Source organism: Streptomyces sp. NPDC057445 (genome assembly GCF_042802855.1).
Lineage (GTDB): Bacteria > Actinomycetota > Actinomycetes > Streptomycetales > Streptomycetaceae > Streptomyces.
Genome location: NZ_JBHVDH010000008.1, coordinates 115,343 through 228,807 on the forward strand (window position 1 = coordinate 115,343; position 113,465 = coordinate 228,807).

101 protein-coding genes, 7 tRNA genes and 2 pseudogenes (1 of these 110 cut by a window edge) are annotated in these 113,465 nt (G+C 70.7%); 27 read left to right on the forward strand and 83 right to left on the reverse strand.

Features of this window, described 5'->3' with window-relative positions; translation table 11 throughout:
• The 14 genes from ACFU5O_RS19315 to pyrR all read right to left on the reverse strand — a co-directional run.
• Window positions 1-1,838: the 5' portion of a primosomal protein N' gene (locus ACFU5O_RS19315; RefSeq protein WP_384241920.1), read on the reverse strand. It extends 307 nt beyond the left edge of the window; the window shows 1,838 of its 2,145 coding nt (coding positions 1-1,838); its start codon is at window positions 1,836-1,838; the stop codon falls past the left edge of the window.
• Window positions 1,839-1,989: 151 nt separating this feature from the next.
• Window positions 1,990-3,213 (reverse strand): methionine adenosyltransferase, encoded by a 1,224-nt coding sequence (gene metK, locus ACFU5O_RS19320; RefSeq protein ID WP_384241923.1) that lies wholly within the window; start codon window positions 3,211-3,213, stop codon window positions 1,990-1,992.
• 430 nt (window positions 3,214-3,643) lie between these two features.
• Complete coding sequence (coaBC, locus tag ACFU5O_RS19325) at window positions 3,644-4,846, reverse strand: bifunctional phosphopantothenoylcysteine decarboxylase/phosphopantothenate--cysteine ligase CoaBC (protein ID WP_384241924.1); 1,203 nt, start codon at window positions 4,844-4,846, stop codon at window positions 3,644-3,646.
• 101 nt (window positions 4,847-4,947) lie between these two features.
• Window positions 4,948-5,220: a DNA-directed RNA polymerase subunit omega gene (gene rpoZ / locus ACFU5O_RS19330; protein WP_005319902.1), complete on the reverse strand. Its 273-nt coding sequence runs from the start codon at window positions 5,218-5,220 to the stop codon at window positions 4,948-4,950.
• 43 nt (window positions 5,221-5,263) lie between these two features.
• The gene (gmk, locus tag ACFU5O_RS19335; protein ID WP_384241926.1) at window positions 5,264-5,827 is read right to left on the reverse strand and encodes a guanylate kinase; all 564 of its coding nucleotides are present in this window, start codon (window positions 5,825-5,827) and stop codon (window positions 5,264-5,266) included.
• A gap of 38 nt (window positions 5,828-5,865) precedes the next feature.
• Window positions 5,866-6,189 carry an integration host factor gene (locus tag ACFU5O_RS19340; protein ID WP_005319887.1) on the reverse strand — a complete coding sequence of 108 codons (324 nt, stop codon included), beginning with the start codon at window positions 6,187-6,189 and terminating at the stop codon, window positions 5,866-5,868.
• A 907-nt stretch (window positions 6,190-7,096) separates the two neighbouring features.
• Window positions 7,097-7,939, reverse strand: coding sequence for an orotidine-5'-phosphate decarboxylase (gene pyrF / locus ACFU5O_RS19345; RefSeq protein ID WP_384241929.1), 843 nt, complete (start codon window positions 7,937-7,939; stop codon window positions 7,097-7,099).
• Complete coding sequence (locus ACFU5O_RS19350; RefSeq protein WP_384241930.1) at window positions 7,936-9,048, reverse strand: quinone-dependent dihydroorotate dehydrogenase; 1,113 nt, start codon at window positions 9,046-9,048, stop codon at window positions 7,936-7,938. Before ACFU5O_RS19350 ends, pyrF begins: the two co-directional genes overlap by 4 nt.
• A gap of 65 nt (window positions 9,049-9,113) precedes the next feature.
• Window positions 9,114-12,425 carry a carbamoyl-phosphate synthase large subunit gene (gene carB, locus ACFU5O_RS19355; protein ID WP_384241932.1) on the reverse strand — a complete coding sequence of 1,104 codons (3,312 nt, stop codon included), beginning with the start codon at window positions 12,423-12,425 and terminating at the stop codon, window positions 9,114-9,116.
• Window positions 12,418-13,569 carry a glutamine-hydrolyzing carbamoyl-phosphate synthase small subunit gene (carA, locus tag ACFU5O_RS19360; protein ID WP_384241935.1) on the reverse strand — a complete coding sequence of 384 codons (1,152 nt, stop codon included), beginning with the start codon at window positions 13,567-13,569 and terminating at the stop codon, window positions 12,418-12,420. The genes carB and carA overlap by 8 nt, the downstream gene beginning before the upstream one ends.
• Window positions 13,566-14,156 carry a hypothetical protein gene (locus ACFU5O_RS19365; protein WP_384241936.1) on the reverse strand — a complete coding sequence of 197 codons (591 nt, stop codon included), beginning with the start codon at window positions 14,154-14,156 and terminating at the stop codon, window positions 13,566-13,568. The genes carA and ACFU5O_RS19365 overlap by 4 nt, the downstream gene beginning before the upstream one ends.
• Complete coding sequence (locus ACFU5O_RS19370; RefSeq protein ID WP_384241938.1) at window positions 14,153-15,439, reverse strand: dihydroorotase; 1,287 nt, start codon at window positions 15,437-15,439, stop codon at window positions 14,153-14,155. Before ACFU5O_RS19370 ends, ACFU5O_RS19365 begins: the two co-directional genes overlap by 4 nt.
• 2 nt (window positions 15,440-15,441) lie before the next feature.
• Entirely contained in the window at window positions 15,442-16,473 is a 1,032-nt protein-coding gene (locus tag ACFU5O_RS19375; RefSeq protein ID WP_384241940.1) for an aspartate carbamoyltransferase catalytic subunit, read from the reverse strand.
• A 90-nt stretch (window positions 16,474-16,563) separates the two neighbouring features.
• Window positions 16,564-17,139, reverse strand: a complete 576-nt coding sequence (gene pyrR / locus ACFU5O_RS19380; protein WP_384241943.1) for a bifunctional pyr operon transcriptional regulator/uracil phosphoribosyltransferase PyrR — start codon at window positions 17,137-17,139, stop codon at window positions 16,564-16,566.
• A gap of 220 nt (window positions 17,140-17,359) precedes the next feature.
• Here pyrR and bldD point away from each other — a divergent pair, with 220 nt between their 5' ends.
• On the forward strand, window positions 17,360-17,860 hold the full coding sequence (gene bldD, locus ACFU5O_RS19385) for a transcriptional regulator BldD (protein WP_030607052.1): 501 nt from the start codon (window positions 17,360-17,362) through the stop codon (window positions 17,858-17,860).
• A gap of 174 nt (window positions 17,861-18,034) precedes the next feature.
• Here the strand turns inward: bldD and nusB are convergent, their stop codons facing one another.
• The 17 genes from nusB to ACFU5O_RS19470 form a co-directional block, all read right to left on the reverse strand.
• On the reverse strand, window positions 18,035-18,466 hold the full coding sequence (gene nusB / locus ACFU5O_RS19390) for a transcription antitermination factor NusB (RefSeq protein ID WP_384241946.1): 432 nt from the start codon (window positions 18,464-18,466) through the stop codon (window positions 18,035-18,037).
• Between the two features lie 2 nt (window positions 18,467-18,468).
• On the reverse strand, window positions 18,469-19,035 hold the full coding sequence (gene efp / locus ACFU5O_RS19395) for an elongation factor P (protein WP_384241948.1): 567 nt from the start codon (window positions 19,033-19,035) through the stop codon (window positions 18,469-18,471).
• 70 nt (window positions 19,036-19,105) lie between these two features.
• Window positions 19,106-20,221, reverse strand: a complete 1,116-nt coding sequence (locus ACFU5O_RS19400) for a M24 family metallopeptidase (protein WP_384241951.1) — start codon at window positions 20,219-20,221, stop codon at window positions 19,106-19,108.
• Between the two features lie 775 nt (window positions 20,222-20,996).
• On the reverse strand, window positions 20,997-21,809 hold the full coding sequence (locus tag ACFU5O_RS19405) for a Pro-rich N-terminal domain-containing protein (RefSeq protein ID WP_384241952.1): 813 nt from the start codon (window positions 21,807-21,809) through the stop codon (window positions 20,997-20,999).
• A gap of 133 nt (window positions 21,810-21,942) precedes the next feature.
• Window positions 21,943-22,383, reverse strand: a complete 441-nt coding sequence (aroQ, locus tag ACFU5O_RS19410) for a type II 3-dehydroquinate dehydratase (protein WP_384241954.1) — start codon at window positions 22,381-22,383, stop codon at window positions 21,943-21,945.
• Window positions 22,380-23,474 (reverse strand): 3-dehydroquinate synthase, encoded by a 1,095-nt coding sequence (aroB, locus tag ACFU5O_RS19415; protein ID WP_384241957.1) that lies wholly within the window; start codon window positions 23,472-23,474, stop codon window positions 22,380-22,382. The genes aroQ and aroB overlap by 4 nt, the downstream gene beginning before the upstream one ends.
• Complete coding sequence (locus ACFU5O_RS19420) at window positions 23,471-23,953, reverse strand: shikimate kinase (protein WP_384242260.1); 483 nt, start codon at window positions 23,951-23,953, stop codon at window positions 23,471-23,473. The genes aroB and ACFU5O_RS19420 overlap by 4 nt, the downstream gene beginning before the upstream one ends.
• A 29-nt stretch (window positions 23,954-23,982) precedes the next feature.
• Window positions 23,983-25,167: a chorismate synthase gene (aroC, locus tag ACFU5O_RS19425; protein ID WP_384241958.1), complete on the reverse strand. Its 1,185-nt coding sequence runs from the start codon at window positions 25,165-25,167 to the stop codon at window positions 23,983-23,985.
• A 228-nt stretch (window positions 25,168-25,395) separates the two neighbouring features.
• Window positions 25,396-26,238 carry a shikimate dehydrogenase gene (locus ACFU5O_RS19430; RefSeq protein WP_384241961.1) on the reverse strand — a complete coding sequence of 281 codons (843 nt, stop codon included), beginning with the start codon at window positions 26,236-26,238 and terminating at the stop codon, window positions 25,396-25,398.
• A complete protein-coding gene (mltG, locus tag ACFU5O_RS19435; RefSeq protein WP_384241963.1) occupies window positions 26,216-28,045 on the reverse strand; it encodes an endolytic transglycosylase MltG in 1,830 nt (609 codons plus the stop codon). The genes ACFU5O_RS19430 and mltG overlap by 23 nt, the downstream gene beginning before the upstream one ends.
• Window positions 28,046-28,146: 101 nt before the next feature.
• Window positions 28,147-28,611 carry a Holliday junction resolvase RuvX gene (gene ruvX, locus ACFU5O_RS19440; RefSeq protein ID WP_384241965.1) on the reverse strand — a complete coding sequence of 155 codons (465 nt, stop codon included), beginning with the start codon at window positions 28,609-28,611 and terminating at the stop codon, window positions 28,147-28,149.
• Window positions 28,612-28,619: 8 nt separating this feature from the next.
• On the reverse strand, window positions 28,620-31,289 hold the full coding sequence (gene alaS, locus ACFU5O_RS19445; protein WP_384241968.1) for an alanine--tRNA ligase: 2,670 nt from the start codon (window positions 31,287-31,289) through the stop codon (window positions 28,620-28,622).
• Window positions 31,289-31,657 carry a hypothetical protein gene (locus ACFU5O_RS19450; protein WP_384241969.1) on the reverse strand — a complete coding sequence of 123 codons (369 nt, stop codon included), beginning with the start codon at window positions 31,655-31,657 and terminating at the stop codon, window positions 31,289-31,291. The genes alaS and ACFU5O_RS19450 overlap by 1 nt, the downstream gene beginning before the upstream one ends.
• 7 nt (window positions 31,658-31,664) lie before the next feature.
• The gene (locus ACFU5O_RS19455) at window positions 31,665-32,102 is read right to left on the reverse strand and encodes a DUF948 domain-containing protein (protein ID WP_384241972.1); all 438 of its coding nucleotides are present in this window, start codon (window positions 32,100-32,102) and stop codon (window positions 31,665-31,667) included.
• Between the two features lie 254 nt (window positions 32,103-32,356).
• Complete coding sequence (gene rpsD / locus ACFU5O_RS19460; protein WP_384241974.1) at window positions 32,357-32,971, reverse strand: 30S ribosomal protein S4; 615 nt, start codon at window positions 32,969-32,971, stop codon at window positions 32,357-32,359.
• A gap of 413 nt (window positions 32,972-33,384) precedes the next feature.
• Window positions 33,385-34,752, reverse strand: a complete 1,368-nt coding sequence (locus ACFU5O_RS19465) for a replication-associated recombination protein A (protein WP_384241976.1) — start codon at window positions 34,750-34,752, stop codon at window positions 33,385-33,387.
• Between the two features lie 60 nt (window positions 34,753-34,812).
• Window positions 34,813-35,460: a vitamin K epoxide reductase family protein gene (locus ACFU5O_RS19470; RefSeq protein WP_384241978.1), complete on the reverse strand. Its 648-nt coding sequence runs from the start codon at window positions 35,458-35,460 to the stop codon at window positions 34,813-34,815.
• A gap of 393 nt (window positions 35,461-35,853) precedes the next feature.
• Here ACFU5O_RS19470 and ACFU5O_RS19475 point away from each other — a divergent pair.
• Window positions 35,854-36,252: pseudogene (locus ACFU5O_RS19475) on the forward strand (histidine kinase); the annotation flags it as partial.
• Window positions 36,242-36,605: pseudogene (locus tag ACFU5O_RS19480) on the forward strand (LuxR C-terminal-related transcriptional regulator); the annotation flags it as partial. The pseudogenes ACFU5O_RS19475 and ACFU5O_RS19480, both read left to right, overlap by 11 nt.
• Window positions 36,606-36,707: 102 nt before the next feature.
• On the opposite strand, the gene hisS reads toward ACFU5O_RS19480, so the two are convergent.
• Both hisS and ACFU5O_RS19490 read right to left on the reverse strand, forming a co-directional pair.
• A complete protein-coding gene (gene hisS, locus ACFU5O_RS19485; RefSeq protein ID WP_384241980.1) occupies window positions 36,708-37,970 on the reverse strand; it encodes a histidine--tRNA ligase in 1,263 nt (420 codons plus the stop codon).
• An 11-nt stretch (window positions 37,971-37,981) separates the two neighbouring features.
• Window positions 37,982-38,698, reverse strand: a complete 717-nt coding sequence (locus tag ACFU5O_RS19490) for an MBL fold metallo-hydrolase (RefSeq protein WP_384241982.1) — start codon at window positions 38,696-38,698, stop codon at window positions 37,982-37,984.
• 150 nt (window positions 38,699-38,848) lie between these two features.
• Between ACFU5O_RS19490 and ACFU5O_RS19495 the strand changes: the two genes are divergently transcribed.
• Both ACFU5O_RS19495 and ACFU5O_RS19500 read left to right on the forward strand, forming a co-directional pair.
• A complete protein-coding gene (locus ACFU5O_RS19495) occupies window positions 38,849-39,637 on the forward strand; it encodes a peptidylprolyl isomerase (protein ID WP_384241985.1) in 789 nt (262 codons plus the stop codon).
• 172 nt (window positions 39,638-39,809) lie between these two features.
• A complete protein-coding gene (locus ACFU5O_RS19500) occupies window positions 39,810-41,039 on the forward strand; it encodes a DUF349 domain-containing protein (protein WP_384241987.1) in 1,230 nt (409 codons plus the stop codon).
• 255 nt (window positions 41,040-41,294) lie between these two features.
• On the opposite strand, the gene ACFU5O_RS19505 is transcribed toward ACFU5O_RS19500, so the two are convergent.
• From ACFU5O_RS19505 to pgsA, 16 genes are all read right to left on the reverse strand, one after another.
• Window positions 41,295-41,684 (reverse strand): ATP-binding protein, encoded by a 390-nt coding sequence (locus tag ACFU5O_RS19505; RefSeq protein ID WP_384241989.1) that lies wholly within the window; start codon window positions 41,682-41,684, stop codon window positions 41,295-41,297.
• Between the two features lie 120 nt (window positions 41,685-41,804).
• Entirely contained in the window at window positions 41,805-44,357 is a 2,553-nt protein-coding gene (locus ACFU5O_RS19510; RefSeq protein WP_384241991.1) for a RelA/SpoT family protein, read from the reverse strand.
• 167 nt (window positions 44,358-44,524) lie between these two features.
• Window positions 44,525-45,067, reverse strand: a complete 543-nt coding sequence (locus tag ACFU5O_RS19515; protein ID WP_384241994.1) for an adenine phosphoribosyltransferase — start codon at window positions 45,065-45,067, stop codon at window positions 44,525-44,527.
• The gene (gene secF / locus ACFU5O_RS19520) at window positions 45,064-46,179 is read right to left on the reverse strand and encodes a protein translocase subunit SecF (RefSeq protein ID WP_384241996.1); all 1,116 of its coding nucleotides are present in this window, start codon (window positions 46,177-46,179) and stop codon (window positions 45,064-45,066) included. Before secF ends, ACFU5O_RS19515 begins: the two co-directional genes overlap by 4 nt.
• Before the next feature lies 1 nt (window position 46,180).
• The gene (secD, locus tag ACFU5O_RS19525) at window positions 46,181-47,932 is read right to left on the reverse strand and encodes a protein translocase subunit SecD (protein ID WP_384241998.1); all 1,752 of its coding nucleotides are present in this window, start codon (window positions 47,930-47,932) and stop codon (window positions 46,181-46,183) included.
• 147 nt (window positions 47,933-48,079) lie between these two features.
• Complete coding sequence (gene yajC, locus ACFU5O_RS19530) at window positions 48,080-48,568, reverse strand: preprotein translocase subunit YajC (RefSeq protein WP_384242000.1); 489 nt, start codon at window positions 48,566-48,568, stop codon at window positions 48,080-48,082.
• Window positions 48,569-48,732: 164 nt separating this feature from the next.
• Entirely contained in the window at window positions 48,733-49,812 is a 1,080-nt protein-coding gene (ruvB, locus tag ACFU5O_RS19535) for a Holliday junction branch migration DNA helicase RuvB (RefSeq protein ID WP_384242002.1), read from the reverse strand.
• 19 nt (window positions 49,813-49,831) lie between these two features.
• Window positions 49,832-50,443: a Holliday junction branch migration protein RuvA gene (gene ruvA / locus ACFU5O_RS19540; RefSeq protein WP_384242004.1), complete on the reverse strand. Its 612-nt coding sequence runs from the start codon at window positions 50,441-50,443 to the stop codon at window positions 49,832-49,834.
• Window positions 50,440-50,973: a crossover junction endodeoxyribonuclease RuvC gene (gene ruvC, locus ACFU5O_RS19545; RefSeq protein ID WP_384242006.1), complete on the reverse strand. Its 534-nt coding sequence runs from the start codon at window positions 50,971-50,973 to the stop codon at window positions 50,440-50,442. Before ruvC ends, ruvA begins: the two co-directional genes overlap by 4 nt.
• Window positions 50,974-51,176: 203 nt before the next feature.
• Window positions 51,177-51,929: a YebC/PmpR family DNA-binding transcriptional regulator gene (locus ACFU5O_RS19550; RefSeq protein ID WP_384242007.1), complete on the reverse strand. Its 753-nt coding sequence runs from the start codon at window positions 51,927-51,929 to the stop codon at window positions 51,177-51,179.
• Between the two features lie 63 nt (window positions 51,930-51,992).
• Window positions 51,993-52,583 (reverse strand): pyridoxal 5'-phosphate synthase glutaminase subunit PdxT, encoded by a 591-nt coding sequence (pdxT, locus tag ACFU5O_RS19555; RefSeq protein WP_384242009.1) that lies wholly within the window; start codon window positions 52,581-52,583, stop codon window positions 51,993-51,995.
• Between the two features lie 6 nt (window positions 52,584-52,589).
• A complete protein-coding gene (pdxS, locus tag ACFU5O_RS19560; RefSeq protein ID WP_384242011.1) occupies window positions 52,590-53,516 on the reverse strand; it encodes a pyridoxal 5'-phosphate synthase lyase subunit PdxS in 927 nt (308 codons plus the stop codon).
• A 152-nt stretch (window positions 53,517-53,668) separates the two neighbouring features.
• Entirely contained in the window at window positions 53,669-54,211 is a 543-nt protein-coding gene (locus ACFU5O_RS19565) for a hypothetical protein (RefSeq protein WP_384242013.1), read from the reverse strand.
• Between the two features lie 872 nt (window positions 54,212-55,083).
• Window positions 55,084-56,244, reverse strand: a complete 1,161-nt coding sequence (locus ACFU5O_RS19570; protein WP_384242015.1) for a glycosyltransferase family 4 protein — start codon at window positions 56,242-56,244, stop codon at window positions 55,084-55,086.
• On the reverse strand, window positions 56,241-57,137 hold the full coding sequence (locus ACFU5O_RS19575) for a phosphatidylinositol mannoside acyltransferase (protein WP_384242017.1): 897 nt from the start codon (window positions 57,135-57,137) through the stop codon (window positions 56,241-56,243). Before ACFU5O_RS19575 ends, ACFU5O_RS19570 begins: the two co-directional genes overlap by 4 nt.
• Window positions 57,134-57,796, reverse strand: coding sequence for a phosphatidylinositol phosphate synthase (gene pgsA, locus ACFU5O_RS19580; protein ID WP_384242020.1), 663 nt, complete (start codon window positions 57,794-57,796; stop codon window positions 57,134-57,136). The genes ACFU5O_RS19575 and pgsA overlap by 4 nt, the downstream gene beginning before the upstream one ends.
• Before the next feature lie 256 nt (window positions 57,797-58,052).
• On the opposite strand from pgsA, the gene ACFU5O_RS19585 reads away from it, so the two are divergent.
• Together ACFU5O_RS19585 and ACFU5O_RS19590 are read left to right on the forward strand one after the other, a co-directional pair.
• Complete coding sequence (locus ACFU5O_RS19585) at window positions 58,053-60,260, forward strand: elongation factor G-like protein EF-G2 (protein ID WP_384242022.1); 2,208 nt, start codon at window positions 58,053-58,055, stop codon at window positions 60,258-60,260.
• 167 nt (window positions 60,261-60,427) lie between these two features.
• Window positions 60,428-62,086, forward strand: a complete 1,659-nt coding sequence (locus ACFU5O_RS19590; protein ID WP_384242024.1) for a hypothetical protein — start codon at window positions 60,428-60,430, stop codon at window positions 62,084-62,086.
• A 15-nt stretch (window positions 62,087-62,101) separates the two neighbouring features.
• Here the strand turns inward: ACFU5O_RS19590 and ACFU5O_RS19595 are convergent, their stop codons facing one another.
• Entirely contained in the window at window positions 62,102-62,662 is a 561-nt protein-coding gene (locus ACFU5O_RS19595; RefSeq protein ID WP_384242027.1) for an HIT family protein, read from the reverse strand.
• Window positions 62,663-62,729: 67 nt separating this feature from the next.
• Between ACFU5O_RS19595 and ACFU5O_RS19600 the strand changes: the two genes are divergently transcribed.
• Window positions 62,730-63,422, forward strand: a complete 693-nt coding sequence (locus ACFU5O_RS19600; protein WP_384242029.1) for a potassium channel family protein — start codon at window positions 62,730-62,732, stop codon at window positions 63,420-63,422.
• An 18-nt stretch (window positions 63,423-63,440) separates the two neighbouring features.
• Here ACFU5O_RS19600 and thrS read toward each other — a convergent pair whose 3' ends face one another.
• From thrS to ACFU5O_RS19615, 3 genes are all read right to left on the reverse strand, one after another.
• Entirely contained in the window at window positions 63,441-65,417 is a 1,977-nt protein-coding gene (gene thrS / locus ACFU5O_RS19605) for a threonine--tRNA ligase (RefSeq protein ID WP_384242031.1), read from the reverse strand.
• An 833-nt stretch (window positions 65,418-66,250) separates the two neighbouring features.
• Window positions 66,251-67,546 carry a hypothetical protein gene (locus tag ACFU5O_RS19610; protein ID WP_384242262.1) on the reverse strand — a complete coding sequence of 432 codons (1,296 nt, stop codon included), beginning with the start codon at window positions 67,544-67,546 and terminating at the stop codon, window positions 66,251-66,253.
• Window positions 67,543-68,106, reverse strand: a complete 564-nt coding sequence (locus tag ACFU5O_RS19615; protein WP_384242034.1) for a DUF4365 domain-containing protein — start codon at window positions 68,104-68,106, stop codon at window positions 67,543-67,545. Before ACFU5O_RS19615 ends, ACFU5O_RS19610 begins: the two co-directional genes overlap by 4 nt.
• A 172-nt stretch (window positions 68,107-68,278) precedes the next feature.
• On the opposite strand from ACFU5O_RS19615, the gene ACFU5O_RS19620 reads away from it, so the two are divergent.
• On the forward strand, window positions 68,279-69,007 hold the full coding sequence (locus ACFU5O_RS19620) for a 3'-5' exonuclease (RefSeq protein ID WP_384242036.1): 729 nt from the start codon (window positions 68,279-68,281) through the stop codon (window positions 69,005-69,007).
• A 67-nt stretch (window positions 69,008-69,074) separates the two neighbouring features.
• Here the strand turns inward: ACFU5O_RS19620 and ACFU5O_RS19625 are convergent.
• Both ACFU5O_RS19625 and ACFU5O_RS19630 read right to left on the reverse strand, forming a co-directional pair.
• A tRNA-Val gene (locus ACFU5O_RS19625) sits at window positions 69,075-69,146 on the reverse strand.
• A gap of 39 nt (window positions 69,147-69,185) precedes the next feature.
• The gene (locus ACFU5O_RS19630) at window positions 69,186-69,647 is read right to left on the reverse strand and encodes an SRPBCC family protein (RefSeq protein WP_384242038.1); all 462 of its coding nucleotides are present in this window, start codon (window positions 69,645-69,647) and stop codon (window positions 69,186-69,188) included.
• Window positions 69,648-69,740: 93 nt separating this feature from the next.
• Between ACFU5O_RS19630 and ACFU5O_RS19635 the strand changes: the two genes are divergently transcribed.
• Window positions 69,741-72,257 (forward strand): SCO7613 C-terminal domain-containing membrane protein, encoded by a 2,517-nt coding sequence (locus tag ACFU5O_RS19635; protein ID WP_384242041.1) that lies wholly within the window; start codon window positions 69,741-69,743, stop codon window positions 72,255-72,257.
• 90 nt (window positions 72,258-72,347) lie between these two features.
• Here ACFU5O_RS19635 and ACFU5O_RS19640 read toward each other — a convergent pair.
• Together ACFU5O_RS19640 and ACFU5O_RS19645 are read right to left on the reverse strand one after the other, a co-directional pair.
• Window positions 72,348-72,422 (reverse strand) — tRNA-Val (locus ACFU5O_RS19640).
• 65 nt (window positions 72,423-72,487) lie between these two features.
• Complete coding sequence (locus ACFU5O_RS19645; RefSeq protein ID WP_384242042.1) at window positions 72,488-72,967, reverse strand: TIGR02611 family protein; 480 nt, start codon at window positions 72,965-72,967, stop codon at window positions 72,488-72,490.
• A 189-nt stretch (window positions 72,968-73,156) separates the two neighbouring features.
• Between ACFU5O_RS19645 and ACFU5O_RS19650 the strand changes: the two genes are divergently transcribed.
• Together ACFU5O_RS19650 and ACFU5O_RS19655 are read left to right on the forward strand one after the other, a co-directional pair.
• Window positions 73,157-73,570 carry an SsgA family sporulation/cell division regulator gene (locus ACFU5O_RS19650; protein WP_003959770.1) on the forward strand — a complete coding sequence of 138 codons (414 nt, stop codon included), beginning with the start codon at window positions 73,157-73,159 and terminating at the stop codon, window positions 73,568-73,570.
• 198 nt (window positions 73,571-73,768) lie between these two features.
• Window positions 73,769-74,326 carry a CGNR zinc finger domain-containing protein gene (locus tag ACFU5O_RS19655; protein WP_384242043.1) on the forward strand — a complete coding sequence of 186 codons (558 nt, stop codon included), beginning with the start codon at window positions 73,769-73,771 and terminating at the stop codon, window positions 74,324-74,326.
• A gap of 30 nt (window positions 74,327-74,356) precedes the next feature.
• On the opposite strand, the gene ACFU5O_RS19660 is transcribed toward ACFU5O_RS19655, so the two are convergent.
• Window positions 74,357-74,509: a hypothetical protein gene (locus tag ACFU5O_RS19660; RefSeq protein ID WP_242333034.1), complete on the reverse strand. Its 153-nt coding sequence runs from the start codon at window positions 74,507-74,509 to the stop codon at window positions 74,357-74,359.
• A 234-nt stretch (window positions 74,510-74,743) separates the two neighbouring features.
• Complete coding sequence (locus tag ACFU5O_RS19665) at window positions 74,744-75,181, reverse strand: hypothetical protein (RefSeq protein WP_384242045.1); 438 nt, start codon at window positions 75,179-75,181, stop codon at window positions 74,744-74,746.
• Window positions 75,182-75,420: 239 nt separating this feature from the next.
• On the opposite strand from ACFU5O_RS19665, the gene ACFU5O_RS19670 reads away from it, so the two are divergent.
• Complete coding sequence (locus ACFU5O_RS19670; RefSeq protein WP_384242048.1) at window positions 75,421-75,942, forward strand: DsbA family protein; 522 nt, start codon at window positions 75,421-75,423, stop codon at window positions 75,940-75,942.
• A gap of 196 nt (window positions 75,943-76,138) precedes the next feature.
• Here ACFU5O_RS19670 and ACFU5O_RS19675 read toward each other — a convergent pair whose 3' ends face one another.
• Genes ACFU5O_RS19675 through ACFU5O_RS19685 form a run of 3 tightly spaced genes read right to left on the reverse strand, consistent with a single transcriptional unit; the run spans window position 76,139 to window position 78,918 of the window.
• Window positions 76,139-76,984 carry a GNAT family N-acetyltransferase gene (locus ACFU5O_RS19675; protein WP_384242050.1) on the reverse strand — a complete coding sequence of 282 codons (846 nt, stop codon included), beginning with the start codon at window positions 76,982-76,984 and terminating at the stop codon, window positions 76,139-76,141.
• 57 nt (window positions 76,985-77,041) lie between these two features.
• Window positions 77,042-77,872, reverse strand: a complete 831-nt coding sequence (locus ACFU5O_RS19680; protein ID WP_384242052.1) for an aminotransferase class IV — start codon at window positions 77,870-77,872, stop codon at window positions 77,042-77,044.
• On the reverse strand, window positions 77,872-78,918 hold the full coding sequence (locus tag ACFU5O_RS19685) for a chorismate-binding protein (protein WP_384242053.1): 1,047 nt from the start codon (window positions 78,916-78,918) through the stop codon (window positions 77,872-77,874). Before ACFU5O_RS19685 ends, ACFU5O_RS19680 begins: the two co-directional genes overlap by 1 nt.
• Window positions 78,919-79,098: 180 nt before the next feature.
• Here ACFU5O_RS19685 and ACFU5O_RS19690 point away from each other — a divergent pair.
• The 5 genes from ACFU5O_RS19690 (at window position 79,099) to ACFU5O_RS19710 (ending at window position 79,555) form a co-directional block, all read left to right on the forward strand.
• A tRNA-Gly gene (locus ACFU5O_RS19690) sits at window positions 79,099-79,171 on the forward strand.
• A gap of 38 nt (window positions 79,172-79,209) precedes the next feature.
• Window positions 79,210-79,283: transfer RNA gene (locus tag ACFU5O_RS19695), tRNA-Cys, on the forward strand.
• 1 nt (window position 79,284) lies between these two features.
• Window positions 79,285-79,356: transfer RNA gene (locus ACFU5O_RS19700), tRNA-Val, on the forward strand.
• A gap of 21 nt (window positions 79,357-79,377) precedes the next feature.
• Window positions 79,378-79,449, forward strand: a tRNA-Val gene (locus tag ACFU5O_RS19705).
• A gap of 34 nt (window positions 79,450-79,483) precedes the next feature.
• A tRNA-Val gene (locus ACFU5O_RS19710) sits at window positions 79,484-79,555 on the forward strand.
• Between the two features lie 58 nt (window positions 79,556-79,613).
• Here the strand turns inward: ACFU5O_RS19710 and ACFU5O_RS19715 are convergent.
• The 4 genes from ACFU5O_RS19715 to ACFU5O_RS19730 form a co-directional block, all read right to left on the reverse strand.
• Window positions 79,614-79,895 carry a zf-TFIIB domain-containing protein gene (locus ACFU5O_RS19715; RefSeq protein WP_384242056.1) on the reverse strand — a complete coding sequence of 94 codons (282 nt, stop codon included), beginning with the start codon at window positions 79,893-79,895 and terminating at the stop codon, window positions 79,614-79,616.
• A gap of 52 nt (window positions 79,896-79,947) precedes the next feature.
• The gene (locus ACFU5O_RS19720) at window positions 79,948-80,913 is read right to left on the reverse strand and encodes a phosphotransferase family protein (RefSeq protein ID WP_384242058.1); all 966 of its coding nucleotides are present in this window, start codon (window positions 80,911-80,913) and stop codon (window positions 79,948-79,950) included.
• Window positions 80,914-81,779: 866 nt separating this feature from the next.
• Entirely contained in the window at window positions 81,780-81,986 is a 207-nt protein-coding gene (locus ACFU5O_RS19725) for a hypothetical protein (protein ID WP_384242059.1), read from the reverse strand.
• A gap of 188 nt (window positions 81,987-82,174) precedes the next feature.
• Window positions 82,175-82,444, reverse strand: coding sequence for a hypothetical protein (locus ACFU5O_RS19730; RefSeq protein ID WP_384242060.1), 270 nt, complete (start codon window positions 82,442-82,444; stop codon window positions 82,175-82,177).
• 212 nt (window positions 82,445-82,656) lie between these two features.
• On the opposite strand from ACFU5O_RS19730, the gene ACFU5O_RS19735 reads away from it, so the two are divergent.
• Window positions 82,657-83,838, forward strand: a complete 1,182-nt coding sequence (locus ACFU5O_RS19735) for a serine/threonine-protein kinase (protein WP_384242063.1) — start codon at window positions 82,657-82,659, stop codon at window positions 83,836-83,838.
• A 65-nt stretch (window positions 83,839-83,903) separates the two neighbouring features.
• On the opposite strand, the gene ACFU5O_RS19740 is transcribed toward ACFU5O_RS19735, so the two are convergent.
• The 8 genes from ACFU5O_RS19740 to ACFU5O_RS19775 all read right to left on the reverse strand — a co-directional run bounded on the left by ACFU5O_RS19740 (window position 83,904) and on the right by ACFU5O_RS19775 (window position 95,424).
• Window positions 83,904-84,737 (reverse strand): TrmH family RNA methyltransferase, encoded by an 834-nt coding sequence (locus ACFU5O_RS19740; RefSeq protein WP_384242065.1) that lies wholly within the window; start codon window positions 84,735-84,737, stop codon window positions 83,904-83,906.
• 64 nt (window positions 84,738-84,801) lie between these two features.
• Entirely contained in the window at window positions 84,802-86,034 is a 1,233-nt protein-coding gene (cobA, locus tag ACFU5O_RS19745) for a uroporphyrinogen-III C-methyltransferase (RefSeq protein ID WP_384242068.1), read from the reverse strand.
• Window positions 86,035-86,510: 476 nt separating this feature from the next.
• On the reverse strand, window positions 86,511-90,203 hold the full coding sequence (gene cobT, locus ACFU5O_RS19750) for a nicotinate-nucleotide--dimethylbenzimidazole phosphoribosyltransferase (RefSeq protein WP_384242071.1): 3,693 nt from the start codon (window positions 90,201-90,203) through the stop codon (window positions 86,511-86,513).
• A gap of 424 nt (window positions 90,204-90,627) precedes the next feature.
• On the reverse strand, window positions 90,628-91,863 hold the full coding sequence (gene cbiE / locus ACFU5O_RS19755; RefSeq protein ID WP_384242074.1) for a precorrin-6y C5,15-methyltransferase (decarboxylating) subunit CbiE: 1,236 nt from the start codon (window positions 91,861-91,863) through the stop codon (window positions 90,628-90,630).
• A gap of 75 nt (window positions 91,864-91,938) precedes the next feature.
• The gene (locus ACFU5O_RS19760; RefSeq protein ID WP_384242077.1) at window positions 91,939-92,583 is read right to left on the reverse strand and encodes a GNAT family N-acetyltransferase; all 645 of its coding nucleotides are present in this window, start codon (window positions 92,581-92,583) and stop codon (window positions 91,939-91,941) included.
• Window positions 92,584-92,751: 168 nt separating this feature from the next.
• Window positions 92,752-93,627 (reverse strand): MetQ/NlpA family ABC transporter substrate-binding protein, encoded by an 876-nt coding sequence (locus tag ACFU5O_RS19765; protein WP_384242079.1) that lies wholly within the window; start codon window positions 93,625-93,627, stop codon window positions 92,752-92,754.
• A gap of 73 nt (window positions 93,628-93,700) precedes the next feature.
• Complete coding sequence (locus ACFU5O_RS19770; RefSeq protein ID WP_384242081.1) at window positions 93,701-94,369, reverse strand: methionine ABC transporter permease; 669 nt, start codon at window positions 94,367-94,369, stop codon at window positions 93,701-93,703.
• On the reverse strand, window positions 94,366-95,424 hold the full coding sequence (locus tag ACFU5O_RS19775) for a methionine ABC transporter ATP-binding protein (protein WP_384242083.1): 1,059 nt from the start codon (window positions 95,422-95,424) through the stop codon (window positions 94,366-94,368). The genes ACFU5O_RS19770 and ACFU5O_RS19775 overlap by 4 nt, the downstream gene beginning before the upstream one ends.
• Before the next feature lie 728 nt (window positions 95,425-96,152).
• Here ACFU5O_RS19775 and ACFU5O_RS19780 point away from each other — a divergent pair.
• Entirely contained in the window at window positions 96,153-96,512 is a 360-nt protein-coding gene (locus ACFU5O_RS19780) for a hypothetical protein (protein ID WP_384242085.1), read from the forward strand.
• Between the two features lie 2 nt (window positions 96,513-96,514).
• Complete coding sequence (locus ACFU5O_RS19785; protein WP_384242087.1) at window positions 96,515-96,958, forward strand: hypothetical protein; 444 nt, start codon at window positions 96,515-96,517, stop codon at window positions 96,956-96,958.
• A gap of 28 nt (window positions 96,959-96,986) precedes the next feature.
• On the opposite strand, the gene ACFU5O_RS19790 is transcribed toward ACFU5O_RS19785, so the two are convergent.
• The 3 genes from ACFU5O_RS19790 to ACFU5O_RS19800 all read right to left on the reverse strand — a co-directional run bounded on the left by ACFU5O_RS19790 (window position 96,987) and on the right by ACFU5O_RS19800 (window position 99,436).
• Entirely contained in the window at window positions 96,987-97,526 is a 540-nt protein-coding gene (locus ACFU5O_RS19790) for a GNAT family N-acetyltransferase (RefSeq protein ID WP_384242090.1), read from the reverse strand.
• Between the two features lie 36 nt (window positions 97,527-97,562).
• Entirely contained in the window at window positions 97,563-98,162 is a 600-nt protein-coding gene (locus ACFU5O_RS19795; protein ID WP_384242092.1) for a sigma-70 family RNA polymerase sigma factor, read from the reverse strand.
• Window positions 98,163-98,266: 104 nt separating this feature from the next.
• Window positions 98,267-99,436: a glycerophosphodiester phosphodiesterase gene (locus ACFU5O_RS19800; RefSeq protein WP_384242094.1), complete on the reverse strand. Its 1,170-nt coding sequence runs from the start codon at window positions 99,434-99,436 to the stop codon at window positions 98,267-98,269.
• 232 nt (window positions 99,437-99,668) lie between these two features.
• Here ACFU5O_RS19800 and ACFU5O_RS19805 point away from each other — a divergent pair, with 232 nt between their 5' ends.
• On the forward strand, window positions 99,669-100,358 hold the full coding sequence (locus ACFU5O_RS19805) for a lysophospholipid acyltransferase family protein (RefSeq protein WP_384242265.1): 690 nt from the start codon (window positions 99,669-99,671) through the stop codon (window positions 100,356-100,358).
• Window positions 100,359-100,541: 183 nt separating this feature from the next.
• Here the strand turns inward: ACFU5O_RS19805 and ACFU5O_RS19810 are convergent, their stop codons facing one another.
• Window positions 100,542-102,089, reverse strand: a complete 1,548-nt coding sequence (locus ACFU5O_RS19810) for an MFS transporter (protein ID WP_384242097.1) — start codon at window positions 102,087-102,089, stop codon at window positions 100,542-100,544.
• Window positions 102,086-102,637, reverse strand: a complete 552-nt coding sequence (locus ACFU5O_RS19815) for a TetR/AcrR family transcriptional regulator (protein WP_384242099.1) — start codon at window positions 102,635-102,637, stop codon at window positions 102,086-102,088. Before ACFU5O_RS19815 ends, ACFU5O_RS19810 begins: the two co-directional genes overlap by 4 nt.
• Window positions 102,638-102,722: 85 nt before the next feature.
• On the opposite strand from ACFU5O_RS19815, the gene ACFU5O_RS19820 reads away from it, so the two are divergent.
• Window positions 102,723-103,229 (forward strand): HAD domain-containing protein, encoded by a 507-nt coding sequence (locus ACFU5O_RS19820; protein WP_384242100.1) that lies wholly within the window; start codon window positions 102,723-102,725, stop codon window positions 103,227-103,229.
• A gap of 157 nt (window positions 103,230-103,386) precedes the next feature.
• Here ACFU5O_RS19820 and ACFU5O_RS19825 read toward each other — a convergent pair whose 3' ends face one another.
• The 3 genes from ACFU5O_RS19825 to ACFU5O_RS19835 form a co-directional block, all read right to left on the reverse strand.
• Window positions 103,387-105,606 carry an NADP-dependent isocitrate dehydrogenase gene (locus tag ACFU5O_RS19825; RefSeq protein ID WP_384242102.1) on the reverse strand — a complete coding sequence of 740 codons (2,220 nt, stop codon included), beginning with the start codon at window positions 105,604-105,606 and terminating at the stop codon, window positions 103,387-103,389.
• A 219-nt stretch (window positions 105,607-105,825) separates the two neighbouring features.
• On the reverse strand, window positions 105,826-107,253 hold the full coding sequence (gene argH, locus ACFU5O_RS19830) for an argininosuccinate lyase (protein ID WP_384242104.1): 1,428 nt from the start codon (window positions 107,251-107,253) through the stop codon (window positions 105,826-105,828).
• A gap of 92 nt (window positions 107,254-107,345) precedes the next feature.
• Entirely contained in the window at window positions 107,346-108,539 is a 1,194-nt protein-coding gene (locus ACFU5O_RS19835) for an argininosuccinate synthase (protein ID WP_384242106.1), read from the reverse strand.
• A gap of 179 nt (window positions 108,540-108,718) precedes the next feature.
• On the opposite strand from ACFU5O_RS19835, the gene ACFU5O_RS19840 reads away from it, so the two are divergent.
• From ACFU5O_RS19840 to ACFU5O_RS19855, 4 genes are all read left to right on the forward strand, one after another.
• Entirely contained in the window at window positions 108,719-109,309 is a 591-nt protein-coding gene (locus tag ACFU5O_RS19840) for a pyridoxamine 5'-phosphate oxidase family protein (protein ID WP_384242109.1), read from the forward strand.
• A gap of 321 nt (window positions 109,310-109,630) precedes the next feature.
• Window positions 109,631-110,998 carry a ferric reductase-like transmembrane domain-containing protein gene (locus ACFU5O_RS19845; protein ID WP_384242267.1) on the forward strand — a complete coding sequence of 456 codons (1,368 nt, stop codon included), beginning with the start codon at window positions 109,631-109,633 and terminating at the stop codon, window positions 110,996-110,998.
• A gap of 38 nt (window positions 110,999-111,036) precedes the next feature.
• Complete coding sequence (locus tag ACFU5O_RS19850; protein ID WP_384242269.1) at window positions 111,037-111,897, forward strand: FMN-binding protein; 861 nt, start codon at window positions 111,037-111,039, stop codon at window positions 111,895-111,897.
• Window positions 111,897-112,703 carry an FAD:protein FMN transferase gene (locus ACFU5O_RS19855; RefSeq protein ID WP_384242110.1) on the forward strand — a complete coding sequence of 269 codons (807 nt, stop codon included), beginning with the start codon at window positions 111,897-111,899 and terminating at the stop codon, window positions 112,701-112,703. Before ACFU5O_RS19850 ends, ACFU5O_RS19855 begins: the two co-directional genes overlap by 1 nt.
• A 217-nt stretch (window positions 112,704-112,920) precedes the next feature.
• Here ACFU5O_RS19855 and ACFU5O_RS19860 read toward each other — a convergent pair whose 3' ends face one another.
• The gene (locus tag ACFU5O_RS19860) at window positions 112,921-113,460 is read right to left on the reverse strand and encodes an arginine repressor (RefSeq protein ID WP_384242112.1); all 540 of its coding nucleotides are present in this window, start codon (window positions 113,458-113,460) and stop codon (window positions 112,921-112,923) included.
• Between the last annotated feature and the right edge of the window lie 5 nt (window positions 113,461-113,465).

Sequence of the window (113,465 nt, forward strand, 5' to 3'; positions counted from 1 at the left end):
GGAAAGCCCAGCTCGGCGCGCTCGGCCAGCTCGCGCTGGGCATGGCCCACGGGATCCCAGCGCACCAGTGCCTGCACCGGCCGGAGTGTGGGCTCGGCGACGACCACGACCGTGCCGCCCTCCTCCTGGCCGCGTACCAGTGAGGCCGCGTCGATCCATCGTCGCAGCGCCTCCTCCCCCGATCTCAGGTCGGGCCGGCCGAGCATCGCCCAGCCGTCGAGCAGCAGCGCGGCCGCGTATCCGCCCTCGGCGACCGGCTCCGCGCCCGGGGTGCTGACGACGAGCGCGGGCCGCCCGGACACGGTGTCCAGGACGTGGTCCCGCCCTGACGTGCGCACCGGCACCGCCGGGAACGCCCGCCCCAGCTCCTCCGCGGTGCGCCGGGCGCCCACCACCTGGGCACGCAGCCGGGCACTGCCGCACTCCGCGCAGTGCCACCCGACGGCGTCCCGCCCGCACCACCCGCACCTCAGGTCCCGCTCCTGTGGCGCCTCCAGCGGCCCGGAGCAGTGCCCGCAACGTGCGGGCGTACGGCACCGCTCACAGGCCAGGCGCGGTACATAGCCCCTCCGGGGCACCTGGACCAGGACCGGGCCGGTACGCAGTCCGTCCCGGACGGTCTGCCAGGCCAGCGAAGGCAGCCGCGCGGCCCGTGCAGCCTCGTCCCGGGCGAGTTCCCCGTCGCCGACCGTGCGTACCAGCGGCGCGACCCTCCGCACCTCGGCCCGGTCCGCGGTGAGCGGGAGCGCCCACCCGGTCTCCACGAGCTGGGCAGCCTCGACCGTGCAGCTCGTCGCGCCCAGGAGGAAGGCGCACCTGTCATGCGCGGCACGCAGCAGAAGCACCTCCCTGGCATGCGGCAGCGGCGCGTGCGGCTCGCTGTGGCTGGCGTCGCCGTCGTCCCATATCGCGACGAGCCCGAGGTTCTGCACGGGAGCGAACATCGCGGCGCGCGTACCGACCACGGCCCGTACCGAGCCCCTGCGCACCGCGAGCCACTGCCGGTACCGCTTCTCGGGTCCCGCCTCGGCCGTCAGCACCGCATGGCGCCCCTCGCCGAGAAGCGCCGTCAGCGCCGCGTCGACCCGCGACACGGCCCGTCCGTCCGGTACGACGACAAGCGCGCCCCGTCCGGACGCCAGGGTCGCCGCGACGGCCCTCGCAAGCTCGTCCGCCCAGTGCGGCCCGGGCAACGCGGTCCACACAGCCCTCGGCGCGCCCCCGGCCGCCAGTGCCTCCAGGAATCCGGGCCCCAGCCCGTACCGGCCCCACGTCCCCGCATCGGGCACCTCCGGCGGCGGCAGCGGCTCCGGCGACGGCTTCGCCTCGGCCCGAGCGCTCCGCGGCGGCACCGCCAACTGCAGCACGTCGGCCAGGCTGCCCGCGTACCGGTCGGCCACGGCCCTGGCCAGGGCGAGCAGCCCTGGGCTGAGCACCGGCTCGGGCGAGACGACACCGGCAAGCGCCGCCAGAGGGCCCGAGTAGTCCGACTCGGCCCGGCGCTCGACGATGAAACCGTCGATCAGCCGCCCGCCCTCGCGCCGGCCGTCCCTCACCTGGTGCGCCCCGGCCCCGAAGCGGACCCGCACCCGCACCCCCGGCTGAGCGGTCTCGTCCAGCTCCTCGGGCACGGCGTAGTCGAAGAACTGGTCGAGGTGGAGCACGCCCTTGTTCACGACGACCCGCGCGACCGGCAGCTCTCCGGCCAGCGCGGCCCCGCGCCACGTCCGGGGCTTGGCCCGTGGCACCTGCGCCTTCCGGACGGTCTCCCGAATCAGAGCAAGCTGCTCCGGAGGGCCCTCACCAGGCCGCCCGGAACTCTCGTCGTCGCTGCTCACACCCCATTTCCTACCAGACGGCGCCGACATCGGAGGCCGCCCGCCCCCTGTCCGCCCCTGGACGCACGGCTGTCCGCCCCCGGACGCACGACGGCCCCGGACCCGACATGGGTCCGGGGCCGAACAGTGCGTACCGGCCTGGAGGCTCCGACTACAGCCCCGCCGCCGCGCGCAGCGCGTCCACGCGGTCGGTGCGCTCCCAGGTGAAGTCGGGGAGCTCACGGCCGAAGTGGCCGTACGCCGCGGTCTGCGCGTAGATCGGGCGGAGCAGGTCGAGGTCGCGGATGATCGCCGCCGGGCGGAGGTCGAACACCTCGCCGATGGCGTGCTCGATCTTCTCGGTCTCGACTGCGGCGGTGCCGAAGGTCTCCACGAACAGGCCCACCGGCTCTGCCTTGCCGATCGCGTACGCGACCTGGACCTCGCAGCGCGACGCGAGGCCCGCGGCCACGACGTTCTTGGCGACCCAGCGCATCGCGTACGCCGCCGAACGGTCGACCTTGGACGGGTCCTTGCCGGAGAACGCGCCACCGCCGTGGCGGGCCATGCCGCCGTACGTGTCGATGATGATCTTGCGGCCGGTCAGGCCGGCGTCGCCCATCGGACCACCGATCTCGAAGCGGCCGGTCGGGTTGACCAGCAGCCGGTAACCGTCGGTGTCCAGCTTGATGCCGTCCTCGACGAGCTGCTTGAGCACATGCTCGACCACGAACTCGCGGATGTCGGGCGCGAGCAGCGAGTCCAGATCGATGTCGGACGCGTGCTGCGAGGACACCACGACCGTGTCCAGGCGGACCGCCTTGTCGCCGTCGTACTCGATGGTGACCTGGGTCTTCCCGTCCGGGCGCAGGTACGGGATGGTGCCGTTCTTGCGAACCTCGGACAGACGGCGCGAGAGCCGGTGCGCCAGGTAGATCGGCAGCGGCATCAGCTCGGGCGTCTCGTCGCAGGCGTACCCGAACATCAGGCCCTGGTCGCCCGCGCCCTGCCTGTCCAGCTCGTCCGTGTCCCTGCCCGCGGCGGCACCCTCGACCCGCGACTCGTACGCCGTGTCCACACCCTGGGCGATGTCCGGCGACTGGGCGCCGATCGACACCGACACACCACAGGAGGCGCCGTCGAAGCCCTTCTTCGAGGAGTCGTAACCGATCTCGAGGATCTTGTTGCGCACCAGCGTGGGGATGTCGGCGTAGGCCTTGGTCGTCACCTCACCGGCCACGTGCACCAGGCCGGTGGTGATGAGCGTCTCGACGGCGACCCGGGAGGTGGGGTCCTCCTGGAGCAGTGCGTCGAGGATGGTGTCGCTGATCTGGTCAGCGATCTTGTCGGGGTGGCCCTCGGTCACGGACTCCGAGGTGAACAAGCGACGGGACACAACGCTCCCTGGGGTTGCAGCGGCTGCTGGCTGATCATTGGTGGACCGGCCGGGGGGCTGCGCCCCGCGTCGTTCCACAGGACAGTTTATCGGGCGGCCTCGGCGAGTGGACCACGTGTCTCGCTGAGTGGGAGTACTACGGCCGCAGAATCCGGGCGGAACAGAGGTGCCGACGGGCATCCACGTACCGCCGGAACGCCGCTTTTCGCCGCTTCCGGCGGTGCCGCTGAGGTGAATGAGAGATTCGTCCCGGATTCACCCGGACGACTCCACTCGCCGTCGGGTGCGGCGTGTGTCACACACCGGCGCGTCACGGCCCCGGCGTGTCACCACGTCCCTCCACGCGTCACGACGGGCACGGTCGGGCCCTCGGCAGCGCCTCAAGGCCCCCCGTGTGACCGCGGCACTGCCCCGACCGACCCGCGCCCGGTTATGCCAGTCGCGGGACGACGAGGTCCCACAGGGTGTCCGCCAGCGCTTCCTTCGGCCCGTACGGTACGGGCGTCTCGCCGCCGTCCGCCCCCAGGACCACGGCTTCGTTCTCCTCCGAGCCGAAGGTCTTGCGCTCCCCGACCTCGTTGACGACGAGCAGGTCGCAGCCCTTGCGCCGGAGCTTGTCCCGGCCATTGGCCAGGACGTCGTCGGTCTCGGCGGCGAAGCCGACGACCACCTGGCCCGGACGGGCGCGGTCGGTGGAGATCTCGGCGAGGATGTCCGGGTTGCGCACGAGGGTGACCGGCGCCGGCTCCTGACCGTCCCTCTTCTTGATCTTGCCTTCGGCGTAGACCGCCGGACGGAAGTCCGCGACGGCGGCTGCCATCACCACGGCATCGGCATCGGCGGCCGCCTTGAGCACGGCCTCCCGCAGCTGTACGGCCGTGCCGACATGGACGACGTCCACACCTGCCGGGTCGGCGAAGCCCGTGTTGGCCTCGATCAACGTCACCCGGGCGCCACGGGCCGCCGCGGTCCGCGCGAGGGCGTAGCCCTGTTTGCCGGAGGAGCGGTTGCCCAGGTAACGGACAGGGTCGAGCGGCTCACGGGTGCCGCCCGCGCTGACGACCACATGGCGGCCGGCGAGGTCGGGTACGGCAACGCCGCGTGCCAGCACCCTGCGGCAGACCTCGAAGATCTCTCCGGGGTCCGGCAACCGCCCTTTGCCGGTGTCGACACCGGTGAGCCGGCCGACGGCGGGCTCGATGACGACGGCGCCGCGACGGCGGAGGGTCGCCACATTCTCCTGGGTGGCCGGGTGCTCCCACATCTCCGTGTGCATCGCGGGAGCGAAGACCACGGGACATCGGGCGGTGAGCAGGGTGTTGGTCAGCAGGTCGTCGGCGAGGCCGTGCGCGGCCTTGGCGAGCATGTCCGCGGTGGCCGGGGCGACGACGACGAGGTCGGCATCCTGCCCGATCCGTACGTGCGGAACCTCGTGGACGTCCGACCAGACCTCGGTGGAGACGGGGTGCCCGGAGAGCGCCGACCAGGTCGCGGCGCCGACGAAGTGCAGGGCCGAGGCGGTCGGGACCACCCGGACGTCATGCCCGGACTCGGTCAGCCGGCGCAGCAGCTCGCACGCCTTGTAGGCGGCGATACCGCCGCTGACTCCCAGAACGACCTTCGGCTTGTCCACTGCGTTCCCGCTCCCCAGTGATGGCGATACGTGTCGCCTCCCATGACACACCACAGGCCCGGCGGGTGCTCCGCCGGGCCTGAAGTGAAGAGAAAATGCGCCTACTGAGCGGGGCCCTCGATGGCCTCGGAGGTCAGCAGGCCCGCGTTGATCTCACGCAGGGCGATCGAGAGCGGCTTCTCGTGGACGTGGGTGTCCACCAGCGGACCGACGTACTCGAGCAGGCCCTCACCGAGCTGCGAGTAGTACGCGTTGATCTGACGCGCACGCTTGGCCGCGTAGATCACGAGGCTGTACTTCGAGTCAGTGGCCTCGAGGAGCTCGTCGATCGGCGGGTTGATGATGCCCTCGGGCGCGGTGATGGAAGAGGACACGCTCTAGCCTTCCGAAGAAACTTCTGGGAAATCAAACAAAAGATCACTCAACTGCCATCAAGGCTAGCAGCTCACGCGCCACGTCCTCGACGGAGGTGTTGACCAGGGTGGTGTCGAACTCCGCCTCCGCGGCGAGTTCGATCTTCGCGGCTTCGAGGCGGCGCTCGATGACGTCGGGGGCCTCGGTCCCGCGGCCGGTGAGCCGGCGGACCAGCTCGTCCCAGCTGGGCGGGGCCAGGAAGACCAGCTGGGAGTCCGGCAACGACTCCTTGACCTGCCGGGCACCCTGGAGATCGATCTCCAGCAGCACCGGCTCGCCGGCCTCGAGGCGCTCCAGCACCGCGGCACGCGGGGTGCCGTAGCGGTTGCCCGCGAATTCTGCCCATTCCAGGAGCTCACCGTTGGCGACCAGCTTGTCGAATTCATCGTCGGTGACGAAGAAATACTGGACACCGTCACGCTCGCCGGGGCGCGGCTTTCTGGTGGTGGCCGACACCGAGAGCCAGACCTCGGGGTGGACCTTGCGCATATGGGCGACGACCGTGCTCTTGCCCACCCCGGAGGGGCCGGAGAGCACGGTCAGCCGCGGACGTACCTCTGCTGCCATGCAGCGATTATCCAGGTTCTCGGGAGTGCCCGGGAACGTCAGGCGGCGCCGCCGCCGAACTCGCGCTCGAGAGAGGCGATCTGGTTGGAGCCGAGACCCCGCACACGACGGCTCTCGGAGATGCCGAGCCGCTCCATGATCTGCTTGGCGCGGACCTTGCCCACGCCGGGGAGGGACTCGAGCAGGGCGGAGACCTTCATCTTGCCGATGACGTCGTTCTCCTGGCCCTGCTTGATGACCTCGTGGAGGGAGGCGCCGGAGTGCTTGAGTCGATTCTTGACCTCGGCCCGCTCCCGGCGAGCCGCGGCGGCCTTTTCGAGCGCGGCTGCGCGCTGTTCAGGGGTAAGGGGCGGAAGAGCCACGCCTACGTCACCTCGGATGTCGAACTGTCGGATACGGACCGGTGAGGAACCTAATGGCCCCACACCAGGCGAGCAACGAGCAACGCACTGCTCGTTGGCTCTCGACGGAGACTAGCGGCCGAGACCGCTCCAGTCAGCGAGAACAGCGGAAAAGTCCTGGTCAGCATCGGCCGACCAGGATATTCCAGACATACCGACCGGGTTTCTGTCAAGAAATCGCCCATGAGAACCGCAGGTCGCGTCCCTGAGAGGGGGCCGATCGGCCCGAGGGCGCGTCCGCAAGCAGCGTCACCCGCCCGAAGGTCGGGGCTTTTCGGCGGCGGTTCTGGGAACACGCCCCGGCCCTCGACGGGGGACCCGCAGCCGTACCCGGATGGTGGGCCTTCCCGGCCGAAGGACGGCTGAGGACGCCCGTACCGAGCCTGCATGGACGAGCCCGACAAGGCACTGTCGGAGCAGCACCCCCCGGCTACGCCCGGGGACCACACCCGTGCCCGAAGGGTCACGGGTGCGGGTCGCAAGACGGTGGGGGGCCGTCCGGGCCGGAGGCCCGGGTGGTTCGCCGCCGTACCGCACGCTCTCCGACGACCCAGGCAGCGCAGCGTGGGAGTACGCCCCCGGCTTCGACCGGGCCCCACCCGCCCGGCGGTCCACGAGTGCGGGTCGTAAGGCAGCGGGGGCACCGCCCGGCAGGAGGCCGGGGAGGTTCGCCCCCGTACCGGACGCACGGCGAGGAGCCGACGACTCAGCGTGGAAGCACTCCCCCGGCTACGCCCGGGGGCCCCGCCCGGCCGCCGGAGGTCAGCTGCGGGCGCACCTGTGCGTGCCCGGCGGTACCCGGGCGAGCCGCTGGAGCAGTCCGCCGAGCCACGCGGGCCCGGCGGACACACCCTGGGTCGGACAACGCCTACGCGCCCGCGACGGCGGCACGTACCTCATCGGCGAAGCGGGTCGCGGACTCCCGCAGTGCCGAGACGTCCGGGCCGTGGCGCAGGACACCGCGGCTGACGCTCGGGACGACATTCACGGCGGCCGCGCCGAAGACGCCCGGCAGGTCCGCCGGCGTGGCGCCCTGGGCACCGATACCGGGGGCGAGCAGCGGTCCGTTGATGTCGAGGTCGACGCCCGCGTCGCCGAGCGTGGCTCCGACCACCGCGCCGACCGAGCCCAGCGGCGTCGCGCCGGCGTTCTCGTCGGCCATGTGGTTCAGCATGAGCTGGGCGAGGGAGACCCCTCCGGCCGCGGTCGCCCGCTGGACCTCGGCGCCCTCGGGGTTGGAGGTCAGGGCCAGGACGAACACCCCCGCCCCGCTCTCACGGGCCAGGTCCAGGGCGGGCCGCAGCGAGCCGAAGCCGAGGTACGGCGAGACCGTCACCGCGTCCGAGAAGAGCGGGGAGTCCTTGCGCAGGTACGTCTCGGCGTAGGCGGCCATGGTCGAGCCGATGTCGCCGCGCTTGGCGTCCATCAGCACCAGGGCGCCGGCGGCCCTCGCCTCCTCGACCGCCTTCTCCAGGACGGCGATCCCGCGCGAGCCGAAGCGCTCGAAGAACGCCGACTGGGGCTTGAGGACGGCGACGCGGTCGGCGAGCGCCTCGACGACCGTGCGTGTGAACCGCTCCAGGCCCGTGACGTCGTCGTTCAGGCCCCATGCGGTGAGCAGGGAGGCGTGCGGATCGATGCCGACGCAGAGCGGCCCGCGGGTGTCCATGGCGTGGCGCAGACGGGCGCCGAAGGGCTCCAGAGGGCTCATGCGGTGGCTGCCTTTCGGGTTTCGGCGCCGACGGCCTCGGCGAGGGTGGCGTACGGGCTGACGGCGAGACGCGCGGCCAGACCCTTGTGGATCGCGCGGGCGTAGAACGGGCCCTCGTAGATGAACGCGCTGTAGCCCTGGACGAGCGTGGCACCGGCCAGGATCCGCTGCCAGGCGTCCTCGGCGTTCTCGATGCCGCCGACGCCGACGAGCGTGATGCGGTCGCCGACACGGGCGTACAGGCGGCGCAGCACCTCCAGCGAGCGCTCCTTGACGGGGGCGCCGGACAGTCCGCCGGTCTCCTGGACCAGGTTGGAATCGGATTCCAGGCCGAGGCCGTCCCGGGCGATCGTGGTGTTGGTGGCGATGATGCCGTCCAGGCCCAGCTCGACGGCGAGGTCGGCGACGGCGTCGACGTCCTCGTCGGCCAGATCGGGGGCGATCTTGACCAGGAGCGGGACGCGGCGGCCGGGGACGCTGCGGTCGGCGGCCTCGCGCACGGCGGTGAGGAGCGGGCGCAGGGACTCGGTCGCCTGGAGGTTGCGCAGCCCGGGGGTGTTGGGCGAGCTGACGTTGACGACGAGATAGTCGGCGTGGGCGGCCAGGCGCTCGGTGGAGGTGACGTAGTCGGCGACGGCCTCCGCCTCGGGGACCAGCTTGGTCTTGCCGATGTTGACGCCGACGGTGGTCCTGAAGACCGCCTTGCGCGCGGCCAGGCGCTCGGCGACGGCCGCGGAGCCCTCGTTGTTGAACCCCATGCGGTTGATCAGCGCACGGTCCGGCACGAGCCTGAAGAGCCGCTTCTTCGGGTTGCCCGGCTGCGGCTGTGCGGTGACCGTTCCGATCTCCACGTGGTCGAAGCCGAGCATGCTCATGCCGTCGATGGCGACGGCGTTCTTGTCGAAGCCGGCCGCGAGGCCGAAGGGGCCGTGCATGCGCAGGCCGAGCGCCTCTGTGCGCAGCTCCTCATGGCGGGGGGCCAGGGCGGCGGCGACGAACGTACGCAGCACGGGGATCCGGGCCGCGAGACGGATCCAGCGGAAGGCCAGGTGGTGGGCCGCTTCGGGATCCATCCGCTTGAAGACCAGGTTGAAGAAGAATTTGTACATCGTGTGTGTCCTCGTATGCCTCATGAAGAGGGGGACACCGGATCCGGTGTCCCCCTCCTGGGCTGCTAGTCCTCGCGGGCCGCGATCAGGTGTTCGGCGTGTTCCTGGAGCGAACGGACGCCCACGTCACCGTGGTTGAGTGCGTCGATGCCCTGGACGGCGGCGGCGAGCGCCTGAACCGTGGTCAGGCACGGTACGGAGCGGGCCACCGCCGCCGTGCGGATGTCGTAGCCGTCGAGTCGGCCGCCGGTGCCGTACGGGGTGTTGACGATGAGGTCGACCTGGCCGTCGTGGATGAGCTGGACGATGGTCCGCTCGCCGTCGGGGCCCTCGCCCTCGGACTGCTTGCGCACGATGGTGGCGTTGATGCCGTTGCGCTTGAGCACCTCGGCCGTGCCGGACGTGGCGAGCAGTTCGAATCCGTGCGCGACCAGTTCACGCGCCGGGAAGATCATCGAGCGCTTGTCGCGGTTGGCGACGGAGATGAACGCCCGGCCCTTGGTGGGCAGCGGACCGTAGGCGCCCGCCTGGGACTTGGCGTACGCCGTGCCGAAGACCGAGTCGATGCCCATGACCTCGCCGGTGGAGCGCATCTCCGGGCCGAGGACGGTGTCGACGCCGCGCCCGTGGATGTCGCGGAAGCGGCTCCACGGCATGACGGCCTCCTTGACGGAGATCGGCGCGTCCATGGGGAGCGTGCCGCCGTCGCCGCTCTTCGGCAGCAGGCCCTCTTCGCGCAGCTCGGCGATGGTCGCGCCGAGCGAGATCCGGGCCGCGGCCTTCGCCAGCGGCACCGCGGTCGCCTTGGAGGTGAAGGGGACGGTACGGGAGGCGCGCGGGTTGGCCTCCAGGACGTACAGGATGTCGCCGGCCATCGCGAACTGGATGTTGATCAGACCGCGAACGCCGACGCCCTTGGCGATGGCCTCCGTCGAGGCCCGCAGGCGCTTGATGTCGAAGCCGCCGAGGGTGATCGGGGGCAGGGCGCAGGCGGAGTCGCCGGAGTGGATACCGGCCTCCTCGATGTGCTCCATGACGCCGCCGAGGTAGAGCTCGGTGCCGTCGTAGAGCGCGTCGACGTCGATCTCGATCGCGTCGTCGAGGAAGCGGTCGACCAGGACGGGGCGGTCCGGGCCGATCTCGGTCGACTCGGCGATGTACGACTCGAGGCGCGTCTCGTCGTACACGATCTCCATGCCCCGGCCGCCCAGTACGTAGGACGGCCGTACGAGGACGGGGTAGCCGATCTCGTCGGCGATGGCCTTGGCCTCGGCGAAGGTGGTCGCGGTGCCGTGCTTGGGGGCGGGCAGTCCGGCCTCTGCGAGGACGCGGCCGAAGGCGCCGCGGTCCTCGGCGGCGTGGATGGCCTCGGGCGGCGTGCCCACGACCTGGACGCCGTTGTCCTTGAGCGCCTGGGACAGGCCGAGCGGCGTCTGGCCGCCGAGCTGGACGACGACACCGGCGATCGGGCCGGCCAGCGACTCGGCGTGGACGATCTCCAGCACGTCCTCGAGCGTGAGCGGCTCGAAGTAGAGCCGGTCGGAGGTGTCGTAGTCGGTGGAGACGGTCTCCGGGTTGCAGTTGACCATCACGGTCTCGTAGCCCGCGTCGCTGAGCGCGAAGGAGGCGTGGACGCAGGAGTAGTCGAACTCGATGCCCTGGCCGATGCGGTTCGGGCCCGAGCCAAGGATGATCACGGCGGGCTTCTCGCGCGGGGCGACCTCGGTCTCCTCGTCGTAGGAGGAGTAGAAGTACGGCGTCTTCGCGGCGAATTCTGCGGCGCAGGTGTCGACCGTCTTGTAGACGGGCCGGACACCGAGTGCGTGCCTCACCTCACGGACGACGTCCTCGCGCAGGCCTCGGACATCGGCGATCTGGGCGTCGGAGAAGCCGTGGCGCTTGGCCTCGGCGAGCAGCCCGGGGTCGAGCTTGTCGGCGGCGGCCAGCTCGTCCGCGATCTCCTTGATGAGGAAGAGCTGGTCCACGAACCAGGGGTCGATCTTCGTGGCCTCGAAGACCTCTTCCTGGGTCGCTCCGGCGCGGATGGCCTGCATGACGGTGTTGATGCGTCCGTCGGTCGGGCGGACCGCGAGCTCGAGCAGTTCGGCCTTGTCGCCGACGGGGGCCGTGAAGTCGAACTGCGATCCCTTCTTCTCCAGGGAGCGCAGTGCCTTCTGCAGCGCCTCGGTGAAGTTTCGGCCGATGGCCATCGCCTCACCGACCGACTTCATGGTGGTGGTGAGCGTGGCGTCGGCGGAAGGGAACTTCTCGAAGGCGAAGCGGGGCGCCTTCACGACCACATAGTCGAGCGTCGGCTCGAAGGACGCCGGCGTCTTCTCGGTGATGTCGTTGGGGATCTCGTCCAGTGTGTAACCGACAGCAAGCCGGGCTGCGATCTTCGCGATCGGGAATCCGGTCGCCTTCGACGCGAGCGCGGAGGAGCGGGAGACACGCGGGTTCATCTCGATGACGATGACCCGGCCGTCCTCGGGGTCGACCGCGAACTGGATGTTGCAGCCGCCGGTGTCGACGCCGACCTCGCGGATGACGGCGATGCCGATGTCGCGAAGGATCTGGTACTCGCGGTCGGTCAGCGTCATCGCGGGGGCCACGGTGATCGAGTCACCGGTGTGCACGCCCATCGGGTCGAAGTTCTCGATGGAGCAGACGACCACGACGTTGTCGTTCTTGTCGCGCATCAGCTCCAGCTCGTACTCCTTCCAGCCGAGGATGGACTCCTCAAGGAGCACCTCGGTGGTGGGAGACAGGGTCAGGCCCTGGCCGGCGATGCGACGCAGCTCCTCCTCGTCGTGGGCGAAGCCGGAGCCGGCGCCGCCCATGGTGAAGGAGGGGCGGACGACGACGGGGTAGCCGCCGAGCGTCTCGACACCGTTGAGGACGTCGTCCATGGAGTGACAGATGACCGAGCGCGCGGACTCGCCGTGACCGATCTTGCGGTTGACGGCCTCGACGACCGCCTTGAAGAGCTCGCGGTCCTCGCCCTTGTTGATGGCCTCGACGTTGGCGCCGATGAGCTCGACGCCGTACTTCTCCAGCGTCCCCGCCTCGTGGAGGGAGATCGCGGTGTTGAGCGCGGTCTGGCCGCCGAGGGTCGGCAGGAGCGCGTCGGGGCGTTCCTTGGCGATGATCTTCTCGACGAACTCGGGGGTGATCGGCTCGACGTACGTGGCGTCGGCGATCTCCGGGTCGGTCATGATCGTCGCGGGGTTCGAGTTGACCAGGATGACGCGCAGGCCCTCGGACTTGAGGACCCGGCAGGCCTGGGTGCCGGAGTAGTCGAACTCGGCGGCCTGGCCGATGACGATCGGGCCGGAGCCGATGACCAGGACGGACTGGATATCGGTGCGCTTAGGCACGCTGGCCCTCCATCAGGGAAACGAAGCGGTCGAACAGGTACGCGGCGTCGTGCGGGCCCGCGGCCGCTTCGGGGTGGTACTGGACGCTGAAGGCCGGCCGGTCGAGCAGCTGGAGGCCCTCCACCACGTTGTCGTTGAGACAGACGTGGGAGACCTCGGCGCGGCCGTAAGGGGTCTCTGAGACCTTGTCGAGCGGGGCGTCGACGGCGAAGCCGTGGTTGTGCGCGGTCACCTCGACCTTGCCGGTCGTACGGTCCTGCACCGGCTGGTTGATGCCGCGGTGGCCGTACTTGAGCTTGTACGTGCCGAAACCGAGCGCCCGGCCCAGGATCTGGTTGCCGAAGCAGATGCCGAACAGCGGGGTCCCCCGCTCCAGGACGGCCTGCATGAGCGCGACGGGGCCGTCGGCGGTGGCCGGGTCTCCCGGGCCGTTGGAGAAGAACACACCGTCAGGGCTGACGGCGAAGATGTCGTCGGCGGTCGCGGTGGCGGGGAGCACGTGCACCTCGATGCCGCGCTCGGCCATGCGGTGCGGAGTCATGCCCTTGATGCCGAGGTCGACGGCGGTGACGGTGAACCGCTTCTCACCGATCGCGGGGACGACGTAGGCCTCCTTCGTGGCGACCTGCGCCGAGAGGTCGGCGCCCTTCATCTCGGGCGACTGGCGGACCTCGGCGAGCATCGTGCCCTCGTCGGGCAGTGCGTTGCCGGAGAAGATGCCGACGCGCATGGCGCCGCGCTCGCGGAGGTGGCGGGTCAGGGCGCGGGTGTCGATGCCGCTGATACCGACGACACCCTGGTGGGCGAGCTCCTCGTCCAGGGAGCGCTTGGCACGCCAGTTGGAGGGGACGCGTGCGGGGTCGCGGACGACATATCCGGAGACCCAGATGCGGGAGGACTCCGGGTCCTCGTCGTTGACGCCGGTGTTGCCGACGTGCGGAGCGGTCATGACGACGACCTGACGGTGGTACGACGGGTCCGTGAGCGTCTCCTGGTAGCCGGTCATGCCGGTGGAGAACACGGCCTCGCCGAAGGTCACCCCCACGGCCCCGTAGGCGCGGCCGCGGAAGGTACGGCCGTCCTCCAGGACGAGTACGGCGGGAAGCCCCTTCGTGGCGGGGGTCCCCGGATTGGAGGTCGTCATCGTGCGGCGCCTTCCGTCGTGGTCGTGGTGTTCATCGAATTGACTGCGTTGAGGGTCTCGACCCAGGCGGCGTGCCCGGCCGCGTGGTCGGAGCGGAAGCCGGAGTCGATCTGCCGGTCGCCGTGCTCCCAGGTGATGATCAGCAGTCCGCCCTCGGTGAGGACCTTTCCGGCGATGCCCTTGTCGAGGCGGGCCCCGCGCAGCGCCGCTGCCGGGATGAAGAAGTCGGCGGCGGCGGGGCGTACGACGTCGATGCCGGCGTCGGTCAGTGTCAGCTCCACGCGGCTGCGGTTGCCGAGGCCGCGGGCGACGATCCGGTCGAGCCACTGACCGGCGGTCGTCGAGCCGTGGTAGCGGCCGCTCAGTGTCAGCTTCGGGGGGCCCTGCTCTTCCGGCGCGACGGGCAGCTCGGGCAGACCCGACTGGAGCTCGCCCCGCCACTTCCAGCCCTGGCGCATCAGCCAGTAGACGAGCGCGATGAAGAGCAGCAGTCCGGCCACCCAGCCGAGGCGGCCGGCCCAGTCGGTCACCTCGGCCGACTGCTTCCCGGCGGCTTCGGCAGCAAGATCGATCAGTGCAGGTGTCACGCCAGCGTCCCGTCCATGAGCGTCGCCCGGCCCCGCAGGAAGGTGTGGGTGACGCGTCCCGGCAGCTCGCGGCCCTCGTAGGGGGTGTTGCGGCTGCGGGAGGCGAAGCCCGCGGGGTCCACGGTTCCACGGTATGCCGGATCGACCAGGGTGAGGTTGGCGGGCTCACCAGCCGAGACGGGACGGCCGTGGCCGTCGGCCTGCCCGATCCGCGCGGGGGCGAAGGACATCCGGTCGGCGACGCCCTCCCAGGTCAGCAGCCCTGTCTCGACCATCGTCCGCTGGACCACCGACAGGGCGGTCTCCAGGCCGACCATGCCCATGGCGGCCGCGGCCCACTCGCAGTCCTTGTCCTCGTGGGGGTGCGGGGCGTGGTCGGTGGCGACGATGTCGATCGTGCCGTCGGCGAGCGCCTCGCGCAGCGCCATGACGTCGCGCTCGGTGCGCAGCGGCGGGTTGACCTTGTAGACCGGGTCGTACGTCCGGACCAGTTCGTCGGTCAGGAGCAGGTGGTGCGGGGTGACCTCGGCGGTGACGTCGATGCCGCGGGACTTGGCCCAGCGGACGATCTCGACGGAGCCGGCGGTCGAGAGGTGGCAGATGTGGACGCGGGAGCCGACGTGCTCGGCCAGCAGCACGTCGCGGGCGATGATCGACTCCTCGGCGACGGCGGGCCAGCCGCCGAGGCCCAGCTCGGCCGAGACCACGCCCTCGTTCATCTGGGCGCCCTCGGTGAGGCGCGGCTCCTGTGCGTGCTGGGCGACGACACCGCCGAAGGCCTTCACGTACTCCAGGGCGCGGCGCATGATCACTGCGTCGTCGACGCACTTGCCGTCGTCGGAGAAGACGGTGACCCCTGCAGCGGAGTCGTGCATGGCGCCGAGCTCTGCGAGCTTCTTGCCCTCCAGGCCGACGGTGACGGCGCCGATGGGCTGGACGTCGCAGTAGCCGTGCTCCCTGCCGAGCCGCCAGACCTGCTCGACGACGCCCGCGGTGTCGGCGACCGGGAAGGTGTTGGCCATGGCGAACACGGACGTGTAGCCGCCGCTCGCGGCGGCGCGCGTACCGGTCAGCACCGTCTCGGAGTCCTCGCGGCCCGGCTCGCGCAGGTGCGTGTGCAGATCGACGAGGCCGGGCAGCAGGATCTTGCCCTCGGCGTCGACGACGGTGGCGTCACCGGCCTCGATGTCCCCGCCGACCTCCGCGATGGTCCCGCCGTCGATCAGGACGTCCTGTGCCTCGCCGCCCAGCACCTTCGCGCCACGGATAAGGATCTTGCTCATGGTTACTTGGTCTCCTCGGCATCAGAGGTGCGCGAAGCGCTTCCGTCAAGGGTGGTGGTGGGCGACGGGCGGGAGGCGGTGGTCACGGCGGGCTCGGAGCCTCCGAGCAGCAGGTACAGGACGGCCATGCGGATGCTGACGCCGTTCGCGACCTGCTCGACGGCGGTGCAGCGGTCCGAGTCGGCGACCTCGGCGGTGATCTCCATGCCGCGGTTCATCGGGCCGGGGTGCATCACGATCGCGTGCCCGGGCATCCGTGCCATCCGGTCGCCGTCGAGCCCGTAGCGGCGCGAGTACTCGCGCTCGGTCGGGAAGAAGGCGGCGTTCATCCGCTCGCGCTGGACGCGCAGCATCATCACGGCGTCGGACTTCGGCAGCACGTCGTCGAGGTCGTACGACACGTCGCAGGGCCAGGTCTCGACGCCGACCGGCACCAGGGTCGGCGGAGCCACGAGGGTCACATGGGCGCCGAGGGTGGTGAGCAGATGGACGTTGGAGCGGGCGACGCGGCTGTGCAGGATGTCGCCGACGACGGTGATCCGGCGGCCGTCGAGGTCACGCCCCAGGCCGGCATCCCTGCCGACGAGCCTGCGGCGCATGGTGAAGGCGTCCAGCAGGGCCTGGGTGGGGTGCTCATGGGTGCCGTCGCCGGCGTTGACGACGGCGCCGTCGATCCAGCCCGAGTTCGCGAGCCGGTAGGGGGCGCCGGAGGCGTGGTGGCGGATGACGACGGCGTCGGCGCCCATCGCCTCCAGGGTCAGCGCGGTGTCCTTCAGGGACTCGCCCTTGGAGACCGACGACCCCTTGGCGGAGAAGTTGATGACATCGGCGGAGAGGCGCTTGGCAGCGGCCTCGAAGGAGATCCGGGTCCGGGTCGAGTCCTCGAAGAAGAGGTTGACCACGGTACGTCCGCGCAGGGTGGGCAGTTTCTTGATCGGCCGGTCGGCGACCCGTGCCATCTCCTCGGCGGTGTCGAGGATCAGGACGGCGTCGTCGCGGGTGAGGTCGGCGGCCGAGATGAGGTGACGCTTCATCTGGGTGTGCTCCGGTGTGTGGCGGTTTGCGGGGCATGCGGGCGCGCAGCTGCAGGCCCGTAGGGCTTGTCCGGGGCCGTACGGGGTTTGCTACTGCTCGCCGGCCGGGGCGGTCTCGCGTACACCGAGCAGCACGGTGTCGCGACCGTCCTCCTCGGCGAGCTGGACCTTGACCGCCTCCCGCAGCGACGTCGGGAGGTTCTTGCCGACGTAGTCGGCGCGGATGGGCAGTTCGCGGTGGCCGCGGTCGACGAGGACCGCGAGCTGGACGGCGCGCGGGCGGCCGATGTCGTTCAGCGCGTCGAGGGCGGCGCGGATGGTGCGGCCGGAGAAGAGCACGTCGTCGACGAGAACGACCAGACGGCCGTCGATGCCGTCGGCCGGGATGTCCGTGCGTGCGAGTGCGCGCGCGGGACGGAGCCGCAGGTCGTCGCGGTACATGGTGATGTCGAGGGAGCCGACCGGAATCGTGCGGCCGGTGATCTCGGCGAGCTTGTCGGCGAGCCGGCGGGCAAGATGGATCCCGCGCGTCGGGATGCCGAGGAGCACCACGTCTTCGGCGCCCTTGGCGCGTTCGACGATCTCGTGGGCGATGCGGGTCAGTACCCGCGCGATGTCGGGGCCCTCAAGGACGGGGCGCGCGGCATCAGGGTTGTGTGTGTCCATACGAAACGGACCTCCTTCTCCGCCTCACGGGACGGACCTTAAAGGACGTCGGAAATTGCGCGTCCACGGTACCAGGGTCCAGCCCGGCCCCTGGTCACACCCCTCGGGAGGGTCGTACGGACCATTCGGCTTGACGCAGCCAAGTAACGCTGCGTAACCTCACAGTGAGTGACCAGCCGCGCGGCGGAGCCGCACGTCGATACAGTGTCCGGGGAGCTATATGTCCAGCGAATACGCAAAACAGCTCGGGGCCAAGCTCCGCGCCATCCGTACCCAGCAGGGGCTCTCGCTCCACGGGGTGGAGGAGAAGTCCCAGGGCCGCTGGAAGGCCGTCGTCGTCGGGTCCTACGAGCGCGGGGACCGTGCCGTGACGGTGCAGCGACTCGCCGAGCTGGCCGATTTCTACGGGGTCCCGGTGCAGGAGCTTCTGCCGGGCACCACGCCCGGCGGCGCGGCCGAGCCGCCGCCGAAGCTCGTCCTGGACCTGGAGCGTCTCGCCCATGTCCCCGCGGAGAAGGCGGGTCCGCTGCAGCGCTACGCGGCGACGATCCAGAGCCAGCGCGGTGACTACAACGGCAAGGTGCTGTCGATCCGTCAGGACGACCTGCGCACGCTCGCCGTCATCTACGACCAGTCCCCGTCGGTCCTCACCGAACAGCTGATCAGCTGGGGCGTGCTGGACGCCGACGCGCGCAGGGCTGTCGCACACGAAGAAAGCTGACGGACACCAGCAGAAACGTGCCTCCGGGCCGGGGGGAGCACCGCTCCTCCTGGCCCTTGGTGTTTTCCGGGCCACCGCGGCGCCGCCGACGGCTCAGGGCCCTGGCGCAGACACGCCGAAGGCCCGCAGCGTCGTCGCTGCGGGCCCTCGTGGCTCGGCCGTCGTCGTGTGGGCTCAGGCGTCCCGGCGCAGGCTCGGCTTCAGATCCTTGAAACGGCCGAGGAGGCCGTTCACGAAGGACGGGGATTCGTCGGTGGAGAACTCCTTGGCGAGCTGCACCGCCTCGTCGATCACCACGGCGTCCGGAGTCTCGTCCACCCACACCAGCTCGTACGCACCGATCCTCAGGATGTTCCGGTCGACGACGGGCATACGGTCGAGCGTCCAGCCGACCGCGTAGGTGGCGATCAGCTCGTCGATCCGGGCCGCGTGTTCCGCGTACCCCTCGACCAGCTCCATCGTGTACTCGCTGACCGGAGGCTGACGGTCGTCGGTCCGCGCGTGCCGGATCCAGTCGGCGAGGACGTTCTGCACGGTGGCTCCGCGCTGGTCGGCCTCGAAGAGGATCTGGAAGGCGCGCTTGCGGGCCTTGTTACGGGCAGCCACGGTTAGCTGTTCACCCGGCCGAGGTAGTCGCCGGAACGGGTGTCGACCTTGATCTTCTCACCGGTGGTGATGAAGAGCGGGACCTGGATGGTGTAGCCGGTCTCCAGGGTGGCGGGCTTGGTGCCACCGGTGGAGCGGTCACCCTGGACGCCGGGCTCGGTCTCCTGGATGACCAGCTCGACGGCGGCCGGGAGCTCGACGTAGAGCACGTCGCCCTCGTGGGTGGCGACGGTGGCGGTGAAGCCCTCGATCAGGAAGTTGGCGGCGTCGCCGACGGCCGGACGCGAGACGTGCAGCTGGTCGTAGGTCTGCATGTCCATGAAGACGAAGTAGTCGCCGTCCATGTACGAGAACTGCATGTCGCGGCGGTCGACGGTGGCCGTCTCGACCTTGACGCCGGCGTTGAAGGTCTTGTCGACGATCTTGCCGGACAGCACGTTCTTGAGCTTGGTGCGCACGAAGGCCGGGCCCTTGCCGGGCTTGACGTGCTGGAACTCGACGACGGACCAGAGCTGGTCGTTGTCGAGCTTGAGCACCATGCCGTTCTTGAGGTCGTTCGTGGTGGCCACGGTTGCGGAATCTCCTGGACTGACGCTGGTGGACGACCGAGGAAGGCGAAGGTGCGCCCGCCGCCGCGCGCTAGAGCGCGAGCAGCTCCTTGGTCGTGATGGTGAGTAGCTCGGGTCCGCCGTCCGCCTCCTGGCGCACGACGAGCGTGTCATCGATCCGGACCCCGCCCCGTCCCGGGAGGTGGACTCCCGGTTCGACGGTGACCGGCACACAAGCGTCCAGTTTACCCATGGCCGCAGGTGCCAGCTGCGGGTCTTCATCGATTTCGAGCCCGACACCGTGGCCGGTCCATGGTGTGAGGCCGTCACCGTGGCCCGCGGAGTTCAGGACCTGGCGGGCCGCGCGGTCGACGTCACGGTACTCGGCACCGGGGGCCAGGGCCTCGCGGCCGGCGCGCTGAGCGGCGAAGACAAGGTCGTACAGCTCGATCTGCCAGTCCGCGGGGGTGGTACCGATGACGAACGTACGGCCGATCTCGCAGCGGTAGCCGCGGTAGTTGGCGCCGAGGCAGACGGAGAGGAAATCGCCTTCCTCGACACGGCGGTCGGACGGGCGGTGCCCGCCGAGTCCGGCGTTGGGGCCGGTGGACACGGAGGTGGGGAAGGCAGGGCCGTCGGCGCCGTGGTCGACGAGGCGCCGCTCCAGTTCCAGGGCGAGATGGCGCTCGGTGCGGCCGACGAGGATGGATTCGAGGAGCTCCCCGAGGGCCTGGTCGGTGATCTCGGCGGCGATGCGGATGCAGGCGATCTCGTCCTCGTCCTTGACCATGCGCTGCTGCTCGACGGCGCCGCCGATGTCGGAGAGGCGCAGACGGGGTGCCACGGAACCGAGGGCCCGGTGGCGGGCGACGGTGAGGTGGTGCTCCTCGACGGACAGGGAGTCGGCGCCGGCGGTGTCCGCGGCCCGGGCGGCGGCGACCGCCGCGTCGCCGCCGGGACTGCTGAGCACGGTCTGCCGCAGCCCTTCGTCGAGCCGGCCCTCCGCGGGGTCACCGGTCGGGACGCGCGGGCAGACCAGAGTGTCCTCCTCGGGCCCGCCGGGACCGAGGAGCAGCACGGCACCGAGAGGCGCGCCCCCGGCGAGATAGCGGACATTGGCAGGGCGGGACACCAGCGCCGCGGCGCTCCCGGCAGCTGCGAACCTGTCCCGCAACCGCCCTCGGCGGGCAGCGAAGACCTCGGACATGACACGAGCCTAAGAGCGGCGAGGCGATTCGGCCGGTTGAGCGCGTCCGTGTGGGGTGCGTCCGTGTGGGTCCGTCCGTCGCGGTGGGCACCGGCACGCCTCGGCGCGGCGCCCGTCCCGTCGGGCGGGGACCTCTTCGCGCCGGGATCTGCAGGTCTCGGTCACCCGGTCGCGGATCCACGGATCCACGAGGCGGCGAGAGCGGTCGACGAGGGCGCGCCGCCCCCGACCAGCGGCCACTTGCCGCGCCGGGTGCGGCGCTGAGCGACGGGCCGAGGCGCAGGGCCAACGACGACGGCCCTGGCCACGATCGCCACTGTCGCCGCCGCCGCGAGCCCGGGCTCGCGCCGTCGGGAGTGCATCCGAGCACGCGTGGCTGTGGGTCTGGCGCGGAGGACCGCCGACCGCCCGCCCCGGGTGCGGGCCCACCGGGAACAAGAGCCGGTGGCAGGCCCCGGGAATGTCACGCGACCGGCAAGCGACCTCGCATCTTCGAGGGCCACCGGGGCGCCGACGGTCTCCGGGGGCGGCTCGCACCGGGCACCTGTGCAGGGGCACGGGTGGACGGGCCGGCCGACCCGTCCACCCCGGTGCCCTGTCGTGCCCCCGGCACAGGCCGACGCGGCAGGAACACAGCCAGGGGGCCTGCCAGGACATAGGACACGGGCGCACCGACCGCCGCCCCGAGATCGCATCCAACATCGGTCCACATCGACCCGCCCGTCCCCGGCACAGGCCGACGCCGCCCAGGGAACGGCCTGCCCGTCCTCCCCGGCTACCAGGCCGGAGGACTCGCTATGGACCGCGCCAGGACGTCGTCGAGGATGCGGGCCGTGGTGTCGACGTCGCACGTCGAGTTGTCGATGATCGGGAGACCGGAGCCGTACCAGCCCGCCATCCGCCCGTGGATACTGGCGACTTCCTCGTCCGAGAGCCGGCGGTTGCCGCTGCGCTCCGCGTTGCGCTCGAGGACGACCTCGAGGCCGGGAAGAAGGACCACGGGGAGCAGCCCAGGGCCGACATGCCGCTTCCAGCCACCGAGGCCGACGACCGGACGGTCGGGGAAGACTGCGTCGTCGAGGATGCAGGAGATGCCGTTGGCCAGGAAGTTCCGGGCGGCGAATCCACACGTGCGGCGTGCCAGCCGGTACTGCGCCTCTGACTGGTCGTTCCAGCCGGACTGGGGATCGGCGAATCCGGAGCAGACCCATTCGCGGACGTCGTCGAGGCTGATGTGCGCCGTGGGGACTCGGCGGCGCGAGGCCCAGTGGCGGGCCACGGTGGTCTTCCCCGCGCCTGCCGGGCCGATGAGCAGCACGGCGAGGGTGGCGGGCCCGGTGCCGTTGTCGGCGGCTGCGGCGGCGGCTGGCGCGGGAACCGGTCCACCCGGGGGAAGCTGCACATGTCCCGTGGTGTCGGGGGACGGTGGTCCCCCGGCGTGGTGCGGAGCGGGGCCGGTCCAGCCGGGGGCGGGCGGGCGCTGGGGCGGGAGTGCCTGGCCGGGGTGCGGGGCCTGATGCCCCCACCCGGCCGCTGCCCCGTGGCCGGGCCCGTCGGGCGGCAGCGGAGCTCCCACTGCGTGCTGCATCCGGTGCCACTCCGTCTCGTACGACTTCACGCTGGTCGGGCGGCAGTTGACCGGCCCGCACCGAACGGTACCTTCCCCGCCCGGCACTGTGGGAACGGCCGCGGCCGGTCCCGAGTGCCCCGGCCGTCCCTGCTCAGCCGCCCAGTTCGTCGGCCAGCGCCCGCAGGGCCAGCCGGTACGAGCCGATCCCGAAACCCGCGACCGTGCCGGAGGCGATGGCCGCGACCACCGAAGTGTGACGGAACTCCTCGCGTGCGTACGGGTTCGAGATGTGGACCTCGATCAGCGGAGCCGTCCTCTGGGCTGCCGCGTCGCGCATCCCGTACGAGTAGTGGGTGAACGCACCGGGGTTGAGAACGACCGGAATTGATCCGTCCGCAGCCTCGTGCAGCCAGCGGATCATCTCGCCCTCGTCGTTCGTCTCGCGTACGTCGACGTCGAAGCCGAGCTCCTTGCCGAGGGTCCGGCAGGCCTCCACCAGCCCCTCGTACGACGTGGCGCCGTACACATCGGGCTCGCGGGAGCCGAGCCGCCCGAGGTTCGGCCCGTTGAGGACGAGGACGCGGCGGCTCACGCCGACACCTCCCCGAACGCGGCGAGCAGGATCGCCGGGTCCGGGCCCTCCAGCACGGTCGGCTTGGCGAGACCGTCCAGCACGATGAAGCGCAGCAGATCCCCGCGGGACTTCTTGTCGACCTTCATGGTCTCCAGCAACTTGGGCCACTGGTCGCCACGGTAGGTGAGCGGAAGCCCGACGGACTCCAGCACCGTGCGGTGCCGTTCTGCGGTGGCCTCGTCCAACCGCCCGGCGAGCCGGCCGAGTTCGGCGGCGAAGACCATGCCGACGGAGACGGCGGCGCCGTGACGCCACTTGTACCGCTCGTTCTTCTCGATGGCATGCGCCAGTGTGTGGCCGTAGTTGAGGATCTCGCGCAGGCCCGATTCCTTGAGGTCGCTGGAGACGACCTCCGCCTTGACCCGGATGGAGCGCTCGATCAGCTCTGCGGTGTGCGGGCCTGCCGGGGTGCGCGCACCCTCCGGGTCCGCCTCGACGAGGTCGAGGATGGCCGGGTCCGCGATGAAGCCGGCTTTGATGATCTCGGCCATGCCGCTCACGTAGTCGTGGACGGGCAGCGAGTCGAGCGCGCCGAGGTCGCACAGCACTCCGGCCGGCGGATGGAACGCCCCGACGAGGTTCTTGCCCTCTGCGGTGTTGATGCCGGTCTTGCCGCCGACGGCCGCGTCGACCATCGCGAGCACCGTGGTCGGCACGGCGATCCAGCGCACCCCGCGCAGCCAGCTCGCGGCGACGAACCCGGCCAGGTCGGTCGTGGCCCCGCCGCCCACGCCGACGATGACGTCGGTGCGGGTGAATCCGGTCTGTCCGAGCGCCTTCCAGCAGTACGCCGCGACCTCGACGGTCTTGGCCTCCTCGGCGTTGGGCACCTGGACGGCCACGGCCTCGTAGCCCTGGTCGGCGAGGTCCTGGCGGAGCGCGTCGCCCGTCTCGGCGAGCGCCTCGGGATGGATGACGGCGACACGCTTGGCCCTGGGGCCGATCAGCCCGGGGAGTTCGCCGAGCAGTTGCCGGCCGACGAGCACCTCGTACGGGTCGGAACCCTGACTGCCGCCGACCTGGATCCGGGTCACTGCCTCGTCCGTCATGCGTCCTTCAATTCGAGTGCGTCGAGGACCGCCTGGGCGACCTCTTCGGGGGTTCGGCCGTCGGTCGCGACGACGACACGGGCGACTTCTGTGTACAGATGGCGGCGGGCCTCCATCAGCTCGCGCCACTGGCGGCGCGGGTTGACGGCGAGCAGCGGACGGGCGGTGTTCAGCCCGACGCGCCGTACGGCCTCCTCGACGTCCATCGAGAGATAGACGACCGGCAGCCCGGCCAGCAGCCCCCGGGTGCCCTCGTCGAGGATCGCACCGCCGCCGAGGGCGAGGACGCCCGCGTGCTCGGCGACGGCGTCACGTACGGCGACACGCTCCAGCTCGCGGAAGTGCGGCTCGCCCTCCTCGATGAAGATGTCCGAGATCTCCCGGCCTTCGGCGGCGACGATGTCCGCGTCACTGTCCCGGTACCCGGTATTGAGGCGCTCGGCCAGCAGGGCGCCGACCGTGGACTTGCCGACGCCCATCGGCCCGATCAGAACGACTTGCGGTCCGGTCACCGGATGGCCAGGTTCTCGAGGTACGACTGCACATTGCGGCGGGTCTCCGGGACGCTGTCGCCGCCGAACTTCTCGGCGACGGCGTCGGCGACGACCAGCGCGACCATCGCCTCTGCGACGATGCCGGCGGCCGGCACGGCACACACGTCGGAGCGCTGGTGGTGTGCGGCCGCAGCCTCTCCGGTGGAGACGTCGACGGTCCTCAGGGCCCGGGGCACGGTCGCGATCGGCTTCATCGCGGCGCGGACGCGCAGCAGCTCACCGGTGGTGAGTCCGCCCTCTGTGCCGCCGGAGTGGCCCGAGGTGCGCCGGATTCCGTCCTCGGTGGAGACGATCTCGTCGTGCGCCTTGGAGCCGGGTACGCGGGCGAGTTCGAAGCCGTCGCCGACCTCGACGCCCTTGATCGCCTGGATGCCCATGAGGGCCGCTGCCAGCCGGGCGTCGAGACGCCGGTCCCAGTGGACGTGTGAACCGAGGCCGACCGGCACACCGTAGGCGAGCACCTCGACGACGCCACCGAGTGTGTCGCCGTCCTTGTGGGCCTGGTCGATCTCCGCGACCATCGCCTTCGACGCGTCGGCGTCCAGGCAGCGGACCGGGTCGGCGTCGAGCTTCTCGACGTCGGCGGGTGTCGGGTACACCCCGTACGGAGCCTTGGCCGCGGCCAGCTCCACGACGTGCGAGACGATCTCGATGCCCGCGGTCTCCTTGAGGTAGGAGCGCGCGACCGCGCCGAGCGCGACACGTGCGGCGGTCTCCCGGGCGCTGGCGCGCTCCAGGACCGGCCGGGCCTCGTCGAAGCCGTACTTCTGCATGCCCGCGAGGTCGGCGTGGCCGGGCCGCGGGCGGGTCAGCGGGGCGTTGCGGGCCAGCTCGGCGAGTTCGTCCGGGTCGACCGGGTCGGCCGCCATGACCTTCTCCCACTTGGGCCACTCCGTGTTGCCGATCATGATCGCGATCGGCGAGCCCATGGTCAGCCCGTGGCGCACGCCACCCAGGAAGGTGATCTCGTCACGCTCGAACTTCATCCGCGCACCGCGTCCATAGCCGAGGCGCCGCCGGGCCAGGTGGTCCGCCACCATCTCGGTGGTGATCGGGACACCGGCGGGAAGACCCTCCAGCGTCGCCACCAATGCGGGGCCGTGCGACTCTCCCGCGGTCAGCCAGCGCAACCTGCTCAACGGTGCTCCTCCTACTTACGCCCAATCATGCGTACGGCGACGGCACGACCGCCTGCGCGGCCCTGACCGGCCACTCCCGATCCTCCCACGTCGGGACGGCTCACGGTTCCGCTGTCCGCCTTGCGGACCGGGGTCACCGGCTTCGCCCGACGGCGAGATCCGGCCGAATTTCGCACGGACAGCTGTACGAGACCGCCGGCCTGGTGCCACTGATCCGGTGCCGGCCGATCATCCAAGGCCAAGTGCTGCGCGCCCTGCCTCCCGCATCGCCGCCAGCGGAGACCGGGACTCGCCGGTGAACTGCGCGAACTGGAACACCGCCTGGTGGACCAGAAGATCGAGGCCACCGACGACGGTTCCGCCCTGCTCGGCCCAGGCCGCCGCGAGCGAGGTCGGCCAGGGGTCGTACAGCACGTCGAAGAGCGTGCCGGGACGGTCCGGGACGTACGGGACGAGGGCGTCCGTGGCCCCGGCCGGTGTGGTGGCAATGACGAGCGGGGCGTCGAAGGCGTGCCCGGCCTCGGCCCAGTCGGCGGTGTGCACCTCCACACCGAGCCGTTCACCCCAGCCGCGCATCTCGTCGGCGCGCGCGTGCGTGCGCACATACGCCGTGACCGGGCCCGAGCACATCGTCGACAGCGCGGCCAGCGCGGAGGAGGCGGTGGCTCCGGCGCCGAGGACGGCGGCGTACTCCACCTTCTCCAGGCCGCGCTCGCGCAGTGCGGCGACCATGCCCGGGATATCGGTGTTGTCGCCCTTGCGGCGGCCGTCCTCGGTGAGGACCACCGTGTTGACGGCCTCGACGGAGGCCGCGGTGTCGCTGATCTCGTCGAGGAGCGGGATGATCGCACGCTTGAGCGGCATGGTCAGGGACAGCCCGGCCCAGGACCCGTCGAGCCCCTCGACGAAGCCCGGCAGCTCCGCCTCGTTCACCTCGAACCTGTCGTACGACCAGTCGGTGAGACCGAGCTCCGCGTAGGCGGCGCGGTGCAGCACCGGGGACAGCGAATGGGCGATGGGCGACCCCAGGACCGCGGCCCTGCGGGCCTCAGTCGCTTCCGCGCTGCTCATTGAATTTGTCCTTCAACTTCTGGAACTCGGCGATGTTCCTGGCGAACTCCGTCTTGTGCTTGCCATCGGTCGCCACGAAGTAGATCCAGCCGTCAGAGGTCGGATTCATGGCGGCGCTGATGGCCAGTTGGCCCGGGTTGCCGATGGGCCCCGGAGTGAGCCCCTTCTGCGTGTACGTGTTGTACGGGTCCTTGTTGCTGTTGATCTCGCCTTCGCTGATGTCGATCTTGCTCTGGCCCTTGAGGTAGTTGAAGGCGGAGTCGAACTGGAGCAGCTGATTCGTTTCCGTATTGGTGGGCTTCAAGCGGTTGTAGACGACCTCGGACATCTTCCGGAAGTCGTCCTTCGTCTTGCCCTCGGCCTGCACCAGACTGGCCACGGTGAGCAGCTCCCAGGGCCCCTCGAGACCGAACTTCGCCGCCTTGCCCTCGAGATCCGCCTTGCCGTACTCCTCCTTGGCGCGGGCGACCATCTTCTTGAGGATGGCCTCCGGCTTGGACCCCTTGGCGACGGGATAGGTGGCGGGGTAGAGGAAGCCCTCGAGCGGGTCCTTGACGTTCGTATGCCCCTGGGCCCAGTCGGGCAGCCCGAGGTTCTTGGCCTGTGCCGTCGCGACGGATTTCGTCGTACCGGGTTCGAGCTGGAGACGCCGGTCGATCTGTTCGTACACCCACGTGTTCCGCTGGCCCTCGGGAATCGACAGGGCATTGCGGCTGGCGGGTCGGAGCATGGCCTCCACGGCGCTCGCCGCCGACATCTGCTTCTTGAGGAGGTAGACGCCGGCCTGGATCTTGCCCCCGTCCGGGTTCTCCCCCTGTGCCGCGACGAAGGCATCGACGCTCTTCACGACACCGGCGTCCTTGAGGGCGTTCGCGATCTCCGCGCCGGTCGAGTTCTCCGGGATCTCCACCTCGACGCTGCCGGTGCCGCTGCCCGCGTAGTCCGGCGCCGCAGCGAACTTCTGCTGCCAGTAGCTGTATCCGGCATAGCCGAGGCCGCCGACACCGCCCACGAGCACCACGGCGACGACCAGGCAGGCGACGCCGTTGCGCCCCTTCTTCTGCTTCTTGGCCTTGCCCCGGCCGTCACGACCTCCACCACGGCGGGATCCGCCCGGCTCGTCGTCGCGGCCGTCGCCGTCGTCGTCACCGTCCTCGCCGGTGAAGAAGGGGTGGGTCTCCTCCTCCTGCTCCGCCTGCCAGTCCTGGTCGGTCCCGGAGTCCGGCCCGGGCTCGGGAGTGGCCTCGGTCCGGTGGCCCGGGGGCCTGGGCGGCGGGTACGCGTCGGGCGTGCCGTAGAGATCGGGCCGCTCGCCGCCGTAGGAGGTACCGGGAGCGGGGTCGTAGGGCATCGCGGTCTGCTGCCCGGTGTCCCAGCCTCCGGTGCCGTACTGCTGGCCGGCGTAGGGCTGGTCGCCGTACTGGCCGGGGGCTCCGTACGGGGGCTGCTGCTGCGGATCGCCGTAGTGCTGGGGGGCGCCCCCGTACTGCTGCTGGTCGCCGTGGTGCTGCCGGTCGCCGTAAGGCTGCTGGTCACCGTACTGCCGCTGGTCGCCGTAAGGCTGCTGGTACGGGTCCTGGTACCCGACGCCGTACTCCTGCTGCGGCTGCTGCTGGTACTGCTGCTGATCTTGCTGCGGGTACTGCTGGTACTGCTGCTGATCTTGCTGCTGGTACGGCTGCTGCTGGTCGCCGTACGGCGCGGCGTGGCCGTCCGGGCCCTGCTGACCTCTCCACCCCTGGTCCCCGTACAACGGGTCCTCGGGGTGCCACGGTTCGGGGCCGGGGCCCCGTCCATAATCAGTCATCGATCCCCAAACAGCCGCGAGGGGTCCGGACGGTCCGCCTCTACGTTGTGCGGCAGCTGTTCGAACGCCGCCGCATCGCGCGGAACGTTACCGTATCGCGATCAGATGACCACTTCGACGCTCTCCCCGGGCGGATTACCCGATACCCGTTCGGACTCAAGAGCATTCTGAAGGATGATCACAGCGGCTGCCTGATCGATGACAGAACGGCCTTTTTTGGACTTAACGCCGGAGGCGCGCAGCCCCTGACCGGCCGTCACTGTGGTCATCCTCTCGTCCACGAGTCGCACGGGCACCGGTGCGATGCCCCGTGCGACCTCCTGGGCGAAGGCGCGGACCTTGACGGCCGCCGGGCCTTCGCCGCCGCTCAACGAGCGCGGCAGACCGACGACCACCTCGAGCGGTTCGTACTCCTCGACGAGCTGTCGCAGGCGCCGGTGGGCGGCCGGGACGTCACGACCCGGCACGGTCTCCACCGGGGTGGCGAGTACCCCGTCGGGGTCGCACGAGGCGACCCCGATCCGGGCGTCCCCGACGTCGATCGCGAGCCGACGTCCTCTGCGCATGACCGAGGTCACGCCGTCTCGGCGACGAGGCGCTCGACGGCGTCGATGGCGTCACCGACGGCGTCCGGGTTCTGGCCGCCGCCCTGGGCGACGTCCGGCTTGCCGCCGCCTCCGCCACCGAGGGTCTTGGCGGCCGTGCGGACCAGCTCGCCGGCCTTGAGACCGCGCTCACGGGCGGCCTCGTTGGTGGCGATGACGGTCAGCGGGCGGCCGTTGGCCGTGGTGAACAGGGCCACGACCACGGGACGGTCTCCCGGGATGCGGCCGCGGACATCGAGGACCAGCTTGCGCAGGTCGTCGGCGGACGTACCGTCCGGGACCTGGCCGGTGACCAGGGCGGTGCCGCGGACGTCCTTGGCACCCTGGGCGAGCCCGGCGGCGGCCTGGAGGACCTTCTCCGCCCGGAACTTCTCGATCTCCTTCTCGGCGTCCTTCAGCTTGCCGAGCATGGTGGCGATCTTCTCCGGCAGCTCCTCGGAGCGGCCCTTGACCAGCTCCTGGAGCTGGGCGACGACCGTGTGCTCCTTGGCCAGGAAGTTGTAGGCGTCGACGCCGACGAGGGCCTCGATGCGGCGCACGCCGCTGCCGATCGACGACTCGCCGAGCAGCTTCACCAGGCCCAGCTGGGCGGTGTTGTGCACGTGCGTACCGCCGCAGAGCTCCTTGGAGAAGTCGCCGATGGTGACGACGCGGACCCGCTCGCCGTACTTCTCGCCGAACTCGGCGATGGCGCCCTGCTTCTTGGCCTCGTCGATGCTCATGACCTCGGCCTGGACGTCGAGTTCACGGGCGAGGACCTCGTTGATCTTCTGCTCGACGTCGGTGAGGACCGTGCCGGGGACGGCGGCGGGCGAACCGAAGTCGAAGCGGAAGCGGCCCGGCGAGTTCTCGGAGCCGGCCTGGGCGGCCGTCGGGCCGAGGGCGTCGCGCAGCGCCTGGTGGGTGAGGTGCGTGGCGCTGTGGGCACGGGCGATGGCGCGGCGGCGCCTGACGTCGATGGCGGCGTAGGCAGAGGCGCCCACGGTCACCTCACCGACCTGCACCGAGCCCTTGTGCACCGAGACGCCCGGGACCGGCTGCTGCACGTCGCGGATCTCGATGACGGCGCCGGTGTCGAGCTTGATCCGGCCCTGGTCGGCGAGCTGGCCGCCGCCCTCGGCGTAGAACGGGGTGCGGTCGAGGACGACCTCGACCTCGTCGCCCTCCGAGGCGGCCGGCGAGGGGACACCGTCGACGAGCAGACCGACGATGGTCGACTCGCCTTCGGTGCTGCCGTAGCCGGTGAACTCGGTGGAGCCGGAGGTGTCGGCGACCTCGCGGTAGGCGGACAGATCGGCGTGGCCGGTCTTCTTGGCCTTGGCGTCGGCCTTGGCGCGCTCCCGCTGCTCCTTCATCAGGCGGCGGAAACCGTCCTCGTCCACGGACAGCCCCTGCTCGGCGGCCATCTCCAGAGTGAGGTCGATCGGGAAGCCCCAGGTGTCATGGAGCAGGAAGGCCTTGTCGCCGGAGAGAACGGTGCCGCCGGTGGCCTTGGTCTCGGTGACGGCGGTGTCGAGGATGTTGGTGCCGCCCTTGAGGGCCTTCAGGAAGGCGGCCTCCTCGGCCAGCGCGACCGTCTCGATGCGCTTGCGGTCGGTCTCCAGCTCCGGGTACTGCTGCCCCATGGTCTTGATGACCACGTCGACCAGGGCGGCGACGACCGGCTCTGTGGCACCGAGCAGACGCATGTTGCGGATGGCACGGCGCATGATGCGGCGCAGCACATAGCCACGGCCTTCGTTGCCGGGGGTGACACCGTCGCCGATGAGCATCACGGACGTACGGATGTGGTCGGCGACCACGCGCATCGAGACGTCCGAGGCATGGCCGGATCCGTAGCGGACGCCGGTGAGCTCGGTGGCCTTGTCCATGACGACGCGCAGGGTGTCGGTCTCGTACATGTTCTGCACGCCCTGCAGGATCATGGCGAGGCGCTCGAGGCCGAGTCCGGTGTCGATGTTCTTGTTCGGGAGGTCGCCGAGGATGTCGAAGTCCTCCTTGCCGGTTCCCTCGCCGCGCTCGTACTGCATGAAGACCAGGTTCCAGATCTCCACGTAGCGCTCGTCGTTGACGGCCGGGCCGCCCTCGGCACCGAACTCGGGACCGCGGTCGTAGTTGATCTCCGAGCAGGGGCCGCAGGGTCCGGGGACGCCCATGGACCAGAAGTTGTCCTTCTTGCCCAGGCGCTGGATGCGCTCGGCGGGGACGCCCACGACCTCACGCCAGATACGCTCGGCCTCGTCGTCGTCGAGATAGACGGTGATCCAGAGCTTCTCCGGCTCCAGCCCGTAACCGCCGTCCTCCACCGGGGTGGTGAGCAGCTCCCAGGCGAGCTTGATGGCGCCTTCCTTGAAGTAGTCGCCGAAGGAGAAGTTGCCGCACATCTGGAAGAACGTGCCGTGGCGGGTGGTCTTGCCGACCTCTTCGATGTCGGGCGTACGCACGCACTTCTGCACGCTGGTGGCGCGCGGGAACGGCGGCTTGACCTCGCCCAGGAAGTACGGCTTGAAGGGCACCATGCCCGCGGGGACCAGCAGCAGAGTCGGGTCGTCCGCGATGAGCGACGCCGAAGGCACGACGGTGTGCCCGCGCTCCTCGAAGAAGCTCAGCCAGCGGCGGCGGATTTCAGCCGACTCCATCAGTGGTCCTCATTCCGGTTGTACGAGTGCTTGCTGTCAAGCATCCCGTAGTGCTTCTCGTCCTGCTTGTGGTTTTCGGCCCGGGCGTCGAGGGCGGCCGGGCGGCGCTGCCCCGGCAGCTCGTTTCGGGTGCCGTCGGCGGGCGCCTCGATACCGAGAGCCTCGCCGAGCTCGGCCTCGCGCTGGACCATGCCCGCCCTGACGTCGAGGGCGAAGTCCTTGAGGCGATGGCCCGTCTCGATCGCCCTGTTGGCGGCCTGGGCCGCCAGGCTTTCCGGGGTCAGCTGCCTGAGCTTGCGGTTGACCTTGGTGGTGGCCCACACACCGGCTGCGGCGCCCGCGGTGAACCAGAACGTACGGCGGAACATCGCTCGCTCAGCCCTTCTTCTTCCGGCGCCTGGGCGCCGGCACGGTGCGGCCGACGACGATCGTCCGCCGTGCCCGCTCGGGGGGAGGTGCGTCGCCGGTTCTGTTGCGGCTCAGCGCGCGCCGTACTCCGTAGCCGAACGCCGCGACCTTGACGAGCGGTCCGCCGAAGGTGGAGGCGACGGTGGTGGAGAGTGCCGACGCGTTGGAGGTGACCTCCTGGACGTCGGAGGCGATGGCGTCCACCCGGTCGAGCTGGGTCTGGGCGGAACGTACGGTCGCGGAGGCGTCGGCCAGAAGCGGCACGGCCTGCTCCGTCACATCCGCCACCAGCTTGGTGGTCGCCCTGAGCGTCTGCGCCAGCCTCACCAGCACCACGGCGAGGAAGGAGACCAGGATCGCCCAGAAGACGGCCACCAGGATCCCGGCAACCTCTCCACCGGTCACGCTGCACCGCTCTCTGCTCGTCGATGGGCCTTCGAAAGTCGTCCTCCGACCCTATCGCGCCCGAGGTCACACCCCGTACCGGATCGAGGGCCCCGGCACGGGAGTTGCGGGAGACGATTGTACGCAGTGCTCACGCGCGGACACGTTCCGCGTCCCGCCCCGTGGGAACGCGAGAGCCCGCCGGCTCCCTACCGGTGAGGGCGGGGAAACGGCGGGCTCGGGCGCGTGAGGCCGGTGGTACTGCGACCGCTGGATCAGCGGGCGTAGTACTCGACGACGAGCTGCTCGTCGCAGATCACCGGGATCTCCTTGCGGTTCGGCTCCCGGTCCAGGCGGAAGGCGAGCGCCTTGAGGTTGACCTGCAGGTAGCGCGGGGTCTCACCGTCGGGGGCGAAGCCACCCTCGCGGGCAACCTGGAACAGGGGCTTCTCGCGGGAACGCTCGCGGATCGTCACGACGTCGTCCGGGCGGACACGGAACGACGGCTTGTCGACCTTGCCACCGTTGACCTCGACGTGGCCGTGGACGACCATCTGGCGGGCCTGGTAGATCGTGCGGGCGATACCGGAGCGGAGCACCAGGGCGTCGAGACGGCGCTCGAGCTCGATGATCAGCGCCTCACCGGTCTTGCCCTGGACCTTGCTGGCGCGCTCGTAGGCGCGGACCAGCTGACGCTCGGAGACGTCGTACTGGGCGCGAAGCCGCTGCTTCTCGAGCAGACGGACCTTGTAGTCCGAGTTCTGCTTGCGGCCACGGCCGTGCTCACCCGGCGGGTAGGGGCGGGCCTCGAAGTACTTGACGGCCTTCGGGGTCAGCGCGATGCCAAGGGCACGGGACTTCTTGACCTTGGGGCGGGACTGGTTCGGCATGAACCAACCTCTCTTGTTCTCTGTGAATTCGGCTTCACCAGGGTTAGGGGAGGTCGCATCCGCAGCCTGGGAAACCCCTCGGGTCCTGCCGTGGAATGGCGGACTCGGTGGGCAGCCGCTCCCTGGTCTGGGCACATACGTGCAGCACGCGAGTGGCCCACCGACCGCCTCGGGAGGGGTGGTGGGCTGCCCGCGACACCTTCGACGGTGCGCGACGCTCCTGGAGGTCTCCGGCCCGAAGGCGGTGGAGGCTCCGGCTGGATGTCCCGTTCTGGTGGTGCCGGCCGAAACCGGACACGGGACGCAGCGCTGCGGGCAAGTGTACAGGCCGGGTCCGGGTGCGACGGACCCGGGCGTACCGAGGCTGACGGCCGGCAGCCGCTGGCCGGTGGCCGGTGGCCGGTGGCCGTCGATCAGCGGCCGTCGGCCGGGCCTTCGCCGCGCAGGCGCTCACGGACCTTCTCCACCACGTCCGCGTACCGCGCCTCGGCCCCGTACCTCGTCGGTTCGTAGTACCGCTTGCCGTGGACCGCGTCCGGCGCGTACTGCTGCGGGGCGATGCCACCCGGGACGTCGTGCGGGTACACATAACCCTGGGCGTGGCCCAGCTTGGCCGCGCCCTTGTAGTGGCCGTCGCGCAGATGGGGCGGGACGGAGCCCGCCAGCCCGTTCCGTACGTCCGCCAGCGCGGCCCCTATCGCGGTCGTCGCCGCATTGGACTTGGGGGCGAGGGCCAGGGCGATCGTGGCGTGGCTGAGCGTCAGGGCAGCCTCGGGGAAGCCGATCATGGCGACGGCCTGTGCGGCGGCCACGGCCGTCGGCAGGGCGGTCGGATCGGCGAGGCCGATGTCCTCGCTGGCCGAGATCATCAGGCGTCGTGCGATGAACCGCGGGTCCTCCCCCGCCTCGATCATCCGGGCCAGATAGTGCAGCGCCGCATCCACGTCGGAGCCGCGGATCGACTTGATGAGGGCGCTCGCGACGTCGTAGTGCTGGTCGCCGTCGCGGTCGTACTTCACCGCGGCGCGGTCGACCGTCTCCTCCACGGTCTGGAGGAAGATCTCCTGCTCGCCCTTCGCCAGCGCCGCGCCCGCGGCGGCCTCCAGTGCGGTCAGGGCGCGCCTGGCGTCGCCCCCGGCGATGCGCAGCAGATGCGCCCGCGAGTCCTCCGGCAGCGTCACCGCACCGCCGAGCCCGCGCTCCTCCGTCAGAGCCCGCCGCAGCAGCCCGCTCACGTCGTCGTCCGTGAGCGGCTCCAGCGTGAGGAGCAGGGAACGGGAGAGCAGGGGGGAGATCACCGAGAAGTACGGATTCTCGGTGGTCGCCGCGATGAGCGTCACCCAGCGGTTCTCGACGGCGGGCAGCAGGGAGTCCTGCTGGGCCTTGCTGAAGCGGTGGATCTCGTCGAGGAAGAGGACGGTCTCCTTGCCGAAGCCTCCGGCGGCGCGGCGGGCGCCCTCGATGACCGCCCGCACCTCCTTGACGCCCGCGGTGATCGCGGAGAGCTCGACGAAACGCTTGTTGGTGGCCTTCGAGACCACGTACGCGAGGGTCGTCTTGCCGGTGCCCGGCGGCCCCCAGAGGATCACGGACGACGCGCCGGCGGGCCCTCCGCCGCCCTCGCCGACGAGCCGGCGCAGCGGAGATCCCGGCTTCAGCAGATGCTGCTGGCCGACGACCTCGTCCAGGGTGCGCGGGCGCATCCGGACGGCCAGGGGACTCGCGGTCGGGTCCTTCTCCTGGCGCTCCTCGGCGGCTGCTGTAAAGAGATCGGGCTCCACGTCATGAAGCCTAGGTCAGACCACTGACAACGCTGACAACGCCGTCGGCCGGTCCGGCCGTCAGCTCGTCCAGAAGTCCCACCAGCGGGTCAGGACCAGCATCCCGATGACTCCGGTGTGCAGCACCGGCAGGACCCATGTGAACTCGGAGAGGAAGTTCTTCAGCCACGCCGGGGCCGGCAGCAGACCGTTGCGGATGTTGTGGGAGGTCACGTACCAGAACATGAAGATCGTGGCGACCCAGGCCAGGCAGCACCAGAGGCACAGCGCGTTGATGTTGTACAGCGACTGGTACTGGAGCCAGGTGCAGAACCCGACGCCGAAGAGCGTGCCGGCGTTGAACGTCAGCCAGTACCAGCGGCGGAAGCGGGCACCCGCCAGCAGGCTCATACCGACGCCGATCACGATCGCGTAGGCGGCGAGACCGAGCATCGGATTGGGGAACCCGAAGGCTTCCGCCTGGTCGCTCTCCATGACGCTGCCACAGGAGACGATCGGGTTGAGGCTGCAGCCCGGGGTGAATGTCTTCCCCGCGACCTTGGCCTCGAGGATCTTGAACTTGTCGATCGTGATGACCCACGAGGCCAGCAGTCCGGCCGCGCCGGTGATCACGAGCAGCCAGGCGAACGCCCGGCCGCCTCCGACCGCGCCGCGCACGCCCTCCGCCTCCTGGCCGGAGGACACTCCGTCAACCGCTGCAGTCGTCATATCGCCGTTCCATCGCTCGGTTCGCTGCTGGCATGGTCATTCTGCCGCACGTCTGCCTCTGTCCACCGTTCGATGGACATAAGGACGTACGCACGGGGGGCCCGGTGGCCTGGATTCCGCGCGAATCTTCTGAGCATGACGACAACGGCGGTGGAAGTGCGCGGGCTTCGCAAGCAGTACGGCGAGGTCAGAGCGGTGGACGGCCTCGACCTGTCGATCCGGCGGGGTGAGGTTTTCGCCCTCCTGGGACCCGACGGAGCGGGTCAGGGCTTCTCCGGCGGCCGGCGGCGACGGCTCGACGTGGCCCTCGCTGTGATCGGCGATCGGGAACTGCTCCTGCTCGACGAGCCGACGACCGGCTTCGATCCGGCGGCCCGAGGCCCCGTGGCCCTCTTCAACGCCATGTCCGCCGTCGTCACCCTCGCCTTCTCCGTCTTCTTCGGTGTCTGGGTGGACCGGATCATCGAACAGAGCAAGGAACGGGCCGCGCTCATCGCCGATCTGGAGGCCGGCCGCGAGGAGGTCGCCCGGCTCTCGGCGGAACGCGTCGCCCTCAGCGAAAGGGAGCGGATGTCCCGGGAGATCCATGACACGCCGGCCCAGGGCTTCACGAGTCTGCTCGTGCTCGTACAGGCGGTGCAGTCGGAACCCGACACGGATCCGGTGCAGGCCCGGCGCCACCTCGATCTGATGGCCGTGACCGCCCGTCAGAACCTTGCCGAGGCCCGGGCGCTGGTCACCGGCGGCGCGCCCGCCGACCTCGACGGCGGCTCACTGCCGGATCCTGCGCGCGGTGGAAGCCGGCGCCGCGGGCCACCTGCTGAAGGACATGACGCGCGCGGAGCTCGCCGACGCGGTACGAGCGGCCGTCCGCGGGGAGACGGTCCTGGCCCCGTCGGTGGCGGCCCGACTGGTGGACCAGCTGCGCACCAAGCCGGAACGGCCGCGGCTTTCGGACCGCGAGGTGGCTGTTCTCCGCCTGGTCGCGGAGGGCGCGACGAACGCGGAGATCGGGCGGCAACTGGCGGCAACCGTACGTGGCCGAGTCGACGGTGAAGACGCACATGCTGCGCATCTTCAACAAGCTGGATGTCACGGACCGCACCGCGGCCCTGACGAGCGCGATGCGCCACGGCTTGCTGTAGCGGCCCCGAGCCTGCCTGTTCCGAACCGGGCCCCGTCCCGGCCCGCGGGCCTCATGGACCGGGGGCCGGGCGAGGGATGCTCCGCAGGACTCAACCCGCCCGTCAGGACAGGCGCGACCGGATCTCCGGCACCAGGCCGTCCAGCGGGACCGCGGTCTGCTCCCCGGACTCCATGTCCTTGAGCTGGACGACGCCTTCTGCCAGGTCGCGCTCGCCCGCGACGATCGCGTACCGCGCACCGCTCCGGTTGGCGTTCTTCATCGCCCCCTTGAGGCCCTTGCCGCCGAACGAGAAGTCCGCCGCCACACCGGCCTTGCGCAGCTCCGTGACGATGCCGAACAGGACGCGGCGCGCCTCCTCACCCAGCGGGACCGCGAACACGCTGGTGCTCGCCGGGAGCTCGAGCTCGATGCCCTCGGCCTCCAGCGCGAGGACCGTACGGTCGACGCCCAGCGCCCAGCCGACCGACGGGAGCGCCGGGCCGCCGATCATCTCGGAGAGGCCGTCGTAGCGGCCGCCGCCGCCCACCGCGGACTGCGAGCCGAGACCGTCGTGGACGAACTCGAAGGTCGTGCGCGTGTAGTAGTCGAGGCCACGCACCAGCCTCTCGTCGTCCTCGAAGGCGACGCCCGCGGCGGTCAGCAGTTCGCGCACCTCCTCGTGGTACGCCTTGCACGCGTCGCACAGGTAGTCACGGAGCAGCGGCGCGCCCACGAGCTGCTTCTGGACCGCGTCGCGCTTGTCGTCGAGGACCCGCAGCGGGTTGATGTCGACGCGGCGGCGGGTGTCCTCGTCCAGGTCGAGCCCGCGCAGGAAGTCCTGGAGCGCGTCGCGGTAGACGGGACGGCACTCCTTGTCGCCGAGCGAGTTCAGCAGGATGCGGAAGTTGCTGAGGCCCAGCGAGCGGTACGCCTGGTCGGCCAGGATGATCAGCTCGGCGTCGAGAGCCGGGTCCTCGGCTCCGATCGCCTCGGCGCCGACCTGCGAGAAGTGCCGGTAGCGGCCCTTCTGCGGGCGCTCGTAGCGGTAGTACGAACCCGAGTACCAGAGCTTGACGGGCAGGTTGCCCGCCTTGTGGAGGTTGGCCTCCAGCGCCGCGCGCAGCACCGACGCGGTGCCCTCGGGGCGCAGGGCGAGCCTGTCGCCGCCCTTGGTCTCGAAGACGTACATCTCCTTGGTCACGATGTCGGTGGACTCACCGACACCGCGCGCGAACAGTTCGACGTTCTCGAAGCCGGGCGTCTCGATGTAGCCGTAGCCGGAGTTCCTCAGCGGCGCGGAGATCGCCTCGCGCACCGCCAGGTACTGCGCGGAGTCCGGCGGGATCAGGTCGTAGGTGCCCTTGGGGGCCTGGAAGGTACTCACGAAAAGTCTCGTCACATTCCTCGTCGGGGAGCGGCGGTCGGGCCGCCGTCTCCCTGGTCGCCGGCCACTTCCCTCAGATAGGGGTTCGTGGCACGCTCGCGGCCGATGGTCGTCTGGGGGCCGTGGCCGGACAGCACCACGGTCGAGTCGTCGAGGGGCAGGCACACACGCGCCAGCGAGTCGAGCATCTCGGCCATGTCACCGCCGGGCAGGTCGGTGCGTCCGATGGAGCCGGCGAAGAGCAGATCGCCCGAGAAGAAGACCGGCGGGATGTCCGCGGCCTCGGGCAGACTGAAGGTCACCGACCCCTTGGTATGGCCGGGCGCGTGCGACACGGTCAGCTCCAGACCCGCCAGCTTCAGCGCGGCGCCGTCCGTCAGCTCATGGACGTCGTTCGGCTCCCCCACGGTCAGCTCGCCCATGAGCGGCATCCCGATGGAGCGGCCGAGGGCCTTCTCCGGGTCGCTCATCATGTACCGGTCGGCGGGGTGGATCCACGCCGGGACGTCATGGGCTCCGCACACCGGGACGACCGAGGCGACATGATCGATATGGCCATGGGTGAGCACCACGGCGACGGGCTTGAGCCGATGCTTCCTGAGCGTCTCCTCGACTCCCTGGGTGGCCTGGTGGCCCGGGTCGATGATCACGCACTCCTCGCCTGCGGCGGGGGCGACCAGGTAGCAGTTGGTCCCCCAGGCCCCGGCGGGGAACCCGGCAATAAGCACGATCGTCCTCAGTGTGTCGTCCGACGGGATTGCTGTACCGAAATACAGCAGATCAGAGCCTACCGGCGGTGCTCGTCACACAGCCAACCCGTATACCGTACGGGCACACCCGGCCGGACAGGATCACACGACATTCAAGGAGAAGACCCGGTGGTCAGCAGCGATCAGCGGCGGCGCCAGCTCGCCAGGGAGAAGTTCGAGCGGCAGCAGCAGCGTCGGGAGGAATCCCGGAAGAAGGCCAAGCGGCGCAACACGATCATCGCGTCGGCGCTCGCGGTGGCGCTGGCGGCGGGCGCGGCGGCGTACGCCTCTGTGGGTCTGGCCGACGGTGACTCCGGCTCCGACTCGGTCGCGGCGAACACTCCGTCCGCGACGCCCTCGAAGAGCGAGAGCAGCAGTCCCGAGCCTGCGATGGCCATCGACAAGAAGGCCACGTACACGATGTCGCTGAAGACCGGCCAGGGCGACATCGCCGTGGCGATGGACGCCGCGAAGACGCCGCGGACGGTGAACTCCTTCAAGCACCTCGCGGACAAGGGCTTCTTCGACAACACGAAGTGCCACCGGCTCACCACGGGAGGCATCTTCGTGCTGCAGTGCGGCGACCCGAAGGGCGACGGCACCGGCGGTCCCGGCTACACCATCCCGGACGAGAACCTGACCGGGCTCGGCAAGGCGGGCGCGGACGGCACCGTGACGTACAAGGCCGGCACGGTGGCGATGGCCAACACCGGCCAGCCGAACAGCGGCGGCAGCCAGTTCTTCCTGGTCTACAAGGACAGCAAACTGCCCCCCGGCTACACGCCGTTCGGCACCATGGACGAGACGGGGCTGAAGACGGTCGAGGCGGTCGCGGCTGCCGGAGTCGAGGGCGGCGCGACGGACGGTGCCCCGAAGAAGGCCGTCGCCGTCGAAAAGGTGACGGTCGGCAAGGGGTGACCCGGCGAATTCGGCGGCGCCGAGTGCGGACAGCCGGGTCGCCGGTCGCCTAGATTGGCGTTGTGCAGCGCGGCCTGGGTCCGCGCTGTGGAGGACGGGCGAGGCCCGTCCAGGAAACTGTGGACGATGCCCGGGGGCCGAGCCCTCGCAGGCATCATGTGGAGGAGGCGCTGTGAGCAGCGACCCGTGGGGCCGCGTCGACGAGACGGGCACCGTGTACGTGCGGACTTCCGAGGGCGAGCAGGTCGTCGGATCGTGGCAGGCCGGTACTCCCGAGGAGGCACTGGCCTACTTCGAGCGCAAGTACGAGGGCTTGGTTGTCGAGATCGGCCTCCTCGAGAAGCGGGTGAAGACCACCGATCTGTCGGCGAAGGACGCGACAGCGGCGATCGATCACATCCGCCAGCAGGTCGACGAGCACCACGCCGTCGGTGACCTCGACGCGCTGCGCAAGCGGCTCGACGCGCTCGTCGCGACGGTCGATGCGCGCCGTGAGGAGCGCAAGGCACAGAAGGCGAAGCAGACCGACGAGGCCAGGCACGCCAAGGATGCCCTCGTCGCGGAGGCGGAGGAGCTGGCGCAGAGCGAGCAGTGGCGGGCGGCCGGCGAGCGGCTGCGCGCGCTCGTGGACACCTGGAAGGGCCTGCCCAGGCTCGACCGGAAGTCCGACGACGAGCTGTGGCACCGCTTCTCGCACGCCCGCTCGGCGTTCTCCAAGCGTCGCAAGGCGCACTTCGCCTCGCTGGACGCCCAGCGCGAGGTGGCCCGGCAGACGAAGGAGCGGCTGGTCGCGGAGGCCGAGTCGCTCTCCGGTTCGACGGACTGGGTTGTCACGGCAGCCCGGTACCGCGAGCTGATGGCTGAGTGGAAGGCCGCGGGCCGCGCCCAGCGCGAGCACGAGGACGACCTCTGGAACCGTTTCCGCGGTGCCCAGGACGTCTTCTTCGCCGCCCGCAGCGGGGTCTTCGCGGAGCGCGACGCGGAGCAGACCGAGAACCTGAAGCTGAAGGAAGAGCTGGCGGCCGAGGCCGAGAAGCTGATGCCCGTGACGGATCTGAAGGTCGCCCGTGCGGCCTTCCGGTCCATCAACGAGCGCTGGGAGGCCATCGGTCATGTCCCGCGTGACGCCCGCCCGAAGGTCGAGGGCCGGATGCACGCGGTGGAGCGGTCGATCCAGGAGGCCGAGGAGGCCGAGTGGCGCCGCACCAACCCGGAGGCGAGGGCGCGTGCCGCCGGTCTGACGGGTCAGCTGCAGGCCGCGGTGGACAAGCTGCGTGGGCAGATCGACGCGGCGCGCGCGGCAGGCAACAACGCCAAGGCCGACAAGCTCGCGAAGGAGCTCGAGGGCCGGCAGGCGCTGCTCGACCAGGCGCTGAAGGGCCTGGAGGAGTTCGGCGGCTGAACCGCCACGGACGGCGAGGGCCCGGCAGCGCGCTGCTGCCGGGCCCTCGGCGTACCCGGCCGTCGCGCCAGGCAACCTGATGCGTGCTCGCGCCTGCCTCCTGGCGCGGACGGCGGTCGGCATGGTGGGGGCTCCGTGCCTGCGTCCGGAGGACCGACCGGATGCGCGGCCGGCACCGCCGGGCGTCGGCGGGCCGCGCATCGAACGCCTTCGCGGGCTGAACCTCCGCGCCTGGCGGCGGTGGGCGGCGCCTCGTCACGGCCTCGAACGCCGGGCGCAGCGCCCGGGAGCGGTCGCGACAGGCAGCCCCTCGTTTCCGTCCCAGAAACGCCGGACAACGCCTCCGCACGCGGGAGCGCCATGCCTTTGCTCGGAGACGCGGCGCACCTGCAGCGCGCCCCCGGACTCGAGGGCGAGACCGTCCACGATCAGCAGGCCACGCCCGCATTCCTGTCCGGGATCGGCGGGCAGGGGCCGCGGCAGATAGGGATGCTCGTCGTGGACAGCCGGCGCCGGCATCGTCCCGGTCCTGGTGAGCCTGACCGTCGCCCTCGGTGAACACCGGGCGGCGTGCTGTGCGACATTGCCGACGAGCTCGGAGATGACGAGGGAAGCCGCGTCCAGGCCTGCGCGCCGGCGGGGCACGCGCGGCCGTTCCCGAACGCCGAAGCCTGCCGCGTCCGGGGCGGAGTCCCGGAAAGCAGGGCCGTCGGACCTCGCAGGGGGCCGGGGCGAGCCCCAGGCCCCCTGCGGGAACGGCTCGGGTTACGGGCGCCGCGCGGACGTCACCCGGTACACGTCGTACACGCCCTCCACACCCCTGACAGCCTTCAGCACATGGCCGAGGTGCTTGGGGTCGCCCATCTCGAAGGTGAAGCGCGAGGTGGCGACCCGGTCGCGGGAGGTCTGGACCGCCGCCGACAGGATGTTGACGTGCTGGTCGGACAGGACGCGGGTGACGTCGGAGAGCAGCCTGGAGCGGTCCAGGGCCTCGACCTGGATGGCGACCAGGAAGACCGAGGACTGGGTGGGCGCCCATTCGACATCGAGCATCCGCTCGGGCTGCTGGGAGAGCGAGTCGACGTTGACGCAGTCCGCGCGGTGGACGGAGACGCCGCTGCCACGGGTGACGAAGCCGATGATGGGGTCGCCGGGTACGGGCGTACAGCAGCGCGCGAGCTTCACCCAGACGTCCTCGACACCCTTGACGACGACACCGGGGTCGGCGTTGGCCCGGCGCTTGCGGCTGCGTGTGCGCGACGGCGGGACGGACTCGGCGATGTCCTCGGTGGCCGCCTCCTCGCCGCCGAGCGCCTGGACGAGCTTCTGCACGACGCCCTGGGCGGCGACATGGCCCTCGCCGATCGCGGCGTAGAGCGAGGAGATGTCGGGGTAGCGCATCTCGTGCGCCAGCGTCACCAGCGAGTCACCGGTGAGGATGCGCTGGATCGGCAGGTTCTGCTTGCGCATGGCACGGGCGATGGCGTCCTTGCCCTGCTCGATCGCCTCGTCGCGGCGCTCCTTGGAGAACCAGCCGCGGATCTTGTTCCTGGCCCGCGGGGACTTGACGAAGCCGAGCCAGTCGCGGGAGGGGCCCGCGCCGGTCGCCTTGGAGGTGAAGACCTCGACCAGGTCGCCGTTGTCGAGCGTCGATTCGAGCGGTACGAGGCGTCCGTTGACGCGGGCGCCTATGGTGCGGTGGCCGACCTCGGTGTGAACTGCGTACGCGAAGTCGACGGGGGTGGCGCCCGCGGGGAGCGCTATGACGTCGCCCTTGGGCGTGAAGACGAAGACCTCGTTGCGGGAGAGGTCGAAGCGCAGGGACTCCAGGAACTCCCCCGGGTCCTCGGTCTCCTTCTGCCAGTCCAGGAGCTGCCGCAGCCACGCCATGTCGTTGATGGCGTCCTTGTCCTTGCCCGTTGCCTTGGGAAGGTCGGTGCGGACCTTGGAGGCGCCGGCGACGGCTTCCTGCTTGTACTTCCAGTGGGCGGCGATGCCGTACTCGGCGCGGCGGTGCATGTCGAACGTACGGATCTGGAGTTCGACCGGCTTGCCGTTCGGTCCGATGACCGTCGTGTGCAGCGACTGGTACATGTTGAACTTCGGCATCGCGATGTAGTCCTTGAACCGCCCCGGAACCGGGTTCCAGCGGGCGTGGACCGTGCCGAGTGCCGCATAGCAGTCGCGGACGGTGTCGACGAGGACGCGGATGCCGACCAGGTCGTAGATCTCCGCGAAGTCACGGCCGCGGACGATCATCTTCTGGTAGACGCTGTAGTAGTGCTTCGGCCGTCCGGTGACGGTGGCCTTGATGCGGGCGGCGCGCAGGTCGGACTGGACCTCGTCGGTCACTATGGCGAGGTACTCGTCGCGCTTGGGGGCGCGCTCGGCGACGAGCCGCACGATCTCGTCGTACATCTTGGGGTAGAGGATCGCGAAGGCGAGGTCCTCCAGCTCCCACTTGATGGTGTTCATGCCCAGCCGGTGCGCCAGCGGTGCGTAGATCTCGAGCGTCTCGCGGGCCTTCTTCTCCTGCTTCTCCCGCTTGAGATAGCGCATCGTGCGCATGTTGTGCAGGCGGTCGGCGAGCTTGATGACCAGGACGCGCGGGTCCTTGGCCATCGCGACGACCATCTTGCGTACGGTCTCGGCCTGCGCGGCCTCACCGAACTTGACCTTGTCCAGCTTGGTGACGCCGTCGACGAGCAGCGCGACCTGGTCGCCGAAGTCGCGGCGCAGGGTGTCCAGGCCGTACTCGGTGTCCTCGACGGTGTCGTGCAGCAGCCCCGCCATCAGGGTCGCCGGGTCCATGCCGAGCTCGGCGAGGATGGTGGTGACGGCGAGGGGATGCGTGATGTACGGGTCGCCGCTCTTGCGCTTCTGGCCACGGTGCCAGCGCTCGGCCACCTGGTAGGCGCGCTCGATCTGGCGCAGCGTGGAGCTCTCGATCTTCGGGTCGTTGCTGCGCACGATCCGCAGCAGGGGCTCCAGCACCGGGTTGTACGGACTGGAGCGCTGCACACCGAGGCGGGCGAGACGGGCGCGGACCCGGTTCGAGGAGCCGCCGCCCGAGCGCGCAGAGGGCGCAGGCGGGGGCTTCGGCGCGGACACCGGGACGGGAGTCTGCGCGGAGGCGGGAGCCGAGCCGTTCGCATTCCCCCAGCCTTCGGACGGGGGGACCCCCGTCTCGCTCCGCTTCGGCTCCGCGGCGGCGTCCGGCCGCTCGGCAGCCTTCTTCTCGGGCGTGACTGCGTCCGAGACAGCCTTGTCGGCCTGCTGCTCGGGCTTCGCGGTGGCGGGCTGGGCCTCGTCTGGCAAGAGCGCTCCTCATGCGGATCCGGGTCCCCCGGTCAGGCCCGGAAAAGCCATCGTATCGATCCTGGGCGTTCACCTCGCCCCGGGACGGGGACTGTGGACAACGCGGAACGGGCACCCGGTGTTCCCGGGTGCCCGTTCCGTGGCGCCGCTCTGCGGTCCTTGGCTGGTCAGAGCGTGATCAGAGCCTCCAGCGGGGCTCCGCGCAGGGCCGGCTCCAGGCGGGCACGCCCGCCGAGGAAACTCAGCTCCATGAGGATCGCGACGCCCGCGACGTCGGCGCCTGCCCGGCGGATCAGCTCCAGGGAGGCCTCCGCCGTGCCACCGGTGGCGAGGACGTCGTCGATGACCATGACGCGGTCGTTCCCGTCGAGGTCCTCGGCGTGCACCTCGATCTCGGCGGTGCCGTACTCCAGCTCGTACGCCTGCGACAGGGTCGCTCCGGGGAGCTTGCCCGCCTTGCGTACGGGGATGAAGCCGATCCCGGCCGTGACCGCGACGGGCGCGGCCAGGATGAAGCCGCGCGCCTCCAGGCCGACGATCTTCGTCGCGCCCTGGGCCAGGCAGAGCTCGGCGAGCGTCTCCGTCAGCGCGGTGAACGCGACCGGGTCCGCGAGCAGCGGGGTGATGTCCTTGAACATCACGCCCGGCTTCGGATAGTCCGGAACGTCACGGATGCGGCTGAGGAGCAGCTCCCGGGTGCTCGTCGTCATCGGCGCTTCCCCGTCGAGGGGCGGCCACGGCCGCGGCCCCGCTGGCCGACGACGGTGCCGGTGGCCGTGGCTCCGGGAACGGCGTCGTACGACTCGTCGTCCGCCCCGTGCGTTTCGGCGTCCTCTGCGGACTCGCCCTTGGCCGCTGCGGCAGCGCGCTTGGCGAGGACCCGCTTCTTCAGGGCCTTCATCTGCGGCTCGCGCTCCTTCAGGTCGGCGACCAGCGGAGTGGCGATGAAGATCGACGAGTACGCACCGGCGGCGAGACCGACGAACAGGGACAGCGAGATGTCGTTGAGCATGCCCGCGCCCAGGAAGCCACCGCCGATGAAGAGCAGACCGGCGACCGGCAGCAGCGCCACGACCGTGGTGTTGATGGAGCGGACGAGGGTGCTGTTGATCGACCTGTTGGCGATCTCGCTGTACGTCCAGCGGGTCTGCTTGGTGATGTCCTTCGACCCCTCCTTGAGGGAGTCGAAGACGACCACCGTGTCGTAGAGCGAGTAACCGAGGATGGTCAGCAGACCGATCACGGTGCCCGGGGTGACCTCGAAGCCGACCAGGGCGTACACACCGACGGTGATGGTGAGGTCGTGGATCAGGGCGATCAGGGCGGCGACCGCCATCCTCCATTCGAAGGCGATCGCCAGATAGATCACCACGAGGAACATGAAGACGCCGAGGCCGGTCCATGCCTTGTTGGCGATCTGCTCACCCCAGCTGGGGCCGACGAGCTCGGCGTTGATCTTGGATACCGGAACGTTCAGGTCGGTGGAGAGCTGCTGGCCCACCTTGTCGGCCTGAGCGGTGTCCAGCTCGCTGACCTGGATCCGCATGTCGCCGTTGCCGAGCTTCTGGACGATCGCCGGGTGGCCCGACGCCTCCTCCGCGGCCTTCTGGGCCTGGGTGACCGAGACGGACGTCTTCTCGACGGTGAAGACGGCACCGCCCTCGAACTCGATGCCCATGTTGAGACCCCGCACCGCCAGGGCCACGATGGCCGTGATGGTGATCAGGATCGAGATGCCGTACCAGAGCTTCCGCTTGCCGACGAAGTCATAGGCGACCTCACCGCGGTAGAGCCTGGCGCCGATGGTGCCGAGACGCGACATCTCACGCCTCCTTCGGGTCGATGGGGGCGGAGACACGGCGCGAACGGCGCAGCGGCGGCTTGGCGCCGAGGCGCTTCGGGTCGAGTCCGGACCACGGGTGGCCGCTCGAGAAGAACTTCGTACGGGCGAGGATCGTCATGAGCGGCTTGGTGAAGAGGAACACCACGACGACGTCGAGCAGGGTGGTCAGACCCAGCGTGAACGCGAAGCCCTGGACCTTGCCGACGGTGACGATGAAGAGCACGGCGGCGGCGAGGAACGACACGAAGTCGGAGACGAGGATCGTGCGCCGGGCACGCGGCCAGGCCCGCTCGACGGCCGGACGGAGGGTGCGGCCCTCCCGGATCTCGTCCCGGATGCGTTCGAAGTACACGATGAACGAGTCCGCGGTGATACCGATGGCGACGATCGCACCACAGACCGCCGGCAGGTTCAGCGCGAAGCCGATCGCCGGGCCGAGCAGTGTCATCAGGCTGTACGTGAGGATCGCGGAGACCAGCAGGCTCAGCAGGGCGACCATCGACAGACCGCGGTAGTAGACCAGCAGGTAGATCACGACCAGCGCGAGGCCGATGGCGCCCGCGATGAGACCGGCCTTGAGCTGCTCCCCACCGAGCGCGGCGGTCACGGTGGTGGCGCTCTGCTCCTTGAAGGTCAGCGGGAGCGCACCGTAGCTGAGGATGTTGCCCAGATCCTGGGCGGACTCCTGGTTGAAGTTGCCGGTGATCTCGGCGTTGGCGCTCAGCGTCTGGCGCACCGAGGGGGCGGAGACGACATCGCCGTCGAGCACGATGGCGAACTGGTTCATCGGCGGCTGCTGCTGCGACAGCTTGCCGGTGATCTTCGCGAACTTCTTCGAGCCGGCGGTGGTGAAGTCCATCGTGACTTTCCACTCGCCCTGCTGCGGGTCGAGGACACCCTTGGCCGCATCGACGTCCTTGCCGTCGACCTCGGCCGGGCCCAGCACGTACTTCTCCCACTGACCTGCGCTGTTCTTGCCACAGGCGACGATGGGGTCCTCAGGCCTGGTGCCCTTGGCCGCGTTGACGCGCTGCTGCTTGTCCAGGCAGTTCAGCTCGGTGAACTTCTTCTGCAGGGCGGCGTCACCGGCGGAGGGCGGCGGAGTGGGGCTCGGCGGGGCTGCCGCCGGCTTTTCCGACGCGGCGCCGCTGGGCGTGGGCGAGGGAGCCTTCAGTGCGTCGGTGACGGCACGGCCCTGCGTGGTGGCGCTCGGCTTGGGCGCGCCCGAAGGGGCCGTGACCTCGTCCTTGGCGCCGTTGCCCTTGCCCGAGGGCGAGGCGCTCGGGGTGGCGCTCTTGGCCGGCTCCGGCTTCACGGGGCCGCCGGCCGCCACGGCGAGGACCGGGCGGAAGTACAGCTGGGCGGTGGTGCCGACCTGCTCACGGGCCTGCTGCGAGTTCGTCCCCTTGGGGATGTTGACGATGATGTTCTCGCGGCCCTGGGTCTGGACTTCCGCCTCGGAGACGCCGAGACCGTTGACACGGCGGTCGATGATGCCGACCGCGGTCTTCATGTTGGTCTCGTTGACCGCGCTCTCCTTGCCGGGCTCCGGCACGGCCTGGAGCGTGATCGACGTACCGCCCGCCAGGTCGATGCCCAGACGGGGTGTGGTCTCCCCGGCCCAGAACATCCCGCCGATCAGCGCGGCCATGATGATCAGGATCATCGCCAGGGTGCGCCCTGGCTTGCCCTGACCCCCGGGCGCCCGTCGGCCCTTCTTCGGTGCTGCCACCTTCTCGATTCTCCCTGTCCAACCGCCCCGCGCCGGGTGTGCGACGGGGTGGCCACGAAGTGTTGTGGGGACCTGCCCCCGCAGTGGTCGGCACGAACGGGGGACCGCGGTCGGCGCCGACCGGCGCCCCGCGGTCCCCGGTCGCTGTTACTTCGCGTCGGTGTCGCCGTCGGTCTTCTCGTCGCCCTTGGCGTCCTTGGCCTCGGGCGCGTTACCGGCGTCGTCCGTCTCGTCCTTCTTGCCCAGGTCGATCTTGCCGTCCTTGGCGTCCGCGGTCTCGTCGTCGGCGGCCCCGGTCAGCGAAGAGGCGTCGTCCGGCACGACCGGCGTGTCGCTCTTGAGGGCGTCGTCGCCGTCGCCGTGCACGATCCGGTTGTACTCCGCGTCGTCGAGGACGGCGCCGATCGCGTTCTTGGCGAACACCAGGTGCACGCCCGGCGCGGCCTCGAGGAGGACCGTGTCGTCGTTGACCTCCTTGACGGTGGCGTACAGCCCACCGATGGTGCGCACGCCGGTGCCGGGCTGCATCTGGTTCCGCATGGAGGCCGCCGCCTGCTGCTTCCTCTTGGCGGAGCGGGTCATCAGGAACATGGCCCCGATGAGCACGATGAACGGGAGGAGGGTCACGATATCCACGGGACGGAATTCCTTCGCACGACCGCGCTGAGTAGCGGCCTGATCTACGGGGATGGGCACGCCGACCTGGAAGGGCGGCATCGGCGGAGTCTAAGCGAGTCCGCATCGATGGAACAACGCCCAGCATGGCACCGTCGTTCCCGCCCCGGCGACCCTCCGCGCCGTCACGCCCCGAACAGACCCTGTTGTCCGCCCGTGCCGACGCCGTGCTGCGGCGCTACGAGGCCGAGATGCGCCCATGCCGCGGGAGTGGCGACTCGTCCGCGCGGGGTACGGGCCAGCAGACCCTCCCGTACGAGGAAGGGCTCGGCGACCTCCTCGACCGTCTCGCGCTCCTCCCCCACGGCCACGGCCAGCGTGGACAGACCGACGGGACCGCCTCCGAACAGCTTGAGAAGGGCCTGGAGCACCGCACGGTCGAGCCGGTCCAGCCCACGTCCGTCCACCTCGTAGATCCCCAGGGCCGCGGCGGCGATGTCCCGGTCGATCCGGCCGTCGACCTTGACCTGCGCGTAGTCGCGGACACGGCGCAGCAGGCGGTTGGCGATACGCGGTGTGCCGCGGGAGCGGCCCGCGATCTCCGCGGCCCCGCCGGTGTCGATGGCGACGTCGAGGAGCTGGGCCGAGCGGTGGATGACGCGCTCCAGCTCCGCGGGCTCGTAGAACTCCATGTGGGCGGTGAAGCCGAAACGGTCGCGCAGCGGCGGGGGAAGCAGTCCCGCCCGGGTGGTGGCGCCGACCAGGGTGAACGGAGGCAGCTCCAGGGGGATGGCGGTGGCGCCGGGGCCCTTGCCGACGATGACGTCGACGCGGAAGTCCTCCATCGCCATGTAGAGCATCTCCTCGGCGGGCCGGGACATGCGGTGGATCTCGTCGAGGAAGAGGACCTCGCCCTCCTGCAGGGACGACAGGATCGCGGCCAGATCGCCGGCGTGCTGGATGGCGGGACCGGAGGTGATGCGGATCGGCGCGCCCATCTCCGCGGCGATGATCATGGAGAGGGTGGTCTTGCCGAGCCCTGGCGCGCCGGAGAGCAGTACGTGGTCGGCGGTGGCGCCGCGAGCGAGAGCCGCCTTCAGGACAAGGTCGAGCTGCTCCCGTACCCGCTCCTGGCCGACGAACTCGTCCAGCGACTTGGGCCGCAGTGCCGCCTCGACGGCCTGGTCCTCGCCGTCGGCGGACGAGCCGACGAGGCGGCCGTCGGCGGCGTCGTCGGTCGGGGGTGCGGTGTCGTCCCAGTTCACAGTGGATTGCCTCGCGGGGTCAGCGGGTGCGGTTCAGGGTCTGGAGGGCGGCCTTGAGCAACTGACCGATCTGCGGCTCGCCGGTCGCCGCCTCCGCCACGGGCGTCACGGCGGTCACCGCCTCTTCGGCCTCGCGGGTCGCGTAGCCGAGGCCGATCAGCGCGGCGTGCAGCTGGTCGCTCCAGGACTGGGTGACCGGAGCGCCGACGGCCCGGGAGGCCGGGCCGATGGGCTCGCCGAGGCGGTCCCGCAGCTCCAGAAGCAGCTTCTGGGCGCCCTTCTTGCCGATGCCCGGAACCGCGGTCAGCGCCTTCTCGTCACCCGTGGCCACCGCGCGGCGCAGGGCGTCAGGGCTGTGCACGGCGAGCATCGCCTGCGCGAGGCGCGGGCCGACGCCGCTCGCGGTCTGGAGCAGCTCGAAGACCTGCCGCTCGTCGTCGTCGGCGAAGCCGTACAACGTCAGCGAGTCCTCCCGGACGACCAAGGAGGTGGCGAGCCGGGCCTCCTGACCGATCCTCAGCCCCGACAGTGTGTTCGGCGTGCATTGCACGGCCATACCGACGCCGCCCACCTCGATCACGGCGGTCGTCGGGGCGAGAGCGGCAACCGGGCCGCTCACAAAGGCGATCATGCTCTACGGCCTTTCATCGCGTGGTGCGCGGCGACCGCCTGCTGGAGGCGGTTCTGCGCGGGGGCGCGCCAGATGTGGCAGATGGCGAGGGCGAGGGCATCGGCCGCGTCGGCCGGCTTCGGCGGGGCGTCCAGTCGCAGCAGACGGGTCACCATCGCCCCGACCTGCGCCTTGTCGGCGCGGCCCGTTCCGGTGACCGCGGCCTTGACCTCGCTCGGGGTGTGCAGTGCGACGGGCAGCCCACGGCGGGCGGCGCACAGCATGGCGACCGCGCTCGCCTGGGCCGTGCCCATGACGGTGCGGACGTTGTGCTGGCTGAACACCCGCTCGACCGCGACCATTTCGGGCCGGTGCATGTCCAGCCACTCCTCGATGCCACGCTCGACGGCGACCAGCCGGTCGCCGATGCCGGCGTCCGCAGGCGTACGCACGACACCGACGCCGACCATCGTCAGCGGGCGGCCGGCGACACCCTCCACCACGCCGACACCGCAACGGGTCAGGCCTGGGTCCACCCCCAGCACGCGCACGCCCACCCCTCCCCTGTCTGTGGCAGAACCTCCCCCAGGCTCTCGCGGAGGTGGTCGCTCAGCGTCGTGGCTGCTCGATCAATGGTTCAGGTCGTCAGACTAACCGCTGCCTCTGACAATGCGACGGGCCGACGGGGTGTGTCCCCGTCGGCCCGTCGTACGTGGCGTGGTCAGCCGGTTCGGCGGCCCGGAGCCGGTCCGGATCAGGCGTCGACCTTCTCCATGACGTCGTCCGAGACGTCGAAGTTGGCGAAGACGTTCTGCACGTCGTCGCTGTCCTCGAGCGCGTCGATCAGCTTGAAGATCTTACGCGCGCCGTCCTCGTCCAGCTCGACCTGCATGGTCGGGACGAAGTTGGCCTCGGCCGAGTCGTAGTCGATGCCGGCCTCCTGCAACGCGGTGCGGACCGCGACCAGGTCGGTGGCCTCGCTGATGACCTCGAAGTTCTCACCGAGGTCGTTGACCTCCTCGGCGCCGGCGTCCAGCACCGCATCGAGGACGTCGTCCTCGCTCAGCTCACCCTTGGGCAGAACGACAACACCCTTGCGGTTGAACAGGTACGAGACGGAGCCGGGATCGGCCATGGAGCCGCCGTTGCGGGTCATGGCGACGCGGACGTCGGAGGCCGCGCGGTTGCGGTTGTCGGTGAGGCACTCGATGAGCACCGCGACACCGTTCGGACCGTAACCCTCGTACATGATCGTCTCGTAGTCGGCGCCACCGGCCTCGAGGCCGGCACCGCGCTTGACCGCGGAGTCGATGTTCTTGTTGGGTACCGAGCTCTTCTTCGCCTTCTGGATGGCGTCGAAGAGGGTCGGGTTGCCGTCGACGTCGGCGCCGCCGGTGCGCGCCGCGACCTCGATGTTCTTGATCAGCTTCGCGAAGAGCTTGCCGCGCTTGGCGTCGATCACGGCCTTCTTGTGCTTCGTCGTGGCCCATTTAGAGTGGCCGGACATCTGCCTGTCTCCTTCGCGTAACCAATCTCTGCTGCGTTCGCCTGTGATCCTACCGGGATCGGGTCAGTGCGCGGCGCGCACCATGTCGACGAACAGAGCGTGCACGCGGTGGTCCCCGGTCAGTTCCGGGTGGAACGACGTGGCCAGCGCGTTGCCCTGCCGTACGGCGACGATGTGGCCCTCGTGCTCGGCCAGCACCTCGGCAGTGGCGCCGACGGACTCGACCCACGGGGCGCGGATGAACACTCCCTCGACGGGGGCGCCGTCGATGCCCTTGAACGCGACGGCGGATTCGAAGGACTCGTTCTGGCGGCCGAAGGCGTTGCGGCGAACGATCATGTCGATACCGCCGATGGTCTCCTGGCCGGAGCGCGGGTCGAGGATCTTGTCGGCGAGCATGATCAGGCCGGCGCAGGTGCCGTAGACCGGCATGCCCGCGCGTACGCGCTCACGCAGCGGCTCCATCATCCCGAAGAGATGGGCCAGCTTGGAGATGGTGGTGGACTCGCCGCCCGGAATGACGAGGCCGTCGACCTCGGCGAGCTCCTCGGGGCGCCGGATCGGCCTGGCCACGGCGTCTGCCGCGGCCAGGGCGATCAGATGCTCCCGTACGTCGCCCTGGAGGGCCAGGACACCGATGACGGGTGTGCTCATGAGTGGTTACCAGCCGCGGTTGGCGTAGCGCTCGGTCTCGGGGAGGGTGTCGCAGTTGATGCCGACCATGGCCTCGCCCAGGTTGCGGGAGGCATCCGCGATGATCTTCGGGTCGTCGTAGAAGGTGGTGGCCTTCACGATGGCGGCTGCGCGCTTGGCCGGGTCGCCCGACTTGAAGATGCCCGAGCCGACGAAGACGCCCTCGGCACCGAGCTGGCGCATCAGCGCGGCGTCGGCGGGAGTGGCCACGCCACCGGCGGAGAACAGCACGACCGGCAGCTTGCCGAGCTCGGAGACCTCCTTGACGAGCTCGTACGGGGCGCGCAGCTCCTTGGCGGCCGCGTAGAGCTCGTTGTTGTCGAAGCCACGCAGCTTGGCGATCTCGTTCTTGATCTGGCGCAGGTGACGGACGGCCTCGACGACGTTGCCGGTACCGGCCTCACCCTTCGAGCGGATCATGGCCGCGCCCTCTGCGATACGGCGCAGGGCCTCGCCCAGGTTGGTGGCGCCGCAGACGAAGGGGGTGGTGAAGGCCCACTTGTCGGAGTGGTTGACCTCGTCGGCCGGGGTCAGCACCTCGGACTCGTCGATGTAGTCGACGCCGAGGGACTGCAGCACCTGGGCCTCGACGAAGTGGCCGATCCGGGACTTGGCCATGACCGGGATCGAGACCGCGTCGATGATCTCCTCGATCATGGTCGGGTCCGACATCCGGGCCACGCCGCCGTCCTTGCGGATGTCGGCGGGGACCCGCTCCAGCGCCATGACGGCGACCGCGCCCGCGTCCTCTGCGATCTTCGCCTGCTCGGCGTTGACCACGTCCATGATCACGCCACCCTTGAGCTGCTCGGCCATGCCGCGCTTGACGCGTGCGGTGCCGGTCTCGGGGGACTGGGGGGTGGTGGGAAGCGTGCTGGACACGATCGACCTCATTCGATGACGACAGTTTTGTGCGTTTGGTGCTCTGGATGAGGAAACAGTCCGACACCAGGCCACTGCAAGGGCCAATGAGGAGCCGGTGGCTCATTCTGGCGGCGCGGTACCTGTTCCCGGGCGGCTGCCCGGGACCGGCGGAGTCCCGGGAGTCAGGCGGGCCGGTCCGCCAGCGCGGTCGGGGGCTCGTCGTCCATCTCGAACGCCAGAGGGAACGGGGCGTGCCCCGCCAGCCGGAACCAGCGGACCTTGCGGTGCCTGCGCAGTGCCCGCGCCGCACGGACGGAGTCGTTGTGGAACCGCCGGGCCATGGGTACGCGCCGCACCGCCGCGGCAAGCTCGTTGGCGGCGTCGTCGCCGCCCGGCGCCTCCCGTACGGCCTCCATCTGCTCCGGCTCGCCGAAGACGGCCCGCAGTGCCTGACTGAGCTCGCTCTCTGCGACCTCGCGGTGCTCCTCGTCCGCCTGACGGGCGGCGTGCGCGGCCTCGTAGAGGACGATCGACGCGGCCGGATCGAGAACACCCGACGTGGCGAGCTCCTGGGTGACCGATGCCCTGCGCACCAGCTGCGCGTCCAGGGCGGCGCGGGCGGCGTCGATCCGGGCGTGCAGCCGGTCGAGCCGGCCGGCGGTCCAGCTCAGGTAGAGGCCGATCACGACGAGCCCGACGAGGATCCAGATCAAGGTTGCGGTCACGGGCGGCAAGGCTACCGGCCGCCGACGCGGGCGGTTCGGGTGTGGTTGTCGTGGTTGGCCGGTGCGGGTCCGCTGCGCGGTGCGGGTGTGGTTGTGGTTGTCGTGGTTGGCGGTGCGGGCCGCTGCGCGGTGCCGGTGTGGGTGCGGGTGTCGTGGGCGGTGCCGTGACGGTTGGCCGGTGTGTCCGTCCTCAAACGCCGGACGGGCTTACGTGGTCGGGGTTGGCCGGGACCGTGCCGGGGGCCTGTGTGTCCGTCCTCAAGCGCCGGACGGGCTTACGTGTACGGGGCTGGCCTGTGCCGTGTTGTTGGCCGGGGTGTCCGTCCTCAATCGCCGGACGGGCTCAGGTGGTCGGGGTCGGCCCGGACCGGGTCGCGTGGCGTTGGGGGCCGTTCCGGGGCTCGCATCCGGGACGGCATGATTTACGGCGCGCTGACCGGCACCACTTCGGCGAAGCCCGCGCCGCGCCACAAATCACGCTTTAGTGTCCCGGACACGACCCCTCCACGGCCCCCTCGGGGCGGGAGGTGGTGGGCCGATCGCCGTGGTCGCGTGTCTGTTGCCCACCCACCGGGCGGTAGTCGGCAACGCTGCCGGGGCGGGGCCGTGCAGGCTCGGCCCCGCAGGGGACGGCGGGACTACTGGCTGCCCCTGAGGTGGGCGGTACGCCGCCGTCCCCGAGGAGTCGAGCCCGGAGGGGCCCCGCCCCCCCACCCACAGCCCGTCCGGCGTTTGAGGACGGACACCCCGGCCCCCGTCACGGCACAGGCCAACCCCGACAACCCAAGCCTGTCCGGCGATTGAGGACGGACACACCGGCCAACCGTCACGGCACAGGCCAACCCCGACAACCTCACCCGCACCGCCGGAGGCTAGTCGCGGGCCAGGCCGAAGCGGGCCATCAGGCCCGGGCGTTCGTCCGCCGCCACCGATGCCGCGCCGTCCGTCACCGTCTCGTAGACCGCGAGGATGTCCGCGCCCACGGTCGACCAGTCGAAGCGCCGCACGTGCGCGCTGCCCTTCGCCCGCAGTTGCTCACGGCGTGCCGGATCGCCGAGCAGCCGGATCGCCGCCGCGGCCAGCGCGTCCGCGTCCTCGTTGGCGAAGAGTTCGCCCGCCGCGCCCTGGTCGAGGACCTGGGCGAAGGCGTCCAGGTCGGAGGCCAGCACCGGCGCGCCCGCCGACAGGGCTTCGACCAGGATGATCCCGAAGCTCTCGCCGCCCGTGTTCGGGGCGACGTACACATCGACGCTGCGCAGCAGCCGCGCCTTGTCCTCGTCGCTCACCATGCCGAGGAACTCCACGCGCGAGCGCAGCTCCGGCGGGAGCGAGGAGACCGCCTCCTCCTCGTCGCCGCGTCCCGCGACCAGCAGTCGTGTGCCGGGCCGCTCCGCGAAGATCTTCGGCAGCGCCTTCATGAGCACCGGGAGACCTTTGCGCGGCTCGTCGATGCGGCCGATGAACCCGATCGTCCCGCCCTGCCACTCGGGCCTCGGCCCGGCATCGGCGAAGAAGTCCACGTCGACGCCGTTGGGGATGACGACGGCGTCGCCCCCCAGGTGCTCGACGAGGGTCCGCCGGGCGTACTCGCTGACCGCGATGCGCGCGCTGATCTTCTCCAGCGCGGGCTGCAGGATCGGATAGGCCGCGATCATCGCCCGTGAACGCGGGTTGGAGGTGTGGAAGGTGGCGACGATCGGGCCCTGGGCCGCCCAGCAGGACAGCAGCCCGAGCGACGGCGAGGCCGGCTCATGGATGTGGATCACGTCGAAAGTGCCGTCGTGCAGCCAGCGCCGCACCCGCGCCGCGGACAGGAAGCCGAAGTTGAGGCGGGCGACGGAGCCGTTGTACGGCACGGGAACGGCCCGGCCGGCCGAGACGACGTACGGCGGCAGCGGTGTGTCGTCGTCCGCCGGCGCGAGCACCGACACCTCGTGGCCCAGCCTGATCAGGTGCTCGGCCAGGTCCCTGATGTGGAACTGGACACCGCCGGGAACGTCCCAGGAGTACGGGCAGACAATGCCGATCCTCACGTCTGCCGCTCCTCGAGGTCCGAGAGCCACAACCGCTGCAGCATGTGCCAGTCCTCCGGGTGGTCGGCGATTCCGGTGGCGAAGACGTCCGCCAGCGCCTGTGTCATCACAGACGTCTTCTCGGCCCGGGTACCTGTCTCCGGTATGTCGAGGGGCGGGTGGATGCGGCCCTTCATCACGGCGGTCTCGTCGTACCAGAGCGTCGCGGGGAGCAGCACCGCGCCGGTCTGCTGGGCGAGCAGCGCGGGGCCCGCGGGCATCCGGGCCGTCTCGCCGAAGAACTTCACCTCGACGCCGGATTCCGACAGGTCACGGTCGGCGACCAGACAGACCATGCCCCCGTCGCGCAGCCGCCGGGCGAGCGTGCCGAAGGCGGAGCCGCCGGTGTGCGGCAGTACCTCCATGCCCAGCGACTCGCGGTAGGCGACGAACCGGTCGTACAGCGTCTCCGGCTTGAGGCGTTCGGCGACCGTGGTGAACGGGATGCCCAGCGCACGGGTGACCCAGATACCGGCGAGGTCCCAGTTGGCGAGGTGCGGCAGCGCGACGACGACGCCCCTGCCGGATGCGAGCGCGTCGGTCAGGTTGTGGACGTCCTTCAGCTCGAAGCTCCGCTTCGCGCGCTCCTGGCTCCAGGTGGGAAGCCGGAAGGATTCCATCCAGTACCGCATGTACGAGCGCATGCCGGCCTTCGACAGCTCGGCGAGCCGCTCGGGTCCCGCATCGGGGACGACCCGGGCCAGGTTGGACTCGAGGCGCAGCACTCCCTTGCCGCGCCGCTTCCACGCGGTGTCGGCGATGGTCCGGCCGAGCGCCGCGGCGACCGGCTCCGGGAGCTTCTTGACCGCGGCCCAGCCCAGTCCGTACAGCGTGTCCGTCAGCCGTTCCTTCACGACGCCCCACTCCCCTCAGAGGACGCCGCCGCGTCCGCCTCTGCCGCCTCACGGCGTACCGTCACCACCCGCTGCCCCAGGGTCACCAGCGAGCCGACCGCCACGACCCACAGCGCGATCGGCAACAGGATGTCGACGCCGGGGACCCCGAACTCGTGGAGCCCGGCGAGACCCGCGGCAACGAGCGAGATGACGAGCCGCTCGGCCCGTTCCACCAGTCCGTTCACCGCGACCGGCAGTCCGATCGCCTCGCCCCGCGCCTTCGTGTACGAGACGACCTGGCCGCTGGCCAGGCAGAAGATGGCGACCGCACACAGCACATTGTCGTCGCCCTTGCCCGCGTACCAAAGGGCGAAGCCGCCGAAAATGGCCCCGTCCGCGACCCGGTCCAGCGTCGAGTCGAGGAAGGCGCCCCACCGGCTGGACACCCCGGCCTGGCGTGCCATGTTCCCGTCGATGAGGTCCGAGAAGACGAACAAGGTAATGACGATGGTCCCCCAGAAGAACTCTCCGCGTGGGAAGAAGACCAGCGCGCCCACCATGACTCCTGCCGTGCCCACGAGCGTGACCGCGTCCGGGCTCACCCCGCGGCGGAGCAGAAACGCGGCGAACGGCGTGAGGACACGCGTGAAAAACGCACGCGCGTACTTGTTCAGCATGGCCTTCCCGGGGGGTCGGTGCGCCGCGCGGCCCCAACGGCCACCGGCTGGCCCATCGTAGTCACGCCGTTCCGTCGCCAGCGGACTCCCCCGGTCGCGTACGACGTATGGACGCACCATGACGGGAGTGGAAAGCTCGAAAGACCACCGCGGGCATTCGCCGGAGCATCCTCAGTCTCCGGCCGGGGGTCTCCCCATCACGGCCCCCGGGTCCGCGCCCTCACCTCACCGTGCAATCAGTCGGGAGGAACGAATCATGGGCGACAAGGCGAACGCACACCCCGGAGCCGCCGGCAGGGCGACAACGGCCGACCGGCCGACATCCGTACGGAATGTGGTGCTGGTCGGCCACAGTGGATCGGGCAAGACGACCCTGGTCGAGGCCCTCGCGCTGGCCACGGGGGCGGTCAACAGGGCCGGCCGGGTCGAGGACGGGGGCACGGTCTCGGACTACGACGAGATCGAGCACCGTCAGCAACGCTCCGTCCAGCTCAGCCTCGTCCCGCTCGAATGGGACGGCTACAAGATCAATCTGCTGGACACCCCCGGATACGCCGACTTCGTCGGGGAACTCAGGGCCGGTCTGCGAGCCGCGGACGCGGCCCTTTTCGTCGTCTCCGCGGCGCAGGAAGCCGACGCCGTCGCGGCTTCGACCCGCATGGTGTGGGAGGAGTGCGCCGCGGTCGGGATGCCCCGGGCCATCGTGGTCACACATCTGGAGACGGCGCGCACCGGGTTCGACGAGCTCACCCGGGTCTGCGGGCAGATCTTCGGCGGGGACGACCCCGACGCCGTACTCCCGCTGTATCTTCCCCTGCACGGTCCGGAGGCAGCGGACGGGCACGCGCCCGTGACCGGCCTGATCGGGCTGCTGTCGCAGCAGCTGTTCGACTACTCCGACGGCGGGCGCACGGAGAAGTCCCCGGACCCCGACCAGCTGCCGCTCATCGAGGAGGCCCGCAACCGGCTCATCGAGGGAATCATCGCGGAGAGCGAGGACGAGACCCTCATGGACCGCTATCTGGGCGGCGAGAAGATCGACATCAAGACCCTGATCGACGACCTGGAGAAGGCCGTCGCCCGGGGAGTCTTCCATCCCGTGCTGGCCGCCGCGCCCCCCTCGGACGGCGGGAAGCAGGGCCTCGGCACGGTCGAGCTGCTGGAGCTGATCACCGGCGGGTTCCCGACCCCGCTGGAGCGGGAGGCGCCCGCGGTCACCACGCCCGAGGGCATGGCGCGCCCCGCGATCAGCTGCGACCCCGACGGCCCGCTGGTCGCCGAGGTGGTCAGGACGGCGTCCGACCCGTATGTCGGACGGCTGTCGCTGGTGCGGGTGTTCTCAGGGACGCTGCGCCCGGACGAGACGGTGCATGTGTCCGGGCACGGGCTGGCGGACCGTGGTCATGAGGATCACGACGTGGACGAGCGCGTCGGTGCGCTGACGTCCCCCTTCGGGAAGCAGCAGCGGACGGTCGGCTCGTGCATCGCGGGCGATCTCGCGTGTGTCGCGAAGCTGGGACGGGCCGAGACCGGGGACACGCTGTCGTCCAAGGACGATCCACTGCTGATGGAACCGTGGGCGATGCCCGACCCGCTGCTGCCGCTGGCCATCCAGGCGCACAGCAAGGCGGACGAGGACCGGCTCTCGCAGGGTCTTTCTCGGCTGGTCGCGGAGGATCCGACGATGCGTCTCGAGCAGAACAAGGACACGCACCAGGTGGTGCTGTGGTGCCTGGGCGAGGCGCACATGGACGTGGCGCTGGAGCGGCTGCGCAGCCGTTACGGGGTGCAGGTCGACGTGGTCCCGTACAAGGTGTCGCTGCGGGAGACGTTCGGCCAGTCCTCCGCGGGGCGCGGGCGTCATGTGAAGCAGTCCGGCGGTCACGGCCAGTACGCGATCTGTGAGATCGAGGTCGAACCGCTGCCGCCCGGCTCCGGTGTCGAGTTCGTCGACAAGGTTGTCGGCGGTGCGGTGCCGCGGCAGTTCATCCCGTCCGTGGAGAAGGGCATCCGGGCGCAGGCGGCGAAGGGCGTCGCGGCCGGCTATCCGCTGGTCGACGTACGGGTGACGCTGCGGGACGGGAAGGCGCACTCGGTGGACTCGTCGGACGCCGCGTTCCAGACGGCCGGTGCGCTGGCGTTGCGTGAGGCGGCGGCCGACGCACGGATCCATCTGCTGGAGCCGGTGGCCGAGGTTCAGGTGATGGTGCCCGACGAGTACGTCGGCTCGGTCATGAGCGATCTGTCCGGCCGGCGCGGCCGGGTGGTCGGCACCGAGCAGGCGGGCCCTGGCCGGACGCTGGTGCGGGCCGAGGTACCTGAGATCGAGATCGGCCGGTACGCGGTCGATCTGCGGTCGATCTCGCACGGCACGGGCCGCTTCGACCGCTCGTACGCCCGCCATGAGGCGATGCCCCCGCAGTTGGCCGACAAGATCCGCGAACAGGCCGAGACGGGTCAGTAGTTGGGCGTGCCGCCCGCCGTACCCCCTTGCGGCGGGCGGCATTTCATGGTGATGAGGCGGACACGCCGCGTCCTCGATAGGCTGGGGTGCCCAGTTCAGAAGGTGTGCGGGGCGCGGCAGTCGGGAACAGTCGCAGAGCGGACGGTTGCGGCGATGGGGGCGGTGCGGTGGCGGACCAGGCATTCGATTTCTCTCCCGGGGCGCAGGTGCCGCTGCAGGGGGCGGCCGGCCAGACGGCGGCGACGCATGCGCTCGCCTCGGCCGCGTACCGGGACGGCAAGCTCGAGGACATCCTCAAGGCCAACAGCGAGTGGCACGAGTCCAAGGTGACCAAGCCCAAGATCTCGCTCTTCGAGCCGAATCTGGGCGAGGCGTTCTCACGGGCGATTCAGGTGCGGATGCTGGGCGGCGGCCGCAAACCGCTGGTCCAGTCGTTCGGTACGGAGCCGCAGGCCGTCGTCGAGCACGCGCTCGCGGCGACCCGGATCCGCAAGGAGAGGGACGCGAAACTCACCGTGATCATGGCGGTGTTCGGGCTGCTGTTCCTGCCCGGGATGCTGCTCTGGATCGGTGTGTTCCAGCTGCGCCGCATGATCGCGGGGGCGAAGGACAAGAAGGCGGGGGCGATCGGCGGCGCGCTGATGGCCGGGGTGGCCATCCTGGCGGTGGTCTTCCTGCTCAAGCTGCCGTTCACCGGTTTCTGGGGGTACTACCTCCGGGGCATGCTCGTCGCCCCGGTGATCGGCTGGCTGCTCGCGAAGCGGATCTGCGAATCCACGGCGAAGGACATGCGCGAGCGCTGGGACAGCCTCCTGTCCGGCGGCGGCATCGGCGCGAAGGTCCCGGAGGCCGTGCCCGGGAACCCGAACGAGACCGCTGCCGAGCAGCTGCGCCAGGGTCTGGAGCTGCTCACCGCGGAGCAGCACGCCAATTCGGTCTTCTACGCGGGCCCCAAGGGGATACTCGGCATGGGCACCCGCTGGGGCAGCTGGCAGCTCGCGGAGGAGCTGGTGGCGAAGGCACCCCACAAGGAGTTCCACCAGTTCCGCAGCTGGGACGTCATCAAGGTCATCCACGACCAGCTGACGCTGCTGCAGCGCGGACCGCTGAACACGGGGGGTTTCCCGAAGCCCTCGGTGAAGCACTGGGTCGTCGTGCCCGTCGGTGAGAACGCGGCGGAGGTGGCGAGGCCCGAGGGCCAGAACGTGGACAACAAGTTCCAGGTCAAGCGCCACGAGATACAGCGCATCTGCGACCACCAGCAGTTCGGCAGCGGAAACCGCCACTACCTGGGCGTGCAGTTCACCCTGTGGGACGGACAACTGGTGATCACGATGATGATCACGGTGACGGTGCTCTACGAGACCCTGCGTATCGAGGTCACCGGGCATGCACTCGGCCCTGTGCACTCCCTGTTCACCACCAAGCCCGCGCCCAAGACCGTCGAGGTCGCCAAGACGATGAGGTTCTGGGAGACCACGACACGGACCCTGCCGCTGGTGGAGACGCCCGAGGTCGTGCGGCTGATGGTGCGGGCACCGTTCACCTGGTACCCGCCACTGCTGGACTTCCTCGGCGGAAAGCTGGTGCTCCCGGAGCCGTTCGGCCTGCGTCATGCCTGGGCGGACAAGCCCTGGCGGCACCGCTTCATGGCGGACGACGCCATGCGCGCGGCGACCCCCGTGCTGCGGGTGACGCACGCCGCGGCGATGCGCGTGCTGGAGGAGAACGGGGTGGACACCGAGCGTTTCAGCAACCGCTCCATGATGGTCAGTGGAGCGGTGCAGGACCCGGCGCCCCGCAAGGCGGACGTGTACGACGCGTGACCGCGCCGGCCGCGGCTACGCGGCCGGCCAGGCGTCCGCGAGCATCTTCCGCGTGTCGGCGAGGAGTTGAGGCAGCACCTTGGTGTGGCCGACGACCGGCATGAAGTTGGTGTCGCCGCCCCAGCGCGGCACCACGTGCTGGTGCAGATGGGCGGCGATACCGGCCCCGGCGACGGAGCCCTGGTTCATGCCGATGTTGAAGCCGTGCGCACCGGAAGCCGTACGCAGCGCCGTCATCGCCCGCTTGGTGAAGGCGGCGAGCTCGGCGGTCTCCGCCTCGTCGAGGTCCGTGTAGTCGGCGACGTGCCGGAACGGCACGACCATGAGATGCCCGCCGTTGTACGGGTAGAGATTGAGCACCGCGTAGACGCTCTCCCCGCGCGCGATGACGAGTCCGTCCTCGTCGGACTTCGCGGGAATGGAGCAGAAGGGGCAGCCGTCATCGGCTCCCGGCCCGGTCGGCTTGTTCTCACCCTGGATGTATGCCATCCGGTGGGGAGTCCACAGACGCTGGAAGGCGTCCTGGATACCGACTCCGATCTGCTGCTCCGGCTCACTCGTCATGTTGTGCAGCATATGACTTCGCCCGTACGGAGCGTGTCGCCGGGGGCGGACGCGGGCCGGTCCCGGCGATGCTGGGCCGATGGACGTCGACGAGGCGGAGACCCCGCTCCAGCGCTGGGAGCAGCGGGTCGAGCTGCCGCTGTTCTGGGGCTCGCTGGTCTTCCTGGCTGCCTACTCGGTGCGCGTGCTGGCCGAGGACGTGGACCGGATCTGGCGGGAACTCGCCTTCGGAGTGATGCTCCTCATGTGGCTCGTCTTCGCAGCCGACTTTGCGGTGCGGCTGCGGCTCAGCGGTCAGCGACTGCACCGCTTCCTGCGGACGCACTGGCTGGACGCCCTGGTACTGATCCTGCCGCTGCTGCGTCCGCTGCGCCTGGTCAAGCTCTACACCACGCTCCAGCGGCGGCGTGACCGGCCGGCCCTCAGCCTCTATGTGCGGGTGATCGCTTACGCCGGTCTGACGGCCCTCCTGCTGGGCTGGGCGGGGGCCCTCGCCGTCTATCACCAGGAGCGGTCGGCGCCAGGAGCATCGATCCGCACGTTCGGGGACTCCGTCTGGTGGGCGTGCGAGACGCTGACCACGGTGGGCTACGGCGACGTGACACCGGTGACGCCCTGGGGACGGGTCATCGCCGTCGGGCTGATGATCTGTGGGCTGGCCCTGCTGGGAGCGGTGACCGGTTCGTTCTCGTCATGGCTGATCCAGGTCTTCACCCGTGAGGACGAGAAAAGGCCCCCGGAGGACGGGCGTCCTCCGGGGGCCTCTCCCTGAGTAGTGATACCGACAGGCTCAGATCTGTGCGCGCTCCTCGACGATCTTCGCGATCTTGCCGATCGCCTCGTCGACCGGAATGCCGTTCTCCTGCGAGCCGTCGCGGTAGCGGAAGGAGACCGCGCCGTTCTCCATGTCCTCGTCGCCCGCGATGACCATGAAGGGCACCTTCTGCTTCTGGGCGTTGCGGATCTTCTTCTGCATACGGTCCGAGGAGGCGTCCACCTCGACGCGGAGCCCCTGCTTCCTCGCCTTGGCGGCGAACTCCTGGAGGTAGGGGACGTGGGCGTCGCCGATCGGGATGCCCAGCGCCTGGACGGGCGCCAGCCAGGCCGGGAAGGCGCCCGCGTAGTGCTCGAGCAGCACCGCGAAGAAGCGCTCGATGGAGCCGAACAGCGCACGGTGGATCATGACCGGACGCTGCTTGGTGCCGTCGGGGCCGGTGTACTCCAGGTTGAAGCGCTCCGGCAGGTTGAAGTCGAGCTGGACGGTCGACATCTGCCAGGTACGGCCGATCGCGTCCTTCGCCTGCACGGAGATCTTCGGGCCGTAGAAGGCCGCGCCGCCCGGATCGGGGGTGAGCGGAAGGCCCTGCTTCTCGGCCACCTGCCGCAGCACCTCGGTGGCCTCCTCCCAGACCTCGTCGGAGCCGACGAACTTCTCCGGGTCCTTGGTGGAGAGCTCCAGGTAGAAGTCGGTCAGACCGTAGTCGCGCAGCAGGTCCAGGACGAAGGTGAGCGTGGAGTCCAGCTCCTCCGCCATCTGCTCCCGGGTGCAGTAGATGTGCGCATCGTCCTGGGTGAAGCCTCGGGCGCGGGTCAGACCGTGCACGACGCCCGACTTCTCGTACCGGTACACGGTCCCGAACTCGAAGAGACGCAGCGGCAGTTCGCGGTACGAACGCCCACGCGCATCGAAGATCAGGTTGTGCATCGGGCAGTTCATGGGCTTGAGGTAGTAGTCCACGCCCTCGTCGAGCTGCATGGGCGGGTACATGCCCTCGGCGTACCAGTCGAGGTGGCCCGACTTCTCGAAGAGCTTGCCCTTGGTCGCGTGAGGCGAGTACACGAACTCGTAGCCGTGCTCCTCGTGGCGCTTGCGCGAGTAGTCCTCCATGACCCGGCGGATGACACCGCCCTTGGGGTGGAAGACCGCGAGACCGGAGCCGACCTCGTCCGGGAAGGAGAACAGGTCCAGTTCGTTGCCGAGCTTGCGGTGGTCGCGCTTCTCGGCCTCTGCGAGGAAGTCCAGGTGCGCCTTCAGCTCTTCCTTGGACGGCCAGGCGGTGCCGTAGATGCGCTGCAGCATCGGGTTCTTCTCGCTGCCGCGCCAGTAGGCCGCGGCGTTGCGCATGAGCTTGAACGCGGGGATGTTGCGGGTGGTGGGCAGGTGGGGACCCCGGCAGAGGTCCTTCCAGCACAGGTCGCCCGTCTTGGCGTCCAGGTTGTCGTAGATGGTCAGCTCGCCGCCGCCCACCTCGACATTCGCACCGTCGTCGGAGGACGCGGAGCCCTTGATGCCGATGAGCTCCAGCTTGTACGGCTCGTCCGCGAGCTCCTCGCGTGCGGCCTCGTCGGTGACGACGCGCCGCGAGAAGCGCTGGCCGCGCTTCTGGATCTCCTGCATCTTCTTCTCGACGGCCTTGAGATCCTCGGGGGTGAACGGCTTCGCGACGTCGAAGTCGTAGTAGAAGCCGTCACGGACCGGCGGGCCGATACCGAGCTTGGCCTCGGGGAAGAGCTCCTGCACGGCCTGCGCCATGACATGCGCGGTGGAGTGCCGCAGGATGTTGAGGCCGTCCTCGGAGGAGATCTCGACGGGCTCGACCGCCTCGCCGTCCTTCACCTCGTAAGCGAGGTCCTTCAGCTCACCGGCGACGCGCGCGGCGATGACGGTGCGCTCACCGGCGAAGAGCTCGGCCGCCGTGGTGCCCGTGGTCACCACGCGCTCTTCCCGCTCGGAATCGCGTTGGATGATCACACGGACGTCTGACACCGGTCTCTCCTGTCTGATGAGGAAGCGCACGCCCCATAACGTCTTGCGTACGCAATACGTCATGCTACCGAGCCGGGGAGCGTGCCTGCGAAACGGTTTAAACGCGCGCTGCCCGCGACGGGCGACGGAGCACGGCCCCGGTTCGCGCGGCCGTGCCGACGGGCCCGGTCCGGGACGAGCGCCGCGGCCGGCCGCACCGGCGGCACGGGTGTCCCACAAGGCGCAGCGCCTTCACACGTCCGCGGGGCCCCGCCCGCCCGCCTGCCCGCCTGCCCGCCTGCCGCAGTCCGATACCGATTACCGATCCCGAGCTCCGCGCGATGCACTCGATCCTCTCCGCGCCGAAGGTCGGCCACCTCACCGGAACCCAGGTCGAGCACGGCCCGGACCTCGGGCGTCCGTGCCGGCCGCATCGCAGGCACGGGCGCGCCCCGTCGGACGTTCTCGACGCGCGTGACCCGACCGCACGCCATACGCGTGCCGTGGTGTGGCCGCAGTGGACGTCGCCCGGCCACCCGCCCAGTACCGGATCCCGCGTTCCGCGATGCACGCGGACCTCCGCGACGAAGGCGACCGCCCCACGGGACCCGGGTCGGGCGCGGGCGGATCCCTGTAGGGACGCCCGGCCACCGGCCACGACCCGGCCCCGGCCACCGCTTCCGTAGCGAAGGACGGCGCTCACCCTGTCCCGGGCCCGGTCCTCGTCGGCCCTCCGTGCCCGCGCAGGGACGCCCCTTCCCTGCAGCCGGCGCCCGGCGGCGCAGGAAGAAGCCCCTGCCCGACGGCGGGACCGAACCATCCCCCGGCCCCGCCCCGGGCGAGGCCGAGCCCGGTCAGTCCTCCCCGCCGCAGGCGTCCTCGAAGAAGTCCAGGTTCTCGTGGAGCGCCTTCATCAGCCGGTCCCGTTCCGCGTCGTCGACCTGCACCGGCACCACACCCGTCGCGTCGCTGAGGCGGCGGAAGCCGCCGCGGCTTTCGAGGCGGCCGATGACGCGGACGGGAAGCCCGACGAGGTGGGCGTGACCGGCTATGCGGTACGACTCCTCGTCGAGCACCGCGCGGACGTGCGGCACCTCGGCTCCCGCCAGGACGCGCAGCCGTACGGTGCCCTCGCCCCGCGTGCCCGAGCGCCGCATCCTTACCACCGCGCCTGTGATGCGGACGGGGACGGAGGGCTCGTCACGGAGATAGCGGGCGCCCGCCTCGCGGAGGGCGGGCAGATCCCCTGGTGAGAACTCGACGGGCTCCGGGCGGGCCGCGCAGCCTTCCGGGACGCCGGCCGACGGGGACCAGGCCAGGGCGATGCGAGCGCCCTCCGTACCGCGCACCAGTGCCACGACGGCCTCGGTCAGCTCACGGCTGACCCCCGCCTCGACAGCCGTGTCGAAGGCCTCCATTCCGCCGGTGGCCCGCTGGTAGTCGACCGCCTCGCGAGTGGCGTGGAGCGCGTGGTGCAGGCTGACTGCCACCGACCGCCCCGTCTCCACCGGCACGAACGCGGTGAGGCCGCGCCCGCCCGGAGCCGGGCCGACCAGGACGCCCCCCAGGGCCGCGAGCGCCTGCCGCCGGTGCCGGGCCCCGTAGTACCCGGCGCGCCCGCGTGCCGCGAGAGCACCGGCGAGCAGCAGCTGCCGGGCGGCGGACCGCAGCTGTTCCTGCACGGTCCAGGCGACCGCGCCCGAAGGCCCCTGCGGCACGTCCCGCCACCACCGGATCTCGTCGCTGGGGACGGCGAGTCCGACGAGCACCTCCCGGGCCGACGGCGCGGCGGAGCGCGCGAGCGCGGTGAGCGCCTCGCTCAGCAGGTCCTCGCAGTCCGGGAAGGCCCGGCTCTCCGGGACGAGCAGGCTCGTACCGCCGGCCGCCGGACCCGGTGGCGTCCAGCGGGCGTACCGTCCCGCCGCTCCCCCGCGCCTGCGCCACCCGTGCCGGTCGAGCAGCGCCGCCAGCACGACGGGGTCGATCTGTGCCGGGTCCGGTCCCTCGCTGCCGAACCAGGGGGCGGGCACGTCGTCCGCGAGCGGCAACGGCACCGGATGCGGGTGCGCGAGCGGATGTGAGCCGACGGCCCGCTGCGGGCCTGACGGCATGACTTCGTTGACGGGTTCGTCGATCGGGCGGTGCATCAGGGTCTCCCTCCCACCCCGACCCGGGTCATGATCTCGCAGAGCGCCCGGTCGTCGAAGATGCGCGAGGTCGGGATCCGCACGGTGGTCCTGCGCCGGCCCGTCACCGGGTGGCCCGCCAGGTTGGTCCAGTAGCAGCAGTGGCGCAGGTCGAGCCGGTCGTGGCTGGCCCGCAGCCATTCCTCCTGGGTCCTGGGCACGATCATCACCACGAGGATCTTGTGCACCGACACCGGACTCCGGGCCAGCTTCACCAGGTGGTCGTTGTCGAGCGTGAACGAGAACGCCGGACCCGGCGGGTGCGGCGGGATCTGGTAGGTCGCCTTCAGCTGCACCTTGATGGTGACTTCGTCGTCGACGGTGTGTCCGGGAGCGCTGTGGCTGACGTGCCAGTCGATCCCGTTGTCCGGGAACGGCTGGGACAGCGAGCAGCCCGCGGCGGCCGCGACCGCGTGCAGATACCCCACCTGGAGGGTCTCCATGCAGGCGGTGGTGGCGAGTGCTCCGCGCAGCGGTACGGTCCGCTCGGGCAGCGCACCCGGTTCGGGCTGCGCGAGCGCCATGGCTCCGTCTGCCTTCCGGGCTGTGCCGATCGTTATCCCCATGACGAGTCGTCAACCGCTCGCCCCGTCATCTGTGTTGTCACCCGCCTGCGTACTGCGCAAACAGGGCGGGTATCACCGATTCGGGCAGGGGGATCCCACCATCTGCCAGGAGTGGGCGAGGAGTTCGGGGATGACGCACTGGTTTGAGGGGCCCCTGGCCGCATTTGACACAGAGACAACGGGAGTGGACGTCGAGGAGGACCGCATCGTCTCCGCGGCGCTGGTGGTCCAGGATTCGGCGGGTGGTCGCGCACGCGTCACCGCCTGGCTGGTCAATCCGGGCATACCGGTACCTCCTGGGGCCACCGCCGTGCACGGGCTGACCGATGAGCACCTGCAGCACAACGGCCGCTGGCCCGCCCCGGTGATGGAGGAGATAGGCCGGGCGCTCGCCGAGCAGTGTGCCGCGGGAAGGCCGCTCGTCGTGATGAACGCGCCGTTCGACCTGACGCTGCTCGACCGCGAACTGCGCCGCCACCGCGCGTCGTCGCTGGGCCACTATCTGGAGAGCGTGCCGATGTGCGTCCTGGACCCACGGGTTCTCGACAAGCATCTGGACCGCTACCGCAAGGGCCGGCGCACCCTCACGGATCTGTGCGCCCAGTACGGTGTCGCGCTGGACGGGGCACATGAGGCCGCGGCCGACGCGGTGGCGGCGCTGGAGGTCGTACGAGCGGTGGGACGGCGTTTCGCCGCACGTCTGGAGCGGCTCTCGCCTCCGGAGCTGCACACTCTCCAGGCGGTGTGGCACGCGGCGCAGGCACGTGGTCTGCAGGCGTGGTTCGCACGGAACGGGTCCGAGGAGGCGGTGGACCCGGCGTGGCCGTTGCGCCCGGAACTCCCGGCGCAGGCTGCCTGATTGCCCGTGCGGACGGCGCAGCGGACAAGTAAGGCCGGTCCGTCGATGACGGACCGGCCTCTCCCGGTGGGCGATACTGGGTTCGAACCAGTGACCTCTTCGGTGTGAACGAAGCGCTCTCCCACTGAGCTAATCGCCCGGGAACGCACTGAACCATACAGGTACCGACGGGTTTCCTTCAAACTCCCTTCGGGCCGCCCGTCAGGTACGCACTGAGGCCGCGTCGACCGCCCCGCATCATCAGGGCGTGGTTCGCCAGGAAGGCGGGGCGCCCGGGGACGGCCATGCGCCGCATCAGCGCCCGCTGCACCTCCACCTCCTGGTCGTAGCGGGCCCGGGTACCACCGCCGAGCCGCGGCACCACCGTCCAGCGGGCCCAGCCGGTGAGGTCGCCCGCCAGTTCCACCTCCAGGATCCGGAATTCGGGATCCCGGAGGCGTTCGAGGGCCGTGACGACGAGGTCGTACGGGAGGACGGAGCGCAGACGGGCCTTGGCGCTGCGGTCGTCGAGAAGTGTCACCTCACGGACCTGGGGCCACCAGCGCGGGTAGTCCTCCGGCCGTTCAAGCGCGGCGTAGACGGCGGCGGGCGGAGCCGGGAGCTCCCAGACACTACGGAAGCGGTAGTGGTGCCAGTTCATGCTCCGAGTCTGCTCCCGCGGGGGTGTACTCACTCCCGATCTGAGTACGCGCGCGCATATCGGCGCCATGTGTCGCGCACCACACTGCTCGGCATGGAGAACGTACTGCCGCCCGCCGAGGAACTGCGGCTCCTCGACGGTGAGCTGGCTCAACTCGAAGCGCGGCGGGCCCAGCTGATGGCCCGCAGGGCCTGGCTGGTGCAGACACTGCGGGCCCTGCAGCCCTCGGGTCCGGGTGTCGCGGGACCGGCGGGTCCGGCACGTCCCTGGGGCGCCGCGTGGCCCTCGCGCCCCGCCCCTGAGACATCGCCGCCGAGCGCGCAGAACGTGCTGCTCACCCTGGGCGGGATCCTGCTGACGATCGCCGCTGTCGCCTTCACCCTGGTCAGCTGGGGTCACATGGGTATCGGCGGGCGTTCCCTGGTGCTCGGCGCCGTGACCGTGGCAGCCCTCGCCACGCCGGTGCTGCTGCTGCGGCGCGGGCTGACGTCGACCGCCGAGTCGGTGGCGGCACTCGGTCTGGTCCTCATGGTTCTCGACGCGTACGCCCTGCACCGCGTGGCGCTGCCGGACACCGACGCCGTCGGGTACACGGCCGTCGCGTCCGGCGTGCTCGCGGGGCTGTGGACGGCGTACGGCACGGCGGTCGGCAAGCTGCGCATCCCCGTTCCCGTGGCCGTGGTGAGCGTCCAACTGTCCTTGCCGCTCTGGGCGCTGGCGGCGGACGCGAGTGCCTCGGCCATCGCGTGGGCGACTCTGGCGACCGCCTTGACGGATGTGGTGATCGCGGTTGTCTCGAAGCCCGCCGCCGTCCGCGGGCTCGCCGTGGCGGGAGCGGCGGCCACCGGCGGCTGGACACTGCTCACGGGGCTCTGGCTGTCGGTGACGGCGGACACTCCGGCCGCTGCGGCCGGGCCCGCGATGCTGCTCCTCGCTGCCGCGGGCCTGGCCCTCGGCGCCGCATGGCGCGCGCCTTCTGCCGCTCCGGTGACCGCTGCGGCGGGGGGTCTCGCCGCAGTCGCCGCGGTCGGCGGTGTGCTCCGTACGACGGTGTCGTTGGACTGGGCGGTGCCCGGCTATCTGCTCTGCGCCGTCACACTGCTCGCGGTCGTACGGACCAGGGCTCCGCGCGGAATCCTGACCGGCCTCGCCGTCGCGTCGGGTCTGGTCCACGCGGCCGCGACCCTGTGGGCACTGCCGCTCGTCGCCTCGGCGCTTCTGCGCCCGGTGGGCATGCTCGGCGGAGTGTGGTCGGGCGCCCCCGAGGCGGGTACGCCCCTGCCGGGCATGTCCACCTCACCGATGGTCCTGACCGTGGTGGCCGCGGTCCTCTGGTCGGCGCCCCGCACGTTCCCGGCACTCACGCTGCCCCGTACGGCCATGAACTGCACGGCGCTCGCCCTGGCCTGGTGCGCGGCCTTCGCGGCGCCCATGGCCCTCGCCCTGCCCTACGCCGCCACACTCGCCGTCCAGCTCGTGGTGGCGACGGCGGCATTGGCGATAGCGGTCCTGGCCCCTCGCACCGCGCCGGAACCGGCACCCGGCAGCGCCCCTCCCGCGACGGGCTCCGATTCAGGGGCGGACTCGGAAACGGACCGCGGTCAGGAAGCCCCCGGCACCGCGTCCGGCCCGCTCGTCGGCGCCTCGACCGCTTTCGCGGTCACCGCGCTCGTCTGCGGACTCGCGGCCGGGCTGGGCGTGGCGCTGCTCGGGCTGGCCACCCGCCCTGCCACGTTCGCCGTGCTCGGTGTGCTCGCCGTGGCGTCCGCGGCCGCGTCCGTCGCGGGGCGGGGGGCGACCCGGACGGTATCGGCGTGCGTCACCGTCGTGTGGAGCACCGGGCTCGTCGGGGCCACGGCGGCCGCCGTCGGGCTTCCGTCGGGCCGGGCGGGGCTCGCGCTCCTCGCCGTCCCCGCGGCCACCGCGCTCCTCGGGGCGCGGCTGCGAAGGCACCCCGTCGTACTCCCGGTCGAACTCACCGGTGCCGCGGCCGGTCTCGTGGCGATCGCCCTGGCGGTGCCGGACGCGCCGACCCTCGCGCTGGTGCTCGCCCTCGCGGGTGTCGTCGCCGCAGGCACCGCGGTACGGCCCGAGCGGCGACCCGTCGCCGGGTACGCCGCTGCGGCGCTGTTCGTGCTTGCCAGCTGGGTACGGCTCGCGGCTTCGGACGTATCGGTGCCCGAGGCGTACACGCTGCCGGTCACCGTTCCGGCGCTGGCCGTCGGCCTGCTGCGGCGCCGGCGCGACCCGGAGGCCTCGTCATGGGTGGCGTACGGTCCGGGCCTGGCGGCGACCCTGGTGCCGAGCCTCTTCGCGGCGTGGGACGACGCGCACTGGCTGCGTCCGCTGCTTCTCGGCGTGGCCGCCCTGGTGATCACGCTCGCCGGCGCCCGGCTGAGGCTGCAGGCCCTGCTCGTGCTCGGCGGAGCGGCCCTGGCGCTGGACGCGCTCCATGAGCTCGCCCCGTACGTCGTCCAGGTGGTCGGCGCCCTTCCCCGCTGGCTGCCGCCCGCCCTCGCCGGACTGCTGCTCCTGGCGGTCGGGGCGACCTACGAACAGCGTCTGCGGGACGCCCGGAGGCTGCGGGAGATCGTGAACCGGATGCGCTGAGACGACGCGCCGGGCCGGCTGAACCGATGGGCCGAACGGGTGAAATTCCGAAGGCCCCGGAGACTGTGTCTCCGGGGCCTTCGGTCCGGGTGGTGGGCGATACTGGGTTCGAACCAGTGACCTCTTCGGTGTGAACGAAGCGCTCTCCCACTGAGCTAATCGCCCGGGCGCACCGCAAACATTACCGCATGTCAGCGGTGCTTCATGACGGCCCGGCGATCACGCCTGCGTCACTCGTCGATCTTCCACGGCATCACGATTCCGAACTTCCAGACATAGATCCCGACCAGCACCGCGATGATCACCAGGCCGGTCGTGGTGAGGATGATGTTGCGGCGGCGCACCCTCGGGTCGAGCGCCCGCTGAGCGGCCTCGGTCACCTTCCGCTTCGTCCAGCGCAGCACCAGCTGTGCCCAGACGAACTCGGTTGCCCAGATCGCCATACCGCCGAAGATGACCAGCCAGCCGGGCCCGGGCAGTGGCAGCATCACGACACCCGCACCGACCACGGCGAGTCCGACGATGAAAACGCCGACCTGCCAGCTCAGATGAAGGGTCCGGCGCGCCCTCACGAACTCGGGCGCGCGGGACCCGAGCGGCCGCTCATGGGTCGCCTCGTCCACGACCTCACCCAACGTCACGTCCCCCGTGGCGGGTGCCGGCTCCACCGAAGCGGCCGTCCTCTCCCGCTCGTCACTCTCCGCATTCATAGTGCCCAAAGTACCCGACCCCGGGCACCTCCGGAATGACCGCACGGTCGTACGTGTGGATCCTCCGAACGGGGTACCTCAAGGATCACAAAACGGACAGAGGGGTTTACAACGGCACCGTAGGTGGCATGTCGATTTCGCCGACGTGCGAATCCCCGAGCGCACACTGAGCGAAAGGCCCTGGCGCTTATGAACACCACGGTCAGCTGCGAGCTGCACCTGCGCCTCGTTGTATCGAGCGAGTCATCACTGCCTGTACCCGCGGGCCTGCGGTATGACACGGCCGATCCTTACGCCGTGCACGCCACCTTCCACACCGGAGCCGAGGAGACGGTCGAATGGGTATTCGCCCGCGATCTCCTCGCCGAGGGTCTGCACCGGCCCACCGGCACCGGCGACGTCAGAGTCTGGCCTTCGCGAAGTCATGGCCAGGGCGTCGTCTGCATCGCTCTGAGCTCCCCGGAGGGCGAAGCCCTGCTCGAGGCCCCGGCGCGGGCCCTGGAGTCGTTCCTGAAGCGGACCGACGCCGCGGTGCCACCGGGCACCGAGCATCGTCACTTCGACCTCGATACGGAACTCTCGCACATCCTGGCCGAAAGCTGAGCCAGGCAGAGGGCTGCTCGGCGCCGTCCGACTCGGGGAGACGGCGCCGTGCGGAGAACCACTTACGGCATGCAGCAGGTGACGGCGCCGTCATCGCGGAGTGATCCGCGATGACGGCGCCGTTGTGTTCGGCGGCAAGACGCTAGAGTCAGCGCAATTCGGCGGGCGCCCAGCCCGCAGCAGGCCAGGGAGCGAATCGTGCTGATCCCCCACGACACCCGCATCGCCCTCGACACAGTCGTCGATCTGATGAACACCGCGCCGGAGCCGACCGAGGACGACGAGCTCAAGGACATTCCCTCGCTGTACGACTTCGTGCGAAGCCACAACGTCAGCGGCGTGGGGGACCTGACCGAGGCCGATCTCGACTCCGTACGGGGGGTCCGGAGCCGCTTCACCGATGTCTTCGCGGCCCGCGACGCCCGGACCGCCGCGGAGCTGATCAACCAGCTCATCGCGGCGGCGGGCACCACCCCGCAGCTGACCGACCACGACGGCTACGACTGGCACGTCCACTACTTCGCGCCGGGCGCATCGGTGGCCGACCACCTCGCAGCCGACTGCGGCATGGCCCTGGCCTTCATCGTCGTCGCAGGCGAACAGGAGCGGCTGCGACGCTGCGAGGCGCCGGACTGCGGGCGCGCCTTCGTCGATCTCTCCCGCAACCGCTCCCGCCGCTACTGCGACAGCCGCACCTGCGGCAACCGCCTGCACGTCGCCGCGTACCGGGCACGCCGCAAGGAAGCGGCCGGCTGACGTTCACGGCGCTCACAGCGCTCACAGCGCTCACAGCAGAAAAAGGTCGTGGACGGCGGCCATCAGAAGCAGACAGCCGATCACGGCAAGAAAGATCATCAGCGGCGGCTGAGAGAGCGCGAAGAGGCAACCACGCGGCTCATCGGCAGGGGCGGGGGTCTGGCCCCGGGAGGTATCCAGCATCTCGGGGTGATGATGACGCAGCGGGGCCCACGATGATCGGGCAACACGCATCGCGATGCGGGGAGTTCACCGTTCCGTGGCCCCGATGACCACGCACCGGCCATGGCAGGGAAGTTGGCACCCCGCCTGACCTGGGCGTACGAGGCCGTCTCAGGCCCGGCCCGGTGTGTGGCGTCAACTCGCCGCCAAGGCCGGGATGTTGACCGAGGACCAGCGACCGTGGCGGTCGGCCGGTCAGATGCCGTGCTTCTTAAGGATCGCCTCGATGTCACTGAAGTCCTCGCCCTGGCCGGCGGTGCCCTGCCCGCCCTTCGACCGGCCGGCCTGACCGGGTTTGCGGGACGCCTTGCCGAGGGCCGGGGCGGACGACGGGGGCACGGCCCCTGGGCGGGTGGTGTCCTGGGGCGCCTTGCCGAGGGCACGCCGCTCCACCGCGCGGCTGGTCATGAACAGCACCCAGGCGAGGCCCAGCACCCCGACGCCTGCCCACGCCACCGGGCTGAAGGCCGTACCGGCGACCCATTCCACCGCACCCGTCAGCACCAGACCGAGGGGCACGAGCGCGTACGCGGCGATACGGGTCGCGCTCAGGAAACGCTTCCGGTATGCCATGACCGCGGCAATGCCCAGCCCGGCCGCGGACACCGCGGAGAAGATGGTCTCGGCAAGCATCCGGTCCTCCAGGCGAGCGAAGCGAGTGGGGCACCCCGGGCGAAAGTCCGGGGCAGGGCGGGTATGCCCCTTCCATCCTGCACCGCCCGGGCCCCGGCGGGCCACGTCCGGGCCACACCTCAGGGAGATCTCCGGGGCGGTTCTCCTACCCAGGTCCCCGTCGGTGCCGGTCGGCCCCGGCCGGTCCCGGCTCCGCGGCCGGTTTGGGACGGTCCACGCTTGGCTGGGAGACTGGGCCCATGAGCGACACCTCCCCTGCCGCCCCCGTCGTCCTGGACGTCTGGTGCGAGCTGCAGTGCCCCGACTGCCGCACCGCCCTCGCCGATGTGCTCGCGCTGCGCGAGCGCTACGGCGACCGGCTGGAGCTGCGGCTGCGCCATTTCCCGCTGGAGAAGCACAAGCACTCCTTCGCCGCCGCGCAGGCCGCCGAGGAGGCCGCTGTCCAGGGCAGGGGCTGGCCGTACGTCGAGGCCGTGCTCGGCCGGGTCGAGGAGCTGGACGGGAACGGCGAGCCGTTCCTCGTGCGGATCGCCGGTGAACTCGGCCTGGACGCCGAGGAGTTCGACACCGCCCTGATCGACGGCCGGCACATCCTGGTCGTCGACGCCGACCAGGCCGAGGGCAAGGCGATCGGCGTCACCGGCACCCCGACGTATGTCATCGACGGCCGGCGGCTTGACGGCGGCAAGAGCCAGGAGGGCCTGCGCGAGCGGATCGAGGAGATCGTCGACCGGCTCCTCGCGGAGCAGCGGAGCGCGTAGGCCGTGTCCGCGACGCAGCGCCGTCGATCGTGCACGTACTGGACGTACGTGGACGAGCCCGACAACGCAGCGAGCGTGCCAGGGGTACCTGCCAGGCGCAGCTCTGGGCAAGTCGCGGGGCCAGGGCCTTTCGTTCGGATCAGGCCGGATCAGGGCGCCAGGGCACACGAGCCCGGCAAGATACGGACGAGAGGCCCTAGAGCAGCTGCTTGAACAGATTGACCTGAGTGGTCCGGTAGCCGAGCGACTCATAGAGGCCGAGTGCCGGGGTGTTGCCCGCGAAGACATGCAGTCCGAGCAGGGCCGCCCCGGCCTCCTCACGGGCGACCCGCTCTGCGAGGAGCATCAGCGCGCGCCCGTACCCCCGGCCCCGGTGCTCCTCGGCGACCTCGATGTCGTACACATAGGCGCCCCGCTCCCCCGGCAGCACCTCGCGTTCGGCGACCCACAGATGCCCCACCACGGCGCCGGCCGCGACCAGGACGTTCATCCAGACGCCGTGGGTGGCCGGACCGTCGGGGAGCAGGCCGTAGTGGTCCGCTTCGGACTTGGCCCGGGCCTGCTCGAGCGGGACGCCGCGCTCGACCCATTCCCGCGTGTAGCTCTCGATCGCTGCGGCGAACCAGCCCTGGAACTCGTGCTCGGTCATGGGCCGGCCCTCGGCTCCGTCCGGCATCTGCGGCGACGTACCGCCGGGCAGCTCCTTGAGCATGTTCCGGCCGCGCTCGGTGTACCCGAGCGCGGTGGCCAGGCGCAGCGCCGCTGTCGCCTCCACCGGGACGGACGCGAGGACCTGCGTACAGCCCCAGCCGCGGAAGACCTCCTCCGCCGCGAGCGCCGCGACGGTACCCCGTCCTCGCCGCCGGTCGGGCTCGTCGATCGTCAGGGACTCGATGACGCCTGCCGTCGGGCCGAGGCCGGGACTGGTGGTGAGCCCGATGGCGCCGACGGGCCTGCTGTTCACGCAGACGTCGTACGTTCGCGACCGGGCTCCGCCGTCGCCTCGCTGAAGCGGCCCGGTCGGCCGCAGGGTCGTGGTCATCAGGGGTGTTCTACCGGTCCCGCGGCCGCCCGTCACCACGTTTTGCAGGGTTGCGGGCTACGGGGCCGCCGGATCCGGGTCGGCGGCGGAGCGCTCCTCGAAGATCCGCATCGCCTTCGCGGTCACCGGACCGGGAGCGCCGGGCAGCTCGCGTCCGTCGACCCGGTGGACGGCCTGGACGTCGCGGAGGGTGGAGGTCAGGAAGATCTCCTCGGCCCGGTCCAGGGCGTCCAGCGGCAGATCGGTCTCCAGCGCACCGGCCCACTCGACGGTCAGGGCGCGGGTGATGCCGGCGAGGCAGCCGGAGGAGACCGGCGGGGTGTACAGCCGGCCGTCGAGGACCACGAACACGTTGGACCCGGTGCCCTCGCAGAGCTGTCCCACGGTGTTGGCGAACAGCGCCTCGGACGCTCCCTGCTCATGGGCCCGGGCCAGGGCGACGACGTTCTCGGCGTACGAGGTGGTCTTCAGCCCGGTCAGCGCCCCGCGCTCGTTGCGGGTCCACGGAACGGTGATCACGGCCGTGGTGTCGGGCCGGCGCGTGGATTCTCCGGCCGCCACGACGAGCGTGGGGCCCGCGTCTCCACGGTCGGAGCCGAGCGGAGAGAGCCCGCCGGTGTAGGTGATCCGCAGCCGGGCCAGCGGCATCGGGTTCGCCTCCAGTACGGCAGCGCAGGCGCGCCGCACCTCTTCGTGGTCCGGGTCGGGCAGGCCGAGTCCACGGGCCGAGCGGGTGAGCCGGTCGAGGTGCTGGGTGAGGGCGAAGGTACGGCCCTCTGTGGCCTTGACGGTCTCGAAGATGCCGTCGCCCACCGTCATGCCGTGGTCGAGCACGGACACCAGGGCTGTGTCGGCGTCCCGGAGTCCGCCGTTGACCCAGATCCTCATCACGCGGTCCTTCCACTCTGCACGTACGTTCCCGACGCTACCGCGAGCAGCCGGGACGCCTTCAGCTCGGTCTCGTCCCACTCGCGCTCGGGGTCGGAGCCCCAGGTGATGCCGGCGCCGGTGCCGAACCGCAGCGCGCCCGCGGCCCGGTCGATCCAGAAAGTGCGTATGCCGACGGCCAGCTCACCGGTGCGCCGGTCGGCGTCGACCCAGCCGATCCCCCCGCAGTAGGGGCCGCGCGGTGCGGTCTCGAGCGCCTCGATGATCCGCAGGGCGCTCGACTTGGGCGCCCCGGTGACGGATCCGGGCGGGAAGGTGGCGTCCAGAAGCGCGCGCCAGCCCGCGCCCGGTGCGAGCTCGCCCCGCACGGTGGAGACGAGGTGGACGAGGCCGGGGTGGGCCTCGACGGCGCAGAGGGCGGGGACGGTCACCGTTCCGGTGGCACAGACGCGGCCGAGATCGTTGCGGACCAGGTCCACGATCATCACGTTCTCCGCGTGGTCCTTCTCCAGCAGATCGGCGGCGGTGCGGCCGGTCCCCTTGATCGGCCCCGACTCCACGGTGCGGTCCTCGCGGCGCAGATAGAGCTCGGGCGACGCGGTGGCGATCTCCACACCGTGCGCGGGCAGCCGGATCGTTCCTGCATAGGGGGCCGGGTTACCGAGCGCCAGCAGCGAGGTCAGGGCGTCGACGTCCGCGAGGTCCGGGACGGGCAGGGGTGCGGTCAGAACACGGCAGAGATTGGCCTGGTAGACATCACCGGCGGCGATGTGCTCACGGATCCGGCGTACGCGTGCGGTGTATCCCGCCCGGTCCAGCGACGACGTCCAGTCCTCCGCGGCGGGCCCGCGCCAGCGCCCGGGCTCCGGGGCCGGCACCGGCTCATGACGTACGTCACCGAAGCGCGCGCAGGTGAGGCGGCCCTCGAAGTCGGCCGCGACCGCCCAGAAGCCCGACGAATCGAGGGCCTCAGGGTCACTCGTGACGTCCCTGAGGTCGGTGGCGACGAGGCTGCCGAAGCGGGCCAGAGGATGGAGGTCGTGCACGGCTGAGAGTCTATGGCCGAAGCCCGGTCGGCCGCTCCGGCCCGGTCCCGGGCCGCACCCGGCGGTGAACCCGCCGTGAACACAGCTCAGCACGCTGCGGAAACGCGTTTTTGTGCTGGCCCAGGAATCCGCTAGAGTTCAACACGTCGCCGGGACGCGAAAGCGCAACGGAAACGACAGGCGGACGTGGCTCAGTTGGTAGAGCATCACCTTGCCAAGGTGAGGGTCGCGAGTTCGAATCTCGTCGTCCGCTCGAAGTGGGGGATCTTCCCGAGAACCCCTGCAGCTCCTGGTGGAGTGGCCGAGAGGCGAGGCAACGGCCTGCAAAGCCGTCTACACGGGTTCAAATCCCGTCTCCACCTCCAAGGACGATTAGCTCAGCGGGAGAGCGCTTCCCTGACACGGAAGAGGTCACTGGTTCAATCCCAGTATCGTCCACTGGACCTGCGAGGGTCCCTCGCGCGATTAGCTCAGCGGGAGAGCGCTTCCCTGACACGGAAGAGGTCACTGGTTCAATCCCAGTATCGCGCACGCAGTGCCCATGACCTTCTGATCATGGTCCCGAGGACGATTAGCTCAGCGGGAGAGCGCTTCCCTGACACGGAAGAGGTCACTGGTTCAATCCCAGTATCGTCCACAGCCCGGAGCCCCCGGCCGCCTGATGCGGCCGGGGGCTCCGTCGTTCCCACCCCTGTTCAGGAGGAGAAGAGCATCCGGCCGAAGCCTCGCTGGTGGCTGCCGTGATGCCCGTGGTGGCCGTGGTGCGGGGCGCCCCAGGCAGGGGCGGCAGGGGCGGGGTAGGCCTGGGGGGCCGGCGGCGCGGGCGGGGCCTGCTGGGCCCACTGGGACTCCAGGCGGGTCAGCGACTCCAGCTCGCCGTAGTCGAGGAATATCCCCCGGCAGCCGCTGCACTGCTCGATCTGGACGCCATTGCGGTTGTACGTGTGCATGGGCGCATGACACTTGGGACACTGCATGGTTCGGCTCAGCTCCTCGCCGGTCGGTTGAACGGGCTCACCTGTGGTCACTTTACGACGGGATCATGCCCTCCAACTCGGGCGGGAGGGCGGCAATTCGGGCACATGCATCGGTCATGAGCAGCTCCACCTCGTCCAGCTCGCGTTCCTCCGCGACACTCTTCGCCAGTGCGAGGGCGGCGGTCTGAACGGTCAGCGCCCGTGCGGGGACGTCCAGTTGGGACCAGGGATCTCGAGAACCGGGCGGTACGGCGGGACCGCCGGCGGCCTGGTACGCGGTGAGGAAACGGGTCCACACATCGGGCGGCAGCAGCCCCGCCGCGTACCAGGCGGCCGGACGGGCCAGGTCCCAGGCAGGGTCACCGAGCCCGAGATCGTCGACGTCTATGAGCACCCAGGGTCCATCGGGCGGGGGGTGCCTCACCAGCTGGCCCAGATGCAGATCTCCGTGGCAGAGCCGGGGTGGACGGGGTGCGGGAGCCTCGTCACGCGCCCATGCGGGCAGCCCCGCCCAGGCGTCGAGCACAGGCCCGGCCGCGGGATGACCCGGCGGAATCCGTGCGACGGCAGCAGCCGCCTTCGCGGGCCCGCGCATGGCGGGCAGCGGCCCCGGCAGATTCTCGGCAGGCACGGAATGCAGCCGCGCGAGAAGCGCGGCGGTCTCCTCCCACGGGGCGGCATCGGGGTCCGCGGGGTCCACGGGGCTCCCATAGGGCCACGCGGTGACCAGGCGTCCGTCGACCGCGGCTGCGGCGTGCGGGATCGGCGCCAGCAGGATCCCGGCCAGCGCGGGGTGCGCCGCGACGGCGACGCGCACGCGGTGCCCTTCGGGATCGGTCCCGTGGGCGTGCGCCTTCGCCACGGCCTGCCCGTGCCGTACGACCACGCCGTCGTCACGCCACGCCAGCACCTTGCCGTCCCGCCCGCAGGCCCGGCACGCGGTCTGCCCGGCCGCGTGGGCGGCGGCCGTCGCGGCCTCTGAAAGCACCCGCACGACCTTGCTGTTGCCCTCGTCCACCCGGCGAGCCTAGCCCCCGGCGATTCCGGTGTCGGCGCGTGTGCGTCGGTCGACGGTGCGGGTGTGGTTGTCGGGGTTGGCCGGGTCCGTGACGGTTGCCGGGGTGTCCGTCCTCAAGCGCCGGACGGGCTTGGGTTGTCGGGGTTGGCCGGGTCCGTGACCGCGGCCGGTGTGTCCGTCCTCAAACTCCCCCAGACTTCGTCCGGGGGGACCCCCAACAGGCTTGGGCGGGGGCTGTCGGTGGGTGGGGGGCGGGGCCCCTCCGGGCTCGACTCCTCGGGGACGGCGGCGTACCGCCCACCTCGCAGGCAACCAGTAGTCCCGCCGTCCCCTGCGGGGCCGACCCTGCACGGCCCCGCCCCGGCCGCGCTGCCGACTGCCGCCCGGTGGGGGGTTCAGCCGACACATGGCGATCGGCCCACCACCCCCGGCCCCGAGGGGGGCCGTGGAGGGGTCGTGTCCGGGACACTAAAGCGTGATTTGTGGCGCGGCGCGGGCGCTGCCCTTTGTGGTGCCGGTCAGCGCGCCGTAAATCATGCCGTCCCGGATGCGAGCCCCGGAACGGCCCCCAACGCCCACCACCCGGTACCGGCCGACCCCGACAACCCAGCCTGTCCGGCACTTGAGGACGGACACACCGGCCAACAACACGGCACCGGCCAACACCGACAACCACACCCGGCACCGTGCAGCGGACCCGCACCGGCCAACCACGACAACCACACCGGCGCCCGAAAAAAATGGCGTTGGCCGGCCAGCTCCCCAGCTGGCCGGCCGAACGCAGTCGTCCGCCGCACCCCCGTCCCCACGGGGCTTTGGGTGGGATGTCCCCGACCCGGGCCGCTCTCCCAGGTCCGGGGCGCCGCTCAGCGCCCCAGCATCACGCCCACGGACGACGCCTGTGTGACCACCGCTTCCCAGCCGCCGAAGGCGACCACGAGCAGGGCCGCAAGAGGGAGCACCATCGCCGTCGCCACCAGCGGGTGACGCCGACCGGACGGGCGTCCGCCGAACGCGGCAAACGCCTTGCGTCCCTGCGTGCGGATCATGGTCCGCGATGCCGTGTCCGCCATGGGTCCTCTCCTGTCGTATGTGGCAGCGGCGAGTACCTGACCTCGGGGGACGAGTGCCGCACCCGCCGCTTGACCTCAACACTAGGGACGCGGCCGGGCCCAGGCGTCATGCCCGCGTACCGAATCCCGGGCCTCCAGGAGGATGAGCCGGCCACCGTCGGAGTACTCCCCAGGGTGGAGATGTGGACCTAGTCCTGGGGGTCTTCCCGGAGGGGACCCCTCGCCGGGCCTTCCGACGGGTCGTCCGCCGGCACCGGCTGCTCGACCAGCGCCAGTACGCGGTTGGCCATGAAGCGGGCTGTCCGTACGACCGAACCGTTGCGAGTGACTTCGCTCACTTCCACCACGCCCCTGCGCACCGCGGTCTCCACCCGGCGCCCCGCCCTGCTCGCCACCACTTCGTATGTCCTCGTCGTGTCTCCCGCGTCCACGACTATCTCCACCCGGTCGCCCTTCATCGATCCAATCCCCCTTCTGCGACGGATCATTGGGATCTTGCACGGGCCGGCACCCCTGGATCCCAGGGGTTCCTGACCACCCTTCAAGTCTCCCACCGGGCACTGACAATCGATCGGCCACGCGAGGGCGCGGCCTATGAGCACACCGGGCTACGGATACGTAAGCTGTGCCACGTCAAACGGATATCGGAAACCGGCCGGCGGGGATGGACATGGCGATGATGCGGCTCCGGCGCGAGGATCCGCGTGTCGTCGGCTCGTTCAGGCTTCACCGGCGGCTGGGCGCGGGCGGGATGGGGGTCGTGTACCTGGGTTCGGACCGCCGCGGGCAGCGCGTCGCACTGAAGGTGATCCGTCCGGATCTGGCGGAGGATCAGGAGTTCCGTTCCCGGTTCGCCCGCGAGGTGTCCGCCGCACGGCGCATCCGGGGCGGCTGTACGGCCCGGCTGGTCGCCGCCGATCTCGAGGCCGACCGTCCCTGGTTCGCCACTCAGTACGTCCCCGGGCCCTCGCTGCACGACAAGGTCGCGGAGGGTGGCTCGCTCTCGGCGGCCGAGACCGCGGCGGTCGGGGCGGCGCTCTCGGAGGGGCTGGTGGCCGTCCACGAGGCCGGGGTCGTACACCGCGACCTGAAGCCGTCGAACATCCTGCTCTCCCCCAAGGGGCCGAGGATCATCGACTTCGGCATCGCCTGGGCGACAGGCGCGTCCACGCTCACCCACGTCGGCACGGCCGTGGGCTCGCCCGGCTTCCTCGCACCCGAGCAGGTGCGCGGTGCGGCGGTCACACCCGCGACCGACGTGTTCTCGCTGGGGGCGACGCTCGCGTACGCAGCGACCGGCGACTCGCCTTTCGGGCACGGCAGTTCCGAGGTCATGCTCTACCGGGTGGTGCACGAGGAGCCGCAGCTCTACGGCGTACCCGACGCGCTCGCTCCGCTGCTGCGGGCGTGCCTGGCGAAGGACCCGGAGCAGCGCCCGAGCACCCTGCAGCTGTCGATGCGACTGAAGGAGATCGCCGCTCGCGAGGCGCAGGGGGTACCGGAGGCACGTCCCCCGGCGCAGCGCGAGCGCAAGGAGCAGGATCTGTCGTCGGGGCGTCACACCGCGCGGTTCACGGAGCGGACCACGCAGGGGCACGCGGCGGCCCTGGCTCCCGCGCCGAGGGACCGGGGGTCGCGTCCTTCCCCGCCGCGTACGGGTGGTTCCCGGCCCTCGGCGTCCCGGGGCGGCTCGGGCACGGGCCGGACTTCTTCGCGGCCCGGGGTACGGACGACGTCCACCGGCCGCAGACCCGCCAATCCGCGGCTGCTGCGTCAGCGGATCTTCGTGTTCGTCGTCGTGACGCTCGTCGTGGCCCTGGGGATCACCGTGGCCCAGGGGCTGCGCGGCTAGGGCCTCCCGCGATGCCCGCCGCCAGACCCCCGCTCACCGATCCGGCCTGATCCGAACGAAAGACCCTAGTCCGCGCGGCCGGGGTTCCCGGGACGGCCCGTCGCGACCGCGTAGAACGCGACCGCAGCCGCGGCGCCCACGTTCAGCGAGTCCACGCCGTGCGCCATCGGGATACGGACCCACTCGTCGGCGGCCATCAGGGCCTGCCTGGAAAGCCCGTCGCCCTCCGCGCCGAGCATGAGTGCGACCCGGTCCAGGCGATGGGGGGCCGCCTCGTCGATGGCGGACGCCTTCTCGTCCGGTGTGAGGGCGAGGAGCTTGAAACCCGCCTCCCGGACCGCTTCCAGACCTCTGGGCCAGGTTTCCAGGCGGGCGTACGGGACTGAGAAGACCGCCCCCATCGACACCTTCACCGAGCGGCGGTAGAGCGGGTCCGCGCAGTCCGGCGAGAGGAGGACGGCGTCCATGCCGAGCGCGGCGGCGCTGCGGAAGATCGCGCCGATGTTGGTGTGGTCGTTGACCGACTCCATGATCACGACGCGGCGTGCGCTCCGGAGCAGGTCGTGGGCCGCCGGGAGCGGCTTGCGCTGCATCGACGCGAGCGCGCCGCGGTGCACGTGGTAGCCGGTGACGCGTTCGGCGAGTTCCGGAGTCACGGCGTACACGGGGGCCGGGAGCTCGTCGATGACATCACGCATGACGTCGACCCACTTGGCCGAGAGAAGCATCGAACGCATCTCGTAACCAGCGTCCTTGGCCCGCCTGATGACCTTCTCGCCCTCGGCGATGAAGAGACCTTCGGCGGGCTCGCGCTTGCGCCGGAGCTCGACGTCGGTCAGGCCCGTGTAGTCGCGAAGACGCGGGTCGTCGGGGTCGTCGACGGTGATGAGATCAGCCACAGGGTGATACTGCCTTGTCCGGGGAGTTGTGCCAACGGCGCGGGCGAGGATTGGTTACCGCTGGTTACGCGTGTGGGGCGGAGGCGCCGACGGCGACGACCTCGCCGATGACGATGACCGCGGGAGGCCTTACGTCGTGGGCCTGGACGACCTCCGCGACCGTCGCGAGTGTCGCGTCGACCCGGCGCTGGGCGGCGGTGGTGCCTTCCTGGACCAGGGCCAGTGGGGTTTCAGGCGATTTGCCGTGTGCGACGAGGGCCTCGGCGATCGCGCCGATCTTGTCGACGCCCATGAGGATCACGAGGGTGCCGCGCAGCTTGGCGAGCGACTGCCAGTCGACCAGGGAACGCGGGTCGTCCGGCGCGACATGACCGCTGACGACCGTGAACTCGTGGGCGACGCCCCGGTGCGTCACCGGGATGCCCGCGGCACCGGGGACGGAGATGGAACTGGAGATCCCGGGGACGACCGTGCAGGGGATGCCCGCTTCCGCGAGGGCCTGGGCCTCCTCCATGCCGCGGCCGAAGACGAACGGGTCTCCGCCCTTGAGGCGGACCACGGACCTGCCGGCTTTGGCGTGCTCGATGAGGGCGTTGTTGATGGCCTCCTGGGCCATGAACCGGCCGTACGGGATCTTCGCGGCGTCGATCACCTCGACGTGCGGGGGAAGTTCGTCGAGCAGGTCGCGCGGGCCGAGGCGGTCGGCGATGACGACGTCGGCCTCGGCGAGAAGCCGACGGCCGCGGACCGTGATCAGATCGGGGTCGCCGGGGCCGCCGCCGACCAGGGCGACGAACGGGGCGCGGGTGCGGTGGTGGGGCGCGGCGAGTGAGCCGTCACGCAGCCCTTCCACGATGGCGTCGCGCACCGCCGCGGAACGGCGCGGGTCCTTTCCGGTGAGGACCGCGACGGTCACGCCCTCACTGCGACCGGTGGCCGGCGTCCAGGCGGTGGCCGCTTCCGCGTCGTCGGAGCGTACGCACCATGTCCTGCTGCGCTCGGCCTCGGCGGAGGCTGCCTCGTTCGCGACGGGATCGCTGGTGGCGACGAGCGCGTACCAGGCGTCGGTGAGGTCCCCGTCCTCGTAACGCCGCCTGATCCAGGTGATCTCGCCGGCGTCGGCCATGGCGTCGACGGAGGGGGTCGCCGACGGGGAGATCAGGGTGACCTCGGCACCGGCCGCGATCAGCGCCGGGAGACGGCGCTGGGCGACCTGACCGCCGCCGATGACGACGACGTGCCGCCCGGAGAGACGGAGTCCTACGGGATAGGCGGGGTGCTCGGCGTGCTCGGCCATGGCGGTGCAGCTCCTCGGGGCGGCGGTGCGGGCCGCTGCGACGGTGAAGCGGCTGGTGGGGACGGGGATTACTTTACGGGGGCCACACATCCGGGCCGCGAGCCTCCCGGGGGTGCGGGGTGCGTGGAACCGGGTGGGCGGCCGGAGTGCCCGTACTCAAGCGGCGGACCGGCTCGATGCGACCACGGCGATCGGCCCCCGCCCCCGGCCACGAGGGGGCCGTGGAGGGGTCGTGTCGGGACACTAAAGCGTGATTTGTGGCGCGGCGCAGGCGTAGCCATCGGGTACCGGTCAGCGCGCCGTAAATCATGCCGTCCCGGATGCGAGCCCCGGAACGGCCCCCAACGCCCGCGACCCGGTCCGGGCCGACCACGACAACCCAGCCCGTCCGGCAATTGAGGACGGACACCCCGGCCAACAACACGGCACCGGCCAACCACGACAACCCAGCCACGCCCGCGCACGCGAGCGACCCGCTACTTCTCCGTGACGCCCGCCGAGTCGAACGTCGCCACTTCATGCATCGCCCGTGCCGCGCTCTGGACCAGCGGGAGGGCCAGCAGCGCGCCCGTGCCCTCGCCGAGGCGGAGGTCGAGATCGACCAGCGGACGGAGCCCCAGCTTGTTGAGGGCCGCCACGTGCCCCGGCTCCGCGCTGCGGTGGCCCGCGATGCAGGCGGCGAGGGCCTCCGGCGCCACCGCCCGGGCAACCAGAGCCGCGGCGCCCGCCGAAACCCCGTCGAGGACGACCGGCGTACGCAGCGAGGCGCCACCGAGGATGAAGCCGACCAGCGCCGCGTGCTCCAGGCCGCCGACCGCCGCGAGGACGCCGACCGGATCGGCGGGATCCGGCTGGTGGAGGTCCAGCGCACGCCGGACGACGTCCACCTTCCGCGCGTGCATCTCGTCGTTGATGCCGGTGCCCCGCCCGGTGACCTCGACCGGGTCCACCCCCGTGTACACGGAGATGAGCGCGGCCGACACGGTGGTGTTGGCGATGCCCATCTCCCCGGTGAGCAGCGCCTTGTTACCCGCGGCGACGAGATCACGCGCGGTCTCGATGCCGACCTCGATCGCCGAGAGGACATCCTCGCGGGTGAGCGCGGGCCCCGTCGTGAAGTCGGCCGTGCCGGGGCGGACCTTCCGCGGCAGGAGTCCGGGAGTGGCCGGCAGGTCGGACGCCACGCCGACGTCGATGACGCAGACCTCCGCGCCGACCTGGTTGGCGAAAGCGTTGCAGACCGCGCCCCCGCCGAGGAAGTTCGCGACCATCTGGCCGGTCACCTCCTGGGGCCAGGCGGTGACGCCCTGGGCGTGCACCCCGTGGTCCCCGGCGAAGATCGCGACCGCTGCGGGCTCCGGAATCGGCGGCGGGCACATCCGGGACAGACCGGCGAGCTGCGCGGAGATGATCTCCAACATGCCGAGCGCCCCGGAGGGCTTCGTCATCCGCTTCTGCCGCTCCCACGCCTCTCCGAGCGCCTTGGCGTCCAGCGGGCGGATGTTGGAGACGGTCTCCTGGAGCAGGTCGTGCGGCTCCTCGCCGGGCAGGGCGCGGCGGCCGTACGTCTCCTCGTGGACGACCCAGGACAGCGGGCGGCGCTTCGACCAGCCCGCCTGCATCAGCTCGGGCTCCTCGGGGAACTCGTCGACGTACCCGACACAGAGGTACGCGACGACCTCGAGGTGCTCGGGCAGACCGAGCGCGCGGACCATCTCGCGCTCGTCGAAGAAGCTGACCCAGCCGACGCCGAGGCCCTCTGCCCGGGCGGCGAGCCAGAGATTCTCGACGGCGAGTGCGGAGGAGTACGGGGCCATCTGCGGCTGGGTGTGCCGGCCGAGGGTGTGGCGGCCGCCGCGGGTGGAGTCGGCGGTGACCACGATGTTCACCGGTGTGTCGAGGATGGCCTCGATCTTCAGTTCCTTGAACTGCTTCGCCCGGCCCTTGGGCAGCGACTTCGCGTACGCCTCGCGCTGGCGCTGGGCGAGCTCGTGCATGCTGCGACGGGTCTCGGCCGAGCGGATGACCACGAAGTCCCACGGCTGGGAGTGCCCCACGCTCGGCGCGGTGTGCGCCGCTTCGAGGACCCGCAGAAGGACCTCGTGCGGGATGGGGTCGCTGCGGAAGCCGTTGCGGATGTCCCGGCGTTCGCGCATCACGCGGAGTACCGCCTCGCGCTCGGCGTCGTCGTATCCGGGCGCGCGCGTACCGGTGGCCACGTCGACCTCGTCGACGGCGACGGACTCCGCCGCCGACTCGTACGTGGGCTCCACGGCCATCTGCGGTTCCACCGTTTCATCGAGCAGTTCGGGCTCGCCCTCAGGCGTCCCCAGGGGCTCCGCGGGCGGCAGGTCGTCGCTGCTGCCGTTGCGCGGGGCGGGTACGACGGCGACCGGCGCGGGCTCCGTAGCGGGGCGTGGCACGGACGCGGATTCTTCGGACACCGGCTGCGTGGCGGCGACGTGCTCTGCGAGCTGTGCCGCCTCCTCGTCGGTGACGGACTCCGCGGTCATGGATTCTGCCGTGACGGAGTCGTCCGCCGCCACCACCCGTTGAACCACCGGCTCAGCCATGGGCTCGGCGACCTGTTCGGCGACCTGCTCGGCGACCGGTTCGGCCGCCTGTCCAGCCGTGGGCTCCTCGGCGCCCGGCTCGGGTGCTACGGCCGCGGGCTGGTGGAGTGCGGGCTCGTGAAGCGCGGGCTCCTGGGTTGCCGACTCCGTCTCGGAAGGGGCCATGACAGCCACCGGCGCAAGGGTCGGGCTCGAACTGTTCGCGAGAGCGGTGTCCGCGGGCAGGGAGTGGCCGAGGGCGACGGGCTCAGGAGCCACGTCGGGAACCCCGGACGGGACATCGGCCGGGACGTCGGCAGGGACGTCGGCGGGTGCCGCCGCGGTGGTCTCCGCGGCAACCGGCGCGGTCTGCGGGCCGACCGTTTCTGCTGGTACCGGTGCTGCGGCCGTGGACGGCACGGGCGTGGGGATCCAGGGCGTGGCCCCCTGCGACGGAGCCTCTCCCGGCTGTGTCGCGGCGGCCGTCGCCGGCTCCTCTCGGGGTACGTCGAGGTACTCGGGACCGGTGGTGGGCGGGCCCGGGTGGCGGACCGGTACGGGGTGCGGCGGCGTGTGACCGGAGCCGTTGCCCGACCGGCCGGCGGGGCCGCGGTCGGACAGCGAGCGCACGACACCACCGGTGGCGTCGGGCACGGGCGGGCCCATGTGGAGCGGACGACGCCCCGGAGGCGGCGTATGGGTGGTGGCCGAGGAGGCGGGCGGCGGAACACGTACGCCCCCGAGGTCGAGCGAACCCGAGTCCCGGCCGCCGGCCTCATGCGCCCCGGCCTCGTGAACGCCGGTCTCGTGAACGCCGGTCTCCTGAACACCGGCCTCGTGAACGCCGGTCTCGTAATGGCCCGTCCCGGGAACGCCGGTCTCATGCATGCCGGTCTCCGGGATCTCCTCGTGCATGACGCTCTCAGGCACCGCCGACTCCGAGGCGAACTGCTGCGGTACGGCCTGCCCGTGCACGTCCGGCTCCTGCGCGACGGGCGCCGCGAGCCCGGCGTCCGCCACGGGCTGGGGCACGGACACGGCGGTCGCCAGGACATCCTGTGCCGCCGAGACGGACGGCATGGACGGCATGGACGGCACGACAGCCTCGGCCGCGACCGGTTCCGGCGAAACGGACACGGCATGCGCCGACGGGGCGGTCGCCGCAGGCGGGGCCACCTGGGGCGCAGCGTGCTGCACTGCCGCCTGAACGGCCGCCGCGGCGGCTCCCGGCGCCACGCCCTCCATCACCGGCCGCACGGCCTGGGCCTGAGGCGCCACGGGAGCGGCAGGAGCAGCAGGAGCGGTGACGGAGGTGGCGACCTGAGCGATGGGAACGGCAGGTACGGCAGGAGCAACCGGTGCCGCCGCCGGGACGACCGGGACGACCGGGGCGACCGCCGAAACCGGGACGGCCGTCGGAGTCAGCGGCTGGGGCTCGCTCCACGCGCCCTGTGCGCCCGGCATCAGCAGCAGGTCGTCGTCATCGCCGACGGATTCGGCTGCGTTCCCGGAGGGGTCGAGGAAGGTGTACGCGCCCGGAGCGGGGATGCCCGGCTGCTCCACCATGCCTGCGTTCTCCGGCAGCCCCTCGCCCGGGATCTGGCCGGTGTCAGTCATGCGTACCCCTCGCCCATCGGTTGTGCTCCTTCAGACCTTCGCCCGGGGCGCCCGATCGCGACACACTCCCGGTGCCCGTCACCTATAAGAACGAGCGTGTGCGCCGCGCGGCACGTAAGCCCACGGACACCAAGCATTGTCGTGGCCGTTCGCGTCCATGGCAGCAAGATTCGCCACGGTTTGATGTGGACTGCGCCACGTTGCGCACCCCCCGGTCGCGCCGTATCACATCGGGACCCAAGACAGTCCCCTTTTCCGGACATTGACGAACGAATCAACGAACGACCGGCTGCGGTACAACGATCGGCCAGCCTACCGCGCCGCGGCATGGCGCCGAGGTCAGGGGGCGCGATCGGGCCGTCCCGCGGACCGCCCGGCTGCACCGGCCGCCCCGGCCGCCGTAGGCGCACCGGCCCCGGAACGCCTACGGCCGCGCGGTGCCCCCGTCGCGCCGCTCGAGTCGCCCGGAGAGCAGGAAGACGACCGAGCGCTCCCGCTCCTCCCACGTGCCGGGGTCCAGCTCGACGGACTGGAGCAGGGCGCATTCGACGGCGTATCCGCCGTCGGCGAGGGCGGCGGCGACGGCCTCGGCCTCGTCGCGGGTGGAGGCGTGGGTGACGATGCGCTCGGGGCGGCGGTCGGCGCAGGCGGTGACCACCGGCACTCCCCCGCCGCCGATGCGTACGACATCGGGTTCGGGGAGCCTCTCGAGCACGTGGGGCGCCCGGCCCCGCACGGTCTGGAGCTGGACGCCGTGCCGCCGCGCGGCGGCGTCGGTCCTGATGCAGGCAGCCGGGTCGTCGTCGACGGCGATCACAGCGGCACCGAAGCGGGCCGCGTCGGCGGCGAGTTCCCCGCTGCCGCAGCCGATGTCCCAGACGAGATCGCCCAGGCGCGGGCCGAGGCGGGCGAGCTGGGCGGCGCGCAGGTGCACCGACTCTCCCTCGCCCACGGGGTGCCGGCCCGGCTCCGGTACCAGCGCCCAGCCCCTTGCGGCCGACGGATAGCCGGGCTCACGGCCCGCCGCCCAGCCGCTGCCGGACACGGCCGCGGCCGCGGCGCCACCGATGACGATCACGACGTTCGGGTCCCGCCAGGTGTGGTCGGCGACCTTGTCGGAGGTGAGCACGGTGACCTGTTCGCGTTCGGTGCCGAGCTCCTCGCAGATGACGAAGGTGCGGTGGACGCCGTCGAGCAGGAGGGCGAGCTCAGCGGGCCCGGCGCCCGGGGAGGTCAGGACCGCGACCTTGGGGTGCGCGCGGCAGACGTTCACGGCGCGCCGGAGCGTACGTTGCTGGGCGACGACCACCTGCGCGTCGTCCCACGGCATTCCGGCGCGGGCGAACGCTCCGGCGACCGAGGAGACCGCGGGCACGACCTCGACCTCGAGACCGTGCTGGGGTGCGCGCAGGGTGCGGACGACTCCGAAGAAGCCGGGGTCGCCGTCGGCCAGGACGACGGGGCTGCCCCGGTGTCCGGCGATCCTGCGGGCGGCGAGGTCGACACTGCCGAGCCGTATGCGCTCGGCGTTCCCGGGCACCTCGGGGAGCGCCAGATGGTGGGCGGCCCCTGCGACCAGCGTGGCGGCGGACAGGGCGGACCTGGCCGACGAGGTCAGAGGGGACCCGTCCCAGCCGATCACCGTGACCCGGTCGGCCATCGTCGTCTGTCTCCTGGAATCGCTGAGGTCGCTGAGGTCGCTTTGCGTTGCCGCAGGTCGTGAGCGTACCTGGTATCAGTTCCAGTCGGCGAAGGAGGAATATCCGGCATCGGCCATCTGGTCGGCGACGCCGTCGAGGTCCTCGGGGAGCAGGCTCCAGACGATCAGGTCGGACCTGATGTCGGCCCAGCCGCTCTCGGTCCGGGTGCGCGCTATGAAGGCGTTGCGCAGGACCCCCTCGCTGATGCAGCCGATCTTCTGGGCGACCTGCTGGGACGCGGTGTTGTCGGCCGCGGTGCGTACTTCGATCCGTTCGAACTTCTGGTCACGGAAGAGCCACTGGGCGACGGCGAGCATGGATTCGGTGGCGTAGCCCTCGCCGCGCGCCCAAGGGGCCGTGGCGTACGCCGCCTCTGTGGCGAGGATTCGCCAGTCGGTGTTCTGCAGATGCACCACGCCGACCAGCCTCTGGGTGAGGAATTCCGTGACGGCGAAGACGATGCCCCGGCCTTCCGTGCGCTCTGCAGGAGCGATACTGCGCACCCATTCCTCGGCGTCCCGCTCGGTGTAGGGGTGCGGGACGGAGGTCCAGGTGGTGATCATCTCGTCGTTCATCATCTCGGTGTGGGCCGGGATGTCGGCGGACTCGAAAGCGCGCAGCACCAACCGCTCCGTGCTGATGGAGATGTCCGGAAAGGTGGTAGTCATGCGCAGCTCCATGCCGAAGACCGTCGAAAGGGCCGTAGTCGTAAGGGCCGTAAAGGCACAGCATGCAGCATCGGGTGGTCGGTGTGCATGGCCGGGTCGGTACGCCGGAGGGACACGCCGAAGGCCCCGGGCACCGACGGGTGCACGGGGCCTTCGTTCACAAGGTCCTTGACCGGGGCGTCACTTGGCGGGAGCGCCGAAGGCCGGGACGACCGAGCCGGTGTAGGTGTCCTCGATGTACTTCTTCACCTCGGGGGAGTTGAGAAGCTTGGCGAGGGTCTTGACCCGGGGGTCGTTCTCGTTGCCCTTCTTGACCGCGAGGAAGTTGGCGTACGGGTTGCCCTCAGCCTTCTCCAGCGCCAGGGAGTCCTTGGCGGGCTCGAGGTCGGCCTCGATGGCGTAGTTGCCGTTGATGACGGCCGCGTCGACGTCGTTCAGGGCGCGGGGCACGGTGGCGGCCTCCAGCTCCTTGAACTCCAGGCCCTTCTTGTCGGTGATGTCGGAGAGCTTGGCGCTGGTGCCGACACCGTCCTTGAGGGTGATCAGGCCGTTCTCGGCGAGCAGCTGGAGCGCACGGCCCTCGTTGGTGGTGTCGTTGGGGACGGCGATGGTCTGGCCGGCCTTGATGTCTTTGAGGGACTTGACCGTCTTGGAGTAGAGGCCGAGCGGCTCGAGGTGGACGTTGACGACCGGGACGATGGTGGTCTTGTTCTTCTGGTTGAAGTCGTCCAGGTACGGCTTGTGCTGGAAGAAGTTGGCGTCGACCTGGCCCTGCTGGGTGGCGGTGTTCGGCAGGACGTAGTCCGTGAACTCCTTGACCTCCAGCTTGAGTCCGGCCTTGTCCGCGAGGTTCTTCTTGACGAACTCGAGGATGTCGGCGTGCGGCGTGGGGGACGCGGCGACGACGAGCGGCTCGCCCGCGGCAGCGGCCTTGTCGCCGGACACGGCCTTGGCACCCGGGTCCGAGGCGGTGCCGCAGGCGGTGAGGCCGAGGGCGAGGGCGGCGGTGGCGGCTGCGATCGCGGTGAGCTTGGTGTTCCTACGCTGGTTACGCACGAAAAGTGCCTCTTTCTGGTGTTGCGGTGGTACGCCCGAACAAGGAGTGCGGGCTGCGGGTGGTGGGGGGCGCTCAGACGGTGCGGCCGCGGCGGGCCAGCAGCCGTACGATTCCGTCGCCGATCAGCTGCGCGACCGTGACGACGGCGATCAGGATGACGACGGTGATGAGCATGAACTGGGTCTCGAACCGCTGGAAGCCGTAGGTGACGGCCTTCGATCCGAGGCCCTCGCCGCCGACCGCGCCCGCCATCGCCGAGTAGCCGACGAGAACGATCACGGTGGTGGTGACGGCGGCGACGATCGAGGGCAGGGCCTGCGGGAGCAGCACCTTGCGGATGATCGTCGGGATGGAGCCGCCCATGGACTGGACCGCTTCGACCAGTCCGTGGTCGACCTCGCGGATCGCCGTCTCGACGAGCCGCGCGAAGAAGGGGATGGCGCCGACGGCGAGCGGCACGATCATGGCGGTGGGGCCGATGAAGGTGCCGACCACGGCGGTGGTGAAGGGGATCAGCGCGATCAGCAGGATGATGAACGGCAGCGATCGGCCGATGTTCACGATCACGCCGACGGCCTTGTTCACCGGGGTGTTCTGCAGCAGACCGCCCTTGTCGGTGAGGACCAGCAGAATGCCGAGCGGGAGGCCGCCGATGACGGTGACGACCGTGGACCACAGGACCATGTAGAGGGTGTCGACGGTGCCCTGGGTCAGCAGCGGCTGCATCTCCGACCACGTCACTTGACGGTCTCCTTCACCAGTTCCGTGCGCGGCGCGGGTACGTCTCCGGCCTCGTCCTCGACGACCTCGACCTGCAGGCCCTGCTCGCGCAGGAAGCCGACGGGCACGACGTTGTCCTCGTAGCGACCGGGCAGTTCGATGCGCATCCGGCCGATCTGCTTGCCGGCGACGGTGTCCATCGCGGCGCCGAGGATCGAGATGTCGATGTTGTAGGTGCGCGAGAGCTGCGAGATCACCGGCTGGGTGGCGGCCTCGCCGTGGAAGGTGACGTCGACGACCGTACGGTCCGGGCCCGTGGCGTCCCCGGTCACCGGGAACAGTTCCTGGGCGAGTTCCGAGCCGGGCGTGGCGAGCAGCTCGCTCACCGTTCCGGACTCCACGATGCGGCCTCGCTTCATCAGGGCGGCCGAGTCGCAGACCGTCTTGACGACGTCCATCTCGTGCGTGATGAGGAGCACGGTCAGTCCCAGTCGGCGGTTGAGGTCGCGCAGCAGCTGGAGGATCGAGCGGGTGGTCTCGGGGTCGAGGGCGCTCGTGGCCTCGTCGGAGAGCAGCACCTTCGGGTTGCCGGCCAGCGCCCGGGCGATGCCGACGCGCTGCTTCTGGCCGCCGGAGAGCTGCCCCGGGTACGCCTTGGCCTTGTCGGCAAGGCCGACGAGGTCGAGCAGTTCGAGGGCACGGCGGGAGCGCTCCGCACCGGAGACGCCGAGGATCTCCAGGGGGAGTTCGATGTTGTCCTTGACGCTCCGCGAGGACAGCAGGTTGAAGTGCTGGAAGACCATGCCGATGCGGCTGCGCGCCTGGCGCAGTTCCTTGCCGGCGCGGTTGCCGCGGCCGGCGAGGGCGGTGAGGTCGACGCCGTCGACGGTCACCGTGCCGGAGGTGGGGCGCTCCAGCAGATTGACGCAGCGGATGAGGGAGGACTTGCCGGCTCCGCTGCGGCCGATGACGCCGAAGACCTCGCCCTCGCGGACATTCAGGTCGACGCCGTCAAGTGCGGTGACGTCGCGGCCTCGCGACTGATAGACCTTCGTGAGGCCAGAAGTGGTGATCACAGGGGTTTCCGTCACTGTCGAGTGCGCGGCGTGGGGTATCGCCGGGCATGGGTGTGTCGTCTTCGGACAGTCGGACGCAGCACGGACGGCCGTGTAGGCAGCGTGCAGGCGCGGCGGGCTCGGTCCGTGGGACTTACGGCGGACACGGCGCGACTGTCGGGGTCTCGCTTCGGGGCGCGAGGCTCAGGCAGGGGCCCTCAGATGGCGCACATTCGACACATACAACGAGCACCGGGCGTCGTGTTCGCCTCGGTCGCAAGGATGCGGCTGCTCGTCGTGGTCATGCGGGCAAGTAAAGCAGACACGCGTGCGAGGGGATCAAGGCTGTCCGTATACCGGAATGCTCAGGTCCGGAGTACGGACGCGCGGCCGACGGCCACTCCCCCTTCACCTGTGCCGTGGCCTGCGCCGATACGCCGCGACGACTCCGTGACCGGATCGCGCGCAGTGCTCGTCCGCACCAGGTGCTGTGGTCAAGACCACGTGCTCGCGTCGCCGGTACGGGCCGCCGTGGAACAGCGGCGCGTCCGCCGGAGCATGTGGCGGGGCCCGACGGGGACGAGCAGGTGCGCGGCCCGTCCCGGGCGGGGGCGCCGCCGACGGTCCCCCACGGTGGCGTCACGGCTCTCGGGGCTCCTCGGGCCGGTCCCCGCGGTGGGCGTCACGGCCGCTCCCGGCCACGGGGGGCGGGAGCATGGGCCCTTTCGGCCCGTAATACTCTCGGCTCCATGCTCGACGCCCTGACGGTCGCACTCTCCGCGGCCGCGCTCGCCCTCGCCGCCTGGTGCGGTTTCGCCGCGTTCCGGGACCAGCCGACGAAGGACTGGCACTTCATCGGGATGGCCGTGGTGACCGTGCTGGCGCTGGCGCAGCTGGTGACCGGGATCGTGCAGCTGGCGCGCGGCGAGAAGGCCGACGAAGGCTCGGTGATCTTCGTTTCGTATCTGATCGGCGCACTCGCCGCGGTACCGGCGGCCGGCTTTCTGTCACTGGCCGAGCGGACGCGCTGGGGCTCGGTGACGGTCGCGGCCGGCGCGGTGGTGCTCGCGGTGCTCGAAGTACGGCTCTACGACATCTGGAAGGCCTGAGGATGACGGACTCCGGCGCCGACGTCACCGGCGCCACCGGGGAGCGGCCCGGCGGCTCACGCGCCCGGCTGGTCCGGGGGCCCGGGCTGCTGGTGGTCTGGCTGTACGGCGTGATGTCGGTGGGCGCGGTCTCGCGCTCGGTCTACCAGATCGCCACCGAGTACGAGCGTGCTCCGCTCGCCTACTCCCTCTCGGCGATCGCCGCGGTGGTGTACGCGTTCATCACGTACACCCTGGTGCGCGGTGGCGAGACGGCCCGCAGGGCGGCGCTGGTGTCGTGCGCCGCCGAGCTGGTGGGCGTACTGGTCGTGGGCACGTGGACGCTGGCGGATCCGTCCGCGTTCCCCGATGCCACGGTGTGGACCGACTACGGGATGGGTTACCTGTTCATTCCGGTGCTGCTTCCGGTCACCGGCATCCTGTGGCTGCGCAAGTCCCGGCACTGAGACGGAAGTTGTCCGGATCCCCCCGCTCCTAGGCGCTGGCGGCGTACTCCCCCGGGCGCTGTCCCGGTCGTGCCCCGGCCGCGCCGGCGACCTTCTCCAGCGTGATCAGCGTCAGCCTGGGTCCGGAGTCCTGGGTCGAGACGGGCGCGTACCCGTGGCTGCGGTAGAGGCGCAGATTGCGTTCGCTCCGGTGGCCGGTGAAGAGCCGGAAGCGCTTGGCGGCGGGCAGTTCGGAGCCGCCTGCGAAGCGCGCCTCGATCGCGTCGAGCAGTCGTCCGCCGAGGCCGTGCCGACGCATGCGCGGGTGGACGATGAGCTTGGCGATTCTCGCGGTGCCGGTCTCGTCCATCTCACCGCGGACGGACGCGATCACTTCGTCGCCGAGACGGGCCACGAGTGCGTGTCCACGGGCGAGTTCCGCCCTCAGATCGTCCAGTGTCTGGGTGAGCGGTTCGATGCCGTAGTCGCCGTAGAGCTCGGCCTCGCTCTGGTAGCACAGGTACTGCAGCTTGAGGATGTGCTCGGCGTCCTGCGCCGTTGCCGCTGAGATGGTCACGCTCATGCCCATGTGGCATGCCCTCCCGCTCACCTGTTGTTCGGTTGTCTACCGCTCCTTTCCCCCCGGTTCAGGAGCTGCAACCTCTGCCGCGAGCATTCTGCGCAGACATCCCAGGCATCGGGAACGCATCGGCCCCAGACTTCCTTGTGAGATACCCAACTGTCCTGCGATTTCCCGGTAGGTGGGGTCCACCGGGGAGAGCATGGCGGTGAGCAGCCGCGGGCAGGACCCGGGGGTGCGAGCCACCGCCGCACGCAGTGCCCGGCGCCGTTCGGCGACGAGGGCGGCCCGTTCCGGGCAGGCCGCGGGTCCCGCCGCCGGCTCGTGCGTGTAGGGACGCTCCCGCACGGCCCGCCGCCGGGCGCGGCGCGCCTCGTCGCGCACCGCTCCGCGTACCCAGCCCGCCGCGTCGGCGGGCGGCCCCTGCGCGTCGAGCCGTTCCAGCAGGCGTACCCACACGGCCTGTTCGATGTCCCCGGAGTCCAGGGCTCCGTCGTACGCCTCGGCTCCGGCCTCTGCGACGACGAGCGGCCGCAGTACCCGTACGAGCGCGCTCGCGCCGTCGGACTTACCGGCGGCGGGCGCGGGCGCCCCCGGGAGCGCGGGCTGGGCGGGGCGGAGGGGACGCTCGGCGTGTGTGGTCATGACCGGCGGGACGCCGCCGCCGCGAGCCGCGGTTTCGACGACGTCCCGCTGTCACCCGACCGTATGGCGGCCGCTCGGCCGCTGACCGGTGGACGGGCGAGCGGTCAGCCGTCGACGAAGTCGGCGCGGGCCAGCAGGCCGGTGTCCGCGTTGTCGGTGAAGATTCCGTCGATGCCCTGCTCGAAGTAGATCTTGAAGGCTCCGAACGCATCGCCGTACGCGTTCGGATCGGTGCCGCGCCGGAAGTCGGCGGGCAGGAACGAGTTCTCGTTCCGCATCGTGTACGGGTGGAGGATCAGGCCCTTCGCATGCGCGTCCCGTACCAGGGTGGTCGGCTCCCCGAGCTTGCCGTTCGCGTCCTTCGGGATGATCAGGTCGAGGGTGGGGCCGATGCCCTGGGCGTAGGAGGCGATCCACTCGAGGCCCTCGGGCTTGACGAGGTCCGCGACCGTACGCGGGTCGCCGGCCTGGACGAAGTCCCAGGGGCGGGTGGCGGCGCCGGAGAGGAGGACGACACGCGGCGAGGAGACGAGCTTCGCGAGCCGCTGGATGCTGCTCGGTTCGAACGACTGCAGGAAGACCGGCGAGTTCGCACGATGGCGTCCGTACCGGCGCAGCAGCTTCGCGAGCGGCTCCTCCAGGGCGAGGCCGATACCGCGGAAGTACGAAGGGTGCTTGGTCTCGACGTGCAGCCAGACGGGGTGTCCGCGGCGGCGGCCCTCCTCGTCCGCCCAGCGCAGCACCTCCTCGAAGGTGGGGATCTCCCAGCGGCCGTCGTAGAGGGTGTTCTCCTGGCGGGTACCGGGGATGCGCTCCTTGGCGCGCAGCGTCTTCAGCTCGGCGAGCGTGAAGTCCTCCGTGAACCAGCCCGTGAGGCTCGTACCGTCGACGGACCTGGTGGTCTTGCGCGACGCGAACTCGGGACGCGAGGAAACGTCCGTGGTGCCCGTGATGTCGTTCTCGTGACGGCAGACCAGATGCCCGTCCTTGGTGGGCACGAGATCCTGTTCGACGACGTGCGCCCCCATGTCCAGGGCCAGCTGGTACGAGCCGAGGGTGTGCTCCGGGCGGTAGCCGCTGGCGCCGCGGTGCGCGATGACCGTGGGCACGGGCAGGTGCCGGTACGAGTGGTCACCGCCGTGCCGTCCGGAGGGGGCCCCGGACGCCGCCGCGTTCGCCGCCGTGGCGCCGCCGATGCCGATGGCAGCCGAACCGAGCACCGCGGCGCCCAGAAGGGTCCGCCGTCCGGGAGTTCTGTCCGCACCCTGAGCCATGAGCGTTCCTCCGAAGCGTCCAAGGAGATGTGATGTCCCGCACCTGCCCGAGGGGCCCGCGCGACGCTCCACGCTAGGTGGCGGAGCGTTACCTGCGGGAGACCCAGGGCAAACGCTTCCCAAACTCAGGTCAACACTGCGTATCTGGTGTGTGAACCCGATGTGCGATGGGGCGGGACCCGCGAGTATCGTCCTCACCTGCAGAGACTTCGCCGGCCGTACCCGCCCGCCCCTGACTTCGGAGGACCCGTTGTCCCGCTTGTCGCTCATCAAGGCAGTGCTCGGACCGATTCTGCGCCTGATGTTCCGCCCACGGGTGGAGGGCGTCCGGCACATCCCTGGGGACGGGCCCGTCATCCTCGCCGGCAACCACCTGACCTTCATCGACTCGATGCTCCTGCCCCTGGTCTGCGACCGGCAGGTCTTCTTCATCGGCAAGGACGAGTACGTCACGGGCACGGGAATGAAGGGCCGGCTGATGGCCTGGTTCTTCACCGGTGTCGGCATGATCCCGGTCGACCGGGACGGCGCGAACGGCGGTGTAGCGGCGCTGATGACCGGCCGCCGGGTGCTGGAGGAGGGCAAGGTCTTCGGCATCTACCCGGAGGGCACCCGCTCCCCCGACGGCCGCCTGTACCGGGGCCGTACGGGCATCGCCCGGCTGACCCTGATGACGGGCGCGCCGGTCGTCCCGTTCGCGATGATCGGCACCGACAAGCTCCAGCCGGGCGGCGCGGGAATGCCGCGCCCGGGCCGCGTGACGATCCGTTTCGGCAAGCCGATGGAGTTCTCGCGCTACGAGGGCATGGACCGCGACCGCTATGTCCTGCGGGCGGTGACGGACTCGGTGATGGCCGAGGTGATGCGGCTGTCGGGCCAGGAGTACGTGGACATGTACGCCACGAAGGCGAAGGCCGCCTGAGCCTGCGGCCGCCGGCCGAAGCCCGGAAGGCGCCCCAGCGCCGAGCCCCGAGGGCGGTGGACAAAGTCGCCACGGAGGCCATGGCCGCCTGAGCGACCGGGCCCCCGTAACCCGATGCGGCCCCCGTGCGCGAATGCGCCGGGGGCCGCGTCACGCCGGGGCAACGGGTCAGGACGGCGGATGTCAGTGCTCGATGCCGTCGGCAAGCTTCTGGCCGCGCAGCAGGAACCATGCGGCGACCGCCGTGGCAAGCAGCACCACAGCACCGACGCCCGACGCGAACCTCAGCCCGTCGACGAACGCCTCCTGGGCGGCGCCTATCAGCGCCGCACCTTGGTGCTGCGGCAGCACGGCCGCTGCCTCGAAGGCTCCGCCCAGCGACTCGTGCGCCGCTGAGGCCACGTCCGAGGGCACCCCGGCCGGTGTCGCGAAGTCCCGGTAGACACCGGTGACGATGGAGCCGAGCAGCGCGATGCCCAGCGCCGCGCCGAGTTCGTACGCCGTCTCGGAGACCGCGGAGGCGGCACCGGCCTGCTCCTTGGGCACACTCGAGAGGATCACGTCGGCGGTGACGGTGAAGGAGAATCCGGCACCGATACCGACGACGAGCAGGGCGGCGCCGAGCAGCGGGTATCCCGTGGACTGACCGATCACGGTGAGCACGGCGAGCGCGACACCCACCGCAGCGAGACCTCCGGCCACCACCGACCGCACCGAGAACCGCCGCGCGAACCTGCCCGCTAGCAGGCCCGTGGCCACCGCGCCGATCGCCGCGGGGAGCTCGGCGAGACCGGCCTCGAACGGCGGCCTGCCCTGGACCAGTTGCAGGAACTGGGAGAGGAAGAAGACCAGTCCGGACAGACCGAGGATGGTCAGCAGGTCGGCGAGGACCGCGCCGGAGAAGCCCCGGTTCCGGAACAGCCGCATGTCGAGCAGCGGCTCGGGCAGGGACAGCTGCCTGCGGACGAAGCCGTAGAGCGCGCCCCCACCGATGATCGCGGCGGCGCCCGCCTCCCAGCCCGGCCCCTGGCTCGCGGCCTCCTTGACGGCGTACACGACACCGACCATGCCGATGAGGGACAGCATGACGCTGATCAGGTCCCACGGGCCCGCGACCGGGTTCTTGGACTCGGGCAGCAGCTTGATGCCGACGAGGACCAGCACGGCCATGACCGGCAGGTTGATGAGGAAGACCGAGCCCCACCAGAAGTGCTCCAGCAGGAATCCGCCGACGACGGGGCCTACGGCCGCGCCGGCCGACGCCATGGCACCCCAGATGCCGATGGCGATACTGCGCTCCTTCGGGTCGTGGAAGATGTTGCGGATCAGGGCGAGCGTGGACGGCATCAGCGTGGCACCGGCGACGCCGAGCAGAGCCCGTGCGAGGATCATCATCTCGGGCGTGGTGGCGTACGCGTTGAACACGGACACCGCACCGAACGCGACGGCGCCGCTCAGCAGCAGCTTCTTGCGGCCGATCCGGTCACCGAGACTGCCCATGGAGACGAGCAGGCCGGCGATGACGAACGAGTAGACGTCACCTATCCACAGCAGCTGGGTGCCGGACGGCTTGAGGTCCTCGCTGAGGAAGGGCGTCGCGAGGCCCAGTACGGTGGCGTCCACGGCCACCAGCAGAACGGCCAGCACCAGCACCGAGAGCGCAAGCCAGCGCCCGGGGCGGTACAGGGTCTCGTCCGTCCCGTTAGTGCGCCTGGCCGTACCGGTGGTCATTTCTCCACACTCCGTCGTGCTCCGCCGAGCAGCAGCTCGGCGATCATGAATTGGAAGTCGTTCTTGGCGACCCGGCCGTCCATCACGGCCCAGGCGCAGCTGCCGAGCAGTCCGTACAGGGCCTCGGTGAGCCATACGGCCGGGAGGTCGATCCGGAACTCGCCCTGCTCCTGACCGCGCCGGAAGAGGGCGGACACGCGGGCGTCGAGCCGGGCCCAGCCCTCGTTGATCTGCTCGCCCTCGAACAGCTGGTTCTCGGTGACGAGGAAGGCGAGCAGTTGGGCGACGGGCTCCATCTCGGCGATCAGCCGGCGCAGTCCGTCACTCGCGCCGCCCGTGTCGATCCCGGCGCGGTCCAGGGCGGCCTCGAATTCCTGGATGCCCAGCGCTTCGAGCGCCCTGACCAGGGCGTCCCGCCCGGCGAAGTGCCGGTGCAGGGTGGCACGCCCGATGCCCGCCGCGCGTGCGACCTCGTCCATCGTCGCGGTCGATTTGCGTGCGAGCAGTGCGGCGGCAGCGCGGAGCACCTGTTCACGATCCATGGCCATGAGACAACCATACCCCAAATGAGACGTCAATGTCTCATCTGAAATTTCGATGCCTCATATAGAGGTGGGAGAGGATCCTGAGGCGATGAAGCCGCTGCTACTGATCGACATCGACGGCCCGCTCAATCCGTACGGCGGAAAACCGGAGCGCCGTCCTGAGGGCTATACGACCCATCGCATGCAGCCGAGTGGCTGGAACGGCACGAAACCGCTGCGGGTGTGGCTCAACCACGGGCACGGCCACGAACTGCTGGCGCTCGCCGAGTGGTACGAGCTGGTGTGGGCGACGACCTGGAAGGGCGAGGCGAACGAGTGGATAGGCCCGCATCTCGGGCTGCCCGAGCTGCCGTTCATCGACTGGCCCGCGATGCACGGGGCCTCGCCGCGCGGGACGTTCTGGAAGACGCAGTACGTGCTCGAATACGCGGCCGGGAGGCCGTTCGCCTGGATCGACGACGAGATCACGCACCTGGACAAGGAGTTCGTGGAGCAGAGGCACCTGCCGGCCGCCCTGCTGCTGCATGTCGACCACAGGATCGGGCTGACCCGGCCTGATTTCGACGCTCTCGCGGACTGGGCCGAAGCGCTGTAGCGCCGGACCGGGGCCGTTCCGTGCCGTGTGTGCCGTTCCGTGCCGTGTGTGCCGTTCCGTGCCGTTCCGTGCCGTTCCGTGCCGTGGGACGGGACCGCCCCGGCCGGGCTGATGCCGGCCGGGGCGGTACGGGTGCGGACGTCCGCAGCCTTCGGGGTCAGCCGAGGGTCGCGAGCGCCTGGTTGAACGTCTTCGACGGACGCATGACGGCAGAGGCCTTCTCGGTGTCCGGCTGGTAGTAGCCGCCGATGTCGACCGGGGAGCCCTGCACCGCGATCAGCTCGTCGACGATCGTCCGCTCCTGCTCGGTCAGCGTCTGGGCGAGCGGGGCGAACGCCTTCGCGAGCTCGGCGTCGTCGGTCTGCTTCGCCAGCTCCTGAGCCCAGTAGAGCGCCAGGTAGAAGTGGCTGCCGCGGTTGTCGATGCCACCCAGCTTGCGGCTCGGTGACTTGTCCTCGTTGAGGAAGGTGCCGGTCGCGCGGTCGAGCGTGTCGGCCAGGACCTGGGCGCGCGCGTTGCCCGTGGTCTGCGCGAGGTGCTCGAAGCTGACCGCCAGGGCCAGGAACTCGCCCAGACTGTCCCAGCGCAGGTAGTTCTCCTTGACCAGCTGCTGGACGTGCTTGGGGGCGGAGCCGCCCGCACCGGTCTCGAACAGGCCACCGCCGTTCATCAGCGGGACGACCGAGAGCATCTTGGCGCTGGTGCCCAGCTCCAGGATCGGGAACAGGTCGGTCAGGTAGTCACGCAGCACATTGCCGGTGACCGAGATCGTGTTCTCGCCGCGGCGGATGCGCTCGAGGGAGAACTTGATCGCGTCGACCGGCGACATGATCTCGATCTGCAGACCCTCGGTGTCGTGCTCGGCCAGGTACTGCCCGACCTTGGCGATGAGGTTGGCGTCGTGCGCGCGGCCTTCGTCCAGCCAGAACACGGCCGGGTCGCCGGTCGCGCGGGCGCGCGTGACGGCGAGCTTGACCCAGTCCTTGATCGGCGCGTCCTTGGTCTGGCACATGCGGAAGATGTCGCCGGCGCTCACGGCCTGCTCGAGCACCACGTTGCCGGCGCCGTCGACCACCCGCACCGTGCCGGTGTGCTGGATCTCGAAGGTCTTGTCGTGGCTGCCGTACTCCTCGGCCTTCTGCGCCATCAGACCGACGTTGGGCACCGAACCCATCGTGGACGGGTCGTAGGCGCCGTTCGCCCGGCAGTCGTCGATGACGGCCTGGTAGATGCCGGCGTAGCTGCTGTCGGGGAGCACCGCGAGGGTGTCGGCCTCCTGCCCGTCCGGGCCCCACATGTGGCCGGAGGTACGGATCATGGCGGGCATCGAGGCGTCGACGATGACGTCGCTCGGCACGTGCAGGTTGGTGATGCCACGGTCGGAGTCGACCATGGCCAGCGCCGGGCCCTCGGCCAGCTCGGCGTCGAAGGACGCCTTGATCGCCGCGCCCTCGGGCAGCGACTCCACACCCTTGAGGATGCCGCCGAGGCCGTCGTTCGGGGTGAGGCCGGCGGCCGCGAAGGTCTCGCCGTACCGGGCGAAGGTCTTCGGGAAGAAGGCGCGCACCACGTGACCGAAGACGATCGGGTCCGAGACCTTCATCATCGTGGCCTTGAGGTGCACCGAGAACAGCACGTCCTCGGCCTTGGCGCGGGCGACCTGCTCGCTGAGGAACTCGCGCAGCACCGCGACCCGCATGACGGACGCGTCCACGACCTCGTCGGCGAGCACGGGTACCGACTCGCGCAGCACGGTGGCGGTGCCGTCGTCACCGACGAGCTCGATGCGCAGCGAGCCGTCCTCGGCGATGACCGCGGACTTCTCCGTGGAGCGGAAGTCGTCGGCCGTCATGTGCGCGACATTGGTCTTCGAGTCGGCCGACCACGCGCCCATGCGGTGCGGGTGCGCCTTGGCGTAGTTCTTGACCGAGGCGGGGGCGCGACGGTCGGAGTTGCCCTCGCGCAGGACCGGGTTGACGGCGCTGCCCTTGACCTTGTCGTAGCGGGCGCGGATGTCGCGCTCCTCGTCGGTCTTCGGGTCGTCCGGGTAGTCCGGCAGCGCGTAGCCCTGCTGCTGCAGCTCGGCGACCGCCGCCTTCAGCTGCGGGATCGAGGCCGAGATGTTCGGCAGCTTGATGATGTTGGCGCCGGGCGTCCTGGCCAGCTCGCCGAGCTCGGCGAGCGCGTCGTCGATGCGCTGTCCCTCCTCGAGGTACTCGGGGAAGAGGGCGATGATCCGCCCGGCCAGAGAGATGTCACGGGTCTCCACACGGACCCCGGCGGTCGAGGCGTACGCCTGGACCACTGGCAAGAACGAATGAGTCGCCAGGGCCGGGGCCTCGTCAGTGTGTGTGTAGATGATGGTCGAGTCGCTCACCGGGTGCTCCGCTCCACGTCTGCAACATTGCTCGACATCAAGATATCTCGTGCCGGGCCCCCTCCGGACAGGGCCCCGCCCCCACAGACGAGGATCACAAACCACGGACGTGGATCACAAACGCGGTCCGGTCCGGCGCCTCGTGCCGGACCGGACCGCTCCGCTTCCGCTGGGGTCCGGCAGCCCTGAGCGGTGTCGCCGTGGGCTGCCGCGGGGGTGTCACTGCCTGGCGGTGGCCCAGGCGTGCTGGGTGGCCAGGTCGGCCTTCACCTCGGCGAGCTGGACGGCGACGGCCGACGGGGCCGTGCCGCCGCGCCCACTGCGGGACGCGAGCGCCCCGGGGACGTTCAGGACCGTGCGGACCTCGGGCGTCAGATGCGGTGAGATCTTCGCGAACTGCTCGTCGGTGAGCTGGTCCAGCTCGATGCCGTGGGCCTCGCACTCCTTGACGCACTCCCCCGCGACCTCGTGCGCGACACGGAACGGCACGCCCTGCTTGACCAGCCACTCGGCGATATCGGTGGCGAGCGAGAAACCGGCGGGCGCCAGCTCCTCCATCCGCTCGCGGTTGACGGTCAGCGTGGCCATCATCCCGGTGAAGGCGGGCAGCAGCACCTCCAGCTGGTCGCAGGAGTCGAAGACCGGCTCCTTGTCCTCCTGCAGATCGCGGTTGTACGCGAGCGGCAGCGCCTTCAGCGTGGCGAGCAGCCCGGTCAGGTTGCCGATCAGCCGGCCCGACTTGCCACGAGCCAGCTCCGCGATGTCCGGGTTCTTCTTCTGCGGCATGATCGACGAGCCGGTGGAGAAGGCGTCGTGGAGGGTCACGAAGGAGAACTCCTTCGTGTTCCAGATGATGACCTCCTCGGCGATCCGGGAAAGGTTCACACCGATCATCGCGGTGATGAACGCGAACTCGGCGACGAAGTCGCGCGAGGCCGTGCCGTCGATGGAGTTGGCGACGCTGCCGTGCTCGAAGCCGAGGTCCTTCGCCACCGCCTCCGGGTCGAGGCCGAGCGAGGATCCGGCGAGCGCGCCTGAGCCGTACGGGGAGACGGCCGTGCGCTCGTCCCACTGCCGCAGCCGCTCGGCGTCCCGGGAAAGGGACTGGACATGGGCCAGGACATGATGGGCGAAGAGGACCGGCTGCGCGTGCTGCAGATGCGTACGACCCGGCATCGCGACATCGGGATGGGCCTCTGCGAGACCGACGAGGGCGTCCTGGAGTTCGGCGATCAGCCCGCCGATGATGCGGGCATGGTCGCGCAGATACATCCGGAAGAGCGTGGCCACCTGGTCGTTGCGGGACCGGCCGGCGCGCAGTTTCCCCCCGAGGTCCGGGCCGAGCCGCTCCAGCAGGCCACGCTCCAGGGCGGTGTGGACGTCCTCGTCGGCGATGGTGCCGACGAAGCTGCCGTCGGCGACGTCCGCCTCGAGCTGGTCGAGCCCCGCGAGCATCCGCCGCAGTTCGTCGGCCGTCAGCAGGCCCGCCTTGTGGAGGACGCGCGCATGGGCGCGGGAGCCCGCGATGTCGTACGGGGCGAGGCGCCAGTCGAAGTGGACCGAGGCGGAAAGCTTCGCCAGTGCCTCGGCCGGGCCGTCGGCGAACCGGCCGCCCCAGAGCCGGACGTCACCGTTGTTGCTGCTCACAGCTCTTGCTCCTCAAGCCTTGCCAGTCGTTGGATGTGCGACCGCCTCCCCGCCGCGGACAGAGGGGAGGCGGTCGTCGTACGCGTAGGTGATCAGGCGAGGTCGCGCTTGGCGGCGATCTTCGAGGACAGGCCGAAGATGTCGATGAAGCCCTGCGCCTTCGACTGGTCGAAGGTGTCGCCCGAGTCGTACGTGGCGAGGTTGAAGTCGTAGAGCGACTCGTCCGACTTCCGGCCGGTGACCACGGCGCGGCCGCCGTGCAGCGTCATCCGGATGTCGCCGGTGACGTGCTGGTTGGCCTCGTTGATGAAGCCGTCCAGGGCGCGCTTGAGCGGCGAGAACCACAGGCCGTCGTAGACGAGCTCGCCCCAGCGCTGCTCGACCTGCCGCTTGTAGCGGGCCAGCTCGCGCTCGACCGTGACGTTCTCCAGCTCCTGATGGGCGGTGATCAGCGCGATGGCGCCCGGCGCCTCGTACACCTCACGGGACTTGATGCCGACCAGCCGGTCCTCGACCATGTCGATCCGGCCGATGCCCTGGGCGCCGGCGCGCTCGTTGAGCTGCTGAATGGCCTGCAGGACGGTGACGGGCTTGCCGTCGAGGGCGACCGGGAGACCCTCCTTGAAGGAGATGACCACCTCGTCGGCCTCGCGGGCGAGGGCCGGGTTCTGGGTGTACTCGTAGATGTCCTCGATCGGGGCGTTCCAGATGTCCTCGAGGAAGCCGGTCTCGACGGCCCGTCCGAAGACGTTCTGGTCGATGGAGTACGGGGACTTCTTGGTGGTCGCGATCGGGAGCTGCTTCTCCTCGCAGAAGGCGATCGCCTTGTCGCGGGTCATGGCGTAGTCACGGACCGGGGCGATGCACTTCAGGTCGGGACCGAGGGCCTGGATACCGGCCTCGAACCGCACCTGGTCGTTGCCCTTGCCGGTACAGCCGTGGGCGACGATGCCGGCGTCGTGCTTCTTGGCGGCGGCGACGAGGTGCTTGACGATCGTCGGCCGGGAGAGGGCGGAGACCAGCGGGTAGCGGTCCATGTAGAGGGCGTTGGCCTTGATCGCCGGGAGGCAGTACTCCTCGGCGAACTCGTCCTTGGCGTCCGCGACCTCGGCCTCGACAGCACCGCAGGCGAGCGCACGCTTGCGGATGACGTCCAGGTCCTCGCCGCCCTGGCCGACGTCCACGGCAACGGCGATGACCTCGGCGCCCGTCTCCTCGGCGATCCAGCCGATGGCGACGGAGGTGTCCAGACCGCCCGAGTAGGCGAGTACGACGCGCTCGGTCACGGGTTTCTCCTTACGGTGCATTCGGTGATGGGTATAACTATGCAGACCTCCGTATGTTTTGTCAACGGACGCATACGGCTCCTCCGTGCCTGCGCCAGGAAGCGGCCGCGGTGGCGCCCGGGCACCGGAGGCTGAAAAGGTCCGGCGGCCGACGTCCCCGACGATCGATAATCCGACGCATGGGACAGACGTACGAACGCATCGAAGGCCGTATCCGCTCCTTCATCGAGGACCAGCCCGTCTTCTTCACCGCCACCGCACCGCTGGCGGCTGACGGTCATGTCAACCTCTCCCCGAAGGGCCGCAAGGGCACCCTCGCCGTCATCGACGAACTGACCCTGGCCTATCTGGACTTCGGCGGCAGCGGTGCGGAGACCATCGCCCATGTCCGGGAGAACGGGCGCATCACCCTGATGTGGTGTGCGTTCACGGGTCCGCCGAAGGTGCTTCGGGTGCACGGTCAGGGGGAGGCGGTCTTCCGCGACGATGCGCGGTGGGCGGAGTACATCCCGTACTTCGAGGGGGCCGACGGGGCCGCGGCGCGTGCGGTCGTCGTGGTGCGCGCCCGGCGGATCAGCGACGCCTGCGGTTTCGCCGTACCGTTCATGGACTACCGCGAGGAGCGTACGCAGCACGCGGAGCACTTCGGCCGCAGGACGGACGAGGAGTTCGCGGCGTACTGCGAGAAGAAACCCCATGTCGGAGTGAGCCTGGACGGGCTGCCGGCGCTGCCGCTTCCGCTGCCCGCCCGCCCGGATCAGCCCTCCTGACGCATCCCGGCCTCGAGGGTTCGTCAGCGCCCCGCGCGACGCAGGAGCAGCAACGCGACCCATGCGTGCCTCACCGCCCTGGAGCACCGCGGACCCGTCCGCTGCCCTGCGGACCGGGCGCCACGGCCGACGACCCAGGCCGTTGATGTGCTGCGGGCTCGCCGCTGCGACTGCCGGCCCGCACCGGCCGACGCCGTGTCACCGGTGCCCGCGAACGCCCCGCGCAGATAGTTGACACAGGCGTCCCGCGCATTGAACTTCCCGGCCCCCGGCTCCGTATTCACGTGAGCGACAGGGAGCAGGCTAGGAGCAGCCGTGGCGATGATTCAGAGCGGTCGGGCCGCAAGGCGCCAGACCATGCGCGCGATCCGGCCGCGCCGTAATCCGGCGACGGTGCTGCTGGTGGTGGCCTGGGCGGGCGCGATGGCCGTCCTGTGGCTGTGGTGGGAGAACACGGCGGTGGTCCACATGGACACCGCCGAGTGGCTGATCGGAGCGGGCCGGATCACGGGCCTGCTCGGTGGTTACATGATCGCCCTCGTCGTGCTGCAGATGGCGCGTGTCCCGGCGCTGGAACGGCGTGTGGGTTCCGACCGGGCGACCCGCTGGCACGCGATGAGCGGGCGGTACGCGATCAGTCTTGTCGTCGCCCACGTCGTACTGACCGTCTGGGGCTATGCCGTTCAGGCCCGTACCGGTCTCGTCGAACAGACCGTCACCGTCGTCGTCGACTTCCCCGAAATGGTCGAGGCGGCGGTCGGCACCGCGCTGCTGCTGGTGGTCGGCTTCGTCTCTGCCGGGGCCGTGCGCCGCCGCATGCGCTACGAGACCTGGTACTACCTGCATCTCCTGACCTACGCCGCCGTGTATCTGACCTTCTGGCACCAACTGGCCACCGGCGCCGAGTTCGTGGCCAGTCCGACCGCCCGCACCGTGTGGTACGCGCTGTACGCCGCGGTCGGCGCGCTGCTCCTCTGGTACCGGATCCTGGCGCCCGTGCGGCTCAACCTCTGGCACCGGATGCGGGTGGAGTCGGTCGTGGACGAGGCTCCCGGCGTGGTTTCCGTGCTGATCACCGGGCGGCGGCTGCACCGGCTCGGCGCCGAGGCGGGTCACTTCTTCCGCTGGCGCTTCCTCGCCAGGGGCCTGCGCTGGAGCTCCAATCCGTACTCCCTCTCCGCTCCGCCCCGCCCCGATCTGCTGCGTATCACCGTGAAGGCCGTGGGTGAGCACAGCACGGCGCTCTCCCGGCTGGAGCCCGGCACGCGGGTCTGGGCGGAGGGGCCGTACGGAGCGATGACCGCCGCCCGGCGCAGCCGGAACAAGGTGCTGCTGATCGCCGGCGGCGCCGGTATCACCCCGCTGCGGGCGCTGTTCGAGACGCTTCCCGGCGGTCCCGGGGACCTGTCCCTGCTCTACCGGGCCGGTACGACGGAGGACCTCGCGCTCTGGAGCGAGCTGCAGCAGATCGCCCAGAGGCGGGAGGCGAAGCTGATGTACGCCGTGAACGGGCCGGACGGAGCACGTCCGGAGATCACGACCGAGCGCCTCAAGGAAGTACTGCCGGACATCGATCAGCACGACGTCTACCTCTGCGGACCGCCCGGGCTCGCCGAGGAGTCGTACAACGCACTGCGCGCGGCGGGAGTGCCGTCCCGCCGTATCCATCACGAGTCCTTCGAGATGTGAGGCTGTCCGTGAAGAGGAAACACCCACTGCGCCGGATCATGATCGGCGTCGCCGGCACCACGTCGGCCGTCGTCCTGCTCCTCGCGATGAAGCAGCCGGGCACGTCGGTGGCGGGGGCGGCGCAGGCCGGTGGCGCCGTGCCGCCGGCCGCCTCGGCGTCCGCGGGCGGCGGGGTCGAACCCGCCGGCGGGCAGACGGTGCTCGGGGACGAGGCCGACACCCAGTACGGGCCCGTGCAGGTCAGGATCACGATGAGCGGTGGCAGGATCACCGCCGCCGAGGCGGTCAAGGCCCCCAGCAGCGATCCCAACAGCCGCAAGATCGCCGCCAACGCCGTACCCCGCCTCAACCAAGCAGCCGTCGCCGCACAGAGCGCAGAGATCGACGCCGTCTCCGGCGCCACATTCACCAGCGGCGGCTACATCAAGTCCCTGCAGAGCGCCATCGACAAGGCCGGGGGCGCGGGTGGTGGAGGGGCCGACGCCGGGGCAGGAGCCGCATCGGGCTCCGCGCCTGGAGCAGGCGCCGCGACGGGCGGCTCCGGCTCGGGCCCGGGCTCCGGCTCGGATGCGGCGGCCACCGCCGGCACCGAGGGGTCGGACCAGGGGCCGGGCTCCGGGGCACCCACCACGGTACTCGGGGACGTGGCGAGCACTCAGTACGGCGACGTCCAGGTCAGGATCACGATGAGCGGTGGCAAGATCACCGCCGCCGAGGCGGTCAAGGCCCCCAGCAGCGATCCCAACAGCCGCAAGATCGCCGCCAACGCCGTACCCCGCCTCAACCAAGCAGCCGTCGCCGCACAGAGCGCAGAGATCGACGCCGTCTCCGGCGCCACATTCACCAGCGGCGGCTACATCAAGTCCCTGCAGAGCGCCATCGACAAGGCCGGCCTGTGATGACGGACGAGACGCGTCTGCGTCATGTCGAGCACTCGATGGGCACGGTGTTCTCGTTCGACATCCGGTTGGCCACCGACGGTGACGTCGACGATCACGGTGAGCGCGTGCGCGCCGGGCTCGCCGCTGCGGTGGCCTTCCTGCACCGCACGGACGAGGTCTTCTCCACCTACCGCCAGGACAGCCAGATCAGCAGGCTCGCCAGAGGAGAACTCGCTCTGGGGGACTGCGCCGCCGACGTGACGGAGGTGTTCGAGTGCTGCGAGGAGGAGGAGCGTCTGAGCGAGGGCTGGTTCACCGCCCGCTACGACGGCGGGCTCGACCCCACCGGTCTGGTCAAGGGCTGGGCGGTGGAGCGCGCGGTGAGCATGCTCGCCTCCTCCGGAGCCGCGGCCGTCTGTCTGGGCGGCGGGGGCGACATCCAGTTGCACGGCGGCCCGTGGCGGGTCGGCATCTCCGATCCGCTGCACCCCGGCGGGCTGGTCGCGGTGGTCGCTGCGGACGAGCGCCTCGCCGTCGCCACATCGGGCCCGGCCGAACGGGGCTGCCACATCGTCGACCCGCACACCGGTGCTCCCCCTGCCGAGGGCTTTGCCTCCATGACCGTCGTGGCCCCGGGTCTGACCCAGGCCGATGCCCGGGCGACAGCCGCGTACGCCATGGGCGCCGGGGCCCGTGAGTGGCTGGAGGAGCTGCCCGACACGGAGGGCTTCGCCGTCACCATGGACGGCAGTACCTGGCAGACCAGTGGATTCGCCCGCCATCTGGCGAAGACTCCCCACCGGCCGGAGGGCAGGGCCGCCTGACAGCCGGTCGGGGTGGCCGGGCCGGTCGGGGGGCCGGCCCGCCCGGAGGCCGGGCCCGCGACGGTTTCCGGTCGACGTCCGCCCGCCAGCCCGCGACGGTTTCCGGTCGACGTCCGCCCGCCGGTCCGCGACGGTTCCGGTCGACGCCCGCCCGCCGGTCCGCGACGGTTTCCGGTCGACGCCCGCCCGCCGCCGGTCCACGTCAGCGTTGAAGAACTCAGCGTTCCTTCTGCGCCAGCCGCAGCAGATGGTCGGCCAGCGCCTGACCGCCCGCCGGGTCGCGGGAGATGAGCAGCAGCGTGTCGTCGCCGGCGATCGTGCCGAGGATCGCGTTCAGTTCTGCCTGGTCGATGGCCGAGGCGAGGAACTGGGCCGCGCCCGGCGGCGTACGCAGCACCACGAGGTTGGCCGAGGCCTCCGCGGAGATCAGCAGTTCCCCGGAGAGCCGGCGCATCCGCTCCTCCTTCGCAGACTCGCCGAGCGGCGCCTGAGGGGTGCGGAATCCGCCCTCGCTGGGCACGGCGTAGATGAGTTCGCCCCCGGTGTTGCGGATCTTCACCGCACCCAGCTCGTCGAGGTCCCGGGAGAGCGTCGCCTGGGTGACGCTCAGCCCGTCGTCGGCGAGGAGCTTCGCCAGCTGGCTCTGCGAGCGCACCGGCTGCCGGTTGAGAATGTCCACGATCCGGCGGTGGCGGGCCGTGCGGGTCTGCGGCACGGCCGGCCCGCCGTTCTCGGTGTGCTGCGTCGCCTCGGTCATCGTCG

Excerpts from the sequence above, each read along its gene's own strand:
- gmk (WP_384241926.1), bottom strand. The coding sequence starts at position 5,827 with ATGGCAGCAGAGGTACGTCCGCGGCTGACCGTGCTCTCCGGCCCCTCC.
- pyrF (WP_384241929.1), bottom strand. The coding sequence starts at position 7,939 with ATGAGCCCTCTGGAGCCCTTCGGCGCCCGTCTGCGCCACGCCATGGAC.
- ACFU5O_RS19350 (WP_384241930.1), bottom strand. The coding sequence starts at position 9,048 with ATGTACAAATTCTTCTTCAACCTGGTCTTCAAGCGGATGGATCCCGAA.
- carA (WP_384241935.1), bottom strand. The coding sequence starts at position 13,569 with ATGACGACCTCCAATCCGGGGACCCCCGCCACGAAGGGGCTTCCCGCC.
- ACFU5O_RS19370 (WP_384241938.1), bottom strand. The coding sequence starts at position 15,439 with ATGAGCAAGATCCTTATCCGTGGCGCGAAGGTGCTGGGCGGCGAGGCA.
- ACFU5O_RS19375 (WP_384241940.1), bottom strand. The coding sequence starts at position 16,473 with ATGAAGCGTCACCTCATCTCGGCCGCCGACCTCACCCGCGACGACGCC.
- pyrR (WP_384241943.1), bottom strand. The coding sequence starts at position 17,139 with ATGGACACACACAACCCTGATGCCGCGCGCCCCGTCCTTGAGGGCCCC.
- bldD (WP_030607052.1), top strand. The coding sequence starts at position 17,360 with ATGTCCAGCGAATACGCAAAACAGCTCGGGGCCAAGCTCCGCGCCATC.
- ACFU5O_RS19400 (WP_384241951.1), bottom strand. The coding sequence starts at position 20,221 with ATGTCCGAGGTCTTCGCTGCCCGCCGAGGGCGGTTGCGGGACAGGTTC.
- ACFU5O_RS19405 (WP_384241952.1), bottom strand. The coding sequence starts at position 21,809 with ATGCAGCACGCAGTGGGAGCTCCGCTGCCGCCCGACGGGCCCGGCCAC.
- aroB (WP_384241957.1), bottom strand. The coding sequence starts at position 23,474 with ATGACGGACGAGGCAGTGACCCGGATCCAGGTCGGCGGCAGTCAGGGT.
- ACFU5O_RS19420 (WP_384242260.1), bottom strand. The coding sequence starts at position 23,953 with ATGGGCGTCGGCAAGTCCACGGTCGGCGCCCTGCTGGCCGAGCGCCTC.
- ACFU5O_RS19430 (WP_384241961.1), bottom strand. The coding sequence starts at position 26,238 with ATGAGCAGCGCGGAAGCGACTGAGGCCCGCAGGGCCGCGGTCCTGGGG.
- mltG (WP_384241963.1), bottom strand. The coding sequence starts at position 28,045 with ATGACTGATTATGGACGGGGCCCCGGCCCCGAACCGTGGCACCCCGAG.
- ruvX (WP_384241965.1), bottom strand. The coding sequence starts at position 28,611 with ATGCGCAGAGGACGTCGGCTCGCGATCGACGTCGGGGACGCCCGGATC.
- alaS (WP_384241968.1), bottom strand. The coding sequence starts at position 31,289 with ATGGAGTCGGCTGAAATCCGCCGCCGCTGGCTGAGCTTCTTCGAGGAG.
- ACFU5O_RS19450 (WP_384241969.1), bottom strand. The coding sequence starts at position 31,657 with ATGTTCCGCCGTACGTTCTGGTTCACCGCGGGCGCCGCAGCCGGTGTG.
- rpsD (WP_384241974.1), bottom strand. The coding sequence starts at position 32,971 with ATGCCGAACCAGTCCCGCCCCAAGGTCAAGAAGTCCCGTGCCCTTGGC.
- ACFU5O_RS19470 (WP_384241978.1), bottom strand. The coding sequence starts at position 35,460 with ATGACGACTGCAGCGGTTGACGGAGTGTCCTCCGGCCAGGAGGCGGAG.
- ACFU5O_RS19515 (WP_384241994.1), bottom strand. The coding sequence starts at position 45,067 with ATGACGACGAGCACCCGGGAGCTGCTCCTCAGCCGCATCCGTGACGTT.
- secF (WP_384241996.1), bottom strand. The coding sequence starts at position 46,179 with ATGTCGCGTCTCGGCACCATCGGCGCCAGGCTCTACCGCGGTGAGGTC.
- ruvA (WP_384242004.1), bottom strand. The coding sequence starts at position 50,443 with ATGATCGCCTTTGTGAGCGGCCCGGTTGCCGCTCTCGCCCCGACGACC.
- ACFU5O_RS19550 (WP_384242007.1), bottom strand. The coding sequence starts at position 51,929 with ATGTCCGGCCACTCTAAATGGGCCACGACGAAGCACAAGAAGGCCGTG.
- pdxT (WP_384242009.1), bottom strand. The coding sequence starts at position 52,583 with ATGAGCACACCCGTCATCGGTGTCCTGGCCCTCCAGGGCGACGTACGG.
- pdxS (WP_384242011.1), bottom strand. The coding sequence starts at position 53,516 with ATGAGGTCGATCGTGTCCAGCACGCTTCCCACCACCCCCCAGTCCCCC.
- pgsA (WP_384242020.1), bottom strand. The coding sequence starts at position 57,796 with ATGCTGAACAAGTACGCGCGTGCGTTTTTCACGCGTGTCCTCACGCCG.
- ACFU5O_RS19585 (WP_384242022.1), top strand. The coding sequence starts at position 58,053 with ATGGGCGACAAGGCGAACGCACACCCCGGAGCCGCCGGCAGGGCGACA.
- ACFU5O_RS19595 (WP_384242027.1), bottom strand. The coding sequence starts at position 62,662 with ATGCTGCACAACATGACGAGTGAGCCGGAGCAGCAGATCGGAGTCGGT.
- ACFU5O_RS19600 (WP_384242029.1), top strand. The coding sequence starts at position 62,730 with ATGGACGTCGACGAGGCGGAGACCCCGCTCCAGCGCTGGGAGCAGCGG.
- ACFU5O_RS19615 (WP_384242034.1), bottom strand. The coding sequence starts at position 68,106 with ATGGCGCTCGCGCAGCCCGAACCGGGTGCGCTGCCCGAGCGGACCGTA.
- ACFU5O_RS19620 (WP_384242036.1), top strand. The coding sequence starts at position 68,279 with ATGACGCACTGGTTTGAGGGGCCCCTGGCCGCATTTGACACAGAGACA.
- ACFU5O_RS19630 (WP_384242038.1), bottom strand. The coding sequence starts at position 69,647 with ATGAACTGGCACCACTACCGCTTCCGTAGTGTCTGGGAGCTCCCGGCT.
- ACFU5O_RS19635 (WP_384242041.1), top strand. The coding sequence starts at position 69,741 with ATGGAGAACGTACTGCCGCCCGCCGAGGAACTGCGGCTCCTCGACGGT.
- ACFU5O_RS19645 (WP_384242042.1), bottom strand. The coding sequence starts at position 72,967 with ATGAATGCGGAGAGTGACGAGCGGGAGAGGACGGCCGCTTCGGTGGAG.
- ACFU5O_RS19650 (WP_003959770.1), top strand. The coding sequence starts at position 73,157 with ATGAACACCACGGTCAGCTGCGAGCTGCACCTGCGCCTCGTTGTATCG.
- ACFU5O_RS19660 (WP_242333034.1), bottom strand. The coding sequence starts at position 74,509 with ATGCTGGATACCTCCCGGGGCCAGACCCCCGCCCCTGCCGATGAGCCG.
- ACFU5O_RS19665 (WP_384242045.1), bottom strand. The coding sequence starts at position 75,181 with ATGCTTGCCGAGACCATCTTCTCCGCGGTGTCCGCGGCCGGGCTGGGC.
- ACFU5O_RS19670 (WP_384242048.1), top strand. The coding sequence starts at position 75,421 with ATGAGCGACACCTCCCCTGCCGCCCCCGTCGTCCTGGACGTCTGGTGC.
- ACFU5O_RS19675 (WP_384242050.1), bottom strand. The coding sequence starts at position 76,984 with ATGACCACGACCCTGCGGCCGACCGGGCCGCTTCAGCGAGGCGACGGC.
- ACFU5O_RS19680 (WP_384242052.1), bottom strand. The coding sequence starts at position 77,872 with ATGAGGATCTGGGTCAACGGCGGACTCCGGGACGCCGACACAGCCCTG.
- ACFU5O_RS19715 (WP_384242056.1), bottom strand. The coding sequence starts at position 79,895 with ATGCAGTGTCCCAAGTGTCATGCGCCCATGCACACGTACAACCGCAAT.
- ACFU5O_RS19725 (WP_384242059.1), bottom strand. The coding sequence starts at position 81,986 with ATGGCGGACACGGCATCGCGGACCATGATCCGCACGCAGGGACGCAAG.
- ACFU5O_RS19730 (WP_384242060.1), bottom strand. The coding sequence starts at position 82,444 with ATGAAGGGCGACCGGGTGGAGATAGTCGTGGACGCGGGAGACACGACG.
- ACFU5O_RS19735 (WP_384242063.1), top strand. The coding sequence starts at position 82,657 with ATGGCGATGATGCGGCTCCGGCGCGAGGATCCGCGTGTCGTCGGCTCG.
- cobA (WP_384242068.1), bottom strand. The coding sequence starts at position 86,034 with ATGGCCGAGCACGCCGAGCACCCCGCCTATCCCGTAGGACTCCGTCTC.
- cobT (WP_384242071.1), bottom strand. The coding sequence starts at position 90,203 with ATGACTGACACCGGCCAGATCCCGGGCGAGGGGCTGCCGGAGAACGCA.
- cbiE (WP_384242074.1), bottom strand. The coding sequence starts at position 91,863 with ATGGCCGACCGGGTCACGGTGATCGGCTGGGACGGGTCCCCTCTGACC.
- ACFU5O_RS19760 (WP_384242077.1), bottom strand. The coding sequence starts at position 92,583 with ATGGAGCTGCGCATGACTACCACCTTTCCGGACATCTCCATCAGCACG.
- ACFU5O_RS19780 (WP_384242085.1), top strand. The coding sequence starts at position 96,153 with ATGCTCGACGCCCTGACGGTCGCACTCTCCGCGGCCGCGCTCGCCCTC.
- ACFU5O_RS19785 (WP_384242087.1), top strand. The coding sequence starts at position 96,515 with ATGACGGACTCCGGCGCCGACGTCACCGGCGCCACCGGGGAGCGGCCC.
- ACFU5O_RS19790 (WP_384242090.1), bottom strand. The coding sequence starts at position 97,526 with ATGGGCATGAGCGTGACCATCTCAGCGGCAACGGCGCAGGACGCCGAG.
- ACFU5O_RS19795 (WP_384242092.1), bottom strand. The coding sequence starts at position 98,162 with ATGACCACACACGCCGAGCGTCCCCTCCGCCCCGCCCAGCCCGCGCTC.
- ACFU5O_RS19800 (WP_384242094.1), bottom strand. The coding sequence starts at position 99,436 with ATGGCTCAGGGTGCGGACAGAACTCCCGGACGGCGGACCCTTCTGGGC.
- ACFU5O_RS19810 (WP_384242097.1), bottom strand. The coding sequence starts at position 102,089 with ATGACCACCGGTACGGCCAGGCGCACTAACGGGACGGACGAGACCCTG.
- ACFU5O_RS19815 (WP_384242099.1), bottom strand. The coding sequence starts at position 102,637 with ATGGCCATGGATCGTGAACAGGTGCTCCGCGCTGCCGCCGCACTGCTC.
- ACFU5O_RS19820 (WP_384242100.1), top strand. The coding sequence starts at position 102,723 with ATGAAGCCGCTGCTACTGATCGACATCGACGGCCCGCTCAATCCGTAC.
- ACFU5O_RS19840 (WP_384242109.1), top strand. The coding sequence starts at position 108,719 with ATGGGACAGACGTACGAACGCATCGAAGGCCGTATCCGCTCCTTCATC.
- ACFU5O_RS19845 (WP_384242267.1), top strand. The coding sequence starts at position 109,631 with ATGATTCAGAGCGGTCGGGCCGCAAGGCGCCAGACCATGCGCGCGATC.
- ACFU5O_RS19850 (WP_384242269.1), top strand. The coding sequence starts at position 111,037 with ATGATCGGCGTCGCCGGCACCACGTCGGCCGTCGTCCTGCTCCTCGCG.
- ACFU5O_RS19855 (WP_384242110.1), top strand. The coding sequence starts at position 111,897 with ATGACGGACGAGACGCGTCTGCGTCATGTCGAGCACTCGATGGGCACG.
- ACFU5O_RS19860 (WP_384242112.1), bottom strand. The coding sequence starts at position 113,460 with ATGACCGAGGCGACGCAGCACACCGAGAACGGCGGGCCGGCCGTGCCG.